At 37.7% G+C, this 98,214-nt stretch carries 100 protein-coding genes and 4 tRNA genes; 29 read left to right on the forward strand and 75 right to left on the reverse strand.

The features are described from left to right. Positions 1–94: 94 nt before the first annotated feature. From AAOP42_RS20720 to fabG, 3 genes are all read right to left on the reverse strand, one after another. Positions 95–1,162, reverse strand: coding sequence for a DUF262 domain-containing protein (locus AAOP42_RS20720; protein WP_349530502.1), 1,068 nt, complete (start codon positions 1,160–1,162; stop codon positions 95–97). 212 nt (positions 1,163–1,374) lie between these two features. Next, the gene (locus AAOP42_RS20725) at positions 1,375–3,444 is read right to left on the reverse strand and encodes a VWA domain-containing protein (RefSeq protein WP_349530503.1); all 2,070 of its coding nucleotides are present in this window, start codon (positions 3,442–3,444) and stop codon (positions 1,375–1,377) included. 101 nt (positions 3,445–3,545) lie between these two features. Next, complete coding sequence (fabG, locus tag AAOP42_RS20730) at positions 3,546–4,292, reverse strand: 3-oxoacyl-[acyl-carrier-protein] reductase (protein ID WP_349530504.1); 747 nt, start codon at positions 4,290–4,292, stop codon at positions 3,546–3,548. A 204-nt stretch (positions 4,293–4,496) separates the two neighbouring features. Between fabG and lpdA the strand changes: the two genes are divergently transcribed. Next, positions 4,497–5,891: a dihydrolipoyl dehydrogenase gene (gene lpdA / locus AAOP42_RS20735; protein WP_349530505.1), complete on the forward strand. Its 1,395-nt coding sequence runs from the start codon at positions 4,497–4,499 to the stop codon at positions 5,889–5,891. A 109-nt stretch (positions 5,892–6,000) separates the two neighbouring features. After that, complete coding sequence (locus AAOP42_RS20740) at positions 6,001–8,385, forward strand: LamG domain-containing protein (RefSeq protein WP_349530506.1); 2,385 nt, start codon at positions 6,001–6,003, stop codon at positions 8,383–8,385. Positions 8,386–8,457: 72 nt separating this feature from the next. On the opposite strand, the gene eno is transcribed toward AAOP42_RS20740, so the two are convergent. The 48 genes from eno to AAOP42_RS20980 form a co-directional block, all read right to left on the reverse strand. Next, the gene (gene eno, locus AAOP42_RS20745) at positions 8,458–9,735 is read right to left on the reverse strand and encodes a phosphopyruvate hydratase (RefSeq protein ID WP_349530507.1); all 1,278 of its coding nucleotides are present in this window, start codon (positions 9,733–9,735) and stop codon (positions 8,458–8,460) included. Continuing rightward, positions 9,732–10,844 (reverse strand): glutamine-hydrolyzing carbamoyl-phosphate synthase small subunit, encoded by a 1,113-nt coding sequence (gene carA / locus AAOP42_RS20750; RefSeq protein WP_349530508.1) that lies wholly within the window; start codon positions 10,842–10,844, stop codon positions 9,732–9,734. Before carA ends, eno begins: the two co-directional genes overlap by 4 nt. Before the next feature lie 179 nt (positions 10,845–11,023). Further along, positions 11,024–11,668, reverse strand: a complete 645-nt coding sequence (rplQ, locus tag AAOP42_RS20755; protein ID WP_349530509.1) for a 50S ribosomal protein L17 — start codon at positions 11,666–11,668, stop codon at positions 11,024–11,026. A 5-nt stretch (positions 11,669–11,673) separates the two neighbouring features. Continuing rightward, positions 11,674–12,663 carry a DNA-directed RNA polymerase subunit alpha gene (locus tag AAOP42_RS20760; RefSeq protein ID WP_349530510.1) on the reverse strand — a complete coding sequence of 330 codons (990 nt, stop codon included), beginning with the start codon at positions 12,661–12,663 and terminating at the stop codon, positions 11,674–11,676. Positions 12,664–12,695: 32 nt separating this feature from the next. Then, positions 12,696–13,301, reverse strand: coding sequence for a 30S ribosomal protein S4 (gene rpsD / locus AAOP42_RS20765; RefSeq protein ID WP_349530511.1), 606 nt, complete (start codon positions 13,299–13,301; stop codon positions 12,696–12,698). A gap of 25 nt (positions 13,302–13,326) precedes the next feature. Further along, entirely contained in the window at positions 13,327–13,719 is a 393-nt protein-coding gene (gene rpsK / locus AAOP42_RS20770; RefSeq protein WP_349530512.1) for a 30S ribosomal protein S11, read from the reverse strand. 8 nt (positions 13,720–13,727) lie between these two features. Then, entirely contained in the window at positions 13,728–14,105 is a 378-nt protein-coding gene (gene rpsM, locus AAOP42_RS20775) for a 30S ribosomal protein S13 (protein WP_349530513.1), read from the reverse strand. Between the two features lie 2 nt (positions 14,106–14,107). Then, complete coding sequence (gene rpmJ, locus AAOP42_RS20780; protein WP_348121493.1) at positions 14,108–14,224, reverse strand: 50S ribosomal protein L36; 117 nt, start codon at positions 14,222–14,224, stop codon at positions 14,108–14,110. A gap of 7 nt (positions 14,225–14,231) precedes the next feature. Next, entirely contained in the window at positions 14,232–14,450 is a 219-nt protein-coding gene (gene infA, locus AAOP42_RS20785; protein WP_349530514.1) for a translation initiation factor IF-1, read from the reverse strand. Between the two features lie 13 nt (positions 14,451–14,463). After that, positions 14,464–15,783 carry a preprotein translocase subunit SecY gene (gene secY, locus AAOP42_RS20790; RefSeq protein ID WP_349530515.1) on the reverse strand — a complete coding sequence of 440 codons (1,320 nt, stop codon included), beginning with the start codon at positions 15,781–15,783 and terminating at the stop codon, positions 14,464–14,466. A 5-nt stretch (positions 15,784–15,788) separates the two neighbouring features. After that, a complete protein-coding gene (rplO, locus tag AAOP42_RS20795; RefSeq protein ID WP_349530516.1) occupies positions 15,789–16,235 on the reverse strand; it encodes a 50S ribosomal protein L15 in 447 nt (148 codons plus the stop codon). 11 nt (positions 16,236–16,246) lie between these two features. After that, on the reverse strand, positions 16,247–16,426 hold the full coding sequence (gene rpmD / locus AAOP42_RS20800; protein WP_349530517.1) for a 50S ribosomal protein L30: 180 nt from the start codon (positions 16,424–16,426) through the stop codon (positions 16,247–16,249). Between the two features lie 4 nt (positions 16,427–16,430). Then, entirely contained in the window at positions 16,431–16,949 is a 519-nt protein-coding gene (gene rpsE, locus AAOP42_RS20805) for a 30S ribosomal protein S5 (RefSeq protein ID WP_349530518.1), read from the reverse strand. Between the two features lie 6 nt (positions 16,950–16,955). After that, entirely contained in the window at positions 16,956–17,303 is a 348-nt protein-coding gene (gene rplR / locus AAOP42_RS20810; RefSeq protein WP_349530519.1) for a 50S ribosomal protein L18, read from the reverse strand. 8 nt (positions 17,304–17,311) lie between these two features. Further along, a complete protein-coding gene (gene rplF, locus AAOP42_RS20815) occupies positions 17,312–17,863 on the reverse strand; it encodes a 50S ribosomal protein L6 (RefSeq protein WP_349530520.1) in 552 nt (183 codons plus the stop codon). An 11-nt stretch (positions 17,864–17,874) separates the two neighbouring features. Beyond that, entirely contained in the window at positions 17,875–18,270 is a 396-nt protein-coding gene (gene rpsH, locus AAOP42_RS20820; protein ID WP_349530521.1) for a 30S ribosomal protein S8, read from the reverse strand. Positions 18,271–18,340: 70 nt separating this feature from the next. Then, positions 18,341–18,610, reverse strand: coding sequence for a 30S ribosomal protein S14 (rpsN, locus tag AAOP42_RS20825; protein ID WP_349530522.1), 270 nt, complete (start codon positions 18,608–18,610; stop codon positions 18,341–18,343). Position 18,611: 1 nt separating this feature from the next. Then, on the reverse strand, positions 18,612–19,169 hold the full coding sequence (rplE, locus tag AAOP42_RS20830) for a 50S ribosomal protein L5 (protein WP_349530523.1): 558 nt from the start codon (positions 19,167–19,169) through the stop codon (positions 18,612–18,614). Then, a complete protein-coding gene (rplX, locus tag AAOP42_RS20835; protein WP_349530524.1) occupies positions 19,162–19,485 on the reverse strand; it encodes a 50S ribosomal protein L24 in 324 nt (107 codons plus the stop codon). Before rplX ends, rplE begins: the two co-directional genes overlap by 8 nt. Before the next feature lie 30 nt (positions 19,486–19,515). Next, the gene (gene rplN, locus AAOP42_RS20840; protein ID WP_349530525.1) at positions 19,516–19,884 is read right to left on the reverse strand and encodes a 50S ribosomal protein L14; all 369 of its coding nucleotides are present in this window, start codon (positions 19,882–19,884) and stop codon (positions 19,516–19,518) included. A gap of 1 nt (position 19,885) precedes the next feature. Beyond that, the gene (rpsQ, locus tag AAOP42_RS20845; protein WP_349530526.1) at positions 19,886–20,143 is read right to left on the reverse strand and encodes a 30S ribosomal protein S17; all 258 of its coding nucleotides are present in this window, start codon (positions 20,141–20,143) and stop codon (positions 19,886–19,888) included. A 9-nt stretch (positions 20,144–20,152) separates the two neighbouring features. Beyond that, the gene (rpmC, locus tag AAOP42_RS20850) at positions 20,153–20,347 is read right to left on the reverse strand and encodes a 50S ribosomal protein L29 (protein WP_349530527.1); all 195 of its coding nucleotides are present in this window, start codon (positions 20,345–20,347) and stop codon (positions 20,153–20,155) included. A 32-nt stretch (positions 20,348–20,379) separates the two neighbouring features. After that, a complete protein-coding gene (gene rplP, locus AAOP42_RS20855; RefSeq protein ID WP_349530528.1) occupies positions 20,380–20,799 on the reverse strand; it encodes a 50S ribosomal protein L16 in 420 nt (139 codons plus the stop codon). A gap of 42 nt (positions 20,800–20,841) precedes the next feature. Further along, the gene (gene rpsC, locus AAOP42_RS20860) at positions 20,842–21,567 is read right to left on the reverse strand and encodes a 30S ribosomal protein S3 (protein WP_349530529.1); all 726 of its coding nucleotides are present in this window, start codon (positions 21,565–21,567) and stop codon (positions 20,842–20,844) included. A gap of 5 nt (positions 21,568–21,572) precedes the next feature. Further along, positions 21,573–21,956, reverse strand: a complete 384-nt coding sequence (rplV, locus tag AAOP42_RS20865) for a 50S ribosomal protein L22 (protein ID WP_349530530.1) — start codon at positions 21,954–21,956, stop codon at positions 21,573–21,575. 1 nt (position 21,957) lies between these two features. Further along, positions 21,958–22,236: a 30S ribosomal protein S19 gene (gene rpsS / locus AAOP42_RS20870; protein ID WP_349530531.1), complete on the reverse strand. Its 279-nt coding sequence runs from the start codon at positions 22,234–22,236 to the stop codon at positions 21,958–21,960. Then, on the reverse strand, positions 22,236–23,060 hold the full coding sequence (rplB, locus tag AAOP42_RS20875) for a 50S ribosomal protein L2 (protein WP_349530532.1): 825 nt from the start codon (positions 23,058–23,060) through the stop codon (positions 22,236–22,238). The genes rpsS and rplB overlap by 1 nt, the downstream gene beginning before the upstream one ends. A 12-nt stretch (positions 23,061–23,072) precedes the next feature. Continuing rightward, on the reverse strand, positions 23,073–23,360 hold the full coding sequence (gene rplW, locus AAOP42_RS20880; RefSeq protein WP_349530533.1) for a 50S ribosomal protein L23: 288 nt from the start codon (positions 23,358–23,360) through the stop codon (positions 23,073–23,075). Between the two features lies 1 nt (position 23,361). Next, positions 23,362–23,991: a 50S ribosomal protein L4 gene (gene rplD, locus AAOP42_RS20885; protein ID WP_349530534.1), complete on the reverse strand. Its 630-nt coding sequence runs from the start codon at positions 23,989–23,991 to the stop codon at positions 23,362–23,364. A gap of 2 nt (positions 23,992–23,993) precedes the next feature. Next, on the reverse strand, positions 23,994–24,626 hold the full coding sequence (gene rplC / locus AAOP42_RS20890; protein ID WP_349530535.1) for a 50S ribosomal protein L3: 633 nt from the start codon (positions 24,624–24,626) through the stop codon (positions 23,994–23,996). Positions 24,627–24,811: 185 nt separating this feature from the next. Next, on the reverse strand, positions 24,812–25,117 hold the full coding sequence (gene rpsJ / locus AAOP42_RS20895; RefSeq protein WP_349530536.1) for a 30S ribosomal protein S10: 306 nt from the start codon (positions 25,115–25,117) through the stop codon (positions 24,812–24,814). A 14-nt stretch (positions 25,118–25,131) separates the two neighbouring features. Beyond that, a complete protein-coding gene (fusA, locus tag AAOP42_RS20900) occupies positions 25,132–27,240 on the reverse strand; it encodes an elongation factor G (protein WP_349530537.1) in 2,109 nt (702 codons plus the stop codon). Positions 27,241–27,254: 14 nt separating this feature from the next. Continuing rightward, a complete protein-coding gene (gene rpsG, locus AAOP42_RS20905; RefSeq protein ID WP_349530538.1) occupies positions 27,255–27,722 on the reverse strand; it encodes a 30S ribosomal protein S7 in 468 nt (155 codons plus the stop codon). Between the two features lie 17 nt (positions 27,723–27,739). Then, positions 27,740–28,120, reverse strand: coding sequence for a 30S ribosomal protein S12 (rpsL, locus tag AAOP42_RS20910; RefSeq protein ID WP_349530539.1), 381 nt, complete (start codon positions 28,118–28,120; stop codon positions 27,740–27,742). Between the two features lie 282 nt (positions 28,121–28,402). Further along, positions 28,403–28,738 (reverse strand): DUF3467 domain-containing protein, encoded by a 336-nt coding sequence (locus AAOP42_RS20915; protein WP_349530540.1) that lies wholly within the window; start codon positions 28,736–28,738, stop codon positions 28,403–28,405. Further along, positions 28,731–33,041, reverse strand: coding sequence for a DNA-directed RNA polymerase subunit beta' (gene rpoC, locus AAOP42_RS20920; RefSeq protein WP_349530541.1), 4,311 nt, complete (start codon positions 33,039–33,041; stop codon positions 28,731–28,733). Before rpoC ends, AAOP42_RS20915 begins: the two co-directional genes overlap by 8 nt. 49 nt (positions 33,042–33,090) lie before the next feature. Further along, positions 33,091–36,963 (reverse strand): DNA-directed RNA polymerase subunit beta, encoded by a 3,873-nt coding sequence (gene rpoB / locus AAOP42_RS20925; protein WP_349530542.1) that lies wholly within the window; start codon positions 36,961–36,963, stop codon positions 33,091–33,093. 130 nt (positions 36,964–37,093) lie between these two features. Continuing rightward, positions 37,094–37,471 carry a 50S ribosomal protein L7/L12 gene (gene rplL, locus AAOP42_RS20930; protein ID WP_349530543.1) on the reverse strand — a complete coding sequence of 126 codons (378 nt, stop codon included), beginning with the start codon at positions 37,469–37,471 and terminating at the stop codon, positions 37,094–37,096. A 41-nt stretch (positions 37,472–37,512) separates the two neighbouring features. Beyond that, positions 37,513–38,040 (reverse strand): 50S ribosomal protein L10, encoded by a 528-nt coding sequence (gene rplJ / locus AAOP42_RS20935; RefSeq protein ID WP_349530544.1) that lies wholly within the window; start codon positions 38,038–38,040, stop codon positions 37,513–37,515. 53 nt (positions 38,041–38,093) lie between these two features. Continuing rightward, positions 38,094–38,792: a 50S ribosomal protein L1 gene (gene rplA, locus AAOP42_RS20940; RefSeq protein WP_349530545.1), complete on the reverse strand. Its 699-nt coding sequence runs from the start codon at positions 38,790–38,792 to the stop codon at positions 38,094–38,096. An 11-nt stretch (positions 38,793–38,803) separates the two neighbouring features. After that, the gene (gene rplK / locus AAOP42_RS20945) at positions 38,804–39,244 is read right to left on the reverse strand and encodes a 50S ribosomal protein L11 (RefSeq protein WP_349530546.1); all 441 of its coding nucleotides are present in this window, start codon (positions 39,242–39,244) and stop codon (positions 38,804–38,806) included. Position 39,245: 1 nt separating this feature from the next. Beyond that, positions 39,246–39,806: a transcription termination/antitermination protein NusG gene (gene nusG, locus AAOP42_RS20950; protein ID WP_349530547.1), complete on the reverse strand. Its 561-nt coding sequence runs from the start codon at positions 39,804–39,806 to the stop codon at positions 39,246–39,248. A gap of 24 nt (positions 39,807–39,830) precedes the next feature. Beyond that, positions 39,831–40,022 (reverse strand): preprotein translocase subunit SecE, encoded by a 192-nt coding sequence (secE, locus tag AAOP42_RS20955; RefSeq protein ID WP_349530548.1) that lies wholly within the window; start codon positions 40,020–40,022, stop codon positions 39,831–39,833. Between the two features lie 33 nt (positions 40,023–40,055). Then, a tRNA-Trp gene (locus AAOP42_RS20960) sits at positions 40,056–40,128 on the reverse strand. Positions 40,129–40,235: 107 nt separating this feature from the next. After that, positions 40,236–41,423, reverse strand: a complete 1,188-nt coding sequence (gene tuf / locus AAOP42_RS20965; RefSeq protein ID WP_349530549.1) for an elongation factor Tu — start codon at positions 41,421–41,423, stop codon at positions 40,236–40,238. 220 nt (positions 41,424–41,643) lie between these two features. Then, positions 41,644–41,715: transfer RNA gene (locus AAOP42_RS20970), tRNA-Thr, on the reverse strand. A gap of 14 nt (positions 41,716–41,729) precedes the next feature. Then, positions 41,730–41,802 (reverse strand) — tRNA-Gly (locus tag AAOP42_RS20975). A 20-nt stretch (positions 41,803–41,822) separates the two neighbouring features. Next, positions 41,823–41,905 (reverse strand) — tRNA-Tyr (locus AAOP42_RS20980). Between the two features lie 347 nt (positions 41,906–42,252). Here AAOP42_RS20980 and AAOP42_RS20985 point away from each other — a divergent pair. Next, positions 42,253–44,079 (forward strand): M1 family metallopeptidase, encoded by a 1,827-nt coding sequence (locus AAOP42_RS20985; protein WP_349530550.1) that lies wholly within the window; start codon positions 42,253–42,255, stop codon positions 44,077–44,079. Here the strand turns inward: AAOP42_RS20985 and AAOP42_RS20990 are convergent. Genes AAOP42_RS20990 through AAOP42_RS21000 form a run of 3 tightly spaced genes read right to left on the reverse strand, consistent with a single transcriptional unit; the run spans position 44,076 to position 47,475 of the window. Next, positions 44,076–45,422: a TolC family protein gene (locus AAOP42_RS20990; protein ID WP_349530551.1), complete on the reverse strand. Its 1,347-nt coding sequence runs from the start codon at positions 45,420–45,422 to the stop codon at positions 44,076–44,078. The genes AAOP42_RS20985 and AAOP42_RS20990 overlap by 4 nt on opposite strands. A 47-nt stretch (positions 45,423–45,469) precedes the next feature. Beyond that, positions 45,470–46,183: an ABC transporter ATP-binding protein gene (locus AAOP42_RS20995; protein ID WP_349530552.1), complete on the reverse strand. Its 714-nt coding sequence runs from the start codon at positions 46,181–46,183 to the stop codon at positions 45,470–45,472. A 41-nt stretch (positions 46,184–46,224) separates the two neighbouring features. Continuing rightward, positions 46,225–47,475, reverse strand: a complete 1,251-nt coding sequence (locus AAOP42_RS21000) for an efflux RND transporter periplasmic adaptor subunit (protein ID WP_349530553.1) — start codon at positions 47,473–47,475, stop codon at positions 46,225–46,227. A gap of 614 nt (positions 47,476–48,089) precedes the next feature. Here AAOP42_RS21000 and AAOP42_RS21005 point away from each other — a divergent pair. The 8 genes from AAOP42_RS21005 (at position 48,090) to AAOP42_RS21040 (ending at position 59,026) form a co-directional block, all read left to right on the forward strand. Further along, entirely contained in the window at positions 48,090–50,090 is a 2,001-nt protein-coding gene (locus tag AAOP42_RS21005) for a BatA domain-containing protein (RefSeq protein ID WP_349530554.1), read from the forward strand. Next, positions 50,090–51,358 (forward strand): dihydroorotase, encoded by a 1,269-nt coding sequence (locus AAOP42_RS21010; protein WP_349530555.1) that lies wholly within the window; start codon positions 50,090–50,092, stop codon positions 51,356–51,358. The genes AAOP42_RS21005 and AAOP42_RS21010 overlap by 1 nt, the downstream gene beginning before the upstream one ends. Positions 51,359–51,361: 3 nt before the next feature. After that, positions 51,362–51,907 (forward strand): DUF4199 domain-containing protein, encoded by a 546-nt coding sequence (locus AAOP42_RS21015; protein ID WP_349530556.1) that lies wholly within the window; start codon positions 51,362–51,364, stop codon positions 51,905–51,907. Between the two features lie 45 nt (positions 51,908–51,952). Continuing rightward, on the forward strand, positions 51,953–52,501 hold the full coding sequence (locus tag AAOP42_RS21020; protein ID WP_349530557.1) for a DUF4199 domain-containing protein: 549 nt from the start codon (positions 51,953–51,955) through the stop codon (positions 52,499–52,501). A 3-nt stretch (positions 52,502–52,504) separates the two neighbouring features. Then, entirely contained in the window at positions 52,505–53,473 is a 969-nt protein-coding gene (locus tag AAOP42_RS21025) for a glycosyltransferase family 2 protein (RefSeq protein WP_349530558.1), read from the forward strand. Between the two features lie 100 nt (positions 53,474–53,573). Continuing rightward, positions 53,574–56,552 (forward strand): HsdM family class I SAM-dependent methyltransferase, encoded by a 2,979-nt coding sequence (locus AAOP42_RS21030; RefSeq protein WP_349530559.1) that lies wholly within the window; start codon positions 53,574–53,576, stop codon positions 56,550–56,552. After that, on the forward strand, positions 56,552–57,283 hold the full coding sequence (locus AAOP42_RS21035; protein WP_349530560.1) for a hypothetical protein: 732 nt from the start codon (positions 56,552–56,554) through the stop codon (positions 57,281–57,283). Before AAOP42_RS21030 ends, AAOP42_RS21035 begins: the two co-directional genes overlap by 1 nt. A 204-nt stretch (positions 57,284–57,487) precedes the next feature. After that, a complete protein-coding gene (locus AAOP42_RS21040; protein WP_349530561.1) occupies positions 57,488–59,026 on the forward strand; it encodes a SulP family inorganic anion transporter in 1,539 nt (512 codons plus the stop codon). Positions 59,027–59,202: 176 nt separating this feature from the next. Here AAOP42_RS21040 and AAOP42_RS21045 read toward each other — a convergent pair whose 3' ends face one another. From AAOP42_RS21045 to AAOP42_RS21080, 8 genes are all read right to left on the reverse strand, one after another. Beyond that, on the reverse strand, positions 59,203–59,721 hold the full coding sequence (locus tag AAOP42_RS21045; protein WP_349530562.1) for a DUF3124 domain-containing protein: 519 nt from the start codon (positions 59,719–59,721) through the stop codon (positions 59,203–59,205). Between the two features lie 51 nt (positions 59,722–59,772). Continuing rightward, positions 59,773–60,078 carry a helix-turn-helix domain-containing protein gene (locus tag AAOP42_RS21050; RefSeq protein WP_349530563.1) on the reverse strand — a complete coding sequence of 102 codons (306 nt, stop codon included), beginning with the start codon at positions 60,076–60,078 and terminating at the stop codon, positions 59,773–59,775. Further along, positions 60,062–60,403 carry a type II toxin-antitoxin system RelE/ParE family toxin gene (locus AAOP42_RS21055; RefSeq protein ID WP_349530564.1) on the reverse strand — a complete coding sequence of 114 codons (342 nt, stop codon included), beginning with the start codon at positions 60,401–60,403 and terminating at the stop codon, positions 60,062–60,064. Before AAOP42_RS21055 ends, AAOP42_RS21050 begins: the two co-directional genes overlap by 17 nt. A 237-nt stretch (positions 60,404–60,640) precedes the next feature. Further along, positions 60,641–61,108, reverse strand: coding sequence for a DUF3592 domain-containing protein (locus AAOP42_RS21060; RefSeq protein ID WP_349530565.1), 468 nt, complete (start codon positions 61,106–61,108; stop codon positions 60,641–60,643). 239 nt (positions 61,109–61,347) lie between these two features. Further along, positions 61,348–62,139: a hypothetical protein gene (locus tag AAOP42_RS21065; RefSeq protein ID WP_349530566.1), complete on the reverse strand. Its 792-nt coding sequence runs from the start codon at positions 62,137–62,139 to the stop codon at positions 61,348–61,350. A gap of 269 nt (positions 62,140–62,408) precedes the next feature. Then, complete coding sequence (gene bamG / locus AAOP42_RS21070; RefSeq protein WP_349530567.1) at positions 62,409–63,635, reverse strand: BamG family beta-barrel-assembly machinery protein; 1,227 nt, start codon at positions 63,633–63,635, stop codon at positions 62,409–62,411. A gap of 78 nt (positions 63,636–63,713) precedes the next feature. Then, positions 63,714–64,694 carry a Kelch repeat-containing protein gene (locus AAOP42_RS21075; RefSeq protein ID WP_349530568.1) on the reverse strand — a complete coding sequence of 327 codons (981 nt, stop codon included), beginning with the start codon at positions 64,692–64,694 and terminating at the stop codon, positions 63,714–63,716. Next, complete coding sequence (locus AAOP42_RS21080; protein ID WP_349530569.1) at positions 64,687–66,033, reverse strand: hypothetical protein; 1,347 nt, start codon at positions 66,031–66,033, stop codon at positions 64,687–64,689. Before AAOP42_RS21080 ends, AAOP42_RS21075 begins: the two co-directional genes overlap by 8 nt. A gap of 302 nt (positions 66,034–66,335) precedes the next feature. Here AAOP42_RS21080 and AAOP42_RS21085 point away from each other — a divergent pair, with 302 nt between their 5' ends. After that, positions 66,336–67,385: a sensor histidine kinase gene (locus AAOP42_RS21085; RefSeq protein WP_349530570.1), complete on the forward strand. Its 1,050-nt coding sequence runs from the start codon at positions 66,336–66,338 to the stop codon at positions 67,383–67,385. After that, the gene (locus AAOP42_RS21090) at positions 67,385–68,089 is read left to right on the forward strand and encodes a LytR/AlgR family response regulator transcription factor (RefSeq protein ID WP_349530571.1); all 705 of its coding nucleotides are present in this window, start codon (positions 67,385–67,387) and stop codon (positions 68,087–68,089) included. The genes AAOP42_RS21085 and AAOP42_RS21090 overlap by 1 nt, the downstream gene beginning before the upstream one ends. A gap of 12 nt (positions 68,090–68,101) precedes the next feature. On the opposite strand, the gene AAOP42_RS21095 is transcribed toward AAOP42_RS21090, so the two are convergent. The 3 genes from AAOP42_RS21095 to AAOP42_RS21105 form a co-directional block, all read right to left on the reverse strand. Beyond that, positions 68,102–68,524 carry a type II toxin-antitoxin system VapC family toxin gene (locus AAOP42_RS21095; RefSeq protein ID WP_349530572.1) on the reverse strand — a complete coding sequence of 141 codons (423 nt, stop codon included), beginning with the start codon at positions 68,522–68,524 and terminating at the stop codon, positions 68,102–68,104. Beyond that, on the reverse strand, positions 68,521–68,769 hold the full coding sequence (locus AAOP42_RS21100) for a DUF6364 family protein (RefSeq protein WP_349530573.1): 249 nt from the start codon (positions 68,767–68,769) through the stop codon (positions 68,521–68,523). The genes AAOP42_RS21095 and AAOP42_RS21100 overlap by 4 nt, the downstream gene beginning before the upstream one ends. Positions 68,770–69,002: 233 nt before the next feature. Next, on the reverse strand, positions 69,003–69,341 hold the full coding sequence (locus AAOP42_RS21105) for an outer membrane beta-barrel protein (protein WP_349530574.1): 339 nt from the start codon (positions 69,339–69,341) through the stop codon (positions 69,003–69,005). Positions 69,342–69,590: 249 nt separating this feature from the next. Between AAOP42_RS21105 and AAOP42_RS21110 the strand changes: the two genes are divergently transcribed. The 6 genes from AAOP42_RS21110 (at position 69,591) to AAOP42_RS21135 (ending at position 77,143) form a co-directional block, all read left to right on the forward strand. Beyond that, positions 69,591–70,385: a Fic family protein gene (locus tag AAOP42_RS21110; protein ID WP_349530575.1), complete on the forward strand. Its 795-nt coding sequence runs from the start codon at positions 69,591–69,593 to the stop codon at positions 70,383–70,385. A gap of 104 nt (positions 70,386–70,489) precedes the next feature. Then, positions 70,490–71,986: a GH3 auxin-responsive promoter family protein gene (locus tag AAOP42_RS21115; RefSeq protein ID WP_349530576.1), complete on the forward strand. Its 1,497-nt coding sequence runs from the start codon at positions 70,490–70,492 to the stop codon at positions 71,984–71,986. Between the two features lie 70 nt (positions 71,987–72,056). After that, entirely contained in the window at positions 72,057–73,220 is a 1,164-nt protein-coding gene (locus tag AAOP42_RS21120; protein ID WP_349530577.1) for a 1-deoxy-D-xylulose-5-phosphate reductoisomerase, read from the forward strand. Further along, on the forward strand, positions 73,220–74,539 hold the full coding sequence (gene rseP, locus AAOP42_RS21125; RefSeq protein WP_349530578.1) for an RIP metalloprotease RseP: 1,320 nt from the start codon (positions 73,220–73,222) through the stop codon (positions 74,537–74,539). Before AAOP42_RS21120 ends, rseP begins: the two co-directional genes overlap by 1 nt. A gap of 276 nt (positions 74,540–74,815) precedes the next feature. After that, positions 74,816–76,873, forward strand: coding sequence for a methionine--tRNA ligase (gene metG / locus AAOP42_RS21130; protein WP_349530579.1), 2,058 nt, complete (start codon positions 74,816–74,818; stop codon positions 76,871–76,873). A gap of 75 nt (positions 76,874–76,948) precedes the next feature. Next, positions 76,949–77,143, forward strand: a complete 195-nt coding sequence (locus AAOP42_RS21135; protein ID WP_349530580.1) for a hypothetical protein — start codon at positions 76,949–76,951, stop codon at positions 77,141–77,143. Positions 77,144–77,149: 6 nt separating this feature from the next. On the opposite strand, the gene AAOP42_RS21140 is transcribed toward AAOP42_RS21135, so the two are convergent. Beyond that, positions 77,150–77,302 (reverse strand): hypothetical protein, encoded by a 153-nt coding sequence (locus tag AAOP42_RS21140; protein ID WP_349530581.1) that lies wholly within the window; start codon positions 77,300–77,302, stop codon positions 77,150–77,152. Between the two features lie 368 nt (positions 77,303–77,670). Between AAOP42_RS21140 and AAOP42_RS21145 the strand changes: the two genes are divergently transcribed. The 6 genes from AAOP42_RS21145 (at position 77,671) to AAOP42_RS21170 (ending at position 83,264) form a co-directional block, all read left to right on the forward strand. Then, complete coding sequence (locus AAOP42_RS21145) at positions 77,671–77,898, forward strand: BlaI/MecI/CopY family transcriptional regulator (RefSeq protein WP_349530582.1); 228 nt, start codon at positions 77,671–77,673, stop codon at positions 77,896–77,898. 124 nt (positions 77,899–78,022) lie between these two features. Further along, positions 78,023–79,774 (forward strand): M56 family metallopeptidase, encoded by a 1,752-nt coding sequence (locus AAOP42_RS21150; RefSeq protein ID WP_349530583.1) that lies wholly within the window; start codon positions 78,023–78,025, stop codon positions 79,772–79,774. Between the two features lie 200 nt (positions 79,775–79,974). Continuing rightward, on the forward strand, positions 79,975–81,525 hold the full coding sequence (locus tag AAOP42_RS21155) for a glycine--tRNA ligase (RefSeq protein ID WP_349530600.1): 1,551 nt from the start codon (positions 79,975–79,977) through the stop codon (positions 81,523–81,525). A gap of 81 nt (positions 81,526–81,606) precedes the next feature. Then, positions 81,607–82,269 (forward strand): hypothetical protein, encoded by a 663-nt coding sequence (locus AAOP42_RS21160; RefSeq protein ID WP_349530584.1) that lies wholly within the window; start codon positions 81,607–81,609, stop codon positions 82,267–82,269. Between the two features lie 6 nt (positions 82,270–82,275). Then, positions 82,276–82,611 carry a cupin domain-containing protein gene (locus tag AAOP42_RS21165; protein WP_349530585.1) on the forward strand — a complete coding sequence of 112 codons (336 nt, stop codon included), beginning with the start codon at positions 82,276–82,278 and terminating at the stop codon, positions 82,609–82,611. 8 nt (positions 82,612–82,619) lie between these two features. Beyond that, positions 82,620–83,264, forward strand: coding sequence for an alpha/beta hydrolase (locus AAOP42_RS21170; protein ID WP_349530586.1), 645 nt, complete (start codon positions 82,620–82,622; stop codon positions 83,262–83,264). A gap of 84 nt (positions 83,265–83,348) precedes the next feature. On the opposite strand, the gene AAOP42_RS21175 is transcribed toward AAOP42_RS21170, so the two are convergent. The 5 genes from AAOP42_RS21175 to AAOP42_RS21195 form a co-directional block, all read right to left on the reverse strand. Next, positions 83,349–85,421, reverse strand: coding sequence for a MutS-related protein (locus AAOP42_RS21175; protein ID WP_349530587.1), 2,073 nt, complete (start codon positions 85,419–85,421; stop codon positions 83,349–83,351). Then, on the reverse strand, positions 85,421–85,711 hold the full coding sequence (locus AAOP42_RS21180; RefSeq protein ID WP_349530588.1) for a hypothetical protein: 291 nt from the start codon (positions 85,709–85,711) through the stop codon (positions 85,421–85,423). Before AAOP42_RS21180 ends, AAOP42_RS21175 begins: the two co-directional genes overlap by 1 nt. A gap of 52 nt (positions 85,712–85,763) precedes the next feature. Further along, positions 85,764–86,345: a 3'-5' exonuclease gene (locus AAOP42_RS21185; protein WP_349530589.1), complete on the reverse strand. Its 582-nt coding sequence runs from the start codon at positions 86,343–86,345 to the stop codon at positions 85,764–85,766. Beyond that, a complete protein-coding gene (gene nhaC, locus AAOP42_RS21190) occupies positions 86,345–87,799 on the reverse strand; it encodes a Na+/H+ antiporter NhaC (RefSeq protein ID WP_349530590.1) in 1,455 nt (484 codons plus the stop codon). Before nhaC ends, AAOP42_RS21185 begins: the two co-directional genes overlap by 1 nt. Before the next feature lie 103 nt (positions 87,800–87,902). Next, entirely contained in the window at positions 87,903–89,078 is a 1,176-nt protein-coding gene (locus AAOP42_RS21195) for a proline dehydrogenase family protein (protein WP_349530591.1), read from the reverse strand. A gap of 178 nt (positions 89,079–89,256) precedes the next feature. Here AAOP42_RS21195 and AAOP42_RS21200 point away from each other — a divergent pair, with 178 nt between their 5' ends. Beyond that, positions 89,257–90,498: a M48 family metallopeptidase gene (locus AAOP42_RS21200; RefSeq protein WP_349530592.1), complete on the forward strand. Its 1,242-nt coding sequence runs from the start codon at positions 89,257–89,259 to the stop codon at positions 90,496–90,498. Positions 90,499–90,523: 25 nt separating this feature from the next. On the opposite strand, the gene AAOP42_RS21205 is transcribed toward AAOP42_RS21200, so the two are convergent. Next, complete coding sequence (locus AAOP42_RS21205; RefSeq protein ID WP_349530593.1) at positions 90,524–91,579, reverse strand: NAD(P)H-dependent glycerol-3-phosphate dehydrogenase; 1,056 nt, start codon at positions 91,577–91,579, stop codon at positions 90,524–90,526. Further along, positions 91,557–93,254 (reverse strand): 1-acyl-sn-glycerol-3-phosphate acyltransferase, encoded by a 1,698-nt coding sequence (locus AAOP42_RS21210; RefSeq protein WP_349530594.1) that lies wholly within the window; start codon positions 93,252–93,254, stop codon positions 91,557–91,559. Before AAOP42_RS21210 ends, AAOP42_RS21205 begins: the two co-directional genes overlap by 23 nt. A 167-nt stretch (positions 93,255–93,421) precedes the next feature. Between AAOP42_RS21210 and rpe the strand changes: the two genes are divergently transcribed. After that, on the forward strand, positions 93,422–94,081 hold the full coding sequence (gene rpe / locus AAOP42_RS21215; RefSeq protein WP_349530595.1) for a ribulose-phosphate 3-epimerase: 660 nt from the start codon (positions 93,422–93,424) through the stop codon (positions 94,079–94,081). Between the two features lie 15 nt (positions 94,082–94,096). Here rpe and AAOP42_RS21220 read toward each other — a convergent pair whose 3' ends face one another. Beyond that, positions 94,097–95,062, reverse strand: coding sequence for a zinc dependent phospholipase C family protein (locus AAOP42_RS21220; RefSeq protein ID WP_349530596.1), 966 nt, complete (start codon positions 95,060–95,062; stop codon positions 94,097–94,099). A gap of 134 nt (positions 95,063–95,196) precedes the next feature. On the opposite strand from AAOP42_RS21220, the gene AAOP42_RS21225 reads away from it, so the two are divergent. Beyond that, positions 95,197–96,516 (forward strand): D-alanyl-D-alanine carboxypeptidase/D-alanyl-D-alanine-endopeptidase, encoded by a 1,320-nt coding sequence (locus AAOP42_RS21225; RefSeq protein ID WP_349530597.1) that lies wholly within the window; start codon positions 95,197–95,199, stop codon positions 96,514–96,516. Between the two features lie 31 nt (positions 96,517–96,547). Here AAOP42_RS21225 and AAOP42_RS21230 read toward each other — a convergent pair whose 3' ends face one another. Further along, positions 96,548–97,522 (reverse strand): polyprenyl synthetase family protein, encoded by a 975-nt coding sequence (locus tag AAOP42_RS21230; protein WP_349530598.1) that lies wholly within the window; start codon positions 97,520–97,522, stop codon positions 96,548–96,550. 286 nt (positions 97,523–97,808) lie between these two features. On the opposite strand from AAOP42_RS21230, the gene AAOP42_RS21235 reads away from it, so the two are divergent. Continuing rightward, the gene (locus tag AAOP42_RS21235) at positions 97,809–98,084 is read left to right on the forward strand and encodes an alpha/beta hydrolase (RefSeq protein ID WP_349530599.1); all 276 of its coding nucleotides are present in this window, start codon (positions 97,809–97,811) and stop codon (positions 98,082–98,084) included. Positions 98,085–98,214: the final 130 nt, after the last annotated feature.

Here is a 98,214-nt window from a genome sequence, read left to right on the forward strand (position 1 = left end):
TGTGTTTGAGTTTATAGAAATCTGGTACAACCGTAAAAGAAAACACTCATATCTAGGGTATAAAACCCCCGAACAATATGGGAAAATTAATTGTTCAATATGCGCTTAACTTTTTGTCCGGTTTTTTGTTGTAAGTCCAACTCAACTCATTAATTCTTTTTTTAATTTCACGGTGACCACCCCAAAATGTATCGGCATAATTTGATAGTGCATTATAAAGTTGAGCATTTTCTTCAAGTGAATCTAAGAGGCCAATAACATCAGGAGAGGATGTTATCGTTTCTTTAATTGCTCTAAATAGATAATCCTGTCGAATAAGCCTGTTTATAGAAATCCAGTAATGCCTAAGAAAAACAGGGAAATTATCTAGGCCAATTACGTCAACAATTCTTTTCCATTTGTTTTTTACATGAGGTAAATCCACTTGGGTGGAAATTGAAAAAAGATAATTTTTTAAAAGGTCTGTTACAGTAAGTCCAACACCTCTAGAATTCAAGGTTTCAAATACTGTATAGGCACTTAGTTCATCCTCGACTATAATTTGAATAAACATCAACTTTTCAGCCACTAATTTGTTTAAGAAGTTAGTAACCTGTTCACCGTCAGTGGTACTATTAAAATGTTCTGAGATTCTTTCTGAAAAAAAGTTATAGGCCTGGTATATTAGTTTATCTGAATCCTGAAGAGTATTTATGTTAGTTGGTTCTCTAAATACAAGTAGATTGGATTGAAAAAAACTATTATTATTTTCGTTAAGTTTTAGTTTTGAAGAATAGGTCAATGAACCTGGATCTTTATCTCCAATAAACTTTTTCTGTAACAATTCAATTCTCTCTTTGTTATTCTCTGTATCTACACCATTTGCAATCAAAGAATTTAATTGATTGATGATAGCTAAGACTATAAGGGTTAAAGTTGAAAACCTTTGTTGTCCATCAATAACATGAAAGTGCTTGTCTCCCATATTTTGAAGAACAATAGACCCCATATAATGTACACTATTCGATGACTCAATAATTAAAATATCATTCCACAAATCTTCCCATTGATCTCTCTTCCATGAATAATCTCTTTGATATGGAGGAACAGTATAGGTTTTTCCATTACCAATTACGTCACTAAGACTTACTGTACTAGTGTCTAATAAATTATTTACAGCCATAATTCTAAATTAACTACTCTACTCATTATCCATAAAACTGAATAGGGAACAAAAGTGTTTCTTATTCATTTGATATCTAAACAAATTTAATGATTTTTAAACTTCTGTTTTTGTTGGTCTTGTCCCCCGCAAACAATGGATATATCTTAATTAAAGACTTATTGGTTACAAAATCAACAAGGGTTACAATAAATAAGGACTGGAAAGCAGTATCAATACCCCCCACTATACTTTCTCGCAAACCATTCGGTGGACAACAAGATCAGAACAAGGAAAAACAGCCATTTTAGATTGATCATGGCGAAGAAATCTTCGGTGGAGTGCATTATCCCTTTAGAGTCCAGCTTTGCCAAATCAGCACCGATTTGACTCATGGCCTCACGGGTATAAAAACTCCCTTCGGTGTTTTCAGCGATTTGCCGCAGCAAAGAGAAGTTTGCCTTTTGATCCAGCAGTTCGAGTTGGAGTTTTTTCACTGTAAACCTTCCTTTCACCTTTTCCACCTGACCATTTCTGTCTGTAGTGGCTTCATAAGTATAAATGCCCTGATCAAGTCCTGAAACCTGAAATGTAGTATTGGACATGGAGGGTATAAAAAAGTATTCTGATAAACTACCAGCATCATCAGACACTTTTATGGAAATAGTGTTTCCATATATCCTTTCGTAGGAGTCATTATAGGTTTCCGTTTCAAAAGAGACAGGCTCGTTATCAAAGTACTCGTCCTGAGTGGTAAATACCCTGAATTTCCGTTTGTCTTCTTTGGTACTGAGGTATTGGATGAGTTTCAAAAAGACATCATCAAATGCCTTGGTGTTTTCGTTGGTAGCATACTCCTGAAGCCTCCATTGCCAGATCCCATCTGCCAATAGATAGGCAGTTTTTACTCCATCCGCACTAAGCATATAAAGCAAAGGCTTGTCAGTAGTGATACTCCCCACTTTTTGATACAGCAACACGTCAGCATCCGGACTTAGCTGCAAATCTCCATAAGGCACATTCAGTGTGGGGAATTGACTGAAGACATCATTAAACTCCTTATTAATTTTGAATTTTGAAAATGAATTATTTAGCACCGGAGCTACTTCATCCCTTTGATTTCTTATGGATTTAAAATCAAACGTCTCGTCTTCCTTTGATAGTTTATCAGCATTTGATTGCTGCCCGATCACATTCAACACAGGCACCTTCTTATTCTTAAACTCAGCTACATATTTCGACAACCGATTGTACCGATCGCCTGCCTGATGCACTATTACCAGATCATATTTATCTTCTTTTAGTTCATTCAATCCGGGAATGAATACCTGAAACTCGTAATTTTCATTGGACTCTACCACCGATCTAAAGGCTTTGACGTCCGGGTGTGGTGCGGGTGCGACTAACAGTATTTTTTGTTTTCCATCAATTACATCAATAAAAACATCCTTTCGGTTGTTTTCGGTAATTTCCTCATTCTGCATTTCCACTTGGACTGTGTAATACTGCACTCCGTTTTGTTCAGCGGTAAGCTTAAATTCGACTTTAGTCAATCCATTATCGCTTTCAAAAGCAATCACTTCTGAAGCCACAATACGACCTCCTTTTTTAACTATTACTTTAGCAGACTCACCTTTAAACCCAGTATTGATAATCTCTGCCACCAATGGAAATTTATTACCCTGATAGGCAATCTTGTTGTACAGTACATTTTTCAGTAGAATATCTTCCTGACTGGTGGTGTCTCCTACTCCGACGGTAGAAATTTTATAGCTGTAAGGAAAGTAAGCAGGAGAAATGCCACGATTGTAATTCCCATCCGAAACCAACACGACAGAAGCCAGGTTTTTACCATCATAGAGCGTTTGCAACTCTTTGAACATGGCATTCAGGTCAGTTGTTTTTTGATCGAATGCTATATCCAATACTAAAACATTGCTTTGATTCAAACTTCTCACCTGAGTGTCAAAACCACTGGCATTTGAGACGGCAACCAAATCGGATACGTCTGCCATCAGCTTTACCCTCTGCACACTGTCTAAAGAATTGGTTATGGATATTGAATTGTCAATCGCAATGACCAAGGCTGGTTTTTCTACCTTCGAGATCAATTGTTTGAGTAAAGGATTTAAAAAGAGAAATAGAATAAAACTGACTGCTGCGAAACGCAGAACAGCCAGAGTTCTGTTAACACCAGTTCCCCACGAATATTTTTTGCTATATAAAATATAGGCATAGACTGACCCGATCAACAGGCAACCTAAAATAAACCAGGAAGGGTAATCAAATTGTAATTCCGGCATTGAAAGTATTGTATTCTATTTGGTTAAGTTCTAAAAACCATTGTCTTTTTATCCAACACTTATAACGCATTGGAAATCAAGCAGGCAAAACCAATTAACGATCAAGTAAGCAAAGCTCCATCCACATGGATAACTTGTCCTGAAATATAAGAAGACATATCAGAAGCAAGAAATACGCAGCAGTTGGCTACTTCGTCCGGCTGTCCACCACGCTTCATTGGTATGGCATCTCTCCACGATTGTACGGTTTTAGGGTCGAGTACTTCGGTCATTTCTGTTTCTATAAATCCGGGAGCTACGGCATTGCACCTTACGTTTCTAGAGCCCAATTCCAAGGCTACCGACTTAGTCAATCCTATAATTCCTGCTTTTGATGCGGCGTAGTTGGCTTGTCCGGCATTTCCCTTCACGCCTACTACTGATGTGATGTTGATGATAGAGCCTACTTTTTGTTTCATAAAAGTTCTTGCAACAGCCTTCACAGTATTGAAACAAGATTTTAAATTGACATTGATTACGTCATCCCACATCTCCTCAGTCATCCTCATGATCAGGTTGTCCTTGGTAATTCCCGCATTATTCACTAAAACATTTAAACCACCAAAATCAGAAATAACACTTGCTACCAATTCTTCAGCAGCAGTATAATCAGAAGCATCTGACCTGTATCCTTTAGCCTGAACACCAAAAGCTTTGAGTTCTTCTTCCAATGCCTGACCTTTTTCTACACTTGACAAATAGGTAAACGCTACATTTGCACCCTCTTCCGCATATTTCAAGGCTATCGCTCTACCTATTCCTTTAGATGCTCCGGTAACCAACGCTGTTTTTCCTTCTAGTATCTTCATTCTTTGTTCATTAGATTGATAATTGGTCAAAATTAAAACAAGTTGTTGGTATATAAATCAGAAGTTGGAATTTCGGCTCAAAAAAGATAACGTTTGATCTTGTCTTTGCATTTGTTTTCTAAACAAAGAGATTAAATTTGCGGCTTAACAAACAAAATTGACTAAACCAGACTTCAATTTTTATTTTATAAACACATATATATTATGGCAAATAAATATGATCTTATTGTAATCGGAAGTGGCCCGGGAGGATATGTGGCTGCTATCAGAGCATCTCAACTTGGAATGAAAGTTGGAGTAGTCGAGCGATCAGAAATCGGGGGTATCTGCCTCAACTGGGGTTGTATTCCGACTAAAGCCCTTCTAAAGAGTGCCAATGTATTTGAATACATCACACACTCTGAAGATTATGGTATTAAAGTGAAAGGTGCTGATGCAGACTTTGGGGCAATAGTGAAAAGAAGCAGAGATGTTGCCAATGGAATGAGTAAAGGTATCCAGTTTTTATTCAAGAAAAATAAAATAGATCATATTGCAGGTTTTGGTAAAATAAAATCAGGTAAAACAGTCGAAGTAAAAGCAGAAGACGGCTCTGTAGCCGACTATACTGCTGAAAATATAATCATAGCCACAGGCGGCAGGTCTCGTGAGCTACCCAACCTTCCTATTGACGGAAAAAAGATCATAGGCTACCGTGAGGCCATGTCTCTGGAAAAGCAGCCAAAATCTATGATAATAGTTGGTTCTGGTGCTATTGGAGTAGAGTTTGCCTATTTCTACCACTCTATAGGCACAGAAGTTACTATTGTAGAATACCTGCCTAATATAGTGCCGGTAGAAGACGAAGACATTTCCAAACAACTGGAAAGGTCTTTCAAGAAAAAAGGCATCAAAATAATGACCAGTTCTGAAGTGACCAATGTCGATACCAAAGGAAAAACCTGTAAAGTAACTGTGAAAACCAAAAAAGGTGAAGAACAACTTGAGTGTGATATAGTATTGTCAGCAGTTGGAGTTTCTACCAACTTAGAAGGCATTGGTCTGGAAGATGTAGGGGTAGCTACCGACAGAGGCAAAGTATTGGTGGACGATTATTACAAAACCAACATCCCAGGCATTCATGCTATCGGTGATATAGTACATGGTCCAGCGTTGGCTCACGTGGCATCCGCTGAAGGCATCATTTGTGTAGAAAAAATGGCAGGACATTCGCCAGAGCCTCTGGACTACAACAACATCCCTGGTTGTACTTACTGTTCGCCTGAAATTGCGTCTGTAGGATATACCGAAAAAGCAGCAAAAGAAGCTGGATATGAAATCAAAGTTGGAAAATTTCCATTCTCAGCCTCAGGAAAAGCAAGTGCTGCAGGAGCTAAAGATGGATTTGTAAAGGTAATATTTGATGCCAAATATGGCGAATGGTTGGGCTGCCACATGATAGGATTCAATGTAACTGAAATTATCGCTGAGGCGGTAGTGGCAAGGAAACTGGAAACTACAGGACATGAAATCATAAAAAGTGTTCACCCTCACCCTACCATGTCAGAAGCGGTGATGGAAGCTACAGCTGCTGCTTATGATGAGGTCATTCACTTGTAAGCGAAACATTGACAATCAATAAAAAGGGACATTGGACTGAGTTTGATGTCTTTTTTTTGCTTTCTAATTTGAGTTATGGTAATTTGATTCTTATTCACCTATTGTTTCTATGAATAGGCTTCTGTCTCATGTTATAATATCCTCGATTCTACTTGGTGTCTCGTTTGCCGGATTTTCTCAATCCATACTTACTGTCGATGACTATGTTTTTGGCTATATAAGTCAAGCCGACAATTTAGAAAAAAATCTCACCTCAGGAATTCGGACATTTTCATTGAATCTGAAAAAAAATGACAATGACTTTATCGTAGAAAACTCAGAACAAAAGCTTACTCTTAAGCAACTTCAACAAACTCTCAGACAGTTCTTAGTATCAGAACCCCAGTCATTAATTTCACTGATTTTGAATGGAGATTTTGATCAAACCGTTTTAACTGAAAAATTAGAAAAATCATTCTCCAATACAATATTCATTAAAAAAGAAACGGATTGGCCTAAAATCAATACACTAAAAGAAAATGGAGTTCAGGTAATTGTTATTTATAAGAGTGACGTAGCAAGCACATCGATTGAAAAGATTAGAGGAGAAAAAAAATATAGTAACCGATTTTCATCTGATCCATTGGACAAGCTGATCCTTTTCAAATCTTCTGCAGAAGACAGCCAAGAACTTTTTAATTCCTGCATAGAATTGTGGCAAACCACAGGTAAGACGCCCAATTTCATAGAAGCCGGATTTATCGAACCATCTGAGGTGAAAACTGTAGCAGATTCACTCAACGGTCTCAGACGCTTTAAAGGAATTGTTTATTACAAAGGAGAATTGTTAAATGAAGTAAGCTGGTACCAAACTCCTGGTGTTGTTACCCCTGCGAGATTTTCCTTTCCTCTGATCACTAAAGAACAAATATTGTCTCCATATAAAAACGGATATAGAATTAGCCCGGGAGAAGTGATTCACCACCATGCCATGGAGGATAATCCCCGGATTTTCACTTCTTACGACATTCCAATCGAAGACAAACTAATTTATAATTTTGATTTTGACAATGGTGCTGAGAATACTCTAGAGACCGATTGGAAAAACAGTATTGTCAAAGATGTTTTCTTTATCAAAGACCCAAAGAGAGGACAAGTTTTAAGCCTTTCTTCACCAAATTCTTTTATTGATTACTCAAAGGAGAACAAACTGAATTTCAATACTCCTATCAGTATTTCTGCCTGGATAAAACCGGATAGTATAGTGGATTTTATGGGTATCATCGGATTTGGATCAGCCTTTTCGCTGAAGGTAAAAGATGGCAATCCGGACTTTACAACGGCGACCATCAAAGACCACATATTAGACAAAAAACTGACTAAAGGAAACTGGTACCATTTGGCGGTGGTAGTCAATCCGGAAGCCAGTGTGGAGTTTTATATTGACGGTAAAAAGGAAGGAGAAATAGTCACTTCAGAAATCAAATCCTCTAATCAGTCTCTGGTTATTGGCAACAATATATGGGGTGAACAGTTTTATGGTTCTATCGATGATTTAAAAATTTGGGATCGGGGGCTATCGTTCAAAGAGGTTTCTTTTCTGTTTCAAAATAATAAAACTACACAATATTACGGCATGTATTGGATGCTGGGTATAACAGCATTGATTTTTCTTTCATTCCTAATAATCTTTATAAGAAAACGAAATTCCAACTATCCTCGACCCAAAGAAACCTACAAAAGCATTCCGATAGTAGAAGATATTTTTTCAGGAAACTCATTTCGCCTTTTTGGATCATTCAAAATCACTTCGAAAAACAAAGGCGACATCACTTCCGGTTTTTCTCCGCTAATGAGACAAATACTATCCTTCCTGGCATTGAACACAGCAGAAAGTAAAAATGGGATAAGTACCAATAAACTAACAGAAACATTTTGGCCGGGAGTGGCAAAGGACAAATCAAAAGAAAACAGAGGAACTAATATTCAGAAATTGAGAAAACTCCTGAAAGATGTTGATGGACTCAATATTGTTTACAAAGACCAAAAATGGCACCTTGATGCCAGTGAGAATGTATTTGTTGATGTGCTGGAATATGGGAAATATAAAATACAAATAGATTACCAGCTTAAAAACAAAGAAATCGATCCTCAGCTTGTCAATTCATTTCTGGAGCTATTGAAGCCGGGGAATATATTACCAAATATTCAATCTGAATGGTTGGACTACTTTAAAAACAAAATTTCTACAGATGTAGATAGTTTGTTGTCAAAAGTTTACAAAACGCAATGTACCAACCTAGATTCTGAAACAAACATAAAATTGGCCAATACCATTCTCTTGTTTGACGACCTAAATGAACAGGCATTAGGGATATTAGTGAAAGAACTGGTTGCCACAGGAAAGCATGGTCAGGCTCAAAATGCATATGAAACCTTTGCGAAAAATTATAAGGCACTATACGATGAAACCTTCAATACTGAATATCAGGAACTAGCTGAAAATGCTGTGTAATACTAAAACTCAAAAAAACAAAAGGTCGGATAAACCGACCTTTTGTTTTTTAATATCTATAATGGAAAAGTATTAAGCTTGAGGAAACTCAGCTACTTCACCTAACTCTTCTTCTATTCTTAACAACTGGTTGTATTTAGCCATCCTGTCAGACCTTGACAAAGATCCGGTTTTGATCTGACCAGAGTTTGTTGCTACCGAAATATCAGCGATAGTAGCATCTTCAGTCTCTCCTGATCTGTGAGATACCACAGCTGTCCATCCTGCCTTATGAGCCATTTCTATAGCATCCAGTGTCTCTGAAAGACTACCAATCTGATTCACTTTAATAAGGATAGAATTAGCCGCCTTTTCTTTGATAGCTCTTTTCAAGAACTTCACATTGGTTACCAATAAATCATCACCTACTAACTGACATTTGTGACCTATTTTCTCTACCAATATTTTCCATCCATCCCAGTCATTCTCATCCATTCCATCTTCTATACTATCGATAGGATATTTCTCTACCAATTCAGCCAAATAATCCGCTTGCTCAGCAGATGTCCTTATTTTAGCACCAGCACCTTCAAATTTCGTGTAATCGTATTTTCCATTCACGAAAAATTCAGAAGATGCACAATCCATAGCAATGGTCACATCCTTACCAGGCGTATATCCTGCCTTTTCGATAGCTTCCAATACGCTGTTTAAGGCTTCTTCAGTACCACCTGTGAATGCCGGAGCAAATCCTCCTTCGTCACCTACTGCAGTACTCAGTCCTTTAGCCTTCAAAATAGTTTTAAGATTATGGAATATCTCAGCACCCATTCTTAATGCTTCGCTAAATGTAGGTGCTCCTACCGGACGAATCATAAATTCCTGAAATGCGATTGTAGCATCAGAATGTGACCCACCATTGATGATGTTCATCATTGGCACAGGTAATGTCCTGGCGTTTACACCACCTATGTATTTAAACAATGGCAATCCCAATTCCTCAGCTGCTGCTTTGGCTACTGCCAATGAAACACCGAGAATGGCATTTGCTCCTAACTTCGCTTTGTTTGGAGTTCCATCCAATTCGATCATCACCTTGTCGATCAGTCTTTGATCAAATACATCAAGACCAATCACTTCAGCAGCAATTTCATCATTTACATTGTCAACTGCTTTCAACACACCTTTTCCAAGATATTTTCCTTTGTCTCCATCCCTCAACTCATGTGCTTCGTGTTCTCCTGTAGATGCTCCGGAAGGTACAGCTGCTCTTCCAATGAATCCAGCCTCAGTTATCACATCAACTTCTATAGTTGGATTGCCTCTCGAATCCAATATCTGTCGGGCAAATACGCTCTCAATTACACTCATTTTTCTTTATGTTTTTTTATTAAGTTTATAAAATCATCAAATAGATACCTGGAATCATGAGGACCCGGTGATGCTTCAGGGTGATGCTGAACAGAAAAAGCATTCTTATTATTGATGCTAATTCCAGCTACAGTATCGTCATTTAAATTTATATGGGTCAATGTTACCAAATCAGATGCCTCAACTTCTTCTTTACTCACTGCAAATCCGTGGTTTTGAGAAGTGATCTCTGACAGTCCGGTCACCAAATTTTTTACAGGGTGATTTAAACCTCTATGCCCGTGATGCATTTTGTAGGTAGAAATACCATTGGCCAAAGCAATCACCTGATGACCAAGACATATTCCAAACAAAGGATAGTTGATATCCAAAATCTTCTTCACTGTCTCTACGGCATAAGGCATGGCCGAAGGGTCTCCGGGACCATTGGAAATAAAATACCCATCAGGATTCCATGCCTGCAATTCTTCGAATGTGGTATGAGCAGGAAATACTTTACATATTATATTTCTACTCGTAAAATTGGTAAGAATAGATTTTTTCACTCCCAAATCCAAAACAGCCACTTTCCATCCATCATTCTCTTCTCCAAGAATATAAGGAGTATCTACGGTCACTTTAGAAGACAACTCAAGATTTTCCATACTTGGAATCTCTTTCAGCCTTTGCATCAATTCCTTCTCATCGAATATATCTGACGAAATCACTGCATTCATCGCCCCTTTACTTCTGATGTACCGAACCAGCTTTCTGGAATCAATATCAGAAATGCCCACAGTGTTGTTTCTGTTCAGGTATTCGTTCAAAGATTCGTCCGCATTGAACCGACTATGAATATCAGAAAACTCATTGACAACCAATCCATTGATCTTAGGTTTGTCTGATTCCTGTTCAGCATTTAAAGCACCATAGTTTCCTATGTGAGCTGTGGTATTCACTACAATTTGACCAAAATAAGAAGGATCAGTGTAGATTTCCTGATAACCCTGCATTCCGGTGTTGAAACAAATTTCACCACCGCTTGTTCCTTTTTTACCTACAGATGTTCCAGTAAAAACTGTACCATCTTCCAATAACAAGATGGCCTTTTCTCTAGTTTGATATTTCATTAGTTAGTTCAAAATTCACTGTCCTGACAATAAACCGGGGATACTATTTATCCAATACTTAGGTTGAACATCTATCATCCACCAAATTTCAGATGCGAAATTGCACAAATAGTTTTTAAACAAAAAATGCCATCCCGATTGTTTCGAGATGGCATCAATATTTTATTAAGTAGTACCAATTATTCTTGATCCTTTTTTTCTTCTGATTCATCTGATCCCTCAGCTTTCGGAGTTTCTTCAGAAGTTTCTGTTTCAGTAACTGTTTCTTCTACAACATCCTCTGCCACTTCTACAACCTCAGCCTCAGCTGTTGTTACCACAGCTTCAGTAGTTTCTTCTTCAACTACTACAGCCTCTTCCACTTTGCTATCTTTTTGAGTAGTGGCTTCAGCAGAGCTTCCTCCTTTACCTCTTCTACTTCTTCTGGTCTTAGTTTTTTCCGGAGCAGCATCTTTCAACAACAATTCGTTGTAATCTACCAATTCCATAATACACATATCTGCATTGTCTCCCAGACGGTTTCCCATTTTGAAGATTCTTGTATATCCACCTGGTCTATTGGCCACTTTATCAGCCACCCCACCAAATAGCTCTGTTACAGATTCTTTGTTTTGCAAATATGAAAACACAACTCTTCTAGAATGAGTATCATCACTTTTGGCCTTCGTTATCAATGGCTCCACATATTTCTTAAGCGCTTTAGCTTTAGCAATAGTGGTTGTGATCCTCTTATGCAAAATCAATGAGGATGCCATATTAGAAAGCATTGCTTTTCTATGAGGTGCAGTCCTGCTTAAATGATTAATTTTCTTCCCGTGTCTCATTTTTCTTAGTCTTCTTCGAGTTTATACTTTGACAAGTCCATGCCAAAAGTTAAGTTTTTATCAGCAACCAATTGTTCCAATTCAGCAAGTGACTTTTTACCAAAATTTCTGAATTTCATCATATCTGAAATTTCCAATCTCACTAAATCACCCAAAGAACGAACATCAGCCGCTTTTAAGCAGTTGTAAGCTCTAACCGAAAGATCCAAATCATTTAAGTTAGTCTTAAGCAGCTTTCTCATGTGTAGCAATTCTTCATCTACAGCCTCTGGTTCACCTGCATCATGAGAATCCAATATCATAGTCTGATCAGAGAACAACATAAAATGCTGAATAAGAATATGTGCCGCACCTTTTAAAGCATTTTCAGGATGAATAGAACCATCAGTCTCTATATCAAGAACCAACTGCTCATAATCCGTCTTTTGTTCTACCCTTGTATTCTCAATAGAGAATTTCACATTTTTAATTGGTGTAAACACAGCGTCTATTGGAATAAATCCAAATATCTGCTCAGATGGTTTGTTGTCTTCTGCTGCCACATACCCTCTACCTTTTTCAATTGTAAGCTCTATTTCGAACTTAACGCTCTCGTCAAGGTTAGCTATAACGTGATCAGGGTTAAGTATTTCAAAAGAAGTAGTAAAATCAGCTATGTCACTAGCCTTAAATTCTTTCTTTCCAGATATGCTTACTACAATTTTACTATCCACCGCATCTGCAACCTTCTTAAGCCTTACCATTTTCAGGTTCAAAATGATTTCAGAAACATCCTCCACGATACCTTCTATCATAGAAAATTCATGCAATACTCCAGGGATTTTAATACCAGTAATTGCATAACCTTCCAAAGAAGATAAAAGAATTCTTCTCAATGCATTACCTACTGTAACTCCATATCCTTGTTCAAGTGGTTTGAAGGTGAATAAGCCATGAAAATCATCAGCTTTTTCCATTACCACCTTTTCGGGCATTTGAAATGCTAGTATTGACATAATATTAGAAAAATTTTTAGATTAATTATTTATTACTTAGAGTAAAGTTCAACTATCAGTTGTTCTTTAATATTCTCTGGAATTTCTTCTCTAGATGGAATGGCAGCAAACTTACCAACCATTTCTGCTTTGTCGAATTCTACCCAGCTATACTTACTAGATGACCCGGTTGAAAGACTATCTGCAATTATTTCAAGAGACTTAGACTTTTCTCTAACGGCAATCAGATCACCAACTTTCAATGAGTATGATGGAATGTTTACCAACTCACCATTTACAGTAATGTGCTTATGCAAAACCAATTGTCTGGCTGCTCTTCTAGAAGGTGCAATACCTAATCTAAATACAGTGTTGTCCAGTCTTGCTTCAAGCATTTGAAGCAAAATAGTACCTGTAATACCACTTTTTCTTGATGCATGATCAAACAAGTTGGAAAATTGTTTCTCCAAAAGGCCATAAGTATATTTAGCTTTTTGCTTTTCAGCCAACTGTATAGAATATTCAGAAGCCTTTTTTCTTCTTCCTCTTCCATGCTGTCCCGGAGGATAAGCCTTTTTCTGTAATGTCTTGTCGGGTCCAAAAATCGGGTCGTTAAATCTTCTTGCGATTTTGGTAGTTGGTCCGGTATATCGTGCCATGTTAAATTATAACTCTTAAATGTTATTAAACTCTTCTTCTTTTCGGAGGCCTGCATCCATTATGTGGTAGTGGAGTAACATCTTTAATAACTGTTACATCAATACCTGTATTCTGGATTGTTCTAATCGCAGACTCTCTACCTGCTCCAGATCCTTTTACAAACACTTCACATTTTCTCATCCCCAAATCATACGCTTTTTGAGCACAATCCTGAGCAGCTACCTGAGCAGCATAAGGTGTATTCTTCTTAGAACCTTTAAATCCCATTTTTCCAGCTGATCCCCATGACACTACTTGCCCTGTCAGGTTAGTCATGGAAATAATAATATTGTTAAAAGAAGCTTTGATATGTGCCTGGCCAATAGCCTCAACCACAACAACTCTTTTTTTACCTTTATCTTTTCTTTTTTCTGCCATCTCAATTATTATTTAGTAGCAATCTTCTTGTTTGCAACAGTCTTTCTTCTTCCTTTACGCGTACGCGCATTATTTTTGGTATGCTGACCTCTTACCGGAAGACCCTTTCTATGTCTCAAACCTCTGTAGCATCCAATATCCAACAATCGCTTTATGTTCAACTGAACCTCAGATTTCAGAACACCTTCTACTTTAAAACTTCCAGATATTTCTTTCCTTATGGCATTGGATTCGTCATCATTCCAATCAGATACTTTTTTGTTCACATCAACACCGGCTGCTGCCAATATCTTTTGAGCTGAACTTTTACCTATTCCAAAAATATAGGTAAGAGCTATCTCACCTCTTTTATGATCCGGAATATCTACTCCTGCAATTCTTGCCATAATTATCCTTGTCTTTGTTTGAACCTAGGGTTCTTTTTGTTAATAACGTAAACCTTCCCGTTTCTGCGAATAACCTTACAGTCAACACTTCGCTTTTTAACAGATGCTTTAACTTTCATGTTCTATTTATTTATAGCGATAAACTATTCTACCTTTTGATAAATCATACGGAGACATTTCTAATTTCACCTTGTCTCCAGGCAATATTTTGATATAGTGCATTCTCATTTTTCCTGATATATGCGCTATAATCTGATGCCCGTTTCCTAACTCAACTCGAAACATTGCATTAGATAATGCTTCTACTATTGTCCCATCCTGCTCTATCGATGCTTGTTTAGCCATTGTTTATTATTATTTAAGCAATTGCTACGTTTTGAGATCTTCCTTTAATTCTGCCTCCCTTCATCATACCTTCGTAATGTCTCATCAACAAATAACTTTCAATTTGTTGTAAAGTATCCAATATTACTCCAACCATGATCAATAATGATGTCCCTCCGAAAAATTGAGCAAAACTAGAACTTACTCCCGCAATAATTGCAAAGGCAGGCATAATTGCAACCAAAGCTAAAAACAACGATCCTGGGAATGTAATTTTAGTAAGTACATTGTCTATAAACTCAGAAGTTGATTTTCCAGGCTTAATCCCTGGTATAAATCCACCATTACGCTTCATATCATCAGCTATTTGATTTGGATTAACCGAAATAGCTGTATAAAAGAATGTAAATAATATGATCATAATGGCAAATGTCAAATTATATTGCCAAGACTGAAAATTTGAGAAAGTAGCTCCTATATATTGAGCTACATCACTTGATTCAGCAAAGTAGCTTGCTATCATTGCCGGTAAAAACATCAATGACTGAGCAAATATTATAGGCATTACGCCTGATGAATTTACTTTTAATGGTATGTATTGCCTCTGTCCTCCATAAACCTTATTACCTACCACTTGTTTCGCATATTGAACAGGTATTCTTCTCACTGCCTGAGTAAGTAGCACTACTCCCATAACAACAAAGAACAATGCAACAATCTCAATTATAAATATTAATGCCTGGCTCATTCCCCTTGTCATAGCCTCCAGATAAATGCTTCCCGGAAACCTGGAAATAATACCAATCATAATAAGCATTGAAATACCATTACCAATACCTTTATCCGTAATTTTCTCTCCCAGCCACATACAAAATATAGTGCCAGCAGTAAGAATAACTATTGAAGACACAGTAAATAAAGCCCTATTGCCTAGCATAATGGCTTCAGCAGGAATTGTAGCTGTGATATATGCACTGCCTTGTGCCAAGGTAATTGCAATTGTTAGTACTCTGGTAATTTGTGTAATCTTTTTCCTACCACTATCCCCTTCTTTCTGCAATTTTTGAAAATAAGGAACCGCCACCGTAAGCAACTGCAACACAATTGAAGCAGAAATGTAAGGCATAATACCTAAACCAAAAATTGAAGCTCTTTGGAATGCACCTCCTAAAAATGTGTTTAATAAACCAAAAATACCACTGGCTTCTGTTTGAAGCTGGTTAGGGTCAACACCTGGAAGTACAATAAAAGAACCTACTCTAAAAATAATCAGAAATCCTACAGTATTCAGAATCCTTATTCTTAGATCTTCAATTGTAAAAATGTTCTTTATGGTAGTAAAAAATTTTTTCATAAATTTTATAGAGCTGTAGCCTTACCTCCTTTACTCTCGATAGCTTCTACAGCTGATTTAGAAAAGTGATGAACTGTGATATCTACGGTCGCTGTTAACTCTCCTCTGCCCAACACTTTAACAATGTCCTTTTTCCCAGCCAAACCATTTTCTATCAAAGTTTCCATGGTTATTTCTTTCAACTTCAATTTATCAGCAAGTGACTGGATAATATCTAAATTAATAGGCTTAGTCTCCACTCTATTTGGACTTTTAAAACCAAATTTAGGAACTCTTCTTTGAAGTGGCATTTGGCCTCCTTCAAAACCTTCTTTACGAGAATAACCTGATCTGGATTGAGCACCTTTGTGACCTTTTGTAGAAGTACCACCTCTACCAGATCCTTGTCCTCTACCAATCCTCTTATTATTTTTTACTGACCCTTCAGCAGGTTTTAATGTATGTAACTTCATTTTCCTATCAATTATTTATTTTCAACAGAAACCAAATGATCGACCTTTTTGATCATTCCCTGAATCTGAGGAGTCAATTCTTTTTCTACAGATTTATTAATCCTACCAAGTCCTAAAGCTTTAATAGTCAACTTCTGCCTGCTAGGCCTGTTGATGGTACTCTTGGTTTGTGTAATTATTACTTTAGCCATTTTCTTATCCGTTAAAAACTTTAGACAATTCCACTCCTCTTTGCTGTGCAATGCTAAATGGATCTCTCATTTTATTTAATGCGTCAAAAGTAGCCTTTACCACGTTGTGCGGATTTGAAGAACCTTTAGATTTTGCAAGTACATCATGTACCCCAGCACTTTCCAAAACAGCACGCATCGCACCACCTGCGATAACTCCCGTACCGGGAGCAGCCGGTTTTAACAGCACAAATCCCCCACCAAATTTACCAAGAGATTCATGTGGAACGGTTCCCTTATGAACAGGCACCCTTACCAAATTTTTCTTAGCATCATCAATCCCTTTGGTAATTGAATCAGTGACTTCATTCGCTTTTCCCAAACCATAGCCAACAACACCATTTCCATCTCCAACTACTACTATAGCAGAAAAACTAAACCTTCTACCACCCTTCACAACTTTCGCTACCCTTTTGATAGCGACCACTTTCTCCTGAAGTTCTATCTCACTTGCCTTAATTGCTTTTATATTTGATTGCGACATAACTTATTAAAATTTAAGGCCTCCTTCTCTAGCACCTTCAGCAAGAGCTTTTACATTACCATGGTATGGATATCCTCCTCTGTCAAACACAACAGAACTGATACCACTTTCAGCGGCCTTTTCAGCCAATTTTTTTCCTACACTTTTAGATGCCTCTATATTTACGGAAGATTGCCCTACTTCAACAGTATTTGTAGCGACGAGCGTACGACCTGTTGCATCATCTATCAATTGAGCATAAATACTTTTGTTACTTCTATATACTGAGAGTCTAGGTCTATCTGCAGTTCCGCTAATTTTATTACGGATACCTCTGCGTATTCTAAGCCTTCTATTCGTTTTACTTATCGCCATCTTATTTATTATTTAGCAGCAGTTTTACCAGCTTTTCTTCTAACAAGTTCACCAACGAATCGAATACCTTTTCCTTTATAAGGTTCTACTTTTCTTAGTGATCTAATTTTTGCAGCAACCTCTCCAATCAGTTGTTTATCGCTGCTCTCCAATGTAACAATAGGATTCTTACCTTTGGCAGTTTCTGTAGTTACCTTTACTTCTTCAGGAATTTGAACATATATATTATGCGAATATCCCAAATTCAATTCCAGAAGATTCCCCTGATTTGCAGCCTTATAACCAACTCCCACAAGTTCCATTTCCTTCTTAAAACCATCATTTACTCCAATAACCATATTATTGATCAATGACCGGTAAAGTCCGTGAAGTGCCTTATGCCTCTTTTGTTCAGTCGGTCTCTCAACAGTAAAAGTTCCGTCTTCTACCTTAAGTATAAAGTCCGGGTCAATATCTCGTTCCAATGTGCCCTTAGGTCCCGTAACAGATATGTGATTCTTATCAACTTTAAGTGTCACTCCTGCTGGTATATCTATCGGCTTTTTTCCTATTCTAGACATTCGTTCCTATATTAATAAACATAACATAATACTTCTCCACCAATATGGAGTTCTTTGGCTTTCTTATTGGTGATCACTCCTTTCGAAGTGGACATAATAGCAATGCCTAAGCCGTTAAGCACCCTTGGTAGAGCTTCTGCACCAGCATATTTTCTAAGTCCCGGCTTACTTACTCTGGTAAGGTTTTCAATAGCAGAAAGTTTGGTCTGAGGGTTATATTTCAAAGCAATTTTAATAGTACCCTGAACACCATCATCTTCAAACTTATAGTTTTTTATAAAACCTTGTTCTTTCAACACTTTGGTAATCTCCTTTTTCATGTTGGACGCAGGCATTTCCACAATCCTGTGGTTTGCTTTAATTGCGTTTCTCAACCTTGTTAAATAATCTGCTATCGGATCAGTCATTACATTATTCTTTATACCCCCATTAAAAACAGGGCTGCAAAGTTAGTTAATTTTTCTTTATAAAATAATTTTACCAGCTCGATTTTGTTACTCCTGGTATTTTTCCTTCAGAAGCCATTTCTCTGAAGGTAACTCTGGAAATACCGAATTTTCTCATGTATCCCTTTGGTCTTCCTGTTAGTTTACACCTATTGTGTAATCTAACCCTAGATGAGTTTCTTGGTAATTTATCCAACCCTTCATAATCACCAGCCGCTTTTAGTGCAGCTCTTTTCTCAGCGTACTTCTCTACCAGTCTTTCTCTTTTTCTTTCTCTGGCCTTAATTGATTCTTTTGCCATATTAGTTTTTGTTTTTACCTGCGAAAGGCATACCGAAAGCCTTTAACAATTCGTAACTTTCTTCATCAGTAGTGGCAGTAGTCACAAATGTGATGTCCATACCAGAAATTTTACTTACTTTATCAATACTAATTTCAGGAAAGATAATTTGCTCTTTTACTCCTAAAGTATAATTACCTTTTCCATCAAACCCTTTATCTCTAATACCTCTAAAGTCTCTTACACGGGGAAGGGCTACAGTCATCAATCGGTCAAAAAATTCATACATTCTTTCTCCTCTCAATGTTACCCTTGCACCGATAGGCATCTCTTCTCTCAATTTGAAATTCGAGATTGATTTTTTAGCCTTAGTCGCAACTGCTTTCTGACCTGTGATCTGCGTCAATTCTTCAACACCAGCGTCAATCAGTTTTTTATCAGATACTGCAGCACCTATACCCTTGTTTACACAAATCTTAGTAATCTTAGGAACCTGCATTACTGACTTATACTCGAACTTGTCCTTCAATACAGGCACAACTTCGTTTAGATACTTATCTTTTAATCTAGGACTAGCCATTTTTTATTACCTCCCCGGTTTTTTTTGAGAATCTTTGTAATTTCTGATTTTCATCTTTTTTTCTACCAGTCTTAGTAGCTTCACCAGACGCTGGATCTACCAGCATCAAATTACTTAGATGAATCGAAGCTTCAACTTTCTTGATGCCTCCTTCCGGACTTTCGGCAGATGGCTTGTTATGCTTAGTAACCATATTCAAGCCTTCTACAATCGCCCTGTATTTTGATGGATATACTTCAAGTACTTTACCATTCTTTCCTCTTGAATTCCCGGCAATTACTTTAACTGTATCTCCTTTTTTTATATGCAATTTCATTTTTTATAAAATTTTATTGGCGGCTAACAATTACAGAACCTCAGGTGCTAATGAAACAATTTTCATGAATTGTTTTTCTCTAAGTTCTCTGGCAACAGGACCAAATATCCTTGTTCCCCTTGGTTCATCATTAGCTGTTAATAAAACAGCAGCATTATCTTCAAACCTGATGTATGAACCATCCTTTCTTCTTACCTCTTTCTTAGTCCTTACAACAACAGCTTTTGACACTGTGCCCTTTTTAAGGCTACTAGAGGACATAGCCGACTTAACAGATACTACTATCATGTCTCCTACAGAAGCATACCTTTTACCAGTACCTCCAAGGACTCTAATACAAAGCACTTCTTTTGCTCCGCTATTGTCTGCTACACTCAATCTTGATTCTTGCTGTACCATTTTATTTAGCTCTCTCTAAAATTTCAACTAATCTCCACCTTTTGTTTTTGCTCAAAGGCCTGGTTTCCATAACTTTCACAGTGTCTCCAATCCCACAATCGTTGTTTTCATCATGGGCGGCAAATTTCTTAGATTTACCAATAAATTTTCCGTAAATAGGGTGCTTCACCTTACGCTGTACCTCAATAGTGATAGTTTTTTCCATCTTATTGCTTACAACTTTACCGATTCTTTCTTTTCTTAAATTTCTGGTTTCCATGATGCCTTATTATTGAGCCAGTTCTTTTGCCCTGATTTCAGTGTTTAACCTTGCAACTAATTTTCTTGCTTCTTTTAACCTCATAGGGTTCTCAATTGGAGTAATTGAATGAGCAAATTTAAGCTTGCTTAAATTCTCATTTTCAGCAACCAATTTACTCCTTAGTTCTTCTATGGCTAAACCTTTAATTTCTGAATTTTTCATATCTATATAAACTTTCGGACTTCAAAAAATTATCAGGCCGTATAATCTCTTCGTACAACAAACTTTGTTCTGATAGGAAGTTTTTGCTGTGCCAACCTTAAAGCTTCCTTGGCCAATTCCATACTGATGCCAGCTGATTCGAATAGAATAGTTCCCGGTTTTACAACAGCTACCCAATATTCCGGAGCTCCTTTACCTTTACCCATCCTTACCTCTGCAGGCTTCTTGGTAATTGGTTTGTCCGGAAAAATTCTAATCCAAACTTGCCCTTCCCTTTTCATAGCCCTGGTCATAGCGATCCTGGAAGCTTCTATTTGCCTACTAGTGATCCAACCCGGCTCCAACGACTTAATACCAAATGCTCCGAACGCCAAAGTATGCCCTCTTTGAGCCAGACCCTTTACACGTCCTTTTTGCTTTTTCCTAAATTTGGTTCTTTTCGGTTGTAACATCTCTTTATCTTATTTATCCTAATGTTTCAAGGATTGATTAAATCAATTATTTCTTCTTCGTTTCGGCCCGTCATTTCTCCTTCTACCGCCACCACCAGCACCACCTTCGTTTGTTATTCCAATATTAGGAGAGAGGTCTCTTTTTCCAAAAATTTCTCCTTTGAATATCCATACCTTGATACCTATTTTACCATAAATAGTATGTGCTTCAGAAATGGCATAGTCAATGTCTGCTCTCAATGTGTGTAAGGGAATTCTACCTTCCTTATACTGCTCAGTTCTGGCCATTTCAGCACCACCTAACCGACCTGCCACTTTTATTTTAATTCCTTGTGCCCCCACTCTCATGGTTGAAGCAATAGCCTGCTTCATTGCTCTTCGGTAAGAAATCCTGGCTTTCAATTGCTGTGCTATAGACTCACCTACCAATACAGCGTCCAACTCAGGTCGTTTAATTTCAAAAATATTTATCTGAAGATCCTTACCTGTAATTCTCTTAAGTTCCTCTTTGATCTTATCTACCTCAGCACCACCTTTTCCAATTACTACTCCCGGCCTGGCAGTGTGGATTGTTAATGTGATTCTTTTGATCGTTCTTTCAATGACAACCTTAGATACTCCACCTTTAGGAATCCTAACGTTAACATAGTTTCTTATCTTCTGGTCTTCTACAAGTTTGTCTGCAAAAGATTTTCCACCGTACCAATTGGAATCCCATCCTTTTACAATACCTAACCTAAGTCCTACAGGGTTTACTTTTTGTCCCATTTGTATTAGTTTTCTGAATTTTCAGTATTTTCAATATTTTCAGAGACATTGTAGCTATCTACTACTAAAGTCACGTGATTAGATCTTTTTCTGATCCTATGCGCTCTTCCCTGTGGAGCTGGTCTAAGTCTCTTCAACATTCTCCCACTATCCACAAAAATTTCCTTCACATATAAATCTGCTTCTTCAAGCTTCTGATCTTCGTTTTTAGCCTCCCAGTTTGCAACCGCCGAAAGCAATAATTTATCAAGCCTGGCAGCACCTTGTTTAGCTTCAAATTTCAAAACATTGAGTGCGTTGTTTACCCTTTGACCTCTTACCAAATCAGCAACCACTCTCATCTTTCGAGGCGAAGTAGGTACGTTTTTAAGTTTTGCTACTGCTTCCATATTATCTTTTGCCTTTATCCTTTTTTGAAATATGACCTCTGAAATTTCTGGTTGGTGCAAATTCACCCAGCTTGTGACCTACCATATTTTCAGTTACAAACACAGGAATAAATTTGTTTCCGTTATGAACTGCAAAGGTAAGACCTACAAAATCTGGTGAGATCATTGACCTTCTTGACCAAGTCTTGATTACAGATTTTTTACCAGATTCCGCTATTGCATCAACCTTCTTTTCTAATCTAAAATCTATATAAGGCCCTTTTTTTAAAGATCTTCCCATTATTTTTTCCTTTTACTAATGATCATTTTATTCGAATATTTCTTAGGCGTTCTGGTTTTCTTACCTTTAGCATACAAACCAGTTCTTGACCTTGGATGACCTCCAGAAGACTTACCTTCTCCACCTCCCATAGGGTGATCCACGGGATTCATAGCCACACCTCTTACTCTAGGTCTTCTTCCTTTCCATCTATTCCTTCCAGCTTTACCCAATCTCACATTCATGTGATCAGAATTAGATACAGTACCAATAGTTGCAGTACACGTCACTAACACCATCCTCATTTCTCCAGAAGGAAGCTTTACAGTAGCATATTTCCCTTCACGAGCCAAAAGTTGCACATAGGTTCCGGCACTTCTTGCCATCGACGCTCCTTTACCAGGCTTCAATTCAACGTTGTGAATTATCGTACCTAAAGGAATCTCTGACAGAAACAAAGTGTTCCCAACTTCCGGGGCAACACCAGCACCTGAAACTACTTCCTGACCCACTTTTAATCCGGCAGGTGCAATAATGTATCTTTTTTCACCATCAGCATAATACAACAAAGCGATTCTTGCTGTACGCATTGGATCATATTCTATTGACTTTACCGTAGCAGGAATATTATGTTTTTCCCTTTTAAAGTCAATTTCTCTGATTTTCCTTTTGTGACCTCCACCTACATTTCGGATGGTCATTTTACCTGTATTGTTTCTACCTCCCGTACGGTGTACAGATTTAGTCAAAGACTTCTCAGGAGTAGATGTAGTAATCTCAGTAAAAACCGGAGCGACTCTGAATCTTTGTCCTGGGGTTGTAGGTTTTAGTTTCTTAACTGCCATTTGTATCTATATTTATACTGCGCCGTAAAAGTCTATAATTTCTCCTTCAGCCACCTGAACGATAGCCTTCTTGTATGAAGATGTGCTTCCTGCTATCACTTTAGATTTGGTGTACTTTGATTTAGATTTACCAGCATACACCATCGTGTTAACACTTTCTACAGTGACTCCATAAGCTTTCTCGACCGCCTTTTTTATCTCCACTTTATTAGCACTTTTGTCCACTACAAATCCGTATTTACCACTTTCATTCATGGCAGACATTTTCTCAGTTACTAATGGTTTCTTTAAAATACTCATCTTACTTACTTAATAAGTTTACAATTTTCTCTATGGCTCCCTCGCACAACAACAACCTATCAGCTTTCAACAGATCATATGTATTAATACCATCCACAGTGGTTACAGAAGCATTCTTCAAGTTTCTACTTGACAAAACAACATTCTTATCATCTTGGCTTAACACCAATAGTGTCTTCTTATCAGAAACAGAAAGGTTAGTAAGTAATCCTGTATAGCTTTTTGTTTTTGGAGCATCAAAAGAGAAATCTTCCAAAACAGAAATTTCTTTATCGTTTGCCTTATAACTCAGTGCTGACTTTCTAGCTACGTCTTTTAGCTTCTTATTCAACTTAATAGTGTAGTTTCTTGGTCTGGGTCCAAAAACTCTACCTCCACCTCTGAAAACAGGAGACTTTATACTACCAGCTCGTGCTGTACCTGTTCCCTTTTGTTTCTTTATCTTTCTTGTAGAGCCAGTTATTTCAGCCCTTTCTTTCGACTTGTGCGTACCTTGTCTCTGATGGGCTAGATATTGTTTTACATCAAGGTATATAGCGTGATCATTTGGTTCTATTCCAAATATATCTTTAGATAACTCAACTTTCCTGCCGGTATCTTCTCCGTTACTGCTTAGTACTGAAACTTTCATAATTACTTCTCAATTATTACAGTTGAATTTTTAGAACCAGGAACCGAACCACTAACCAGGATTAGATTCTTTTCAGGTATGATCTTCATTACCTGTAGGTTTGTAATCTTTACTCTATCTCCTCCGGTTCTTCCCGCCATTCTCATTCCTTTGAAAACCCGAGCCGGGTAAGAAGCTCCACCGACAGATCCAGGTGCTCTAAGTCTATTGTGCTGACCATGAGTAGCCTGTCCAACACCACCGAAATTATGTCTCTTAACAACGCCCTGAAAACCTTTACCTTTAGATTTACCTATAACATCAACAAAATCTTCTTCTTTGAAAACATCGCCCACATTAATAGTATTACCCAGCTCAACCTGACCTTCAAATTCTTCTCTGAAATCTCTAAACTCTATTACCTCCATCTTAGGAGTAGTTTGAGCTTTAGAAAAATGACCTTTGAGCGCCTTAGGCGTGTTCTTCTCCTTACGTTCTCCATAAGCGAGCTGAACAGCAGTATAACCATCTGTCTCTTCATTCTTTACTTGCGTTACTACGCAAGGACCAGCTTCAATCAGCGTGCATACGACGTTACGTCCATCGGCACTATAAATGCTAGTCATCCCTATTTTTTTTCCTATTATACCAGACATTGTAGTATCTAAATTCTTTATAAAAAAGTGCGGCTCAAAGCCGTTCCTGTGAAAAGGACTGCAAAGATAGCGATTCTAAATTTGCAGTCAAAATATTCGTAATAAATATTAAAAATATATTTAGACAAAAAAAGAACCAATAAATTCTCCATTATTGGCTCTTTCAATGCAATTAATATTCTTAATCAGACTTTAATCTCTACGTCAACTCCACTTGGTAACTCAAGTTTCATTAAAGCATCAACTGTCTTCGCACTGTTGGAATAAATATCCACCAGCCTTTTGTAAGTACAAAGCTGAAACTGCTCTCTTGACTTCTTGTTTACGTGGGGAGATCTAAGTACAGTAAACTTCTCTTTAACAGTAGGAAGGGGTATTGGCCCACTCACTACAGCTCCCGTAACTTTTACTGCTCTTACGATTTTCTCTGATGATTTATCAACCAAATTGTGATCGTAAGACTTAAGTTTTATTCTAATTTTCTGATTCATAATCTTTATTCAATTTAAGCTGGCTGGCCTTTAACATCCGCAATCACTGTATCGGCGATATTTTTTGGTACACTGTAATAGTGCGAAAATGTCAGAGAAGCAGTTGCTCTACCTGAGGTGATAGTCCTCAAATCAGTAACATATCCAAAAAGTTCAGACAAAGGAACATCAGCTTTTATTACCTGAGAAACTCCTCTTGTATCCATGCCTTTCATAAGACCTCTACGCTTGTTAAGATCTCCCGTAACGTTTCCTGTATATTCATCAGGAGTAACTACTTCAACAGCCATAATAGGCTCCAACAATACCGGATTTGCTTTTTTAGCGGCTTCTCTAAACCCCATTCGTGCTGCCAATTCAAAAGAAAGTGCATCGGAATCCACGTCGTGGAAAGATCCATGATACAATCTTACTTTCATATCATCTACAGGATATCCGGCTAAAGGCCCATTAGTCATTGCCTGTTTGAATCCTTTTTCAATCGCAGGAATGAATTCTTTAGGAATAACACCACCCACAATATTGTTAACAAACTGCAAGCCTGTTCCTTCAAAATCTTCGTCTTTAGGTCCTAATTCGAATACGATATCAGCAAATTTACCACGTCCACCAGATTGTTTTTTGTAAACTTCTTTGTGTTCTACAGTAGTTTGTAATGCTTCTTTATACGCTACCTGAGGAGCTCCCTGATTGATTTCAACCTTAAACTCTCTCTTCAATCGGTCTATAATAATATCAAGGTGAAGTTCTCCCATCCCTTTAAGAATGGTCTGGCCTGTTTCGTGGTTTGTTTCTACAACCAAGGTAGGATCTTCCTCAACCAGTTTCGAAATACCCATTCCCAGTTTATCTACATCAGCCTGAGCTTTAGGCTCAATAGCATAACCAATAACCGGATCTGGAAACACCATAGATTCTAAAACAATCTTGTTTTTTTCATCACAAAGTGTATCGCCAGTTTTGATATCTTTAAATCCTACTACAGCAGCAATGTCCCCACAATGCAAAGAATCAATTTGATTTTGCTTGTTGGCGTGCATCTGGAATATTCTGGATATTCTTTCTTTTTTTCCTGTCCTTGAATTGTGTACATAAGAACCTGAATCCAAATGTCCAGAATATGACCTTACGAAACACAATCTCCCAACAAATGGGTCGGTTGCAATTTTAAATGCCAATGCAGCAAAAGGAGCATCAAAATCAGGCTTTCTGGATACAGCTTCTTCAGTGTCTGGATTTGTTCCTACTATGCTATCCCTATCTAGAGGGGATGGAAGCAATTCCATTACATAATTAAGCATTGTTTGAACACCCTTATTCTTAAAGGCTGATCCGCACAACATTGGTACAAATGCCAAATCAATTGTTGCAGCCCTCAAAGCAGCTACTATTTCATCTCTAGTGATGGAATCCGGATCTTCGAAATATTTCTCCATCAACTTTTCGTCATACTCAGCAACAGACTCTACAAGTAAATCCCTGTACTCTTTCACTTCGTCAACCATATCAGCAGGGATTTCTATTTCTTCGAAAGTCATTCCCATATCTTCCTCGTTCCAGATAAGTGCTTTGTTTTCAACAAGGTCAACTACTCCTTTGAACGTCTCCTCAGCTCCGATAGGTAATTGTAAAGGAACAGCTTTGGTTCCTAACATTTCTTTTACCTGCTTACACACTTTCAAGAAGTCAGCTCCGGCTCTATCCATTTTATTGACAAAGCCAATTCTTGCAACTTTATAGTTGTCTGCCAATCTCCAGTTAGTTTCTGATTGTGGTTCTACCCCATCGACAGCACTAAATAAGAAAACCAGACCATCAAGAACCCTCAACGAACGATTTACCTCTACGGTAAAATCCACGTGACCGGGAGTATCAATAATGTTGATGTGATAACTATCACCTTTGTAAGGCCAGAACACTGTAGTTGCAGCTGAAGTAATGGTGATACCTCTCTCCTGCTCCTGTGCCATCCAATCCATAGTAGCCGCACCATCGTGAACCTCTCCTATTTTGTGACTTACTCCTGTATAATATAGAACACGTTCAGTAGTAGTAGTTTTACCTGCATCAATATGAGCAGCAATTCCAATATTACGCGTGTATTTTAAATCTCTTTTTGCCATCGGGGTAATTCCTATTAAAATCTGAAGTGTGAGAATGCTTTATTTGCATCTGCCATTCTGTGGGTATCATCTTTCTTCTTCACAGCAGCTCCTTCTCCTTTTGATGCAGCTATTATCTCAGCTGCCAATCTTTCTTTCATTGTCTTTTCACCGCGTGCTCTAGAGTATGAGATCATCCATTTGATCCCTAGTGAAGTTTTTCTTGCGGGCCTGACCTCAATAGGAACCTGAAATGTAGCACCTCCAACTCTCCTACTCTTCACTTCTACAGAAGGCATGATGTTGTTTAATGCTTTTTTCCAAGTATCAAGACCATTCTCACTTGTTTTTTCTTCTACAATTGCTATCGCATCATAGAAAATAGAATAAGCAATACTCTTCTTCCCGTCAACCATCAGGTAGTTCACAAACTTAGATACTAAAGTATCTTTAAACTTGGGATCAGGAAGAATATATCTCTTCTTTGGTTTAGCTTTTCTCATTTTTTATTTATTGATAATTATTTTTTATCTTTTGGCCTCTTAGCACCGTATTTAGACCTTCTTTGCAACCTGCCACTTACTCCAGCGGTATCAAGTGCTCCTCTAATGATGTGGTATCTTACACCTGGCAAATCTTTCACCCTTCCTCCTCTGATCAATACAATAGAGTGCTCTTGAAGGTTGTGACCTTCTCCAGGAATATAGGCATTTACTTCTTTACCATTGGTCAACCTAACTCTGGCCACTTTTCTCATTGCCGAATTAGGCTTTTTAGGAGTGGTGGTGTACACTCTGGTACAAACCCCCCTACGCTGAGGACAAGAATCCAAAGCTGGAGATTTTGATTTTGACACCAAAGTTTTTCTACCTTTTCTTACTAATTGCTGTATAGTAGGCATTTACTTATATTTTAATATTAATTCTTTCCTTTTAAAAATCGGAACGCAAAAATAGGGATAAAATATTCTAAACAAAATATCTTTCAGAAAGATTTTGAAATTGCCAGAAATAAGTTTTATGAATCCGGATACTCCTGATTCAATTCGTGCATTATGCCAGGGATTTCAAAACCATTTATCTACTCTAATGAAGGCGTATCTATAATTTGATTTAGTCCTTACAGTAAAAAAGGACTGAAGATTTACATCCTCAGTCCTTCAAAAAATTTCTAATCAATACCACTAAGCCTCTCCGATTGTTCCGCCAAAATTCATAGGGAATTTTGGTGAATCATCTACCTGCTTAATAGGACCGAAAGTTTTTTCATACTTATGTATATTCTCTTGAAGAGCCATCAACAATCTTTTAGCATGTTCAGGAGTAACAACTACTCTTGACTTAACTTTTGCTTTTGGAACACCAGGCATTAATCGGATAAAATCGATCACAAACTCAGAATTAGAATGGGCAATCATAGCCAAATTGGCATATACTCCCTCAGCTATTTCTTCGGATAATTCTATATTGATTTGTCCTGTTTGTTGTTTGGCTTTTCCTTCCTCTTCTTTATTACTCATTTTCACTCAATTCTACAGATCTGTTGAAACTTTCTTTCGAAGCTACCAAAGTATCGTATTCCTCTTGAGAACCTACTATTAATTCCTGAAATTCTCTTTGACCAGTTCCTGCTGGTATTAAATGTCCAACGATTACGTTTTCTTTCAAACCAATCAAATGATCCCTCTTGCCTCTGATAGAGGCTTCACTCAATACTTTAGTAGTTTCCTGAAATGACGCTGCAGATATAAAACTCTGAGTAGCCAATGATGCCTGGGTAATCCCTTGCAACCTGGGCTCAGATACTGCCGGAGCAGCATTTCTTACCTGAACAATCTTCAGGTCTCTTCTTCTAAGGCTTGAGTTTTCATCTCTAAGCATTCTGGTAGTAATAATTTGACCCGGTTTAACGTTTTCAGAATCCCCAGCGTCCGATACAACTTTTTGATCCAAAACAGAATCATTTTCTTCCATGAAAATATGCTTATCAACAATTTGCCCCGGTAAGAAACTAGTATCACCAGCATCAAGAATATTCACTTTTTGCATCATTTGGCTAACTATCGTTTCAATGTGCTTATCATTGATCTTCACACCTTGCAATCTATATACTTCTTGTATTTCATTAACCAAGTATTCCTGAACTGCTGTTGGCCCTTTAATAGCCAATATATCAGCAGGAGTAACAGCACCATCAGAAAGAGAATAACCTGCTTTCACAAAGTCATTGTCCTGAACCAGAATGTGCTTGGAAAGCGATACCAAATACCTCTTTTTAACCCCATCCTTAGACTCAATAAATATTTCCCTGTTTCCTCTTTTGATACCTCCATAGGTTACAACTCCATCAATCTCACTTACAACAGCAGGGTTAGATGGGTTTCTCGCTTCAAACAGCTCCGTTACTCTGGGAAGACCTCCAGTAATATCTCTGGATTTCCCCATCATCCGGGGTATTTTTACCAATATCTGTCCTGCCTTCACCTTATCTCCTTCTTCTACTGATAAGTGGGCTCCAACAGGAATATTGTAAGACTGTTCATTCTCACCACTTTCTACTATTATAGAAGGGTTCTTTGTTTTATCCTTAGTATCAATAATTACTTTCTCTCTGTGCCCGGTCTGATCGTCAGATTCTTCTTTGTAAGTAATACCTTCTACAATGGATTCAAATGCTACGGTACCATCAAAAGCAGATAAAATCACTGCATTATAAGGATCCCAGTGAAACAACCTATCTCCTTTAGTAACCTTAGCTTTGTCTTTTACATTGATAAATGCACCATAAGGAACGTGATTGGTAATTAATACTTTTTTAGAAGCAGGATCTATAATTCTAACTTCACCTGAACGTCCCATTACCACATCCACTTTTTCCTTGTCTCCATTGGTAGTGGTTACTGAGCGCAAATCTTCAAACTCTACTATTCCATCAAACTTAGCAATAATACTAGCCTCAACAGCAATGTTAGATGCAGTACCCCCAACGTGGAACGTCCTCAAAGTAAGCTGCGTACCAGGCTCACCTATAGACTGGGCGGCAATGACTCCAACAGCCTCGCCCTTCTGAGCCATATTTCCTGTTGCCAGGTTTCGACCGTAACATTTGCTACAGATTCCTTGTTTGGTTTCACAAGTCAATACGGACCTGATTTCAACTTCTTCTATACTGGTAGCTTCAATTTTTGCTGCAATACTTTCAACTATTTCTTCGCCAGCACCTACTAAAAGTTCTTCTGTAATTGGATCATATACATCATGTACAGAAACCCTACCCAAAATTCTTTCTGACAATGGTTCAACAATATCTTCATTGTCTTTAAGTGCAGTAACGGACAACCCTCTCAAAGTCCCGCAATCTTCTTCATTAACCACCACATCCTGAGCTACGTCAACAAGTCTTCTGGTTAAGTAACCAGCATCTGCAGTTTTAAGAGCTGTATCTGCAAGACCTTTTCTTGCACCGTGAGTAGAAATAAAATACTCGATTACATCCAGTCCTTCTTTAAAGTTAGACAGAATAGGGTTTTCAATGATCTCACCTACTGAACCTTGCAAGTTCTTTTGGGGTTTTGCCATAAGCCCCCTCATTCCGCCAAGTTGACGAATTTGCTCTCTCGATCCCCTCGCACCTGAGTGCATCATCATAAAAATTGAATTGAAGCCCTGGTCTTCTTCTTCCAATTGCTTCATCAGGGTGCCTGTAAGTAAAGAGTTTATTCTTGTCCAGATATCAATTACCTGGTTGTATCTTTCATTATCAGTAATAAGCCCCATTTGATAATTGGCCCATACTGCTTCTACCTCTTCTTTGGCCTGAGCTACCAACTTCTCTTTCTCTTGAGGAATTTTGATATCACCAAGTCCCATAGACAACCCACCTTTATAAGCAGACTGAAATCCAAGTGTTTTAATATCATCCAGGAAGTTGGCCGTTCTAGCCATACCTGAAATATTAAATACCATGGAAATAATTTTCTGAAGCTTCTTTTTAGTCAAAAGCTCATCAACATACCCAACCTCTTCCGGAACAAACTGATTGAAAATAACACGTCCTGCTACCGTCTCTATTATTTTGGTTTCAAGCTCTCCATTTTCGTTCCTTACTTTTGTTCTTACTTTAATATAAGCATGCTTGGAAAGTTGTTCTTCATTGATGGCAATGATTACTTCTTCTGCACTATAGAAAATTCTTCCTTCACCCTTTACAGGTGTTTCTTCAGTTCCTCTTCTTCCTTTAGTCACATAATAAAGACCCAATACCATGTCCTGAGATGGTACAGTAATAGGAGCTCCATTGGCAGGGTTTAGAATATTATGAGAAGCCAACATCAATAAGGACGCTTCCAATACAGCCTCATGCCCAAGAGGCACATGAACCGCCATCTGGTCACCATCAAAATCGGCATTGAATGCCGTACAAGCCAATGGGTGCAACTGAATTGCTTTTCCTTCAATCATTTTAGGCTGAAATGCCTGAATACCCAATCTGTGAAGTGTTGGAGCCCTGTTTAGTAATACAGGATGCCCTTTCAATACATTTTCAAGGATATCCCAAATTACAGGATCTTTTCTATCGACAATTTTCTTAGCAGACTTTACGGTCTTTACTATCCCTCTTTCAATCAGTTTTCTGATAATGAATGGTTTGAAAAGTTCTGCAGCCATACCCTTTGGAAGACCACATTCATGCATCTTCAACTCAGGGCCAACAACAATTACAGAACGGCCAGAATAATCTACCCTTTTACCAAGTAAGTTTTGACGGAATCTACCCTGCTTACCTTTAAGCATATCACTCAAAGATTTCAAAGCTCTGTTTCCATCAGATCTTACTGCATTCACTTTTCTTGAATTGTCAAACAAAGAATCAACGGCTTCCTGAAGCATTCTTTTTTCATTCCTTAGAATTACTTCCGGAGCTTTAATGTCAATCAGTCTCTTTAACCTGTTGTTTCTTATAATTACTCTTCGGTACAAATCATTAAGATCCGAAGTGGCAAAACGACCTCCATCTAATGGAACCAATGGCCTTAGTTCTGGTGGAATAACAGGAACCATTTTGATAATCATCCATTCCGGCTTGTTCTCAATACGTGTTTTTGCCTCTCTGAATGCTTCAACAACTTTCAACCTCTTAAGAGCTTCCGCTTTTCTTTGCTGAGATGTATCAGTAGCTGCCTGATGTCTTAATTCATAAGACAATTCATCCAACTTGATTTTTGATAATGCATGTTCCAAAGCATCAGCACCCATCTTGGCGATGAATTTTTGAGGATCTTCATCATCAAGCATTTGGTTTTCTCTTGGAAGTTTATCTAAAATATCCAGGTATTCATCTTCCGTTAAGAAATCAAATTTATTGATTCCATCTTCTTCCTTCGCTCCAGGCTGAATTACAAGATACCTTTCATAATAGATAATTTGATCCAACTTCTTAGTAGGAATACCAAGAAGGTAACCAATTTTATTTGGCAAAGACTTAAAGTACCATATATGTGCCACAGGAACCACCAATTCGATGTGTCCCATTCTCTCTCTTCTTACCTTTTTCTCAGTAACTTCAACACCACATCGATCACAGATGATACCTTTATATCGTATCCTTTTGTATTTACCGCAATGACATTCCCAATCTTTTACAGGTCCAAAGATTCTTTCACAAAACAAACCTCCCATCTCGGGTTTGTATGTTCTGTAATTTATGGTTTCAGGTTGAGTAACCTCACCATGAGAACTTTCCAGAATAGATTCGGGAGAAGCCAAACTAATTGTTACTTTAGAAAAGTCAACGTTCAGCTTTTTATTTTTTCTGAATGCCATAATTTATATTTATGTTAAGCAGCCACAAGGCTGTGAGTTCAAATAATAATTAATCTAAAGTAATTTCCAGAGCAAGCCCCCTCAATTCATGAACCAATACATTGAAAGATTCAGGAATATTAGGCTTATTCATATTCTCGCCTTTAACGATAGCTTCATATGCTTTTGCTCTACCAATTACGTCATCCGATTTAATGGTTAGGATTTCCTGAAGTACATGCGCTGCACCAAATGCCTCAAGTGCCCAAACTTCCATTTCCCCAAATCTCTGTCCACCAAACTGAGCTTTACCACCCAATGGCTGTTGAGTAATCAAAGAATATGGCCCAATTGACCTTGCGTGCATTTTGTCATCTACTAAGTGACCTAATTTCAACATATAGGCTACCCCAACTGTTACTGGTTGATCAAACCTTTGACCAGACAGACCGTCGTAAAGGTAGGTTCTTCCGTATTCAGGAAGTCCGGCTTCAGCCAACTCAGCAGCTACCTCTTCCATACTTGCCCCATCAAAAATTGGTGTAGCATACTTTTTACCTAATTGAAGTCCGGCCCAAGCCAGTACAGTTTCATAAATCTGACCAATATTCATCCTTGATGGTACACCGAGTGGATTCAATACTATGTCCATTGGAGTTCCATCTTCAAGGAACGGCATGTCCTCTTCCCTTACAATCCTCGCAACTACACCTTTGTTTCCATGACGACCAGCCATCTTATCACCTACTTTTAGTTTACGTTTTTTAGCAACATAAACCTTGGCAAGTTTTACAATACCAGCAGGAAGTTCATCTCCAACTTCAAGAGTAAATCTTTCTCTTTTGAATATTCCACCAATTTCATATCTTTTCTTCACAAAGTTTTTAACCAACTCCACTACAAGGTCATTAATCACCTGATCACTCGTCCAGTTCTCAAGAACTAAGTCTGCTATTAAGTTTACCTCCTGAGGAACATGGTAGTTACTTTCGTCTCTGTAAATATTCTTTTGAGGAAATAGATTCTCTTCGATGTTTTTAGCAGTGAATTTTACACCTTTCGATATAACTTCTTCACCAAATTTGTGTCTAATTCCTTCACAGGTTTTTCCTCCTAGGAGTTTCACCATCTTCTCAATCATTTCAGTACGAAGTTCACTCAACTCTTGAGCGTATCGACTTTTCAAGATTTCAACTTCTCTCTTAGATTTAGCTCTAAGATCCTTGTCCTTTCTTGGCCTTGAAAATAGTTTGGTGTCAATTACTACTCCTCTCAGCGATGGAGATGCCTTCAAAGAAGCATCTTTTACATCACCTGCTTTATCACCAAAAATGGCGCGAAGCAATTTTTCTTCAGGAGTAGGATCCGTTTCTCCTTTTGGAGTAATCTTTCCAATAAGAATATCTCCTTCCTTGATTTCAGCACCAATTCTTATGATTCCGTTTTCATCAAGGTTTTTAACAGCATCTTCACTTACGTTTGGAATTTCAGAAGTTAATTCTTCCTCGCCCCTTTTAGTATCTCTTACCTCCAGGTCAAACTCTTCAATATGAAGTGATGTGAATACATCATTTCTAACTACTCTTTCAGAAATAACAATCGCATCCTCAAAGTTGTATCCCTGCCAAGGCATATATGCAACCCTCAGGTTTCTTCCCAATGCCAACTCTCCATTTTCTGTAGCAAAACCTTCAACCAAAGGCTGACCAGGAACTACTTTATCTCCCTTCAACACAATAGGCTTCAAGTTGATACAAGTATCCTGATTGGTTCTTCTAAACTTGATAAGGTCATAAGTAATGTACTCGGTATCAAAGGAAACCAGACTTTCGTTTTCACTAACATCATATTTTACAATGATCTTCTTAGCATCAACATAAGTAATCTCTCCGTTTCCTTCCGATAATATCAAAGACCTTGAATCCAATGCAACTCTTGATTCGAGACCAGTACCAACAATAGGAGCCTGGGGTTTCATCAATGGAACAGCTTGGCGCTGCATGTTTGATCCCATCAGGGCTCTGTTTGCATCATCATGCTCAAGGAATGGAATCATAGAAGCGGCCACAGAGACAATCTGATTAGGTGCTACATCCATGTACTTTACATCCTTAGGATCAACTACAGGGAAATCACCCTCATATCTGGCTTTAACCTTATCATTAATAAACTCACCATTGTCTTTAACAGGAGCATTCGCCTGCCCAATATTGTGAGTATCTTCTTCCTCTGCAGTCAGATATTCAACATCGCTGGTCATATTGACCTTGCCATTTTCTACCTTTCTGTATGGAGTTTCAATGAATCCCATTCCATTCACCTTTGCATGAACGCAAAGAGAAGAAATCAAACCAATGTTTGGTCCTTCCGGAGTTTCAATGGTACACAATCTACCATAGTGGGTATAGTGCACATCTCTTACTTCAAAACCAGCTCTTTCTCTTGAAAGGCCACCCGGTCCTAAAGCAGACATTCTTCTCTTATGAGTAATTTCAGCCAATGGATTCGTTTGATCCATAAACTGAGACAACTGGTTGGTGCCAAAGAATGAGTTGATCACAGAAGACAATGTTCTCGCATTGATCAGGTCAATTGGTTTAAATTCTTCATTGTCCCGAACGTTCATTCTTTCCTTAATGGTACGAGCCATTCTGGAAAGTCCAACACCAAATTGAGAATACAATTGCTCTCCTACTGTTCTTACTCTTCTGTTACTCAAGTGATCAATATCATCAACTACAGCTTTGGAGTTGATCAATCCGATCAAATACTTCACAATAAGAATAATATCCTCAGTGGTCAAAGTCCTTGCCTCATTGTCAAGGCTTAGGCCTAATTTTTTATTTATTCTATATCTGCCAACTTCTCCAAGATCATACCTTTTATCACTAAAGAATAAATTATTGATAATGTCTCGGGCAGTTTGCTCATCAGGAGCCTCTGTATTTCTAAGTTGACGATAAATCTGCTCTACAGCTTCTTTTTCAGAATTTGAATTATCCTTTTGGAGCGTATTGTAGATTATGGAATAGTCAGTGATATTTACATCTTTCTTATGAAGAATGATAGACTTTGAACCTGAATCCAATATAGTCTCTATATCTTCTTCATTCACTATAGAGTCCCTTTCAAGGATAACTTCATTTCTGTCGATAGAAACAACCTCACCTGTATCTTCATCCACAAAATCCTCCGTCCAGGTTCTTAAAACCCTTGCAGCAAGTTTCCTTCCTATAACTGATGTCAGATTCTTTTTATCAGCTTCTACCTCTTCAGAAAGACCAAATAAATCTAAGATGTCTTTGTCATACCCATAACCTATTGCTCTAAGCAAAGTTGTTACAGGGAATTTCTTTTTCCGGTCGATATAAGCATACATGACGTTATTTACATCTGTAGCAAATTCGATCCAGGAACCTCTAAAAGGAATAATCCTGGCAGAGTAAAGTTTCGTTCCATTGGTGTGTTTACTTTGTGCAAAGAACACTCCAGGAGATCTGTGTAGCTGAGAAACTATAACCCTTTCTGCCCCATTGATCACGAAAGATCCCTTAGCTGTCATATATGGTATATTTCCTAAGAAGACCTCTTGTTCAATAGTCTCAAAGTCATCATTGTCTTCGTCATTACATGACAATTTCAATTTGGCCTTTAGAGGTACAGAATAAGTTAAGCCTCTGTCGATACACTCATCAACATTGTATTTTGGAGGATCTACAAGGTAGTCGATAAATTCCAACAAAAAATTATCCCTGGAATCACTAATGGGAAAATTTTCTGAAAATACTTTAAAAAGACCTTCTTGAATTCTTCTTTCAGCAGGGGTCTCTAACTGGAAAAAATCTTTAAACGATTGTAATTGAACATTTAAAAAATCAGGGTAATCAATCACTGATTTTATAGAAGAAAAATTAATTCTTCCAGTTTTAGTTTTATTAGCCAAAGCTTTATTGTTTTAGTTAATAATCTTCGAAAAGTAATTATTTGATAGAAACAGGAAAAGACCTGATCCCGATATCAGTCGGGAGCAGGTCTAAAAATCTTAGGCCTATAGCTCTCTGCAGGCCAAACTATTAATTCAACTCTACTTCAGCACCAGCTTCTTCCAGTTGTTTCTTAAGCCCTTCAGCTTCGTCTTTTGCCACACCTTCTTTTACTGCTTTTGGAGCACCGTCAACCAATTCTTTAGCTTCTTTCAATCCAAGACCAGTTAATTCTTTTACAAGCTTAACTACTGCTAGTTTAGCTCCTCCTGGTGATTTCAAGATTACATCAAAAGAGCTTTTTTCTTCAGCAGCAGCTTCTCCACCACCCGCAGCAGCCACAGCCACAGGAGCAGCAGCAGCAGCTGGCTCAATTCCATACTCGTCTTTCAATATTCCAGCTAATTCATTTACTTCTTTTACAGTTAAGTTAACCAACTGCTCAGCGAATGTTTTTAAATCTGCCATTTTACCTTAATAATTAAAAATTAATAAATTGATACCTAAATTTAACGTTCCGACAATGTTTTAACCAGACCTGCAATAGTGTTTCCTCCACTTTGAAGAGCAGAAACAACATTTTTGGCAGGTGATTGTAACAATCCGATAACTTCACCAATAAGCTCATTCTTAGATTTGAAATTGCTCAATACAGCTAGTTGATCTTCACCAATAAAGAGATCGTATTCGATGGAAGCCCCTTTAAGTTTTGGTCGGTCTTTACTGTCTTTTTTCTTAAATTCTTTTAAAAGTTTTGCAGGTTCACTTGCGTTTTCACCTGAAAACATTACTCCTGAAAATCCTTTTAACACAGATTCATCCAATGCAGAAAAATCAGCATCAATAGTTTCCAGAGCTTTTTTGATAAGAGTATTTTTAATCACTCTATACTCAATTCCTTTTTCAAAGCACTTTCTCCTAAGTTGATTTACTTCAGCTACAGTCAATCCTGATGCATCAGTAAAGTAGAAACTCATATTGTCTTTGAATTTCTGAGAAATTTCTTCAATTATAACTGCTTTGTCTTCTCTTTTCATTTTCTTTTAACTTATTTGACTCTAAATATAAGAGCCAAGGTGTTAAGTAAATTTTACAATCCAGAAATTGTGGATTTATCAATAGAAATACCCTTACTCATAGTACTAGACATATTGATTGTCCTGAAATAAGTACCTTTTGCTGAAGCTGGTTTTAATTTTCCGATAGTTTGAATCAATTCCAAGGCATTCTCTTTTATCTTTTCAGGAGTAAAAGACACCTTACCAATACTGGCATGTATTATTCCAAATTTATCTACCTTAAAGTCAATTTTACCAGACTTTACTTCACCAACAGCTTTAGCCACATCAAGAGTTACAGTTCCTGATTTAGGATTTGGCATCAAACCTCTAGGCCCTAATACCCTACCAATTCTACCCACTTTTGCCATCACAGTAGGCATAGTGATAATAACATCAATATCAGTCCAGCCTTCTTCGATTTTCTTGATATAATCATCCAGTCCAACGTGATCAGCACCTGCATCTTTAGCTTCTTGCTCTTTATCAGGAGTACACAATACAAGAACTCTAACGTCCTTACCCGTACCATGAGGTAATGCCACCACGCCTCTTACCATTTGATCAGCCTTCCTTGGATCAACACCCAGCCTAATATCAACATCCACAGATGCATCAAATTTAGTTGTGGTAATATCCTTTACAATTTTAGAAGCATCATCCAATGAGTATTCTACAGTTGGATCATATTTCTCCAGTGCTGATTTTTGATTTTTTGTCAACTTTGCCATCTTTCTAAAAATTAGGCCCAAGGGGCAGTACCTTTAACATTTATTCCCATACTTCTTGCCGTACCTGCTACCATTTTCATAGCTGCTTCGATCTCAAAAGCATTTAAATCAGCCATTTTAGTCTCAGCAATTTCTTTTACCTGATCCCAGGTCACAGATCCTACTTTAATACGGTTTGGTTCAGCTGATGCTTTTTTAAGCTTCGCAGCACTCATCAACAACACTGCCGCCGGAGGTGTTTTGATTACAAAATCAAACGACTTATCCGCATAGATAGTAATCAATACAGGCAATACCTGCCCAGGTTTATCCTGTGTCCTGGCATTGAACTGCTTACAAAAATCCATTATGTTAAGCCCTTTACTACCAAGAGCAGGTCCAACCGGAGGAGATGGGTTTGCCGCACCACCTTTAACTTGTAATTTTAAGTATCCACTAATTTCCTTAGCCATTTTACTCAGTTTTTTCTACTTGTATATAATTAAGTTCAACCGGGGTATTTCGTCCAAAGATTTTCACCATAACATTCAGCTTCTTTCTTTCTTCAAAGACTTCTTCTACAGCCCCCGTAAATCCACTAAACGGACCATCCATTACTTTTACAGTTTCACCTATAATAAATGGTGTATCTAGTTTCTCTTCAAATTCATCAACCTCCTCTACCTTTCCTAGTATTCTATTCACCTCTCCTTGACGTAGTGGAACAGGTACTTTTGATGGGCCACCAGCATCGTTGGAACCCAAAAAACCTATTACTCCAGGAATATTAGTGATAGTATGTTGTACTTCTCCATGATTTATATCCGCAGAAATTAAAACATACCCAGGAAAGAAATTTTTCTCACGAACTCTTTTCTTCCCATTCCTCATCTCATACACCTTTTCAGAAGGGATAAGTACCTGAGGAATATAGTCCACTAAACCTGTTCTAACTATCTCGTTATCAAGGTAATTCTTTACCTTTCTCTCCTGACCGCTGACAGCACGTACAACGTACCATTTCAATTCACTCATAACAAAAGGACTTTATCTTGATTACTAAAGATTATTATAATACCACTTCAACAGATTTTCAAAACCTAAATCTATCAAGCCGATGAATAACGCAAAGATCAGGGAAGCGACCAATACTAAAATAGAACTATTCTGAAGATCACTGTACTTGGACCAAGTCACTTTGTGAACCATCTCGTCGTAAGACTCCTTAATATATTGTACCAGTTTAGACATTGTTCAAACCTTTGCTGTATTTCTTAAATTTTGCACGGGTGGAGAGACTCGAACTCCCAGCCAATGGTTTTGGAGACCACTACTCTACCAATTGAGCTACACCCGTGTACCTCAGCCCAAAAGGACTGCAAAATTAGATTTAATTTTTCAAATAAACAAATACGTTCTGCATAAATTATACAGAACGTATTTATTAATGTGTTTGAGACCTAATTAGTCAAGGATTTCAGTCACCTGACCAGACCCAACTGTACGTCCACCTTCTCTGATTGCAAATCTTAATCCTTTTTCAAGAGCGATTTTATTAATCAATTGAACTTCAATAGTAACGTTATCACCTGGCATTACCATCTCTACCCCATCAGGAAGAGAAATTTCACCAGTTACGTCAGTTGTTCTTACATAAAATTGAGGCCTGTATTTCTTAAAGAATGGAGTATGACGTCCACCTTCTTCTTTTGAAAGCACATAAATTTCTGCTTTAAAGTGAGCATGAGGTGTAACCGATCCAGGCTTACAAATAATCATACCTCTCTTAATCTGAGATTTTTCAATACCTCTTAGCAAAAGTCCGGTATTGTCACCTGCTTCTCCTCTATCCAATATCTTTCTAAACATCTCAACACCAGTGATGGTAGATTTAAGACCTTCAGCTCCCATACCAATGATATCTACAGGATCTCCGGTGTTAATCACACCTCTTTCGATTCTACCAGTAGCAACTGTACCTCTACCAGTAATAGAGAACACATCTTCAACAGGCATCAAGAAATCTTTATCTATTAATCTCTCTGGAAGTGGAATGTGGTTATCCACAGCATCCATCAATTCTTCTACTTTTGCAACCCACTCAGGCTCACCGTTAAGTGCACCAAGAGCAGAGCCAGCTATTACAGGAATATCATCCCCTGGGAAATCGTAGTAAGAAAGCAATTCTCTGATTTCCATTTCCACTAATTCTAACAATTCAGGATCGTCAACTAAATCCACTTTGTTCATAAACACAACCAAAGCCGGTACGCCAACCTGACGAGAAAGCAAGATATGCTCTCTTGTTTGTGGCATAGGGCCATCAGTAGCAGCAACAACGATGATAGCACCGTCCATTTGAGCCGCACCTGTAACCATGTTTTTTACATAATCGGCGTGACCTGGACAGTCAACGTGAGCGTAGTGCCTGTTTGCTGTTTGATACTCGATATGTGATGTGTTGATGGTAATACCTCTTTCTTTTTCTTCCGGCGCATTGTCGATAGAAGTAAAGTCCCTAACATCTGCAAGTCCTTTACTTGCAAGTACACTTGAGATAGCTGCAGTCAAAGTAGTTTTACCGTGATCCACGTGACCGATTGTTCCAATGTTAACGTGGGGCTTGGAACGGTCGAAGTTTGCTTTAGCCATGTTTGAAAATTTCTATTTTAGTTAAACTCTATTTAAAAAATATAAATCTATAATTAACAATAAACGAATCTATTGACCAATTACTAACAAAACCCTAAAATGGGTGAAAGTGACATCAACATCCGACACCACTTCATAGAAGACATCTTACAATCTCCTTTCCAATGAACATCAGTCGAGTAAATTACTTTACAGAATCAAAGACCAGTCATTGATTAAGAGCCAATGACGGGATTTGAACCCGTGACCTCTTCCTTACCAAGGAAGCACTCTACCCCTGAGCTACATCGGCTGGTTCAAAAATAGAGCGGGAGACGAGGCTCGAACCCGCGACCTACAGCTTGGAAGGCTGTCGCTCTACCAACTGAGCTACTCCCGCTTCTAATATTTTTGCCAATGTGGGGGGAGCAGGATTCGAACCTGCGAAGACATAAGTCAGCAGATTTACAGTCTGCCCCAGTTGGCCGCTTTGGTATCCCCCCGTACATGATTTTTAAGAACATTCCTTAAAAAATAGAGCCTAGTATTTCGCCCTTCTTTTTAAGGAAGTGCAAAATTATATGCTTTTGATTCTTATTCAAATTTTTGCAAAACTATTTTTAGCGTTTTTGAGATTATTTCAAAAAAAAAATAAACTATGCTTTTTTGACACATTCAAGGGTACTTATCAACACTTTGAAATTCTAATCAGGCAGACTTAATAATTTCTTATCTTCGAACTTTCGTACTTAATATCAAAAACGATATGAATGCAATCAAATATTACTTTTTGTTAATCATAATACTATTGATTTCTTTCAGATGTAAACATCAAAACAAAACTCAAGAAATGTCATTAGAAAACATAGCCACAACAGATATTCATACTTTTGCCGACCCATCTAAAGCTGTGATCACACATCTGGACTGGCAAGCTACTATCAATTTTGATCAGAATAAAATAGAAGCAACAGCCCGGTATAAAATAAAAACCAGTAAAGATGCTACTCAAATAATTTTAGACTCCAAAGGGTTAAAGATATTGTCAATAAAAGAAAGTGAATCAGGGAATAATCTTGATTTCAAAATCGGGGAAGAAAAAGAACATTTAGGAAGACCTATAATAATAGAAATAAAACCTACAACACATACCATTTACATCCGGTATTCTACCGGAGAAAATGCCGAGGCACTACAATGGTTATCACCTGTACAAACCGCAGGAAAAAAACATCCTTTTCTTTTTACACAATCTCAGGCTATCCTTGCCAGATCATGGATACCTATTCAAGACTCCCCTGGCATAAGATTTACCTATAATTCAACAGTGCAAGTTCCATCAGGCCTATTGGCTCTGATGAGTGCAGAAAATCCACAGAAAAAAAATGAAACTGGTTTGTATTACTTTCAAATGAAACAAAAAATACCAGCTTATTTAATGGCACTAGCTGTTGGAGATTTAGAATTCCAATCTTTAGGAGATCGAACGGGAGTTTATGCAGAGTCGTCAATACTAGAAAATGCCACCTATGAGTTTGCTGAAACTGAAAATATGATAAAAGTTGCTGAAAACTTATATGGACCATATCAATGGGAGCGGTATGACCTTTTGGTACTACCTCCCAGTTTCCCTTTTGGTGGCATGGAAAACCCCAGGCTAACATTTGCCACACCGACTATTTTGGCTGGAGATCGCTCTCTTACATCACTCGTAGCGCATGAACTGGCTCACTCCTGGTCGGGTAATCTGGTAACCAATTCTACATGGAATGACTTTTGGCTCAATGAAGGGTTTACTGTTTATTTTGAGCAAAGGATAATGGAGGAGCTTTATGGTAGAGACTATTCTGAAATGTTGGCATCCCTAAGCCTTGAAGATTTGAAAACAGAAATTTCAGAAATGATCAAATCAGGAAAAGGAGATGACACAAGGCTAAAACTAAACCTTGAGGGTAGAAATCCGGATGACGGAGTGACCAGCGTTGCTTATGACAAAGGCTACAATTTTCTCAGGCTACTCGAAGAAACTGTAGGAAGAGACACTTTCGATATTTTTATTAAAAAGTATTTTTCTGATAATGCTTTCAAAGGAATGAATACAGAGGGTTTTGTTGAATACTTGAAAACAAATCTGATTGTATTAAACAATCTAAATATAGATCCTAATTTCTATGAATCCTGGATTTACGAACCCGGCCTGCCTGCAAATCATCCAACACCTGAGTCTAATAAATTTGAAAATGTGGAATCTGCACTGAAAAACTGGCTGGAGAACGAAAATAAGGAAGTATTAATATCACGGTTTGAGTCAGACAAATGGAGTTCGCATGAATGGCAACATTTTGTGAGAAAATTACCTGCTAAACTGGACAATACTCAAATGAGCAAATTAGATACTGCTTTTGGGTTTACATTATCCGGCAACAGCGAAATACTCGCTGCATGGCTGGAGCATGTGATCAGTAATCAATATGAGCAGGGTTATCAGAAACTTGAAAAGTTTTTAATCAATACCGGAAGAAGGAAATTTTTAACTCCTTTGTACAAAAGGCTAATAGAAACAGAGAACGGTAAACAAATGGCTATGAAGATTTACAAAAAAGCACGCCCAAACTACCATCATGTGTCTTCAAGTTCCATTGATGCAATATTAAAATACCAAGAAATTCCAAACTAAAACATTCCCTTATATACATCCAGAATTTTCTTTCTGAAAATAATGCTGTATTTGGCATTAACTAATTCTATTTCTGCTGTATTCTTACTATTGAGGCTTTCCAGATAGGTAAAGAAATCTGTATTCCCGTTTTCATAGCGGGTACTTACAAATTCATAAGATTGATTCAAAGCAATCAGGTTTTCCTGAGCTGCCTGGTAAGTACTCTGAGCGGCAACCAGATCAAGGTAAACTTTTTGTAAGGTATTGGTAATAGCCAACTCTGATTGTTTCAAATCCAGCTCAGAGTTTAAGAGGTTGATTTTAGCTACCTGAGTCTGGTTTCTATTCTGCCAATTGCTGAAGATTGGAATGTATAATGAGAAATTCAAGGACTTAAACTTATTGAATGATAGCTGATCAAAAAAACCGGCATCACGTTCAAAGCTCCCACTTTCAGGATTCAATGCCCCATTCGATGAGTAGTTAGATCCTAAATTTCCTGAAGCTGAAATTACTGGCATATACCCCGCATGAGCAATTTTCAATCCATAGGTAGAAGCTTGTAATCCTGCTCTTGCCCTTTTAATACTTGGTGAATATTCCACACTTTCCCGGATTACTTCTCCAAAAGTTTCTTCGCTCAAAAGCAATTCATCCTTTTGAAAAGCATAAGGGGCAATTTCATATTCTCCGGAAACTTCCATTCCAAGAGATTGTAAAAGCGACAACTGATCAGACTTTAACCTGTTGGTCAGTTTTACAAGGTTTAAATTTTCATTGGCCAACTGAGACTTAAAGTTATAAACCAGCTCCAAATTTCCTACACCTACTGACTCTCTTTTCTTCTCTCTTTCCAACTGTGCACTTAAAAGCTTAATCCTGTCATTGGATATTTTAATATTTTCTTTATCCAAGACCACATTTAGATAAAATTCTAAAACAGATGCCCTAACTTCTATTTTCTGCTCCTCAATGCCATGTTCTAAAGCTTGAGTTTCAAACTTTCTTGCTTTCGCACTGTAATGATTCGCAAAGCCATTGAATAAATTGACACTTGCATTGATACTGGGATTGGAAGAGTTGGTAGTTGCTGAAACTTGTCGTGCAGCATTTTGATCGAAGAAAGTGCCATTTCTGAAACTGTAATTAACCCCCGCTCCTAAAGAGGGTAAAAAATTCATCATCGCCTGAAATTGATTTGATCTGGCAACCAAAGCATTATTTTGAACTCTTTTCAAATCAATATTATTTTCCATAGCTATAGAAATGCAATCATCCAGGGTCAATACTTTTTGAGCATGTACAGTAAGCGTAAAAAGATAGCAACTCAGGGCACCAAACAAAATTTTTATAAAACTCATATAAGTGTAAATCTATTTTAGCTATGATAATACATCCATAAATATTATCAAACCAAAGCTTTGTCTTTAACATTCAGACTTTCAGAAACAATCTGACCGTCAAACAAATGAATTACTCTATGAGCATATTCAGCATCCATAGGCGAATGCGTTACCATGATTACGGTTGTTCCATTTTCGTTAAGGTCAGTCAAAAGATTCATCACCTCCTGTCCGTTAGCGGAATCCAGATTACCAGTAGGCTCATCGGCCAATATCAACTTTGGCCTGGCAATCACTGCTCTGGAAATAGCTACCCGCTGCTGCTGGCCACCAGAAAGCTGTTGAGGAAAATGATCTCTTCTATGCATAATTTTCATGTGCTCCAACACCTCTTCTACCCTTTTCTTTCTTTCAGCAGAAGAATATTTTAAATAAATCAATGGCAGTTCTACGTTTTCGAAAACGGTCAATTCATCAATCAGATTAAAACTTTGAAATACAAACCCTATGTTCTCTTTCCTTAAGTCTGCTCTTTTTCTTTCCGAATATCCTGATATTTCCTGATCAGTAAAATAAAATTTACCTTCAGAAGGATTGTCCAACAAGCCAATAATATTGAGTAAAGTAGATTTACCACATCCCGAGGGGCCCATAATGGCAACAAACTCCCCTTCTTTCACTTCCAGGTTGACACTGGCTAAAGCAGTAGTCTCAATTTCATCTGTGTAATAAAACTTTTTCAGGTCTATCGTTTTGATGAGTGTTTTCACATTTTCCATTTTTTCTTTTTTTATATAAATTCTTTAATTGGGTAGAGTACTTATTTGAATACCAAACGGTCTTTATCTTCATATCCATCGTAAGAAGAGACAATAACTTTCTCTCCAGGTTGCAGCCCTTCCACAACTTCGTAAAATCTTGGATTTTGTCTTCCCAGCCTGATGTTTCTCCTGATGGCAAACTCTCCTGAAGGATCAACTACAAATACATAATTGCCTCCGGTAGTTTGATAAAAACTACCTCGGGGAATCTGAATTGCTTCTATATTTTCACTTAACTGGAGTTTGATCTGAAGTGTCTGACCCCTGCGTATGCCCTTGGGTATGTCTGAATCAAACTTGAGATCTACAGAAAATAAACCATTGTTTACTTCAGGGTACACTTTATAAATAGTGAGGTCGTAACTGCCTCCGGCAAAATCAAATGTCCCTTTGAGTCCATCATAGATTCTTGATATATAATGTTCGTCTATAGAAGCACGCACCTTAAAGCCATTTAGGTCATCAATCTGGCCAATATTCTGACCAGCTCCTATAGATTCACCCACTTCAACATTTATATATGAAATCCGACCGGAGATGGGAGCCTTAATGTATAAGTTGTCAAGGTTTGCCTTTATCATATCCAGATTATTCCTTGTCCTCTTCAAGGTAGCCTCGGTTTGAGCTATCTGCAATTTGCTGTTCTCTACATCAAATTTTTGAGACTCTATTTCTATCTCACGGCTGGAAACCAATTTTTCATAGTTTCTTTTTATGGTCAAAAACTCCTGTTCTGAAATTACCTTTTCTTCTCGCAGTATTTTGCTGCGCTCGTAGTTGTCTTTAGCTTCTTCAATTTGAAAATTAAGATCAATCAATCTTCTCTTCATCTCAAAGTCATTTCTTTTGAGGGCCAACTTCGTATTTTCCAAATTATTAACCAGAATAAAAGCCTGAGTTTCTTCACGAATAAAGCTCTGAACCAGGTTGTTGTTATTCAGCTTAATAATAGTATCTCCCTTCTCTACAAGAACTCCTCCTTCGAGAAATTTTTTGGCAACACTCCCCCCCTCTATAGCATCAAGCCGAATGGTTTTGATAGGCAAAACACTGCCATCCACAGGAATAAATTCCCTGAATTGTCCACGAATCACTTCTGATATATTGATTTTCTCAACCGACACGTTGAGTTTTGAGCCTTTTTCGGCAAATACAAAACTGTACAATATAAAAACAACAAACAGACTGCCTAACACTAATGAAATCAGTCTGGCAGGAGTCCATATTTTCTTTTTAATCTTGCGATCCATTCAATCAATACTTTTCAAGTTCGACAAAGCCTTTTCAATAAGGATGCCATACATCTAAGTTACTGATAAACTGTTATTTAGTAATTAATATAAATGAATTAATGAAGGGTACATGTTCAGGTACGAAACAACAAGTGTTCACTATCGACCACTTCGTTTATCGTGATAAATGTAATGCAATAGTAAATTGAGAAAGCAGAAGGGTTAAAAAAGCACAAAAAAAGGGTTCAAGAACTCAACTTGAACCCCAAGGTCAAAAACTCAAAATAAAAAGGACTAATCAAATCTTAATCCACAACAACAAGACGAATATAAGGTTTAAAAAGAGAAAAAAAAACGATTGAGTATTTAATCTGGTTCAGATTTACATCAATCTAAGTATAATGCAAATTATGATATTAATTATTCAATTTGACAGATTGAATATCTTTCCAAAAAGGCATTGCCTATTCCCTACAGTCAAGCAAAATATTTCGATTGCGTCCGAGTTATAAGGTTAAAACATATCAGAATACAATTCGTTTTTGAAGAGCTCTTTTACAAGAGAATTCTGTATTTTAATATTCACCTGTTGGCTTTCTTACATAGCCAATTGTTTTATACATTTGCCGCCAATGAGCTTTCTTTATCCGACTTTTTTGTGGGGCCTGCTTGCGCTGGCCATACCTGTAATCATCCACCTGTTTAACTTCAGAAGAGCTAAGAAAATTTATTTTTCTAATGTCAGTTTTCTTGAAAATGTAAAAGAAAGCTCCAGTTCTAAACTAAAGGTAAAACACCTGCTGGTGTTGTTATGCAGGTTACTCGTCATAGCTTTTCTTGTTTTTGCCTTTGCTCAACCTTTCTTGCCAGGTAATGAAAAAGGGATGAATAGTTCTCTGGTAAAAATTTATCTGGATAATTCTCAAAGTACTTCCAATATTTCAGACAATGATTTGACAGGGCTCAACAATGGCATTTCTTTTTTGGAAAACATAATAGACCTTTATTCTAATGAAACAAAATTTCAGATCGTTACTAATGATTTTGCTCCGTCTTCCATCAACCCAAAATCAAAAGAGAAAGCACTTGAACTTGCTACGGAGCTGGACTATTCCTACCTCATCAGGTCTAAAGCAGAAATTATAAACAAAATCAATCCAGTTGAAAACCTTACCAAACAACAGGACATATACATCCTGTCTGATTTTCAGAAATCATCTTTTTCGGTAAATCAAACAATTCCCCGAGACTCTGTCAACAACTATAAAGTCATACCAGTACAATATACTGCTCACAATAATATTTTTGTTGACAGTATGTACCTCGAAAACCCCTTTTTGATTTCAAGTGAAGTGAATAAACTTCACTTGAAAGTGAAAAATATAGGAACTGATGATGCGAATGATATTATTCTGAAACTTTTTATTAATGAAGAGCAGAGTGCTTCGGCAAGTATTGATATTAGCCAAAATGCCAGTTCAGAAATTGTATTTGATCTGAACTTTGAATTAAAAGACCTTAACTATTGTAAAATCAGCTTTGAGGATTTCCCACTCACATTTGACAATGAATACTTTTTCACATTGAATTTGCTAAAGAAAATCACTATTTGTGAAATTCATTCTAATGAGGCAAAAGACTACATTGGACAAGTATATTCTGAAAACGAACTTTTCGACTACCACAGATTCGAAAATGGCTCTGTTGATTACAATACGGTTCAATTATCAGACATGCTGATTATCAATCAATTGTCCAATATTGATAACAGCATTCTGAACATTGCCAATGATCTTACAAACAAGGGCAAGTCAGTATTGGTAATTCCAGCCAAAACACCGGACAGTCTGAGTATTCAATCACTATTGGGACAAAAGGTAAAAACGCTGGAAAAAGGAGAAAAACTGGCATTAGAAAACCCTGATGTCACCAATCCATTTTTCGAAAACATCTTTACAGAAATAGACAACAAAACTGAAATGCCGGATGCCACCAATATCATCACCTGGTCACCTATAGGTATTGATCTTTTGAAAACAAAAAACGGATTGCCCTTTTTGACCAAAATTCAAAAGAAGGGTTCTGTTTATATGTTGGCTACACCTCTGCAAGATGAGTTTACCAACTTCCATAAACATGCCTTATTTGTGCCTGTATTGTACAGAATGGCAGCATTGAGTAGCAACAACTACACTCCTTTGAGCTACTCTATAGATGATCCAATAGTCACAATCAAAGTGGATAGTATCAAAAATGACCAACTTTTTAAGCTGATCAGAGGTGAAGAAGAATACATACCCGAGCAACGTATATCAGGCAACAACCTGATCCTTGATATCCCTAAATACCTTCTGACTCCCGGATTTTATGACCTTCAATACAATGGTATCACGAAAAATGTATTGGCTTTCAATTATTCAAAAAGTGAATCTGACCCAACTCAACTCTCTGTAGAAGAAATATCGAAAGCATTTGGCTCATTGAAAAATGTGGAAATAATGGAAAGTGCAGATGCCGACTCATTCAGCAAGGAAATGAAAGAAAGGTATCAAGGCATTAATTTATGGAAATATGCCTTAGTTTTGTCATTGATATTTTTATTAATAGAAACCCTCTTCTTAAGATTCTTATAATGGACATAGTCTTCAAGGAAGTTAGAATAATAGACTCCAAGTCCCCATTTCACAATACCATTCAAAATATTCACGTTAGGGATGGCAAAATTGACAAAATAGGCAATATCAATTTCCGGTCCGAAAAAATCATAGACTGCAAAGGAATGAAAATATCAAACGGGTGGTTTGATATGCGTGCTAATTTCAACGATCCCGGACTGGAACACAAAGAGGACATTCAATCGGGTTGTGAAGTAGCAGCCACCGGAGGATTTACCGGTATCGCTACGCTTCCCAATACAGAACCCGTCATTCAGACCAAAAGTCATATAGAGTATATTAAATCGAGAAGTACCGCATATCTGCCGGATGTATATCCTATGGCTGCTCTCACGCTTGACTCCAAAGGTGAAGACCTGACCGAAATGATCGATTTGCACCATGCGGGTGCTATTGCATTTACTGATGGTGAGATGCCAACATGGAACACAGACATTTTACTAAAATCACTTATTTACCTTCAAAAAATCGACGGGCTTCTAATTAACAAACCCGAAGATCGCATGCTTACGCAGTTTGGAGATATGAATGAAGGTATTACCAGTACCATGCTGGGTATGAAAGGCATGCCTGCTTTGGCAGAAGAACTCATGATCAAGCGAGATTTGGATATTCTGGAATATACCGGAGGCAAAATCCACTTCTCAAATATTTCAAGCAAAGGCGCAGTGTCTATTATCAGAAAAGCCAAAAAGAAAAATATGGCTGTAACTTGTGATGTCTCTATTCATCACCTGATTTATGACGATTCTTATTTGATGAAGTTCAATACAAACTTCAAGTCCAACCCACCTTTCAGAAGGACAACAGATCGAAATGCACTAATCAAGGGAATAAATGATGACACTATTGATGTGATCGTTTCTTCTCATACGCCGCAAGACGAGGAAAACAAAAAACTGGAATTTGACAAAGCAGCCTTTGGTTTACTGGGATTGCAAACTTTCTACTCTCAATTGAACCGACTTACCAAATCCATAGAACTGGACACATTGATTGATAAGATTACGTCAGTTCCAAGAGCGATCCTGAAAATCCCAACGAGCACGATACAGGAAAAGGAATCAGCCAACCTTACGTTATTCAGCGAAAAAGAAGAATGGGACTTCAATGAAAAATCCAACAAGTCCAAATCCACCAACTCTCCTTTGTACAATACGAGGCTGAAAGGAAAAGTAATGGCAGTGATCAACGGAGGAAAGTACTATATCGACCCTTCTATTTAACCTATGAAATTGAACGACCCATTAATTACCATTCCAGCCAAATTCGGAGCATTTGGAGCCATAATGGTGGTGGTTATGTTTCTGGTGTTTTACCTCTCCGGATCCAATCCATTGATGGAAATGGGTATGTTTGACTTTTTTATCATCCCTATTTTCCTCTTTTTTGGAATAAAAGAATACAAAGACAACTACAATCACCGCCTGCTCGAATTTTGGCAGGGCATGACAGCCGGATTTGTGGTATATTTCACCCTTGCCTGCCTCACTTCTATTTTCATTTTTGCATTCCTGAATTTATCTGATCCTTCGATAATGGAAAACTATACAGCAGATCGTTTGTCCATTTTGGAAGAGAAAAAAGAAGCAATAATTAAAGAAATGGGGGAGGCTACATTTATCGAATCTCAAAAAGAAGTTCAAAATATTACTATTGGTGATTTAATATTCGATAATTTTCTCAAAAAAACCTTTGTTGGCTTGTTGCTCACCATCATGATAGCAGTAATCATGAAAAAGAAACCACCTGTGGAATCAAAAGGCAAAACTTAACTATCAAAATTTTTTGATTAATTTAACCTACTAAATCAAAATATCATGGAAGAAGAAAAAAAAGACCGTAACTCAGAAGCACTCAAAACAGGAGTGATACTTGGACTGCTCTCAATAATAATTTTGGTATTGGCTTATATCATTGATATTAGCTTTCTTGGTGATTGGAAACTTGGTATTGCTACCTCTGTGCTTTCACTTAGCTTGGTTAGTTATTTAGGAATCAAGTTTAGAAATGAAGAATCTGATGGTTTTATGGGATTCAAACCATCTTTTCTTTACAGTTTTGTTGCATTTTTTGTGTCAAGTATCATTTCAGCAGCATTTCTCATTTTGCTGTATGAGGTGATAGACCCGGAAGCACCTAAAATACTGGCAGATCAGGCCATAGAGAACACGGAAAAAATGATGAGGGGTTTTGGTGCTCCTGAAGAGAAAATAGAAGAAACACTAGAGCAACTTGAAGGTCAGATGGCTCAAAGTTTCTCTGCTGTAGGCATCATGAAAAATAGTTGGGTGTATTTTATCTCTTCAGCTATACTGGCACTTATCACCGGAGCTATCATCAAAAAATCAAAGCCTGATTTCGAGTAAAGAATGACCAATTCCCCTGATATTTCTGTAGTGATTCCGCTGTACAACGAAGAAGAATCGCTCAATGAACTGTGTACCTGGATTCATAAGGTAATGGAAGCCAATGGATACTCCTATGAAACATTGCTCATTGACGATGGCAGCACAGACACTTCCTGGGCCTGCATTATGGAGTTATCAGGGAAATTTGAATCAATAAAAGGCATCCGTTTCAACAGGAACTACGGCAAGTCAGCAGCACTTAATACAGGGTTTAAACATGCATCAGGCAATGTAGTGATCACTATGGATGCCGACCTGCAAGACAGTCCCGATGAAATCCCGGGACTGAACAAAATGATCGTAGAAGACGGATATGATATGGTATCGGGATGGAAAAAGAAAAGACATGACCCCATCTCCAAAACCATTCCATCGAAGTTCTTCAACTTTGTGACCCGCATGTTTTCAGGAATCAAATTGCATGACTTCAATTGCGGACTAAAAGCCTACAGAAACAAAGTAATCAAAACAGTGGATGTATATGGTGAAATGCACCGGTACATTCCATTTATAGCCAAATGGCATGGCTTTGACAAAATCGGGGAAATGGAAGTGGAACACCGTCCACGAAAATACGGGACTACCAAATTTGGGTTGGAAAGGTTTATTTTCGGATTTCTTGACCTACTATCCATCACCTTTGTATCAAAGTTTAAAAAACGTCCCATGCACTTTTTTGGTACGTTTGGTACTTTATCCATCCTATTAGGTTCAGTCATTACCTTTTGGGTGATCGGTGAAAAAATTTACAACATTTACAATCACCTGCCGATACGCGATGTGGTAGATCAGCCTCTTTTCTTTCTGGCATTAGTTGCGATCATCATCGGTGTTCAACTCTTTCTTGCTGGCTTTCTTGCCGAAATGATGATCCAGACAGGTGTGAAAAAGGAAGATTATGTGGTAAGTGAAACGCTGGGGATAGATTAAGAATGATTATTAATAATCACGTAAATACTTAGGAAAACTAGAATAATATTACTAATTTTATTAGCAAATAAACTTCAATAAAATAATAAAAGCAATATTAATGAACGAAATACTTGAGCAAGGACTAAAAAAATTAGGAATGGTTGGAGATTCCAATCATTCCTCAGGCCTTGTCTCTGTTCATAGCCATCAAGACCACTTAGCACCTGAAGAATATTTAGCTCTTGAAAACGCCAAGAAATATAAAGCTGACTTTGTTTATTTCAGAAGGTTTGAAAACCGTCCTTCCATTCCTCAAATTTTCATTTATGACTTCACAAATAAGATTGGGGTTGACGAACAAGAGCTAACTCAATTACACAAACAACTTTACAGTTCCGCTCAGGTTCCGATGTTCTTTGTGCTTACAAAAAGAGATGTAAGAATATTTAATTGTTTCGAAAGACCATCGGAAGGAAATCAGCTAAAGTATAAACCCTTAAAGGTTATAAAGTTGGCTGCAGATGTCTCTAAAGCTGTTCAACGAGAATATGATGAATTCTCTGGAAGGGCTTTTGATAATGGAACATTCTGGGAAAACTCAAAGTATAGCAAGCAGTTTAAGTTTAGTAATAGCGCATATGAGAAATTACTTACTGAATTAAAGCAAGCATTAAGGGACATCATCAAAACGAAAGTCCTACCCGCCAATATTGCTAGAAAGGTAATGGTGACCTCTATCCTTGTAAGGTATTTGGAGGAACGTAAAGACGAAGAGGGAAGAAAAGTATTTCCGAATGATTTTTTCAGTAATTTCATTGCTAACGGGGAAAAATTTACTGACGTTTTCGAAAAAAAGGGAGCATATCTGAGTCTTCTGGATTTCTTAGCTGAACATTTCAATGGAGGAATCTTTCAAGTAGATTATGATGACAGAGAGTTCTTAAAAACCGCTGATCTAAGTAGATTTGGCTTATTTCTGGAAGGTGAAGCAGAAGGGCTTCAACGGGTTTTATGGAAATTGTATTCGTTTAATGATCTACCTGTAGAGCTAATTAGTAATATCTATGAAGAATTTCTGGGGAAGCAACGAGGTGTAGTTTACACACCTCCATTTTTAGTCAATTTCCTCCTTGATGAATCCATGCCTCTTGAATCAGAGGCTACTGACTTTAAAATTCTTGATCCGGCATGTGGATCCGGTGTTTTTCTAGTTGGTGCATATAGAAGGCTTATTCATAGGTGGCGAAGAAATAATGGTTGGAAGAGACCATCATTAGAGACCCTCAAAAGTTTACTCAAGGAAAATATTTATGGAGTTGAGTTGAACAAAGATGCCGCTGACTTGACCATCTTCAGTTTAAGCTTAGCTCTGTGTGATGAGTTAACCCCTTTGCAAATCTGGGAGAATTTAAAATTTGACAACCTTCATGAGAAAAATATTATTCATGACGACTTCTTTAATGTATTAGCATCAAATAAACTGCAACATGAATTTGATCTGATCATTGGTAATCCACCATTTGATTCAAGTTTAACAGAACCTGCAAAAATTATTGAGAGTAAGGCGCTACTGCAAAGAAATGAATCAGAGGTAAATAAAAAGTCACATAAAAAGTCCAAACAGATAAAATTACCTGACAATCAGGTATCACTGCTGTTTCTTGAGCAATCAATTAAACTTTGTAAGCCACAGGGTTTAGTCTGCTTGATTCAACCCTCTGGTCCACTTCTTTATAACAATTCATCAACGGATTTTAGAAGGCTGTTATTTGAGAATTATAATATTCCTCAGGTAATAGATTTCACGCATATCAGTAGAATCCTTTTTGGTAAAAATGGCGATGTTGCCACTGCTGCAATTTTCATTAAAAATGAAAAAGCTAAAGAAAGAGGTGTGCTACATATTACCGCACGTAGAACCAAACCCCACAAAGAGAAGCTTTATTTTGAATTGGACACTTATGATTTTCATTATGTTCCAAGGCAGTTAGCTTTAAACGATCCTCTCATATGGAAGTCGAATTTTATTGGTGGGGCTAGAGTCCATCAGCTTGTTAAAAGGTTATCTGAAAATACCAGTTTAAAAGAATACTTGGATGAAAGAAAAAATCAGGGATGGGTGGCAAGTGAAGGCTTTACTGCGGCTACTAAAGGTGATTTCAAAAAACTAAAAACCTTAAGAGACAATCAGGAATTGGAGGAACTCAAACAATTTGAGGGTAAACTTCAATCCTCATTTATTACAAGCAAAAGATTCCTTCCCACAAAAGCACTTACGATTAATGGGATCGATGAAACTCTAATAGAGAACGAACCACCAGTTAAATATTTCCATAGCAAAGGAGAGTTAGGCATTTATGAGGCACCCCATCTGCTTATCAAAGAGCTAATTACCAATAACGTAATTCCTATGGACATCTCAACCGATGAATTATGTTTCCAGAGGCGAATAATAGGAATTCATGCTCCTTCAGAAGAGTTTGATAGTTTAAAGGAATTAAAGGAAAGATTATCAAAAACGGATATTTACCCTTTTTATATTGCAGCAACAAGTGGACAATATCTCGTCAACAAGTCTTCTGCAATTTATAAGCAGGATATAGAAAATTTACCATATCCTAAGAATATAGAGACTCTTGAAACCTCTTTTCATGAATCCTTGATAATTAATGATTTCAAGGGTTATTTGTTAGATTTCAGAAGAAATGGAGAAACATCTAAAGTTGCAACTCAAGACGCAACATCAGATGACCTTCAAAAGTATGGAGAAGTCTACTGTGACATATTGAGTAAGGTTTATCCTTCAATTAGACCATATGAGTACTTCGAAACCAATTCTTATATCTGTCACCCATTTTATTTCGGTGAAAACAAACCTGACATTGACTTTTCCAACGCTGATGAAGCCGAAAGTCATCTTGAAGCTTTGGTAAGGAAAAACCTCAATGCAAGTTTAAGACTTACCCGCATTGTGAGAATATATGAAGGGAACGTCATTTACCTGATCAAGCCTAAGAAGCTTCGCTATTGGCTCCAGTCGATTGCTCTACGAGATGCAGACGAAACATTTACAGACCTTAGAAAACAGGGGTATTGATGTTAGCAGATCGAATTGAAAATATCGGTAATGGAGAGCTTTCTGAAGGAGTTGAAATTGACGCTTCCATAAAGGCTGTTATTGAATTCATTGAAACGCACTTTTCTGGCTTCTCGGAGAAAGTTAAAGGAGAAATTACTGCAAGTGAAAAAGCGATAACTGATAAACTTTGCAAGTACTTTAATCGGGTTGCCGGATCTTATCCTTTCTACTTTCATCATGAAAATGTGGAAGACCATAGTTCAGGAATAAGTCCACAAATAGATATTGGCACTCTTTCACGAGAAGAACAAATCACCGTTGGAGATCGAAACTATGATGAGTTTGACTCGTTTTTCTCCATTGAGGCAAAAAGACTTCCAACGCCTGGTCAAAATCGAGAAAAGGAATACGTAATTGGTCATGATAAACCTACTGGTGGCATTGAGCGATTCAAGAAAGGTATTCATGGCAAAGGGCTTAGGTATGCAGCCATTATTGGATATGTACAAAAAGAAGATTTTGACTTTTGGTTTCTTCAAATCAATGATTGGATTGAAGAACTCGTAAAATCTTCCAATGGTGATTGGCTGACCCAAGATAAACTTAGAAAATTTGTTGGACATACTGGGGAGCAACTAGTAAAATTTGAGTCTGATCATATTAGAATAGATTTAGAGCCAGAAATTGAAAAGATTAAACTTTTGCATTTTTGGATAAATCTGGTTTCAGATAATACCTTCAATATTTAACCCCATGTTAGTGGAGCAAGCGTTAAATTCTAAAATCATATCAAGAAATCTCCAAAATTTAGAACCCTATCTGTCATTCCATTAATATTATTCCTAGCTTTGCGCTCTGAAATCAACTAACCAGCTACCAAGTCACTACATCAGGGAGCATTAAACCCACTTTAACGCCCTCATTCATCATAATTTACATCAAAAAAACTCAAAATGGTTTTTATCAAAAAACTAAAAGACAAACAATTTAACATTAAAAATGAAGTCCTTTCCGGGCTCACCGTGTCATTGGCACTGGTACCAGAAGCGGTGGCATTTTCATTAATAGCCAGCGTCAGTCCATTGATCGGATTATATTCAGCATTTTTTTTGGGATTGATTACCGCAGTTCTTGGTGGTAGGCCAGGTATGATCTCAGGAGCTACCGGAGCAATCGCTGTAGTAATTGTCAGCCTTGTGATGAGGCATGGAGTGGAATACCTGTTTGCGGCAGTTATACTTATGGGTTTGATCCAAATAGTAATCGGAGCACTGAGACTTGGGAAGTTCATCAGACTTGTCCCCCATGCAGTAATGTTTGGGTTTGTTAATGGACTGGCAATTGTAATCTTCATGTCTCAGTTGAACCAATTCAAAACTCTGGGTGAAGATGGAAGCCTCCACTGGCTTACCGGATCAGCACTCTATATCATGCTTGCATTTGTGGTGATGACCATGGCGATCATCCATTTTATGCCAAAACTCACCAAGGCAGTACCAGCTTCTTTAACAGCCATTTTAGTCGTTTCCGCTATCATCATAGGTTTTCAAATTCCTACCAAAACTGTGGGTGATATTGCCTCCATTTCCGGTGGTTTGCCGCAATTTCACCTGCCAAATATTCCTTTTGATTTTGAGACCTTAAAAATTATATTTCCATATTCCCTTATCATGGCATTGGTTGGGCTTATAGAAAGTTTGCTAACCCTGACTGTGATTGATGAAATGACCGAAACCCGTGGACGTGGCAACAAAGAAAGTGTTGCGCAGGGTATTGCCAACTTAGTATGTGGTTTCTTCTCAGGAATGGGTGGTTGTGCGATGATTGGACAAAGTATCATCAATGTAAACTCAGGCGGACGAAACCGGCTTTCAGGAATAGTTGCTTCTATTGGGCTATTGACATTTGTGCTTTTCGGCTCTTCCTACATCGAGCGTGTCCCTATGGCTGCTTTGGTCGGGCTAATGTTTATGGTCTCCATTGGCACCTTCGAATGGGCCAGTTTAAGGATCTTCAAAAAAGTACCGACAACCGACGTAGTAGTAATGGTACTGGTGTCTTTAATTACAGTATTTTTCCATAACCTCGCAGTAGCTGTCATCAGTGGTGTGGTAATCTCCGCATTGGCCTTTGCTTGGGAAAATGCCAAAAAGATCAGGGCCAGAAAGTATGTAGATGAAAAAGGGGTGAAACATTATGAAGTATTTGGCCCTTTATTTTTTGGATCAATCACCGCTTTTCATGAAAAATTTGATGTGCTCAACGACCCTGATGAAGTGGTGATAGACTTTCTGGAATCCAGAATCATTGACCATTCTGCCATAGAAGCACTCAACAAAATAACTGAACGCTACCAAAAAGTAGGTAAAAGAGTACAATTGAAGCACCTTTCCGGGGATTGCCTTGCTCTACTAGACAATGCTTCGGAGCTTATTGACATCAACTATTGGGAAGATCCAAAATACAAATTAGTGTCGGATAAGTTGGGATAAATCTGACATTAGGCAGGTCAGTATCCAGGGCATACGCATTTAAAACAAACCCTTCCTACCGCACCCCTGACTTCCATCAGGCAAGTTGTTGCGGTATCTTTTAAAATCACAGTCAAATCTAAGATCCCCCTGAAAGTCAGGGGATAATAATATGTTTTAAATGCGTTTGCCCTGGATCAATATCCCCTGCTTATAGATTTTCCTTCGGTGGTAAAAGAAACACCCTGTTGTCCGTTGGTAGAAATGTGTATGGCCTGAAAAACAGGCTTTACATGTTTATGACGAGCACTCCAAATAATGAGAAAGTTGGCTCCAGATCCACCAGTATCGTCATCTTGCTCTATCACATAGTCGATGGTTTCCATTGGCCGCAAATATGATGTGTTTTCAATATAGCTTCTGACCAAATCACCCTGCGTATTGTAGTAGTCTATGGAATTCATATAAATTGTATCCACCAAACTGGTATTTCTGATACTCAAAGTAGCTGTAAGCAAAAATCGTGAATCCTTGGTTTTACTATATATATCAGAATAAATAGGAACATACACCGTGTCCACAACAGCCATAATGTCGCTATTAGCAGCAACGTGGCGATCTTCGATTACTCTCTGAGCATGTGTCCCCTCATTAGGATTTTTCTCCAGACAAGAAATTAAGAGCAGGAAGGGGAAAAATATTGATATTCTATACATTTATGTTAATGCTTAAAACTGAAAATGTTTTACTTATTGGGAAAACTGACTTTAAAATTTAATTGAAATATCAAGATGTCCACCAAGACCTTCGTTGATAATCCTTTGTAAGGTTGAAAAACGAATATCTTTTAGGTTTCTCTCCAGTTTTGAGATATACGACTTGTTAGTCCCTGCCAATTCAGCCAACTGTTCTTGAGTCAACCCTTTTGTTTCCCGTGCCTGCTGAATCAAGACACCCAATTTAAAAACATTGTAATCAGCTTCAAAACGTTCTCGTTCCTCTGTATCCACTTTTCCAATTTTTTCATCAATAAATTGATCCAGACTTTTTAAGTCCTTATTCTTTGCTGTCATAATATTCTTGTTTAATCTGTTCTGCTCTTTCTATCTCGTTTTTAGGTGTTTTCCGGCTTTTCTTCTGAAATCCATTTCCGATTACAACAAGGTTATCAATATCAAAAAAGCAAAAAATCCTAAATATGTTACTGCCAACCTGAACTCTGATTTCATAGAGACCTGAAGTGTTTTTCAAATGTTTCAAATACAACTCTGGAATCCTGTCTATTTCTTCTATGACTTTGAACGTCCAGAGAATTTTAGTTTGAACCTTGGACACTTGGTTATCAAAAAACTTATTGAAGTAATTTTTAAAGAAGTAAAGTTCACGTTTCTTTGCCACAAAACAAAGATAATAAAAGTAGTCCAATTAGACAACTTACCTAAGGCCAGTAAGGTATGACATGCTTATTCTAATCTTAGCTCTTACTTGTCAGGCCTCCACAAGACGTTAAGATCAATGGGAGAGTCAAAAATATAATAACTACAAGAGTTTACCACCGAGACAGAGTCTCTACCCTTCATTCATTACTTTCAAATCATCCTTAGGAAGACTTAATAGAACGGGGTTTCTTTTCCTTTAATACTTATGAATAGAGTATAATGAAGGGATTAATGCCGTTTTGGGATCGTTCGGCATGTAGAAAATTGATAGTTCATCCCCTCGTTCCAGCTGCCTATGATATGCAGATTTAAATGAATAATTCAAAGGACAGTTATCTACTTCATATTGGAAATGGTATTCCTTAACAACTCGGCCATTGTGTTCTGAGTTAGTATTAGAAACCCTTGTTATTCGAGCAATAGTTTTTTCTCCATATTTGATTACTTGGGTTCCAACCTTGAGCGTTATTATTTTTCGTCTTATGAAAAACACTCCAATTCCAAGAAATATCAAACTCACCAGAGCTTGAACATCTTGAGTCTTAATTAACATTCCAATTCCAATTATTCCTCCAATTGTAAAAAATTCGCCAATTAAGTAAGGAGCTGTTTTGAAATACAACAAACAGTATTCGTGATTATTTATGTGTCTTTTTTCCTTCAACGCAGATTAATTAATGTCAACATTTGAGCATATACACTTTGATGGTATATACTTGTCTTATAACTCTCTCAAATAGACATTATCACGGTTGATTTATTATGGAGAATTTTGCTCTTAAAAAAACCGCCAATTCATTGCTAATTTTGGAGAAAAAAATCTTGTAATCTCTCTATGCACAATCAACCGTGATAATGTCTAATATAAAGGAATTCATTTATTCTTCTTGCGGTTTGCACTTTTCACTCCATCATAAATGATCGAATGAAAATCTCATGTGGAATCAACTCGTTGGGAGGTTGGTTTATCCTTGTAGAGTACCTGCTGATGCCTCCTCCTCCCATAGACACACCTATGCCTCCAAGTCCTCCACGCATGCCCAATCCCGATGAAGCAAATCCGGAAGCCCCTCCTCCGATACCAACCCCTCTTGATCCGATTTCAACCAGAAAAGACAACTTGCCTTGCTCTATATTTTTTTTCTTTGCCAACTCCTGAACATAGTAGAGTGAAAATTGAGCCTCATATATTAACTCCTTTTTGTCTTCGTCAATGCGTACTGCGGCATTCATATCACCACCGGAAATATCAACCCATTCATATTTCGATCCTACCTTCCTCACTCCCCTGATCAGAGCAGGCTTTCCAGCCAATAAAAGCTCAGGATTGTCTTCCGGATTGTACTTATGTCTTCTTTTATCCATATCTATTTTTGCAGCATTGGTATAGACAATACCCAGATTTTTGGATTTTGCTCCGTTTCCATCTACCCAGACTGTAATTCCAAAATCATCGGATTTTTTGATGAGTTCACTGTCATAAGTTTTTAGCAGCAGGTAAACATTCTGATCGTCGTTGTATATGCCATACGAGGTTTGTTCGCTTACATTGACATGAGTCAGTGTAGGCCAATCTTCGTCACTTCCATCTATATTGATTCCTATAATGGCACGGCTTGGCAAGATACCTGACACACTGCATCCCATACTAATGATAGCCATCAACGCAATTGCCAAATTTGAATACTTCATCATTTTACAATTTATTAGACGCATACTGCGCACATTACACTTAATGGAGGCCGAGAATCCCTCCACGGTTTATCGCCCCAATCCATGTCCTGACGTTTGTTAAGATGCCATTGCTATAACTCTACCGTTTTTTTGTCATTTCTGACAAGGGTGATTTTTCTTATATTCAGGGCTATTATGGCGAAGACATAAAACCATAATGGGTTAATTTGAATTCTTAAACTGAAAGACAATGTGCACAGGAGTTGAGAGCTCCTCAATTTTTCTTAAAATCATTGATATTTACTCTTCACAAACCACCTTTCCCTGATCGAAACATTCAGGGTAAATTCATTGGTAGATTCATAAATCAGATCGTTCTTTAGCGTACCATTGTATTTTCTATGGTAAGAAATATTGATGGTACTTCCGCTATGCGGCATGGGTATTCCCAGTCCGGCAGTGATCCCCCATCTGTAAAAGGAAGTGTTACTAACTTCCAAATACGAGTTTTCAACATACGCTCCTGTTCTGAAGCTCATCCTTTTGGCAAAATCCTGACTTTGAAAATCCGGTGTAAATTCCAACCCCAGGGAATAACGCCAGGTATCTTTCAGGTCTTGCTCGTCTCCCAACTTCCCCTTACTCCATTGCCTGAATTCCACATCTGTACCAACCAGCACTTTTTTATTTCTAAAAGAAGTACCAAAACCTACTTTCTGCGGCAAGAAATAATCATTAGTGTATTCGGTTTCATCATAGATAATTTCCAAATCGCTACTGGATATGGACGATTCTGTATTTCCGTCCATATGTGTGCCATTGTCATAAATCAACCCAATATTAAACTGATGGTTTGGACGTTGGATTAAATAATTTAGACCAAAATCAGCATTTAGCTGCATAATATGAATTGAGTTTTCAACATTGAAAGCACTACTTCCCTGAGCAGAAGTAGCCACTTCATTCTTGAAAATATTACCGAAGATAAATGAAAACTTAGCTCCTAAAGACAGGTTTTTTGTGATCAGAAAACTATTGGAAAAGTAAATATTATTGAGTCCTCCGCTTCCATAATAGTTGACACTGTATTCGTTATTGTTGGACACAAGTACATTGTTGTCAACGATGTTATAACCAACATCACTGAAATTTGACAATCCAAACAATCCTGTCCATCTGTTATTGAACCTGAACCAATAGCTCAACTGTGAGATTCCCCCATTGCCTACATTCTCTGTTGCAGAATTCGTTTTCAACTGGGTGTTGTTCAAGTAAATACCAACATCAAAGACATGAGAAAAATATCCCCCAACAATGGCATTGGCAGCCGGGTTTACAATATTAACAAAATTGGGATTGCTCATACCAATGGAAGTAAATCCCATGCCCGCACTCTGCACCGACACTGGCGTTTTCAGTTCGCCTATGCCGAACATAGAATACACTGATCCGGCACTGTTTTGAGCGCAAACTGCCAATGGACTCAACAGCAACGATAAAAAAATTATTTTTCTCATGTAAACAAAATATGATTGGTACTCCAATTTTTTGAGTTGATACAGAATGGTTTGTAGCACTAAGGTTATTTCAAAAGATCAATCGTCCTCATCGTAAATTTCGTCAGGACGAAATTCCCAAATATCATCGAAACGGGAACTGCTGTTTTGTCCTAAAGCCACAAAGATCCTTCCACTGACTACAAAAGCTACTGCTCCTTGCCTCGAGGTTCCTTCAAATGATGTTTTTTCTTTCCACAAATCATATACAGGATCATATCTCCACACCGACGATAAGTTTGAAGAACCATTTCCAGTAGTAACGTAACCATATCCATCCAAAGAAAATGACACAGCCTTTTCTCTGGCAACACTGTAATCATCATCATCATCGATATCCAACTTTGCGATCCAATCAAGTGCTACCGGATCAAACTCCCAAAAATCCATTTGATACAGCCCGTTGTTGGTACCTAATCCGAGATACGCTTTGTCATCTATTACAAAAGCTGTAGCGTTATTTCTTTTTTCTCCTTCAAGGCTGACAATCTGAGTCCATGTATTGGTAGCAGGATCAAACTCCCAAAAGTCTTTGAGGTAATTGCCATCATAGCCGGTTCCGATATACCCTTTGCCATTCACTGCAAACCCGGTAGCCGACAACCTTGGAGAACCTCCAAAATCAGGCAACTGAGTCCATTCTCCTGTATTGACATCATATTCCCAAAAATCATTTACTTCATCGTCTCCGTTGTAGCCGGTACCCACATAACCTTTGCTACCTATAGAAAATGATACAGTGGATGTTCGTCCGTCACCCGGAAAATCAGCCATTTTCTTCCAATAGTTTTCATCGGGATTATATGACCACAGATCCGTCAAATAGTCGTCACCATCATACCCCAGGCCTACATACGCCCTCTCCCCGACTACAAAAGCTATAGCTCCTGACCTGCCCACACCTTCGAATGACGATCGCTTGATCCAGTTTCCATCCTCTACAGTGTCATCATCGCTGGTGCAACCAGACAAATACACCAGCACCGCCATTAAACCATAAATAATATACCTTCTATTCATTTTTAATTTTTATTAAGTTTAACATTATATAAGTATTGAATTCATCATTATTCGAATCTGCAATCACCAAATTGTCCATGCTTTCGGTAAAAGAATTGGTTGAAGGAACAAACAACAGGGCGTTTTCATTTTCTTCTAAAATCCCCAGTTGCAGTTGCACAAAATCATTTATATCAACCAGATATTGGGTATCTCTGTCAAATTCATCATCTTCATAGAGATAGGCAGTGAATGTGCTGGTACTAATAGCCTCATTGTCTTTATCCACAATAGTGCCTTGTAGTGTACCAGGCATCTTTTTATTTCCATTTTTATATCGGTCTATCATTGGCCTGAGGCTAAGCAAAACTTCATCGATGGCTATGGCAGGATTGTCATAAAGAATCTCCCGTAAATAAGGAAGCTCTATCCTTAGAGCCATTCTGGCTCCTGCCATCAGGTAAACCATATTATCTGATTGATCAGAAGGCAAATCATTGTCAGATTCTATAATGGATTGAGTGAGGGTATTCTCCTTGTCTGCCTCTACGTGGTTAAAATAATCATTGGTGCCTTCTACGGTAAAAGTCAACTCCTTTTCTTGATAAGGAATAGCAGCATAATCCGTATAGTTGATTCTAAATTCTACAGCAGTCGTAAAACCCAGAATGGCTGTGTTGTTTTCATCGGATTCTATTTTGAATCCATGAATGATGTCGGTGAAATCGGGGTATTCTTCCAAATCATCATTGTAGGTGATATCAAAGATTTGCTTTCCTAATCTATCCGGCAATTCGATTTCTATATATCCTGAGCCTCCATCAATGCTTTTAGTGGGATGGGGAATGAATGTCAGTTCGCCCAATGGGCTATCGATACCATTTTCATATTTAATGGAAAATTCTGATGTATTGTACAACTGAGTGTCACCATCGTCGTTTTCCTGTTCCATTTCTTCAGCCAATTCAAATACACGCAGGGTTTGAAACTGAGTGGTGTCATTTAAATAGTAGCCGTCGTAATACAACCTCAGTACGGTATAGTTATATTTCAACAAATCAGGATCCTCGTCTTTGTGTGATACGTTTGCAGTAAATCTGAAATAGGGACAAGGATTGACCATTCCAAAATCAGAATCTATGTAACTACCTGCTAACAAGCGACTGGCACTGCTGGTTACAAAACTATCCAGCATCACCGTTGACATCTTCATAGTCAGCGTATCCCACGAAGCAAGTTCAAAAGAGGCTTCATTGATAAATTGTAACCCAATGGTTGGCTCTTCTTCTGTACATGCCCACATGCTCATGGCTGCTACACTTCCCACAATTACCAACACACGCTTTAGTTTTCCTAGCATAAAAACACTCATTTATATTCAATATACTCTTCAAATGAGCCTTAGACAATGAAAAGATGTATGTGGTTTTTGGTATTCAACTAACAGCAATAGTTTATCAACCAACGACAATGTTTTAATTCCATAGAGCTTGGTTGGGGTTGGCTACAGAAAAGCAGGCGTGGTGTACTGTGCTAAAGAATTTATATAAAACAGGAACGAAAGCAACCATTGGACTGTGATGTTCATTGACAAACTATTGCTATTGGTTGAAAACACAGCATGCACTATCGTATTTATTCTATATTTGATTTGACTCTACTATGTTACAATCAATTAAAAAATATAAAACACCAATCAGTCACCTACTTATATGGCTCACCATATTCATTTTACTTCTATTGATCCTTCCCAACAGGTTTGGGCAAAGTAACGTTTCTCGTTCGTTGTTCATGACCATTGCTTATGGTTCACTTATTTTGGTCAATACACAGTGGATGATGCCAAAGCTTTTCTACAAGAAAAAGTACTCTACTTATTTTCTTTTTTGCGTACTTATTTTCGTTCTGGTTTACGGCTATTTTTTTCTGGTTTATTCTTATGCAGTGCACATTGAATTTCCTGAAAAGTTTCATGAGCAAATGAAGCTCAAACGAGACTTCAAGCCCAACAATCATTTTCCCATATTTGGAGATATGATAATAGGTGTTTTGATTTTCATTACTTCTATTGCCTTCAAAAGCTCTCAACTGGCGGTATTAAAAGAAAAAGAGACAATCCAACTCAAGAATGAAAATCTGAATACGGAACTGAAGTTTCTCCGGTCTCAAATCAATCCACACTTTTTATTTAACTCTCTCCATAATATTTATACTTTATCCGTCATCAAATCGGACAAAACCTCTCAAATGATCATTATGCTATCAGACATGCTCAGATTCATGTTGTACGATTGTAAAAAAGAAAAAGTAATGATCAGCAGAGAAGTGGATTACCTCAAAAATTTTATAGCCCTGGCAAGGCTTAAAGACGAACACATTAAAAATATAGCCACTGAATTCGATATTCAAAAAGAAGATCTCCTGATCGAACCCATGCTTTTCATTCCATTTCTGGAAAATAGTTTTAAACACAGTAAAATAGAAGATTTGGAAAATGGCTGGATAAATCTAAAAATGAAGGCAGAAATGAATAAGGTGACATTTGAATTGGAAAACAGTATTGCAAAAAATAAATTTACCAAGGATCAGGTAGGTGGAATTGGGCTTGAAAATGTAAAAAGACGGCTATCGCTACTCTATCCGGATAATCACGAACTGTCCATCACACAATCTACTGATACTTTCTCTGTCAAATTAAACCTCTTAGTTTGATGAAACTCAAGTGTATTGTAATCGATGACGAGCAACTTGCCAGAAAGCTGCTCGAAGAATACATAGGAAAAATACCGGGGTTGGAACTGGTTGGGCAATTTAAAAATCCTTTGGATGCCATTACTGCGTTGAATCAGCAAGAAGTTGATCTGATTTTTCTTGACATTCAAATGCCTGACCTTACAGGATTGGAATTCTTAAAAACAACAAAAGTTGATGCAGATATCATTTTTACTACTGCCTATTCAGAATATGCACTGGAGGGGTATTCTTTAGATGTGACAGATTATCTTTTGAAGCCTTTCCCTTTCGACAGGTTTGTACAAAGTGTAAATAAGGCAATAAAATCTATTTCGTTAAAACGAAACACAAAGCAAAACACAAATGACTCAACATACATTACAGTAAACTCCGAACACAAGACCTACAAAATAATACTGGATGAAATTGACTATATAGAAGGCCTCAAAGAATATGTTTCTTTCTATGTAAAAGGGAAACGTATCATTTCGTTGTTGTCATTAAAGCATCTGGAAGACACCCTTCCATCAGGTAAGTTTTTACGTGTACATAAATCCTACATTATTCCGGTCAATAAGGTAGAAGTACTGGAAGGAAACCAACTAAAAATCAAAGATAAGTTGATACCAATTGGGAGGAGCTATAAGGATGTTGTTCATGCTAAGATTTTTAAGGAGCTGTAATAATTTGTTAAACTATCTTTTTGAGAGGCTACTTAAAAATTCATCAGCAGTCATGACAGGAAGTAAGGATTTTTTAAAATCTCTTCCGTTTCTTGTAATAATTATTTTACAGTCTGAATCTACGGCACTAAAATATTGAAGTGCATCTTCAAAATCATTGAAAGATGAATTCAATCCTTTTTCGATTGTATATTGATCCAAAGGACAGATTTCACTTAATATCTTAAATTTTTGTAATTTTTCCTTTGCAATTTTAGAACTCTCAAATTTTGAAATAAAATAGTTGACCGTAGCAAATGAAATTGGTGAAACAACCAATGTCAACGTCTTTTTTTCAGCCAAAGTGGCGATTTTGGCAATTGGTTCATAAAAGGGATTTCTTTCACCCAATAAATCCAACATGACGTTGGTGTCTATAAAAATTCTTTCCCTCATTTGTATTTCTGAACTAAATGATCAGAATATTCTTTTTTATGATCCAAGTCAGTTGGAATGTTTGTTCCTGTAGCAATACTCTTGACAAAAGGCGAAATATCAAATTCCCCTGTTTTCTTTTCAGAGGTCAATGATTTAAGATACGATTCCACAATTCGAGACAAACTCATTTTTTTATCAGAAGCATATTCTTTTGCTTTTTCGATAATTTCCCGATTCAGCTTTAAAGTCAATTTAGTATCCATAGAAATCTTGATGTACGTACAAATATATTAAGTTATACGTATAATATCATTTTAGTTCAACAATACCTTTATTATTACAATCAAAAGAGGCCACTTCAAGGTATTGATGGAAAAACTCCAGCATTATTTAATCAAAACTGTCCTCGAATTACCTGACACATACAACAATGACAAAGTTGCAATTTTCTAAGCCTGACAACTAAGGAAACCTAAAACCAGCAGGGAATCCGTTTTTATATCTTTTTTACCGATCCAAACCCCAAGGAAATGGTTTTAAGTTTAAAATCAGATTCCTCAAACATATTCGTAAGGCCATTATTGTATTCTGTGAAAAATTGAAAAGCAAGTTTCGGGTTAAAATTGTATTCGATTCCACACTCCAGCTTTCCACTAATATTGTACTTGTTTTTAACAATTTCATTCGACACTTCATATTGATTGATCAATCCAAGGTCAGCATATATTTTTAGTTTCCCAAGAGGAAAATAGTACCTGAGACTGACTGGGATTTCTATAAATTGTAATTCAATTGTTTCTGAACCTAGAGGGACTAAAAAAATAACAGGAACCACAACTATGGAAACTGGTGCGGTATCTTCTCAAATCACATCAACCTTAAGAGACCCCAGACCCGTTCTGGATAGTAAGAAATTTTAACTGCCTTTGCTTTGCAGCCAGAACTTCCGGTTCTCAATAAACCGAACATTTTATTACTTTTGAGCATGTATTGGAATTGATGCTAATTTGAAGATTTAGATGAGCTGTCTAATAAATTAAACCCATCAAAAAAATATACTAGAAGACAAATTTGGTAGCAAAAAATGAAAACAGTAGAATCTTATATTGAGGAGTACAAGGGTTTAGAGCTAAATGAAGTTGTTGGTTACAACAAGTTCAATGGGTATGCCATTACAGCTCATAGTACTCAGATTGAAGGATCTACACTTTCTATTGAAGAAACCAGTCTTCTTATTGATGAAGGCACTACTCCAAAAGGCAAACCATTAGCGCATTCATTAATGGTCAAAGACCACCATAATGCATTGCAAATGGTTCTCAAATTTGGGAAAAATTCAACTCCTTTGAATCTAAAAACAATATGCCTAATCAACGAGGCTGTAATGAAAAACACAGGCAAAAAGTACAATACGGCTTTGGGTACAGTAGATTCTTCAAAAGGAGAATTAAGAAAAGGGTCGATCTTAGTTCAAAAGAGATATTTCCCTGCTTACAACAAGGTACCTGACCTGCTGAATAAACTTTGCGAGCAACTCAGCGAAAAAATGTCTGACAAACTTTCTCTTAGAGAACAAATAAATTTGTCTTATAGTGCTCATTTTAATCTGGTAAGTATTCACCCACATTATGATGGAAATGGAAGAACCGCAAGACTGTTGATGAATATGATTCAAAATTCCTTTGATTTGCTCCTTTCTATAGTGTACAATGAAGATAAGTTGGAATATTTCAATGCGCTGGAGGAGAGCAGAGATTCAGAATCATTGATTCCTTTTTATGAGTTTATGGATCAACAATATATCAAATACTTATCTTTAGAAATAGACAGATTCAACAATCACATGAATAAAGGAAGAGGAATGACTTTACTGTTTTAATTACCAGATAAGAATATATTCAATGATTATTCCTAACACTTTTCTTTTCTACTCAAGATTAGTTTACCATATAATTTACAACAACTTAACTAACAATTAATACAATGGGATTTCGATCTTTTCTTAGTAAACCTTTTGCCAGGTATGTAGTAAAAAAGCAAAAACTATGGATGCAAAACCCTGTTGGTGCTCAGCAAAAAATACTTAAGGATATTCTAAAAAAGGCCTCACAAACCAAATTTGGAAAAGATCATAATTTCTCCTCAGTCAACAACCATCAGGAATTCAAATCAAACGTTCCTGTAAGAGATTACGAACAACTCTCCTCATACATCAATATGGTGGTAAAAGGAGAAAAAGACATACTCTGGCCTGGGAAACCGGAATATTTTGCTAAAACATCCGGTACTACCTCCGGGATCAAATACATACCTATCACCAAAGACTCCATCCCAAACCACATCAACAGTGCCAGAGATGCATTGCTAAACTATGTGTATGAGACAGGCAACAGTAAATTTCTTGATGGCAGCCTGATCTTCCTTTCCGGAAGTCCTGTATTGAATCAAACAGCAGGAATCAATACCGGACGCTTATCGGGAATTGTGAATCACCATGTGCCCTCCTACCTGCGATCCAACCAGATGCCGAGCTACGAGACCAATTGCATGGAAGACTGGGAAGACAAAGTAGATAAAATTGTCGAAGAGACCTTGCACAAAGACATGTCCCTGATCTCAGGAATACCACCATGGGTACAAATGTATTTCGACAAATTAAATGAGAAAACCGGAAAGCATATCAAAGACATTTTTCCCAATTTCTCCTTATTCGCCCATGGAGGAGTAAATTTTGAGCCTTACAAAGCCAAACTGTTTGATAGTATAGGAAAATCGGTAGATTCCATAGAAACTTACCCTGCATCCGAAGGATTTATCGCCTTTCAGGACAGTCAGGAAGCAGAAGGATTGCTATTCCTTTTAAACTCGGGTATATTCTATGAGTTTATTCCTGCCGATGAATATTTCAACGAAAACCCTACCCGACTACATATCGGAGAAGTGGAACTTGGAGTCAACTACGCCGTGATCATCAACAGCAATGCCGGACTCTGGGGTTACTCTATCGGAGACACAGTGAAGTTCGTGTCCAAAGACCCATACAGGATTATTGTATCTGGAAGGATAAAACACTTTATATCGGCCTTTGGAGAGCATGTGATCGGTGAGGAAGTAGAAAAAGCACTGAACCATGCCGTATCTCTTTTCCCGGAAACAGAAGTAATAGAGTTCACAGTAGCACCACAAGTTGCCCCGGAAAATGGGCTGCCACAGCACGAATGGTATATTGAATTTGACAAAAAACCATCTGACCTGATAGAATTTACCAAAGCAATCAATTCCAAATTGCAGGAATTAAATGCATATTACGACGACTTAATTACAGGCAATATTCTTGAAATACTGAAACTGATCCCATTGAAAAAAAATGCCTTCATAGATTACATGAAATCTCAGGGAAAACTTGGTGGACAAAACAAAGTTCCCCGACTATCAAATGACAGAAAAATTGCAGATGCTTTGATAAAATTTAAAATATGAACCTGAGAAACCATCCAACATTGAAATCTATATTAAAACAACATTGGAAATTGACTATTCTTAAGTGGAAATGATGAAAGATGAAAAGAAGAATATCGCAATTCTGGGTTCTACCGGATCTATCGGAACACAAACACTGGAAGTGATTGCTGCCAACCCCGATCATTTCGAGGTAGAAGTGCTGACTGCCAATTCCAATGCAGAACTCTTAATTACACAAGCTAAAAAATTCAACCCCAATGCTGTTGTCATCACCAATGAGGATAAATATGCAGAAGTTTTTGAAGCACTAAATCCGCTCGATATAAAAGTATATGCAGGGGAAAAAGCACTCATCAGTGTAGTTGAGATGGACACAATAGACCTTGTATTAACTGCCTTAGTAGGCTATGCCGGATTGATGCCCACTATAGCTGCCATCAAAGCGGGAAAACACATTGCCTTGGCGAACAAAGAAACCCTTGTGGTAGCAGGCGAGCTAATCACAAAACTGGCTTATGACAAAGGCGTAAATTTATATCCGGTAGATTCGGAACATTCAGCCATATTTCAATGCCTGACTGGAGAATTTCACAACCCAACAGAAAAAATAATACTGACTGCCTCAGGTGGCCCATTCAGAGGAAAAAATACTGACTTTCTTAAAACCGTTACAAAAGCACAAGCCCTAAACCATCCCAACTGGGACATGGGCGCAAAAATCACCATTGATTCAGCCTCTTTGATGAATAAGGGACTGGAAGTGATAGAAGCAAAATGGCTGTTTGGTGTCCGCTACGATCAAATCGAAGTGGTAATTCATCCTCAATCTATCATTCATTCGATGGTGCAATTCACCGACGGCTCCATAAAAGCACAACTCGGACTGCCTGACATGCGTTTACCGATACAATTTGCCTTAAGTTACCCCAATCGGTTGGATTCTGATTTTCAAAGGTTTAACTTCGCCGATTACCCGTCATTAACCTTTGAGCAACCAGACATGGAAACGTTCAGAAATTTGAAGTTGGCTTATGAGGCGATGGAAAAAGGAGGCAATCAACCTTGTATCTTAAATGCAGCAAATGAAATCGCTGTAGAAGGTTTTTTAAGCGACAAAATTGGTTTCCTCGAAATGTCAGATGTTGTTGAAAAATGTATGGGAATATTACCACACATCTCTCAGCCCAGCATCGAAGATTATGTTAACACAGATAAAGAAACAAGAATAAAAGCTTTAGAAATAATTAATTAATGGAAGGATTAGTAATGACTGCCCAATTGATTTTGGGTCTTTCAATTTTAGTAGGAGTACACGAGTGGGGACATTTGATTGCCGCCAAAGCATTTGGTATGAGAGTTGAGAAGTTTTCAATTGGGTTTCCTCCAAAAATATGGGGATTTCAATACGGTGAAACCGAGTATTCCATTGGAGCCATACCGCTTGGAGGATTTGTAAAAATATCGGGAATGATCGATGAATCGCTCGACACCAAAAACATGAAAGCCGAACCTGATCCATGGGAGTTCAGGGCTAAACCAGCCTGGCAGAGACTTATCGTAATGATGGGTGGAATCATTGTAAACGTGATCACAGGCATCCTCATATTCATAGGTCTTTTTTACAGTCAGGGAGAGTCTATCGTCACCAAAGAAGAACTGAACAAACACGGTATTTTGGCTTATGAATTAGGGCAGGAAATCGGTTTTAAAACCGGAGATAAAGTATTAGAAGTCAACGGAAAAGATTTTAAAGAATTCACTGACCTTATCAGTCCTGAAACTATCATGGCTGAAAACGCATCGTATCTGGTGCAAAGAGGAAATGAAAAAATAACCATCAATATACCCATCACTTTTTTAGACAAATATTCTGATAAGGAAAACAAAGGCAGGTTTATTAGCTTTCTTCTTCCTTTTGAAGTGGGGCAAGTGATGGTCGGTACCGGAGCTGACAAAGGAGGATTGAAAGAGGGAGATAAGTTTGTATCGATAAATGGGCAACCGATTACCTATTTCCATGAGCTAAAAGAGGTACTGGATAAAAGTTCAGATACGGAAATTACCGCAGTAGTAAAGCGAAAATCAGGAAAAGAAGAATCTCTGAACATACAGGTAGATGAAGACGGCACTCTGGGATTCTATCCCGTATCACTATTGAACTACTCTCACTACGACTACAACTTGGCAGAAGCTACAGTAAAAGGAACGGAAGAAGCTTTCGGGAAAGTATGGGTAAATATTCTTGGCTTTGGGAAAATATTCCGCGGAGAAGTATCTCTGTCAAAATCACTAAGTGGCCCTATCAGAATAGCACAGATTTATGGAGGTACATGGAGTTGGGTGAAGTTCTGGAATATTACAGGACTACTATCCATGATCCTTGCATTTATGAATTTCCTGCCCATACCGGCACTGGATGGCGGGCATGTAGTCTTCCTGACTTACGAAATGGTATCGGGTAGAAAACCTTCAGATCAATTCTTAGAAAATGCCCAAAAAGTAGGCATGATACTGCTACTCGGCATCATGGGATTTGCCATTTTCAATGACATCTTTCAGTCAATTTTTTAGAAAACAGCTACATACCTCCCATAAAAAACATTTTTTGTCTGTTTTGCTTTGTTTTAGGAACGAATGTGATACATTTTTAGAGCAAGTGATTAAACCAAAACATCTTATAAAAGGAGTTCATAAAATTTGGCTTTACTAAACTTTGAAAGTTTAGTAAAGCCAAATTCCCACAGTTGATTACGGCTTTTCCATTTTTAGACCAGTATTGCATTCTTAGAAAAGGGTTGGCTTATTTATGTCAAACAATACTTCTATCTTTGCGCAAAAAAAGTGTCAGTGCGAAAAGATTACAAAAGATATACCATTACCTCGGCCTTGCCCTACGCAAACGGCCCATTACACATTGGACATATAGCAGGAGCTTATTTACCCGCCGACATTTATGTCCGGTATTTGAGATCGAAGCAAAAAGACGTACTCTATGTGTGTGGAAGTGACGAACATGGTGCTGCCATTACCATTAAGGCCAAAAAAGAGAGTACTACCCCTCAGGCAATCATCGACAAGTACCATGAATTGAATAAAAGTACTTTTGAGAAATTTGGTATTTCTTTTGACATATACCACCGCACTTCAGCGAAGATTCACCACGAAACTTCACAGGGATTTTTCACCAATTTGTATGAAAAGGGTGAATTTGAAGAAATAGAATCGGAACAATTTTACGATGAGGAATACAAACAATTCCTCGCTGACAGGTATGTAACTGGCACCTGTCCAAAATGTGGCCATGACAGTGCTTATGGAGATCAGTGCGAAAAGTGCGGCTCCTCTTTGAGCCCTACTGACCTGATCAATCCGGTATCCACATTGAGCGGAAAAACACCTGTACTTAAAACGACCAAGCATTGGTTTTTACCTTTGGACAAATACCAGCCCTGGCTGGAAGAGTGGCTGATAGAAGGCAAAAAAGGGGAATGGAAATCTAATGTTTATGGACAGTGCAGTTCGTGGCTCAAAGAAGGCCTGCAACCTCGCGCCATGACCAGAGATCTGGACTGGGGAGTGGATGTTCCTTTGAAAGAAGCTGTTGGAAAAAAATTGTATGTGTGGCTGGATGCCCCCATCGGCTACATCTCTGCCACCAAGCAGTGGGCCATCGACAATGGAAAAAACTGGGAAGACTACTGGAAAAAACACGACAATGAAGAGGACGATGCTTGCCTGATACACTTTATAGGGAAAGACAACATAGTGTTTCATTGCATCATTTTTCCTTCCATACTCCATGCTCATGGAGGGTATATTCTGCCCGAAAATGTACCAGCCAATGAATTCCTCAACCTGGAAGGAGAAAAGCTCTCTACGTCCAGAAACTGGGCGGTATGGTTAGACAAATACCTTGAAGATTTTCCGGGAAAAGAAGACGTATTGCGCTATGTGCTTTGCGCTACCGCTCCGGAAACAAAAGACAATGACTTTACCTGGAAGGATTACCAAACGAGAAACAACAGTGAACTAGTAGCCATTTTAGGTAATTTCGTCAATCGGGCAGTCGTGCTTACTCATAAGTTTTTTGAAGGGAAAGTTCCTCAAGCCGGAGCATTGGAAGCTATCGACACACAGACTTTGGAGGAGCTCAAGCAGTTTCCGGATAAAATTGCAGAGTCTATTGAAAAATTCAGGTTCAGAGAAGCACTGAGCTATGTGATGGATCTTGCCAGACTGGGCAACAAGTACCTGGCAGACACAGAACCTTGGAAAGTCATCAAAACGGATCAAGAAAGGACTGCAACAATATTAAATATTGGGCTACAAATAGCAGCGAGTTTGTCCATAGTGGCAGCACCATTTTTACCCCGAACATCTGAGAAATTAGGGAAACTCCTCAATGTTGACGTTTCGGATTGGGACAATGCCGGATCCGACACATTGCTGGTTGCCGAAAATGCAATAAACGAAGCTACTCTGCTATTTGATAAAATAGAAGATGAAGAAATACAAAAACAAATCGACAAACTGAAAAAACCCGTGACTGTGGAAGCCAAAGAAGTAACTCCCCAAAAAGAAGAGATAGCATTTGATGACTTTCTGAAAATGGATATTCGTGTAGGTACTATTTTGGAAGCGGAAGCAGTACCTAAATCCAACAAGCTGTTGAAATTTTTGGTAGATACAGGCATGGACAAAAGAACCATCCTTAGTGGCATTGCCAAGCACTACAGCCCTGAAGAAATGATTGGCAAGCAAGTGACCATATTGGCCAATCTCGCCCCAAGAAAAATAATGGGTGTGGAAAGTCAGGGCATGATCCTGATGGCAGAAAATAAAGACGGTAGCTTGAAACTCTTACAACCAAATGATTTGGCGGACAATGGGGCAATGGTGAGTTAAAGACTGCTAGAAAAATGTTTTGCCTAGGTAATTGTGATTATTTTCTTCTACCTTTAAGAAAAGGATATATCTAAAATGGATAGAACTGAATTTAAAAGAGAGCTAGAAAGACATAAAAATCAAATTGATGCGAGCATAAAGTTCCTTCAAAAAGGATTTGAAGAACTCAATCAAAGAAACTATGAATTTTATGACTTTATAGAGTCAAATTATTTCGACCTAGAGGAAAGATTATCAAAACTGGAACGACAGGTCAACAATTTGTCATAAGTAATTTTAATTCATCATCACAAAAACACCCCAGTAGTATGGGTCTTTAAATTTGTTTTTGAGCAATTTTTGAGCAGAAATAAACGCTTCCTGTTTATTTCCTGTCTTTAGCCAGCCTGTTGTTTTAAGTCTTCCGAAGGATGACTTGAAACTTCTCATGAAAACCAGTGTCTTCGACACAGCATCTTTCATTCAATCATTTATGAGTGACAATAATTCTTTCTTACCCGAATAGCCTCTGGCACTTGAATATTTGCAGGCTTTCCAATACTTCTCCCCTAGCACAAGCGAGACGCTTGTGCTCTAATTTGATTTAGCGGAGTAGAATAACTCAAATTCGATAAAAGATAAGAACCGTTAAACTACTCCAATACCTGATTGTTATCTCTCCCCCACTGATCCTTTAATGCCATTTCTCTCTTACAATTAGATTGATAAAAAGGGATTTTATTATAGTGTTTCGTGTCAATAAGTTTTATAACTAGTGAATCAGTTTTATAACTTATTTTTTAGTTATATGTTTGAGAATGGAAAAATTAGCAAAAGCGGAAGAACCAATTATGCATTGGCTATGGAAGTGTAAAAAGGCATTTGTAAAAGAAATAATTGAGAAGCTACCTGACTCAAAACCACTATATAATACAGTATCATTAATTATGAGAGTGCTCGTTGATAAAGGAATGGTCGGGAATGAGTCCTTTAGAAGAACCCATCGATACTTCGCTATTTTATCTAAAAATGAATACCGGACATAGTTATTCAAGTCCGCTATTTCTGATTATTTCGATGGATCCTATTCAAGTATTGTTTCTCACATGGCGAATAGTCGGAAAATGACATAGAAGAAATTAAGAACCTTATAAATACCAAAGTAAAACCATGAAGGAATTTACATTCTATCTGATACAGAATATAGTGCTTATGGCTATATTTTTTACTAGCTATCGATTGCTTTATAAGCGATATTCCAGCCATTCATTCAAGCGGTATTTTTTAATAACAGCGATATTCCTTTCTACAATTATCCCACTAATACATATCGACATTACACTTCCCCAAGAAGTAAGCATCTTTTCCACTCCTCCAAAAAGTATAAAACAGTATATAGATGACTCTATCAAACCGAAAAAACCTTATGATGAGGTATTGGCAAGAAAATCTGAACCATTAACATTGACGGAGAGCAAGACTATTCTACCAGATGAAAATCTCGTAATCACCAACTCCAAGGATTTTGCTACATGGACATATTTTGGACTCGCCTTTATTTTCTTTTGGCGTTTGCTTTCACAACTGTTTTCATTTTATCGTGTATTGAAAAGATCATCAAAAATCTTATATAATGGAGATACCATATACCTGGATCGATCTAACAAAATTACAGGAGCTTCATTTTTCAATTTTATTGTGATAGCAGAAAAATACCGGGATAAGGATGAGTTTGCTGTGATATATGCACATGAAAGAGCGCACGTTCAGAGGCTTCATAGTTTTGATGTTTTATTGTCTGAACTTTGCTGTACACTACTATGGGTAAATCCTTTCTATTGGTTGTTTAGAAAAGAAATTGAACTGAATCATGAGTTGGAAGCAGACGTGTTGGCATCACAAAAAAATGATGTAAAGGAGTACTCTTTTACATTGCTTTCATTAGCTAATTCGAATTTCAGGATGTTGAACGCTAATCATTTTGCATCGAGTAATATCAAGTATCGTATCACACAACTTTTGGATCAACCCTATAAAAAAATATCTAAAGTTCGAATCAGTATGATTTTTCTAATATTGTCTCTGGTAGTTTGGCAATTCAGCTGTGAGTTGCATGAAGATGTTATTGATCCTATTACCAGCTTCAATGGGAATAGGGAAACGATAAAGAATATTAAATCTATTAGCACCAGATTTTTAGGCCATTATGATGATTTGGAACATAAAAATACTCGCTTGATTTCAAAAGCTTTTTTTCTTCCTGATGGTTCTTTGGAAAAGGTGGAAAAATACCTGAACTACCCCTATAATTTTGAAGAACCTGTTGTGATGGATTTTTATGTTGAACCAGACTTAAAAAATCTACTTCAGGTAATGGACGGGCTGCCTTTTGAGATAGCTGAAAATTCAATTTTATATGGCAATGACTGGCCTAAATACATAGCTGCAATCCCTGAGAAAAGGAAATTATATGATTTTCAAAACAAAAGCACATTCGACTGCAATACTGAAACTAATGAAAGCGGATTTCCAACAGAGATCTTCTTTACTGAAAAAAATGATGATTTTCCATTGAAAGATTGGGGATACAGTTTTAAAGAAACGTTCGATTATCAGGGAAAGTTGGTTTCTAAATACTCTCATATTGCCAATAATCGTCATATCGTCATTGACGATTATTTTTCATATCAGGGAGATAAAATAGTCGGTGTTTCTGGAAAAAGTGCTCAATTTAAATTTGAATATAATGAGGGAAAACTCAGTAAAACAGAGAAATATGTAAATACTGAATTGGTCAATACCAGAAAATACTACTACAATGACTCTGGGGTTAAAATTCGTACTGAAGTTTTCAACCGATATGGAAAGCCGGAATATACCGTTCAGTTCGAATTTGAATATTACGAAAATGCTGAAGAATGAATCTTGATTAACCAAATGGGAAATAGCATTTAAAAATACTTGCTATCCTCTGACCCGTTCAGGGGTCTCTTAGAGTTGTCTGTGACTTTAAAAGGTACAAGTATAAGGTGCTTTAAGGAGTTTTCACTTTTAAATGCGCTTGCTTTGGATTACTCAAGGTTTTTATTCCAGAATTTATGGATTGGTATATCTTTGCGGCTATGGCAAAAAATGACGATCCTAATTTGTTGAAAAAGATCATAGCTCACGCTAAGGAGTATGGTTTTGTGTTTCCATCAAGCGAAATATATGATGGGCTGAGTGCTACGTATGATTACGGTCAGTACGGTGTGGAGTTGAAGAATAACATCCGCAGCTATTGGTGGAAAGCCATGGTGCAGATGAATGAAAATATAGTAGGGCTGGATGCTTCCATTTTTATGCATCCAACTACATGGAAGGCTTCCGGTCACGTAGATGCTTTCAATGATCCATTGATTGATAATAAAGATTCTAAAAAACGTTACCGTGCGGATGTGCTGATTGAAGATCACATCGCCAAGATTGAAGCCAAGATCAACAAAGAGGTAGATAAAGCAGCCAAGAAATTTGGTAATGATTTTGATGAAAAGCAGTTTAAAGAAACCAATCCAAGGGTGCTGGATAATGTTAAGAAAATAGATGACATCAATTCACGATTTAAAAGAGACTTAGAGGAAGAGGATTTTGATGATTTGAAATTGCTAATTGAAGAATTGGGAATAGCAGATCCGATAAGTGGCTCTAAAAACTGGACAGAAGTACGTCAATTCAACCTCATGTTCTCAACAGAATTGGGATCATTGGCAGATGGAGCGAGCAAAATTTATTTAAGGCCTGAAACCGCTCAGGGTATTTTTGTCAACTACCTCAATGTGCAGAAAACGGGTAGGATGAAGCTTCCTTTTGGGATAGCCCAAACAGGAAAAGCTTTTAGAAATGAAATTATAGCCCGTCAGTTTATATTTCGTATGCGGGAGTTTGAGCAGATGGAAATGCAATTTTTCGTAAAGCCGGGAACAGAAATGGAGTGGTATGAACATTGGAAAGCAAAAAGGCTCGCATGGCACAAAGCTCTTGGTCTGGGAGAAGACAGCTATCGATATCATGACCACCTCAATCTGGCACATTATGCCAATGCAGCATGTGATATAGAGTTTGATTTTCCAATGGGATTCAAAGAACTTGAAGGAATTCATTCCAGAACGGATTTTGACTTAAAAGCTCACGAAGAATATTCAGGTAAAAAACTACAGTTTTTTGATAACGAGGAAGAAAAATCGTATGTGCCTTATGTAGTAGAAACCTCAATTGGGCTGGACAGGATGTTTTTGGCTGTATTGACTTCAGCTTTTCAGGAAGAAACATTAGAAGATGGCAGCAGCAGAACGGTATTGAAGATACCACCAGTATTGGCACCAATCAAAGCCGCAGTATTGCCTTTGCTCAACAAAGATGGCCTTCCAGAGAAAGCACATGAGATATTGGATGAACTAAAAATGTCAGTTAATGTGCAGTATGATGGTAAAGATGCGATAGGTAGAAGGTACAGGAGGCAAGATACTATTGGGACTCCCTATTGTATCACCGTAGATCATCAGACACTGGAGGATAACACAGTTACAATACGAGAAAGAGATAGCATGGAGCAAAGAAGGGTTTCTGTAAAAGACGTGGTGAATGAGATAGAAGAAGCGGTTTCAATCAAAGCTTTGTTGAGATCGGTGAATTAACCAAGACAAGATTTATATCCCACGCTTTAATTGAGAGTTTCTTAATTTGTTTAAATTAAGCCAAAATAGCTATTCTCTATTATGGGATTTTATACTCTACTCATTTTTGTGTCATTACTTGTTTTGGTAGTGTTTTTAGTTGTGATATTGACACCAATAATAAAAACACAACTTAAAGCTCGAAAATTAGGAGTAAATATTACCCTAAAAGAAGCACATGCCCTTTCCAACATTCCAGAGCTGCCAAATGAGTTTCTAAATACTGCAGCAGACCTGCGTAAAATTGACAGAAATGTTTATTTGGGTTCTCTGGTCGATTACCACATCGCAGGTGGTAACTTGTCCAAATTGAAAGATGGACTGGAAAGAATAAAATCAAGTGGGAAAGAGGTGTCTTTCAATACGCTTTTGCTTTTAAACCTGGCAAAAAAAGACGTGCAAGAGGCAATCGACAACATTGACAAAGTGTATGAGATAGATGTGAGGGAAGTTGAAGAAAATGGAATCAAAGTTAACTACCATGGGGAATTTAAAATTGACTTTCAGGATTCTTTTTGGGTAATTCCTGACTTGGAAGAAATCAAAGAAAATTTAAAAAACAAGATTGAGTTAGCCCTCCTGAGTGCAGATACGAGCGATAAAGGACTTGAAGAGTTCATCACTCAAAAATACCTGAACAAAAGTTTTTGGAGAGATCAGTCTCATGCTATTATCCTAAATCAGAAAATTGAAATCATCAATTAAATAGATATGCCGATATTGAAATTTGACAACACGGAGGCGAAAATAGTTCGCAAAGGATTGGAAAGAAAAATCATTCATACAGGGGATTTAATGACAGTATTATTGGATTTTTCTGATGGCCCCTGGAAGGAAAAGGAACCTCCTCACTCACATTCTCATGTACAAACTTCATACATAGCTGAGGGTGAAATCATATTTTATTGTGAAGGTGAGCCCGATGAACACTTGAAAGCAGGCGATATGTTTGTAGTGCCTTCTGGTAAGTTGCATACCATAAAGTTGCTGACAAAAACAGCTCGTTTGGTGGACAGTTTTTCACCTATCAGGGAGGACTTTTTGTAAAATAAAAGATGAAAGCATACTGCATTAGCGGCATTGGAGCCAATGAAAAAGTATTTCACCAGCTCAAGCTTGATTTCGAATATGTGCCTGTCAAATGGATGCCAACAAATGTATCCGAAACGCTTCAAGACTATGCGCACAAACTTTGTGATCAGGTTGATACCAGTGAGCCGTTCGTGTTGATCGGGGTATCTTACGGAGGTATGCTGGCAACTGAAATGAACAAGTTCATTCGCCCGGAAAAGACCATTCTGATTTCATCCACTGCTACCAGAAAGGAATTGCCCTGGACTTTGAAGTTTTTAGGCAACACAAAAATCATTTATCTTGTCCCTTCTACATTTTTTACTGTTCCTCCATTCATCATATTTTGGTTTTTTGGGATCAATACAAAAGAAGGCAAAAGAATGATCACTGAAATCATTGGAGGAATTGACAAAAAGTTCACTAAGCTGTCTGTAAAAAAGATACTGGAATGGAAAAATATGGATATAGCACCAAATACATTAAGAATTCATGGTGATAAAGACAGATTACTTCCAGCTCCCCTCAATGTAGAATACATTGAAGTTAAAAATGCCGGACATTTCATGATTGGAAACCGAGTCGAAGAGGTCAGTGAAATCCTGAACAGAGAATTCAAATTAATTTGAGACACTATATCTGGAAACATATTTTAAATCCGGATTAAAATGTATTCGTTTAGATAATAGTGCCAAAAATCATCCTTTCGCCACTCAAATATTTTTATTCCCCTCCTCTATTCTTTTTTGGTTCTCAGCAGCTTCTTTCAAAATCTCCAATATCTTTTCGTTTTTTACTATAACCAGCCCCAAGCTTTCTTTTGACACTCCATCCTTGAGCTTGTAATCATATACTGGCATGTCATTTTGAAATTTTGTTTGGAAACATTTGAATATGACATTTTCGTGCTCTTTAAGCTCAGTTGCTATTTCAACAATATGAGTAGATATTAGAAATAAGCTTAAATGAATCTTTAAAAACCCAGAAGTAACCATAAAAGAAGCATCAAAGGCATCTTTCACACTTGTCCCCCTGAAGAGTTCGTCAAAAATAAAAATCATTTTGTTGTTTTTCTTAATTGATAAAGCGGCATCCTTTACTCTTTTTACTTCACTATAAAAATGACTGTAACCTTTATTAATATCGTCCGAGAGGTTGATAGTAGTGTTCAGTCCATTGAATATAGAAGTACTCATTTTCTTTGCAGGAACAGGAAACCCTAAGTGAGCCAGATAAACACAGATACCGAAAGATTTAAGAAAAGTAGATTTTCCAGACATATTGGCTCCTGTCAAAAAACATAAATTTTTGGCAGGACTCATTTTGATGTCATTGGAAACAGGAGTAACAATAGAAGGATGAAACATACCTCCAATTTCTACCATAGGATCGGTTGAGTCCACATACTCAGGGCACACCAAATTATATTGGCTCATAGCAGTGGCAATTGATGCATACGCTTCCAGCTCATACAGGCAATTTAAAAGAAACAATATGTCATCTTTAGCCTGTTTTCTAAAGGTGCAATCATACTTGCCTAAATAGAATATGCCAGAGTTAGTATCATAGGTCTGCCTAATTCTTCGAATTTCTTCCTTGCCAAGGGTTTCTTCTATCTCATATAATACCTTTGACAAATACATTGGTAAATTTTCCTTAGCAAACTCTCCTAAAAGTGAATTTAGGTAGTTTAAAAAACCGATGGTCTTTTCAATTCCCGTCTCTTTGATATAGTAATCATTTGTTACCCTATACCTGTTTTCAATATTGGAAATAAAAGAGTTTAGCTTGCTATCTTTTGAAATTGAAATGTCAGAAGTAATGTAATATTCAACAAAGTCAATTTGCTTACTATCCAATAGCAATTGGGTTTTGCTTGCATAAAAGAACTGAATAGAGTCTCTTCTGGATTTTAGAACGTTCAAATTTTGACTTGGTGTTTTGAACATTTTATGAAGCACCTCCCTTCCACCTTTGGTCTGTACCTGATCGAAAAGAGCCAACAAAGAACCTGGAGTGCCATTTTCAAACAAATCAAGATCTTTCAAAGTTTGTTGGTCTGCTAAGAATGATAATTCAGAGATTTCATTGTCTTCTGAATTGGTTTTTGCGGTGAACGTTCCTACTGGTAAATACTTCAAATCTTCCAACTGTTCAAGCTGCTCAATCGGTTTACACGACCCATTTGTCAAAAGTATAATTCGATCACTTGCCTCAATAATATTCCTATAGTCGTGATCGGTTATTATAAATCCTTTACCTGAACTGTGCTGATCTATGAGCTCCTTGATCGCTTCCCTGTATAGAGGTTCAATTCCAGAAAATGGTTCATCTAAAAGTATAAACTTAACAGGAAGGTTTACCAGTAATAAAACTTCGAAATACCTTAATTCACCACCTGAAAGTTCAGAAACATCTTTATTAAGGTGCTTGCTAATTCTTTTATCATTTAAGATTTCATTCCTTTTATCTTTAGCATCGATAAAAATAGCAGCAATTCGCCTTAGAGAAATTCCTTTCGGCAAAAAAGCCTTCTGTGGTAAATATGCTGCTAAACCTCTAGCCTCATACAGTTTTGAATATACCCTTTTGTTAACCCTTATGCTTTTGTCGTGCGTATGTTCCGTTCCATATATGATTTTGAGAAGTGTTGATTTTCCGCACCCGTTTCTACCCAATATACCTAAAACCTCTCCTGTACTACATTTTAAATATACATTGGAGAGAACTTTTATATGCCCATAACTCTTGATTATACTATCTGCTTCAAGTTCATGCTTTCCCATCACACCAAAGCTTTAGTCACAAAGTAAAAGATGAGTAGCAAAACATCGATAAGATAAGTAATTGTTAAAAGCTTCAGCTTTGAAATTCCTCGATTGAAATAGAAATAATACCTGTCTGCATACCTAATTTCATAAAAATACACTGACAACAAAAAACCGACAGTTATAGAGGATACAATAAAGGTACTGAGAAAGTCAAGCCCTACAGCCAAGCCAGATATACCTAACAAAGCTGAAAATGGTAAGTTGAAATAATGAAGCTCCTTATAATAAAGTAGTATTAATTTCATTTAAACGTATTTAGAGAATATTCAACGAAAACTCTCTCAGAATAGTATAAGATCACCCCTTCCGCCACTCAAGCATTTTCTCATAGATATCCAGGCAAATCCATGCATCGGTAGCGGCATAGTGCATTTGAGCCCGGGTAAGTTTCGGGTTTTCCCAATTGGAAACCTGCTGGCTTTTTGAAATTCTTTTGTTGAGAAATATGCCAGAGAGCTTTCTGACCCCTATGCTTTCCATTTCCAGTTCTTCTGCCAACTCATTGAGGTCAACAAAGCCTTCCGGTTTAATTGGTTTTATCTTTTGCAAGTCACGGATATCGTCTCTCAGCCCTATTCCCAATTTGAGGGTGTCCTGATCTTCGAAGAGGCTAATGAGGTGTTCTTCCAGCCCTGTTTTGTTTATTCTGATAAGGTAAACCACATCATGCACTGCCAGTTGCACCAATGCCACGGCATGGTATTGTCCTTTTTTAAAAGTAGGTTTTGTTTCGGTATCAAAGCCCACTACTTTTTGTTGTCTACAGTGTTGAACAGCCCTTTTAATCTCAGAAGCATCTTCTATCAATCGGATTTTACCCTGATAACGAAACAGCGGCAACTCTTGTAGTTCATCTTTGGTAATACTTTTTACATACATTATTGCTGATCTCCTCCTTCTACAAGTTTCTTTATTTTAATATTTAAAAAACCATAAACCATAGTCATAACAGGGCTTATGATATTGAAAAAACAATATGGGATAAAGTCCAATGGACTCACTGCCAACACACTGGAATGAAAAGCACCACAGCTATTCCAAGGCACAAGTACTGAAGTAACAGTTCCCGAATCTTCAAGCGTTCTACTCAGATTCTCAGGAGCCAATTTTCTATCCCTGTAAACATCGACGTACATCCTTCCCGGCACTACTATGGCCAGGTATTGATCTGAAGCCGTCAGATTAAAAAATATGCAGGTACTGGCTGTAGATGCAATCAACGATCCTGTGGATTTGGCAAAAGACAAAATAGAATCAGCTATCTTTTTGAGCATACCTGAGCATTCCATCACTCCTCCAAATATCATGGCTGTAAAAATCAACCAGGTGGTATTTAGCATTCCTGCCATTCCTTTGGAAATCAGTAGTTCATTGACAGTTTCGTTGTTGGTAGTAATGTATATTTTACCATAAAGTGCTTTCATAGATCCTGCAAATAATACTTGCCAATAAGCTCCGGTATATCCGGACACCTCTTCTATTATATTTCTTTGAAAAACCAAAGCAAACAACAATCCCAAAATAGTAGCAGTAAACATAACAGGGATAGCAGCTACTTTTCTATAAATCATGTACACCATAACTGCGGGCACAACAAACAACAATGGGGACAAATAAAATTTACTTTCTATTGCTGAGAGTATTTCCTGAGTACCAGTCAATTTGATATCCGTGCCATTGGTAAACCCAATGAATAGAAATATAATTAACGTGATACTGATGGATGGAAAAGTGGTCAGAAACATGTACCTGATGTGGGTAAAAATGTCTGTGCCTGCCATAGCTGGTGCAAGGTTGGTGGTGTCCGATAGTGGCGACATTTTATCACCGAAATAAGCACCCGACAAAACCGCTCCGGCAACCACTCCATCGTGAAATCCCATCGCCCTGCCTATGCCAATCAGTGCTATGCCTACAGTAGCTGAGGTAGTCCATGAACTCCCAGTCGCCAAAGACACCACAGAGCACACCACACAAGCGGCAAACAAAAACATAGTGGGATTCAATAGCTGTAACCCATAATAAATCATAGCCGGAACTATACCGCTGAGCATCCAACTACCAGCAAGGGAACCTATCAAAAATAATATGAGAATAGAGGGCATGGCTGAGTTGATCGTTTTGATCATTCCATCTCGAATTTCCAGCCACCTGTACCCCAGTTTCAAGGCAATCACTGCCGCAACAGATGCAGATAAGATCAGTACCATTTGATTGGAACCATCCAGAGAAGCGTCACCAAAAATGCCAACATTGATAAAAAGCAGAACAGTAAGAAAAATAATAGGAATAAATGCCTCCAGTAAAGTTGCTTCCCGTTTTTGTTTTGGCATTCAGTATTAATTTGGGTTCAAAAAGGGAAGTTAGATATTTTTTGTGAAATGATTTGGGATTCAGATATGAGAATGTGTCAAAATACTCGAATAAAATCAACATTTAGCCCTTTCTCCTTTTCAACTCTTTTTTTACCAATAAAAATTCACGGCTTGTTTGTCCTGCAATAGCAGTATTCTCTTCTGCCCTACGCATCAGGTAAGGCATTACTTTTTCGACAGACCCATAGGGCACGTATTTGGCTACATTGAATCCTTCTTTGGCTAGGTTGTAAGAGATATTATCGCTCATCCCATACAATTGGGCAAAAAACACTCTGGAGTCAGCCCTGTCAACTCCCTTAGAGTCTATCAACTCAGCCAGGTGCATTGAGCTGTCTTCATTGTGAGTTCCGGCACAAACCGATATGCTGTCGATATGATCTATACAATAGTCAAGTGCCAGATTGTAGTCTCTGTCACAAGCCATTTTGTTCGGTTGAATGGGATCATCATATCCCATTTCCTCGGCTCGTTCCCTTTCTTTTTCCATGTAGGCTCCTCTTACCAATTTAGCCCCAAGATGGCAATTCATTGACCTTAGTTCCTGATGGGCATTGGTCAAATCATTCAAAGCACTTTTCTTATACAATTGGTAGGTATTGAAAATATAAGCCTTGTCCTTATTGAATTTGCGCATCATAGCATAGACCACATTGTCGATTGCTTTTTGTATCCACGACTCTTCGGCATCTATATAAAGACACTTCCCATGCTTCACTGCTTTGGCACATATTGCCTCCACTCTCTTTTCAAACCTGATGTATTTGTTTTTTTCATTTTCAGTAAAACTCAAACCTGATTGTGCCTTTATCAACAAGTCAAAATCAATAAAAGCCGTCAATTTCATTACTGTGATAGGAATATTTTCAGACGTAGCGGCATACTCCAATGACCGAATCATCTCTAATTTATTGGCTTCAAATCCTTCTTCTGTATTTTCCCCTTCCACAGAATAATCAAGAATGGCTTTGATATTTGATTGTTTCAGTTTTTCGATAGTAGTTCTGCATCCCTCGAGAGACTCTCCCCCGCAGAATTGAAAAAACAGGGTTTTCCTGATAAGCCCTTTAACAGGAAGCTTTAATTTCAATACCGTTGAGGTACACCAAATCCCAACTTTAGTGATTAATGGGTAATTCATGGTACAGAACAAAAAGTACATCAACCGAAGTGCTTTGTCAGACTTGTCTCCAAAAGCAACCGCCGTATCATCAAAGGATATTTTTGACCCATTCATTCTACTAAATTTGTGACAAAAGTAGATTTGATCTGCATGAGAATGTAAATCGCCATTTGCACATACTCATACAAAATTGATTAGTTCAGGCCAGAGTGATGGTTGATCACTGAAGTTTTGGGCTATTGAAGTGCCACAACACTGGCGAATACTATACTTTTGCAAAAAATCAGAAAATATGCAGGAGCAAACCATTTTATATTTACTACTCGGAATTACTACTTTCGATTTTCTTTTTGACAAAACCTTATCCTACCTCAACGACAAAAACCGAAAGCTCCCAATACCAGCTTCTTTGGAGGGAATATATGATGAAGAGCAGTACAAAAAATCGCAAGAGTACCATAAAGTCTCCAATAATTTCTCCATTCTCACGTCATCCATCAGTTTTATATTGACGATGGGTATGCTTTATTTTGGGATTTTCGGATGGCTCGATGGCTGCCTCAGAAGTGTCGCTCCTATAGACCTTATCGCATCACTTTATTTTTTCGGAATTCTTTATTTTGTTTCCGACATTGTTACCATTCCTTTTCAACTCTACAGCACTTTTGTAATTGAGGAAAAGTTCGGATTCAATAAGACAACTGTCAAGACCTTTGTGATGGATAAAATCAAGGGATACGTAATGACCCTGATCATCGGAGGCATCATCTTATCCACGTTGATATGGCTGATTTTCTCTATGGGACAGGGATTCTGGCTTTATTTCTGGATCATCATTTCAGTCATCATGGTCTTTATCAATATGTTTTATACCTCATTGATTGTACCCATTTTCAACAAACTCACCCCACTGGAAGAGAGCGAATTAAAGTCAGCAATTGAAGACTATAGCAAAAAAGTGTCCTTCCCATTGACCAATATATTCGTTATCGATGGATCAAAGCGGTCGTCTAAAGGCAATGCTTTTTTCTCCGGTTTTGGAAAAAAGAAAAAAGTGGTACTCTACGATACACTCATTGAAAAGCACACCAAAGAGGAGTTGGTAGCAGTACTTGCGCATGAAGTTGGACATTTTAAGAAAAAACACATTATCTGGTCAATGATTTTTGGCATTCTTCAAACAGGCTTTATGTTGTACCTTTTGTCATTAATGATTTTTAACAGTGAGGTGTCTTATGCTATGGGAGGACAAACCACAGCCATTCATTTGAATATTCTTGCTTTTGGCATTCTATTTTCACCACTATCGAAAATCACAGGGGTATTGATGAATATTTTTAGCAGAAAAAATGAATACGAAGCAGATGAATATGCAGTAGTCACCTACGATAGAAAGCCATTGATCGATGCTCTCAAAAAACTAACTTCTGACAGCCTGGGAAATTTGACTCCTCACCCGTTGTATGTGTTTTTCAACTATTCTCATCCTTCTCTACTACAAAGAGTAGAAGCCATGGAACGGGTTAAAAAGTAAGATAGGCAGAGCAACTTCAGAGGGATCAAATAAAATCTATTTCCGTTCTGAAAGGAAATTTCATAAAAAAAGCGTGCGATTCTTTCACGGACATTTTTCCTTCGAAAATTTTAAGAAGGGTTTCGGTAATAGGACATCTGAAGTCATAACTTTCAGCCAATACATTCACAATTTTCACTGTATTAACTCCTTCGGCGACTTCTTCCATGGTGTTGACTATATCCTCCAAAGATTCTCCCTGAGCCAGCCTGTATCCCACTGTGTAGTTACGGCTAAGCTTGGAAGTGCAGGTAGCAACCAAGTCGCCTACTCCTGCCAGTCCGAGAAATGCATGAGTGTTTCCTCCTAATGCCTTACCGATATGAATCATTTCTACCAAACCTCTGCTGATCAGCAGTGCTTTGGAATTTTCGCCAAGCTTCATGCCACTAATGGCTCCTGCTGCGATAGCTATGATGTTTTTTAAGATTCCACAAAGTTCTATTCCTATCAGATCATTACTCCCGTACACCAGAAATCTGTCGCTCTTTAGTAGTTTTTGACCTATGTCTATTACTTCCTCAAAATGGCTGGCCACCACAGTAGCCGCAGGTTGATGTTCTTCGATTTCTTTAGCCAGATTTGGCCCTGCAAGACATCCTACCCTAAGCACACAACTCTCCTCCATTATCACCTCACTCATGGTTTTTACATGCTTTCTGGTAAGAGGATTCTTTTTGTCAATAACTTCATTCGGGGCAAGATTCAAATCCAATCCTTTTGTCCCATGAATCAAAATGTGATACGGCTTCAGGTAAGGAGCAAGCTGAACCATCATGCCTCTGAAATTGGCAGAAGGGATAATGGGAAATATAACCTCACATTGCTCAGCCACCTGCCGGATGTCGTTCGTAACTGTTATGTTTGAATGGATGTCCTGGCTAGAATTTCGTCTGGTTTGCTCTATTTTTGCAGCTTTTTCTTTGTCCCTTACAAAAAGTAATACAGGATTTCGATCTGCAATAATATTGGCTATAGCAGTCCCAAAACTCCCTGCTCCAACCACGCCTGTCATATTCTTAGAGGAGCTTTTCAAGGTCATAGCCTAACAATCTGTTGTGATAGAAGTACAAAAGATTCATATTCTGAACCACTATATCACCATTTTTAGCTCTACCTAAAGGAGGCTCAGGGTGATACATTCCAAGGTTTCTCAATCCATGTTTGATAACGTCATCGATTTCATCTTTCATGTGGTCACCAATTCCTACTTCCCCTCTCTCATGAATTGCCATTACCTCCTTCACAAAAAACTCCACTTTTTCTCTAAACTCAGAATATTCAATGCGCAAGTCTTCATCCGGTAACCTCAACAAACTGTAGAGATCGAAGTGTCTGAATCTTTTTCCAATCATTCTAAAAGCTGTAAATGCCAACAAATGACTGGAGAGTACTCTATTGTTTTTGTGAAACTCTTCCACAATCCTTTTGCCAAGAATCCGATTGTACTCCTGCTCACGCTGGCTGTCTTCGGTGATTTCTCCCTCTGACCTAAAGTAATCCCTCAAATCAATTGGAGTTCCTTTTTTGTCAATACTATTACCATGTTCATCCACATAGTTGCCGACCACATCTATAGCTCTGCCAATTGATACTGAAACTCCTGATCCTTTGGTAAAAAATTTTATCAGAAATTTTGAAATCTTATACGAAGAAGTGAATTCATCGGCTTCTACATAGTAACGTTGTTGCCCTTTACTCTTAAGGTAGTCATTGATCAAACTCGGTGCTTCCAGTACAAAATGGTAATTGGTTGTAACTGGTACAATAAATATCTTTCTGGATTTGATATCGTCTTCATTTTGATAAATCTGACGTTGTGCTTCTATGGCAGTACCCAAAAGTCCAAGTTTCAATGACTTTTCAATTTTACCCGATCTTGACCTTGTTCCTCCCGGGAAAAACAAACTGTGACACCCCTCTCTCAAAGCAATTGTTGAGTAGGTTTTAAGCGTTTCAAGATATACCACATTCTTTTTTCTGCGATCTACTTTGTATGCGCCCAGACTGTTCATGAAGTATGCAAAAATCTTCACGTTGAACAGGTTTAACCCTGCACCATATATAAATGGAGGCAAACCAAGGTATTGTATTACCCAGCCAATAAGTGGTGAATCCAGGTTACTGAAGTGAGTTGGCACCATGACTACAGTGCCTATTCGTGCTAATTTTCTTATTTGATCATTTTCCCCAACTACATGAATTTTATCATCCAAATCAAGTTGATTGCTAAACAATGACCATGGACCTCTCACTCTTGCTGCATTCAGTAATCTGGCGAAACCTATGGTGATCAGTGTTCTGGAGAAACGATACCTGGACGGACGAAAATTTCCTGCAATCTCTTCCGCATATCGTCTGGTAATATTTTTTAAAATCTCCTTTAGCTTCGATGTAGCTTCCTCCTCTGGAAGGTTATCTGTATCCGCTATACGTTTTTGGAGGTTTTCAAAATAATCTCTTTCATCCTTAGGATCAATTTTCCAGGGGTTGTTCTTGATCCTTTGAATCTCCCTATAAACGGTTGTCTCAAGTTCTTCGCGTAAAGTTCTTCCTCTCGGGGAATCAAGCAGATTTTCGTAGCTTTCTTCAAAAACCAAATCTACAAACTCACTCCTTTTTTTAGCCATCTGGACTACCGGCCAGCTTTTGGTGTCTTTAAGTATCGGTTTGTATTTGGTTTTTTTTCTCCTCTTTCTCAGTACGATCGGCCTCATAGCAATAGTTTAGTACAGGCAATATAACACGATTATCTTAAATTTTCGTGAGCGTTTCGGTCAGTTTATTGGTGGTCTGTCAATTTGAATCTTGTTGCTACAAGTCCGCATGAGTTTCCATTTTTCCCTATAATTGCAAATTAATATTCTATATGTCCGCAAAAGTAATGAACAGAAACATAAAAATAGCACCATCTCTATTATCAGCTGATTTTTCTAAACTAGGTGAAGACATAAAACTTGTGGAAGAAGGTGGTGCTGATATCATACATTACGATGTAATGGATGGACATTTTGTACCAAACATGACAATTGGCCCTTTGGTATTGAAAGACATCAGGAAATGCACCAAGCTTCCAATAGATGTGCATTTGATGATTTCAAACCCTGATCAGTACATCCCTGATTTTGCAAAAGCCGGAGCTGACATGATTTCTGTACATGTGGAAACCTGCCCGCATTTGCACAGAACAATTCAATTGATCAAGGAGCACAAGTGTAAAGTCGGTGTGGTACTCAACCCCCATACTCCGCTCAATACACTGGATGAAATATTGCTGTCTCTGGACTTTGTGTTAATTATGTCTGTAAATCCCGGTTTTGGTGGACAAAAGCTGATACCGGAAACATTGACTAAAATTTCTAATCTTAAAAAAATTCTGGTAGAAAAAGACCTCAACCATATAGAGATTGAAATTGACGGAGGTGTGAAATTAGACAACATCAAAGAAGTAATTGATGCTGGTACAGATATAATTGTTTCAGGTTCAGGAATTTACAATTCACCAGACCCTAAAGAAACCATCCGGTTGATGAAAAGTATTTAGTCTAAAGAAAAAAGGTTAATTGTGCTCCCTGCTTTTCACCGTCCTTCTATTCCAATTCTGAATGTCTTCTTCCAGTTTTTTCTTTTCTTTCTCTGACAATCCCTTTTGCATCATGGCGAGCATATCTGGCTGACCTGCATCTACCCAGCAGGTGAACCAAAAATCCCCAACCATTTTGATAGAAGCCCTCATTCTCCGCTCGACTTGTCCATCCAATAATTTATCATAAGCCAAAGAATATTTTTTTGAATACACTTTCACAGTAGTATTTCCTCTCTCTTCATAAGAGTATTTTTTATCTTCAGGAAATTTCAAAGACAATTCTTTTTCGAATCTCAATACCGAATCCATAGCATGGTGTGCTTCAGTTACCGCTTCCCATGCTTTCATTTGTGGCTGTTCGATATATTCTGCTTTTCCTACAAAAAAATCATACTCATCAGAAAGCAGTTCCGGCAACCGGGATTCCCAAAAACCATGGATGCCATACTGTCCGGTAAGCTGGCCATTATAGTTCTCAGTGGTATGAAGCGGTACATTGGCATCACCAATATAGTGTCCAATATCCGCTGAAGTACGAAGAATACCATCCACATCACCCCTTTGGAATGCACTTGTCAAAAAGTTTTTCATGCTCATGATATGCCAGGGCACAATGCCATAAGCCTGCAAAGTATCTTCTGTATATTTTGCCACCGCATCATTCCAATACTTGGGCACTTCGTAGAGCGCACTGTCACCATATACATCCAAATCGATGTAGTGTCTGGCAGCTTCTCCTTCAACGGAATACCTTCTCATATCAGGATTTACGGCATTTTCTATCAGATACTGTATGTGTTTTTTGTAAAAAGGCATCATTTCCGGTGGCAGTGTAAATACTGCCAATCTATTGATCCGCTTGTGTGCGAAAAAACCCCAGGAGAAAGACGTACAGGGAATCGAGAACAAAAGAATACAAACAAATATTTTTACTTTCATATTTATGAAAATACCTAAAGCCAAGTGTGTTTCAAATTAGTTAGAATTTCAGAAACTTAGAAATTGGAACAACTAATTCTCTAAGAATTTTAAAACAGAGTGTCATTCACCACTGACAATAATTATATTCGCTCATGCACTTTCGAAATGCCTTTCTAATCATTCTAACCGTTCTACTGCTTTCAGCATGCACGGTCATAAAAACCAAAATGGCTACAAGTGTGGTAAAAAAAAGTGTGGCCAAGTCAGCACTTTTTAATAGCCATTTTACCGGATTTGTGCTTTACGATCCGAAAACAAAGCAATACCTGCAAGAATACAATGCAGACAAATACTTTGCTCCAGCATCTAACACGAAACTATTTACATTCTATTCAGGACTGAAAATATTGGGAAATTCAGTGCCTGCATTGAAATATGTAATCAACGAGGACTCTTTGATTTTTTGGGGAACTGGCGATCCTACATTTTTACATCCGGACTTTTCTGATCAACCAGTTCTTGAGTTTTTGCAAAATACAGATAAGGATTTGTACTATGCCACAGGCAACTTTCAAGACACCCACTATGGTGCCGGGTGGGCATGGGATGATTATTCTTATTACTACCAAACCGAACGATCTGCCATGCCCATTTATGGCAATACGGTCAACTTTGTAAGAGATTCAGTAAAATCGGAATACGAAATTGTCCCGCCTTTTTTCAATGATTTTTCAGATATCCTTGATCAGGAAATGCCATCATTTTACCCCAATAGAAGTCTGGAACATAACATCTTTCCATATTACCCTGATTCTTCAAAAAGCGATAGAAAAAACAGGATTCCATTTAAAGTATCGGACGAACTATTGGTAACCCTATTGATGGACACCCTTAAGAAACCAGTCAATATCATACCCTACAAACCTAGAGAATCCAGTATTACTCTTTATAGTGAAGGCTCAAATAAGGTATATGCCATGATGCTAAAGGTTAGTGACAATTTTTTAGCCGAACAAATACTCTATATGTGTGCTGCTGAAAAAGGGGACACACTTAATTCATCAAGAATCAGGAATTACATGATCACCAACCATCTTGATGACCTTCCTTCTCCTCCCGTCTGGAAAGATGGCTCAGGACTATCCAGATACAACCTTTTCACTCCAAGGTCAATGGTGGTACTTTTGGAAAAAATCAAACAGGAACTACCAGAAAGCACATTGCTCGCATTGCTTCCTGTCGGTGGAATAGATGGCACATTGAAAGAATGGTACAAATCTGAAACTGGTGAACCTTATGTTTTTGCTAAAACCGGGACTTTCTCTAATAACCACGCTCTTTCGGGTTTTATCCGAACAAAAACAGGAAAACTGCTCACCTTTAGTTTTATGCACAACAACTACAACTCTCCTTCTACTCCTGTGAAATTGGAAATGGAGAAAACGTTGAGATTAATTAGAGATAAATATTAGTTGGTATGATATGACGGTAGTGCGGGCACTACTATTTCACCCGATCAATAGTATATTGTACAAGTTGTTCTAAGGATGTTCTGCTGGGTGAAGGAGGAAAGGTATTCAGGATTTTTATAGCATCTTTATGATATGTAGTCATAACGGATTCAGCATATTCGATCCCTCCTTTTGTTTTCACAAAGTGAATAACTTCATTTACCTTTTTAGTATTTTCACTATGATTTTTAATAATTCCCTTGATGTTGTTTTTTTCCACCCAGGTTGCATTTCTCAAGGCATAGATAAGCGGCAAAGTCATTTTCTTTTCTCTGATGTCAATACCAAGGGGTTTCCCTATTTCCTGCACACCATAGTCGAACAAATCGTCTTTTATCTGAAAGGCCATACCCACCTTTTCCCCAAACTCACCCATTCTAGCGATAGCATTTGCATCTGCACCTGAAGATGCAGCACCCACCTTGCAACATGCTATAATGAGACTGGCTGTTTTTTGTCTTATAATATCGTAGTAAATCTCCTCTGTAATGTTCAGTTTCCTGGCCTTTTCCATTTGCAACAACTCCCCCTCACTCATTTCTCGAATGGCCTCTGAAACTATTTTAAGCAAAGTGAAATCTTCATTCTCAATCGAAAGCAACATGCCTCTTGAAAGCAAAAAATCACCCACTAACACAGCAATTTTATTTTTCCAGAGCGCATTTACAGAAAAGAACCCCCGACGGTAGTTTGAGTCATCCACCACATCGTCATGTACCAAGGTAGCGGTGTGTAACAATTCGATAAGCGATGCTCCCCGATAACTTGATTCGTCAATCCTTCCGGTAGTTCCTGCACTCAAAAAGACGAACATCGGACGCATCTGTTTGCCCTTTCTCTTGACTATATAGGTCATGATTTTATCAAGCAACATCACATTACTTTTCATGGAATTTCTGAATTTTTTTTCAAATTCAGCCATCTCATGGGCAATAGGAATCTGTATATCGGATATTTTTATGGGCATTCGAGTGCAATAATAATATAATGTTCTTTAGTAGTTTATTTCCCACTTAAATATTTGTCTGAGAAAGGAGAAATATACAATGTCCTGTTTGCTACCGTGAGAATAAATACAAAAACACACTCGCTAGAATAATAATTCCACCCTCTCATCATGAATGAAATAATTTTCGGATTACTTTTTTTGATACGTAAAATTCTCCTGGGGTTGATAATTGTACCGCAAAATCAACAACTCACCTAATTAATGAATAAATTGTCCTCATTATATTTAACAGCAAATAACAAAAATGAACAATCAGAAAGAGTCTTTTATTCTAGCTTCCAAACATGGAAACAAATCCTTCTTATCTGATGTGAGGTATGAGAAAAATGGTATCAAAAAAGCTGTTGTTCTGTTTATTCATGGATTTAAAGGTTTCAAAGACTGGGGCTATTTTAATTTGATGGCTGATCATTTTTCAGATACAAATTTTGTGTTTGTAAAAATGAATCTCTCTCACAACGGTACTACTCCGGAAAGTCCACTTGACTTTGCTGATCTTGAAGCATTTGGCAATAACTAAGCATTCGTGCGGCCGATAGGCCAAGCATGAATGTAGTGTTGAACGAACCGTAGTTGGTATTTGGCAGATAGTCTTATGGGTTTTTCGGTCTGTGGATTTGGTTGACCTGTAGATTTAAGTAGGTCTTTGA

Source organism: Reichenbachiella sp. MALMAid0571, from assembly GCF_040151475.1.
Taxonomy (GTDB): Bacteria; Bacteroidota; Bacteroidia; order Cytophagales; family Cyclobacteriaceae; genus CAXBNB01.

Bases quoted from the DNA above. Each gene is read 5' to 3' on its own strand.
- rplX (WP_349530524.1), bottom strand. From the start codon at position 19,485: ATGAAATTGCATATAAAAAAAGGAGATACAGTTAAAGTAATTGCCGGG.
- fusA (WP_349530537.1), bottom strand. From the start codon at position 27,240: ATGGCAAAAAGAGATTTAAAATACACGCGTAATATTGGAATTGCTGCT.
- AAOP42_RS21045 (WP_349530562.1), bottom strand. From the start codon at position 59,721: ATGTATAGAATATCAATATTTTTCCCCTTCCTGCTCTTAATTTCTTGT.
- rplO (WP_349530516.1), bottom strand. From the start codon at position 16,235: ATGAAGTTACATACATTAAAACCTGCTGAAGGGTCAGTAAAAAATAAT.
- AAOP42_RS21115 (WP_349530576.1), top strand. From the start codon at position 70,490: ATGGGATTTCGATCTTTTCTTAGTAAACCTTTTGCCAGGTATGTAGTA.
- rplR (WP_349530519.1), bottom strand. From the start codon at position 17,303: ATGGCGATAAGTAAAACGAATAGAAGGCTTAGAATACGCAGAGGTATC.
- rpsD (WP_349530511.1), bottom strand. From the start codon at position 13,301: ATGGCACGATATACCGGACCAACTACCAAAATCGCAAGAAGATTTAAC.
- AAOP42_RS21220 (WP_349530596.1), bottom strand. From the start codon at position 95,062: ATGAAAGTAAAAATATTTGTTTGTATTCTTTTGTTCTCGATTCCCTGT.
- AAOP42_RS21145 (WP_349530582.1), top strand. From the start codon at position 77,671: ATGGAAAAATTAGCAAAAGCGGAAGAACCAATTATGCATTGGCTATGG.
- rpsM (WP_349530513.1), bottom strand. From the start codon at position 14,105: ATGGCAAGAATTGCAGGAGTAGATATTCCGGATCATAAAAGAGGTGAG.
- rpmC (WP_349530527.1), bottom strand. From the start codon at position 20,347: ATGAAAAATTCAGAAATTAAAGGTTTAGCCATAGAAGAACTAAGGAGT.
- rplN (WP_349530525.1), bottom strand. From the start codon at position 19,884: ATGGTACAGCAAGAATCAAGATTGAGTGTAGCAGACAATAGCGGAGCA.
- AAOP42_RS21150 (WP_349530583.1), top strand. From the start codon at position 78,023: ATGAAGGAATTTACATTCTATCTGATACAGAATATAGTGCTTATGGCT.
- infA (WP_349530514.1), bottom strand. From the start codon at position 14,450: ATGGCTAAACAAGCATCGATAGAGCAGGATGGGACAATAGTAGAAGCA.
- AAOP42_RS21090 (WP_349530571.1), top strand. From the start codon at position 67,385: ATGAAACTCAAGTGTATTGTAATCGATGACGAGCAACTTGCCAGAAAG.
- rplF (WP_349530520.1), bottom strand. From the start codon at position 17,863: ATGTCTAGAATAGGAAAAAAGCCGATAGATATACCAGCAGGAGTGACA.
- rpmJ (WP_348121493.1), bottom strand. From the start codon at position 14,224: ATGAAAGTTAAAGCATCTGTTAAAAAGCGAAGTGTTGACTGTAAGGTT.
- tuf (WP_349530549.1), bottom strand. From the start codon at position 41,423: ATGGCTAAAGCAAACTTCGACCGTTCCAAGCCCCACGTTAACATTGGA.
- fabG (WP_349530504.1), bottom strand. From the start codon at position 4,292: ATGAAGATACTAGAAGGAAAAACAGCGTTGGTTACCGGAGCATCTAAA.
- rplV (WP_349530530.1), bottom strand. From the start codon at position 21,956: ATGGAAGCAGTAGCAAAACTTAAAAACGTACCTACTTCGCCTCGAAAG.
- eno (WP_349530507.1), bottom strand. From the start codon at position 9,735: ATGAGTGTAATTGAGAGCGTATTTGCCCGACAGATATTGGATTCGAGA.
- AAOP42_RS20990 (WP_349530551.1), bottom strand. From the start codon at position 45,422: ATGAGTTTTATAAAAATTTTGTTTGGTGCCCTGAGTTGCTATCTTTTT.
- AAOP42_RS21065 (WP_349530566.1), bottom strand. From the start codon at position 62,139: ATGATGAAGTATTCAAATTTGGCAATTGCGTTGATGGCTATCATTAGT.
- rseP (WP_349530578.1), top strand. From the start codon at position 73,220: ATGGAAGGATTAGTAATGACTGCCCAATTGATTTTGGGTCTTTCAATT.
- lpdA (WP_349530505.1), top strand. From the start codon at position 4,497: ATGGCAAATAAATATGATCTTATTGTAATCGGAAGTGGCCCGGGAGGA.
- AAOP42_RS20915 (WP_349530540.1), bottom strand. From the start codon at position 28,738: ATGAGTAATAAAGAAGAGGAAGGAAAAGCCAAACAACAAACAGGACAA.
- bamG (WP_349530567.1), bottom strand. From the start codon at position 63,635: ATGAGAAAAATAATTTTTTTATCGTTGCTGTTGAGTCCATTGGCAGTT.
- AAOP42_RS21195 (WP_349530591.1), bottom strand. From the start codon at position 89,078: ATGAATGGGTCAAAAATATCCTTTGATGATACGGCGGTTGCTTTTGGA.
- rplD (WP_349530534.1), bottom strand. From the start codon at position 23,991: ATGAAAGTTTCAGTACTAAGCAGTAACGGAGAAGATACCGGCAGGAAA.
- AAOP42_RS21030 (WP_349530559.1), top strand. From the start codon at position 53,574: ATGAACGAAATACTTGAGCAAGGACTAAAAAAATTAGGAATGGTTGGA.
- AAOP42_RS20740 (WP_349530506.1), top strand. From the start codon at position 6,001: ATGAATAGGCTTCTGTCTCATGTTATAATATCCTCGATTCTACTTGGT.
- secY (WP_349530515.1), bottom strand. From the start codon at position 15,783: ATGAAAAAATTTTTTACTACCATAAAGAACATTTTTACAATTGAAGAT.
- rpsK (WP_349530512.1), bottom strand. From the start codon at position 13,719: ATGGCAGAAAAAAGAAAAGATAAAGGTAAAAAAAGAGTTGTTGTGGTT.
- rpsQ (WP_349530526.1), bottom strand. From the start codon at position 20,143: ATGGAAACCAGAAATTTAAGAAAAGAAAGAATCGGTAAAGTTGTAAGC.
- rplL (WP_349530543.1), bottom strand. From the start codon at position 37,471: ATGGCAGATTTAAAAACATTCGCTGAGCAGTTGGTTAACTTAACTGTA.
- AAOP42_RS20725 (WP_349530503.1), bottom strand. From the start codon at position 3,444: ATGCCGGAATTACAATTTGATTACCCTTCCTGGTTTATTTTAGGTTGC.
- AAOP42_RS21075 (WP_349530568.1), bottom strand. From the start codon at position 64,694: ATGAATAGAAGGTATATTATTTATGGTTTAATGGCGGTGCTGGTGTAT.
- AAOP42_RS21080 (WP_349530569.1), bottom strand. From the start codon at position 66,033: ATGCTAGGAAAACTAAAGCGTGTGTTGGTAATTGTGGGAAGTGTAGCA.
- rpsN (WP_349530522.1), bottom strand. From the start codon at position 18,610: ATGGCAAAAGAATCAATTAAGGCCAGAGAAAGAAAAAGAGAAAGACTG.
- rplK (WP_349530546.1), bottom strand. From the start codon at position 39,244: ATGGCTAAGGAAATTAGTGGATACTTAAAATTACAAGTTAAAGGTGGT.
- rplW (WP_349530533.1), bottom strand. From the start codon at position 23,360: ATGAGTATTTTAAAGAAACCATTAGTAACTGAGAAAATGTCTGCCATG.
- rplE (WP_349530523.1), bottom strand. From the start codon at position 19,169: ATGGCTAGTCCTAGATTAAAAGATAAGTATCTAAACGAAGTTGTGCCT.
- rpsJ (WP_349530536.1), bottom strand. From the start codon at position 25,117: ATGAATCAGAAAATTAGAATAAAACTTAAGTCTTACGATCACAATTTG.
- rpoC (WP_349530541.1), bottom strand. From the start codon at position 33,041: ATGGCATTCAGAAAAAATAAAAAGCTGAACGTTGACTTTTCTAAAGTA.
- AAOP42_RS21140 (WP_349530581.1), bottom strand. From the start codon at position 77,302: ATGAGAAGTTTCAAGTCATCCTTCGGAAGACTTAAAACAACAGGCTGG.
- rpsC (WP_349530529.1), bottom strand. From the start codon at position 21,567: ATGGGACAAAAAGTAAACCCTGTAGGACTTAGGTTAGGTATTGTAAAA.
- AAOP42_RS21085 (WP_349530570.1), top strand. From the start codon at position 66,336: ATGTTACAATCAATTAAAAAATATAAAACACCAATCAGTCACCTACTT.
- carA (WP_349530508.1), bottom strand. From the start codon at position 10,844: ATGAAATATCAAACTAGAGAAAAGGCCATCTTGTTATTGGAAGATGGT.
- AAOP42_RS21175 (WP_349530587.1), bottom strand. From the start codon at position 85,421: ATGGGAAAGCATGAACTTGAAGCAGATAGTATAATCAAGAGTTATGGG.
- AAOP42_RS21230 (WP_349530598.1), bottom strand. From the start codon at position 97,522: ATGCCCATAAAAATATCCGATATACAGATTCCTATTGCCCATGAGATG.
- nusG (WP_349530547.1), bottom strand. From the start codon at position 39,806: ATGAGTGAATTGAAATGGTACGTTGTACGTGCTGTCAGCGGTCAGGAG.
- AAOP42_RS21165 (WP_349530585.1), top strand. From the start codon at position 82,276: ATGCCGATATTGAAATTTGACAACACGGAGGCGAAAATAGTTCGCAAA.
- rplQ (WP_349530509.1), bottom strand. From the start codon at position 11,668: ATGAGACACGGGAAGAAAATTAATCATTTAAGCAGGACTGCACCTCAT.
- rpsE (WP_349530518.1), bottom strand. From the start codon at position 16,949: ATGTCGCAATCAAATATAAAAGCAATTAAGGCAAGTGAGATAGAACTT.
- AAOP42_RS20995 (WP_349530552.1), bottom strand. From the start codon at position 46,183: ATGGAAAATGTGAAAACACTCATCAAAACGATAGACCTGAAAAAGTTT.
- AAOP42_RS21170 (WP_349530586.1), top strand. From the start codon at position 82,620: ATGAAAGCATACTGCATTAGCGGCATTGGAGCCAATGAAAAAGTATTT.
- AAOP42_RS21100 (WP_349530573.1), bottom strand. From the start codon at position 68,769: ATGGATACTAAATTGACTTTAAAGCTGAATCGGGAAATTATCGAAAAA.
- AAOP42_RS21040 (WP_349530561.1), top strand. From the start codon at position 57,488: ATGGTTTTTATCAAAAAACTAAAAGACAAACAATTTAACATTAAAAAT.
- AAOP42_RS20720 (WP_349530502.1), bottom strand. From the start codon at position 1,162: ATGGCTGTAAATAATTTATTAGACACTAGTACAGTAAGTCTTAGTGAC.
- AAOP42_RS21020 (WP_349530557.1), top strand. From the start codon at position 51,953: ATGGAAGAAGAAAAAAAAGACCGTAACTCAGAAGCACTCAAAACAGGA.
- rpsH (WP_349530521.1), bottom strand. From the start codon at position 18,270: ATGACTGATCCGATAGCAGATTATTTAACAAGGTTGAGAAACGCAATT.
- AAOP42_RS21225 (WP_349530597.1), top strand. From the start codon at position 95,197: ATGCACTTTCGAAATGCCTTTCTAATCATTCTAACCGTTCTACTGCTT.
- rplJ (WP_349530544.1), bottom strand. From the start codon at position 38,040: ATGAAAAGAGAAGACAAAGCAGTTATAATTGAAGAAATTTCTCAGAAA.
- AAOP42_RS21110 (WP_349530575.1), top strand. From the start codon at position 69,591: ATGAAAACAGTAGAATCTTATATTGAGGAGTACAAGGGTTTAGAGCTA.
- rpsS (WP_349530531.1), bottom strand. From the start codon at position 22,236: ATGGGAAGATCTTTAAAAAAAGGGCCTTATATAGATTTTAGATTAGAA.
- AAOP42_RS21205 (WP_349530593.1), bottom strand. From the start codon at position 91,579: ATGACCTTGAAAAGCTCCTCTAAGAATATGACAGGCGTGGTTGGAGCA.
- secE (WP_349530548.1), bottom strand. From the start codon at position 40,022: ATGTCTAAACTGGTACAATATATTAAGGAGTCTTACGACGAGATGGTT.
- AAOP42_RS21155 (WP_349530600.1), top strand. From the start codon at position 79,975: ATGGCAAAAAATGACGATCCTAATTTGTTGAAAAAGATCATAGCTCAC.
- AAOP42_RS21095 (WP_349530572.1), bottom strand. From the start codon at position 68,524: ATGAGGGAAAGAATTTTTATAGACACCAACGTCATGTTGGATTTATTG.
- AAOP42_RS21005 (WP_349530554.1), top strand. From the start codon at position 48,090: ATGAGCTTTCTTTATCCGACTTTTTTGTGGGGCCTGCTTGCGCTGGCC.
- rplC (WP_349530535.1), bottom strand. From the start codon at position 24,626: ATGTCTGGTATAATAGGAAAAAAAATAGGGATGACTAGCATTTATAGT.
- rplA (WP_349530545.1), bottom strand. From the start codon at position 38,792: ATGGCAAAGTTGACAAAAAATCAAAAATCAGCACTGGAGAAATATGAT.
- AAOP42_RS21025 (WP_349530558.1), top strand. From the start codon at position 52,505: ATGACCAATTCCCCTGATATTTCTGTAGTGATTCCGCTGTACAACGAA.
- AAOP42_RS21135 (WP_349530580.1), top strand. From the start codon at position 76,949: ATGGATAGAACTGAATTTAAAAGAGAGCTAGAAAGACATAAAAATCAA.
- AAOP42_RS21180 (WP_349530588.1), bottom strand. From the start codon at position 85,711: ATGAAATTAATACTACTTTATTATAAGGAGCTTCATTATTTCAACTTA.
- AAOP42_RS21000 (WP_349530553.1), bottom strand. From the start codon at position 47,475: ATGGATCGCAAGATTAAAAAGAAAATATGGACTCCTGCCAGACTGATT.
- AAOP42_RS21200 (WP_349530592.1), top strand. From the start codon at position 89,257: ATGCAGGAGCAAACCATTTTATATTTACTACTCGGAATTACTACTTTC.
- AAOP42_RS21015 (WP_349530556.1), top strand. From the start codon at position 51,362: ATGAAATTGAACGACCCATTAATTACCATTCCAGCCAAATTCGGAGCA.
- AAOP42_RS20985 (WP_349530550.1), top strand. From the start codon at position 42,253: ATGTCATTAGAAAACATAGCCACAACAGATATTCATACTTTTGCCGAC.
- AAOP42_RS21050 (WP_349530563.1), bottom strand. From the start codon at position 60,078: ATGACAGCAAAGAATAAGGACTTAAAAAGTCTGGATCAATTTATTGAT.
- AAOP42_RS20760 (WP_349530510.1), bottom strand. From the start codon at position 12,663: ATGTCAATACTAGCATTTCAAATGCCCGAAAAGGTGGTAATGGAAAAA.
- AAOP42_RS21210 (WP_349530594.1), bottom strand. From the start codon at position 93,254: ATGAGGCCGATCGTACTGAGAAAGAGGAGAAAAAAAACCAAATACAAA.
- nhaC (WP_349530590.1), bottom strand. From the start codon at position 87,799: ATGCCAAAACAAAAACGGGAAGCAACTTTACTGGAGGCATTTATTCCT.
- rplP (WP_349530528.1), bottom strand. From the start codon at position 20,799: ATGTTACAACCGAAAAGAACCAAATTTAGGAAAAAGCAAAAAGGACGT.
- rpsG (WP_349530538.1), bottom strand. From the start codon at position 27,722: ATGAGAAAAGCTAAACCAAAGAAGAGATATATTCTTCCTGATCCCAAG.
- rpmD (WP_349530517.1), bottom strand. From the start codon at position 16,426: ATGGCTAAAGTAATAATTACACAAACCAAGAGTACCATCAACAGGCCT.
- rpe (WP_349530595.1), top strand. From the start codon at position 93,422: ATGAACAGAAACATAAAAATAGCACCATCTCTATTATCAGCTGATTTT.
- AAOP42_RS21235 (WP_349530599.1), top strand. From the start codon at position 97,809: ATGAACAATCAGAAAGAGTCTTTTATTCTAGCTTCCAAACATGGAAAC.
- AAOP42_RS21035 (WP_349530560.1), top strand. From the start codon at position 56,552: ATGTTAGCAGATCGAATTGAAAATATCGGTAATGGAGAGCTTTCTGAA.
- rpsL (WP_349530539.1), bottom strand. From the start codon at position 28,120: ATGCCTACTATACAGCAATTAGTAAGAAAAGGTAGAAAAACTTTGGTG.
- AAOP42_RS21120 (WP_349530577.1), top strand. From the start codon at position 72,057: ATGATGAAAGATGAAAAGAAGAATATCGCAATTCTGGGTTCTACCGGA.
- AAOP42_RS21010 (WP_349530555.1), top strand. From the start codon at position 50,090: ATGGACATAGTCTTCAAGGAAGTTAGAATAATAGACTCCAAGTCCCCA.
- AAOP42_RS21185 (WP_349530589.1), bottom strand. From the start codon at position 86,345: ATGTATGTAAAAAGTATTACCAAAGATGAACTACAAGAGTTGCCGCTG.
- rplB (WP_349530532.1), bottom strand. From the start codon at position 23,060: ATGGCAGTTAAGAAACTAAAACCTACAACCCCAGGACAAAGATTCAGA.
- AAOP42_RS21160 (WP_349530584.1), top strand. From the start codon at position 81,607: ATGGGATTTTATACTCTACTCATTTTTGTGTCATTACTTGTTTTGGTA.